Raw genomic sequence first — 115343 nt, 5'->3', positions numbered from 1 at the left:
TGAGGTAGAGCGCTTGCGGGATGCGCGCCGGGGTGCCCCAGTAGCCGTCGAAGCGGGTCACGCGGATGCGGTGCGGCGGATCGAAGGCTTCCAGGCGGTAGGGGCCGGTGCCCTGCATCCAGCCGACCTCGCTGCCGTCCCGGTAGGAGGCGGGGGAGAGGATGACCGTCGAATAGTGCGCCAGCAGCGCACCCAGCGGGTTGTAGGGCCTGGCGAGGCGGATGGCCACGCCCAGCCGGTCCTCGGCGCGGATCTCGACGATCGGCGCCGAGCGCAGCACGCCGGGCTTGCGCCGAGCGATTTCCAGCGCCCGGACCACGGCATCGGCGTCCAGCGGCAGGCCGTCGTGGAAGCGCACCTTCTCGCGCAGGCGCAAATGCCAGGTCAGTCCGTCGTCGTCGACTGCCCAGCCCTGCGCGAGGCCGGGCAGCAGCCGGCCGGCGTCGTCCACCTCCAGCAGGCTCTCGGCCACCTGCAGGCGGGTATAGACGAAGCCGTCGCGCGCCGGGTCCTGGCTGGTGAATTCGAAGGGACCGCCGAGGGTCAGCACCTCCGGGTCCTGGTTCGGGCCGCAGGCGCCCAGGCAGGCCAGCAGCGACAGCAGGCAGAGGTGGCGGAACGGACGCATCACAGGCTCCACGCCAGGCTGAGGTTCAGGTTGCGCGGCTCGCCGGGCATCACCCAGAGGCTGCTGTAGGAGCGCTCGTAGTAGGTGCGGTCGAAGACGTTGTTCAGATTGAGGCCGAGGCTGAGCCGGTCGCTGACGCGATAGCGCGCCAGCAGGTCGACGGTGGTATAGGACGGCAGCTCGAAGCCGCTGTCCTCGGCATCGCCGGAACGCTCGCCGACGTAGTTGAGCGCGCCGCCCAGCTCCAGGCCGTGCAGCGGGCCGCCGTGGAATTCGCGGACGCCCATCAGGCTGGCGCTGTGGCGCGGCACATTGCGCAGGCGGCTGCCGGTTTCCAGGGTATTGTCCTCGGTCACCTCGGCATCCACGTAGGCATAGGCGCCGATGATGCGCAGCGACTCGCCGAGCCGGCCACTGAGCTGCAGGTCGACGCCTCGGCTCCTGACCTCGCCGGTGGCGATCTGGTAGGACGTGTCGTTCGGGTCGCTGGTGAGCACGTTTTCCTTGGTCAGGTGGAAGGCGGCGACGGTCATGCCCAGGCGCCCGTCCAGCAGGTCGAGCTTGACGCCCGCCTCGTAACCGACGCCTTTTTCCGGCTCGAAGGGGCTGCCGCCGGCGTCCGCGCCGCCGTTGGGCTTGAACGAGCGCGAGGCGTTGGCGAACAGGCCGACCTCGGGCGTCAACCGGTAGAGCAGGCCGAGGCGCGGGGTGAGTTCTTCCTGGGTCTGCCGGGCGCGGCTGCCGTTCACCTCGTTGTCCAGGCGCTGCCGGTAATGGTCGTAGCGGGCGCCGAGCAGGACGAACAGCCGTTCGCCGAGGCGCATCCGGTCCTGCAGGTTGAGCGAGCGGGAATGCACCAGTTCGTTGGTGTGTGTGCTGCGCCCGCCGACGCCGGTGCTGAACGGCGGGCGTGGCTGCCCGTAGAGCGGCGCGTAGAGGTCGAGGGTGGCGGTCGGCCGCGAGCGCAGCAGGCGTTCGTCCTTGGCGTAGCGTTCGTATTCGCTGCCGATCAGCAGGTCGTGCTCGATGCCGCCGGTCCGCAGCCGACCGCGCAGTTCCAGTTGGGCGATGCCGTCCAGCCAGTCGTAGTCCCGGTAGCGCAGGTCGCGGTTGAGCGTGCGGCCGTCCGCGGCGAGGCTGCTCGGTTCGGTGGCGTAGCCGTTCATCCGGCCCTGCTTGTAGTGACCGGCCAGGCGCAGGGTCCAGTCCGGGGCGAGGTCGTGCTCCAGTTCGGCCTGCAGGGTTTCGTTGTTGTTGCGGATTCTGCCGTCGTCCGGTTCGCCGAAGAAGGCGGAACGGGAGATCCGGCTGAGCCGGCCGCCGGGGGCGACCACGCCGCGGTCGAAGACCTGGCGGTTGCGGATCACCTCGGCCTGGACCAGCAGGCGGGTGTCCGGGTCGATGCTCCAGGCGAACGCCGGCGCGAAGAACTGGCGCTCGCCGGCCCGGTAGTCGCGGAAACTCTGGTTGTCCTCGATGGCCAGGTTCATGCGCAGCAGCATGTCCTCCCGCTCGTCCAGCGGCGTGTTCAGGTCGAGGCTGCCGCGGTAGCGGTCCCAGCGGCCGGCGCCGAGGTCGAGGCGGGCGAAGCGCTCGCGCTGCGGGCGCTTGCTGACCAGGTTGACGGTGCCGCCCGGATCGCCCCGCCCGTACAGGCTGGAGGCCGGCCCCTTGAGCACTTCGACGCGCTCGATGTTGGCCGCGTCGGGCGAGTTCATGTAGCCGCGATTGACGCTGAAGCCGTCCTTGTAGAACTCGGCGGTGGTCAGGCCGCGCACGCTGTATTCGTAGAGGGTCAGCCCGCCGAAGTCGTTCTGCCGCGCCACGCCGCCGGCGAAATCCAGCGCCCGCTCGATGCGTGGGCTGTGCAGATCCTCCAGCACTCGGGCGGGAATCACGCTGATCGACTGCGGGATTTCCTCGATCGCGGCATCGGTCTTGGTGGCGCTGGCCGAACGCCGGGCACGGTAGCCGCGGACCGGGCCGCTGGCGCTCTCCTGGTCCGCGTCGATGGCGATGGCTTCGAGAACCGCCGGCTCCTCCACGCCCTGGCCGGAGGCGGTCCCGGACAGCAGACCGAGAATCATCCCGGTCATCAACAGAACGGGCGTGTCGTTTCGCTGAATCATGCAGCTTTCTTCTTGGCTACGAATCGGGGGGCACACTAATGGCGTGGCCCGCACCTGTCTGTCGGCCGGGCGACACCCGGAGCGGGCTCCGCGCAGCCACGGCAGGGCAGCGGCGAAGGCCGGCATGGGCCGGTGAACGCGAAGGCGCTTACCGTTACATCATAACGTTTCGGCTACGCCCGGATAAACGCTCCGCCGCGGGCCCGTGCGGGAAAACCCGTGCCGCGGGTGCTGCCGGACATTGAAAAGCCGGGCCCCAGGGGGCAAAGTCTGGCCCGGTCGCCCTTGCCCGCGCGCCGGGCTTGGCCGAGGCTTCAACCATCGCCATGTCCAGGATCCTTCCCATGTCCCTCGATATCGTCATTCTCGCCGCCGGCCAGGGCACGCGCATGCGTTCCGCCCTGCCGAAAGTCCTGCACCCGGTCGCCGGCAATTCGATGCTCGGCCATGTCGTCGCCACGGCCCGCCAACTGCAGCCGCAGGGCATCCACGTGGTGATCGGGCACGGCGCCGAACGGGTGCGCGAGCGGCTGGCGGCGGACGACCTGAACTTCGTCCTGCAGGCCGAGCAACTGGGCACCGGGCACGCCGTGGCCCAGGCGCTGCCGGCACTGTCCGCCGAGCGGGTGCTGATCCTCTACGGCGACGTGCCGCTGATCGAGGCGGACACCCTGCGCCGCCTGCTGGCGCAGGTCGGCCCCGAGCGCCTGGCCCTGCTCACCGTGGACCTGGTCGATCCCAGCGGCTACGGGCGGATCGTCCGCGATGCCGCCGGGCGGGTGGTCGCCATCGTCGAGCACAAGGACGCCAGCCCCGAGCAGCGCGCCATCTGCGAGGGCAACACCGGCATCCTCGCGGTGCCCGGCGCGCGCCTGGCCGACTGGCTGGGGCGGCTGTCCAACGACAATGTCCAGGGCGAGTACTACCTCACCGACGTGATCGCCATGGCGGTGGCCGACGGCCTGACGATCGCCACCGAGCAGCCGCAGGACGCCATGGAGGTGCAGGGCGCCAACGACCGCCTGCAGCTCGCCCAACTGGAGCGCCACTACCAGTCGCGCGTCGCCCGAAGGCTGATGGCCCAGGGCGTGACCCTGCGCGATCCGGCGCGATTCGACCTGCGCGGCGAAGTCGAGGTCGGCCGCGACGTGCTGATCGACGTCAATGTGATCCTCGAAGGCAAGGTGATCATCGAGGACGGCGTGGAAATCGGCCCGAACTGCACGATCAAGGACAGCACCCTGCGCCGGGGCGCCCAGGTCAAGGCCAACAGCCACCTGGAAGGCGCCGAGCTGGGCGAGGGCGCCGACTGCGGTCCCTTCGCCCGCCTGCGTCCGGGCGCGGTGCTGGGTGCCAAGGCCCACGTCGGCAACTTCGTCGAGCTGAAGAACGCCGTGCTGGGCGAGGGCGCCAAGGCCGGGCACCTGTCCTACCTGGGCGATGCCGAGATCGGCGCGCGGACCAACATCGGCGCCGGCACCATCACCTGCAACTACGACGGCGCCAACAAGTTCAGGACGGTGATGGGCGAGGATGTGTTCATCGGCTCGAACAGCGCCCTGGTCGCCCCGGTCGAACTCGGCGCCGGCGCCACCACCGGCGCCGGCTCGGTGATCACCGAGGATGTGCCGGCCGGCAACCTGGCCCTCGGCCGTGGACGCCAGCGCAATATCGAAGGCTGGCAGCGGCCCACCAAGCAAAAGAAATAGGATATCCGCGCATGCGTGTGCTGACCTACGCCGGGCTCGAACCCGGCCGGCTGAAGACCGCCCTGAACAAGGCCATGGCCGCCATCGGGCGCGACGACTGGCGCAGCGTCGACCTGAAGAAGCTGGCGCCGACGCCCTATTTCCGCATCAAGCTCGACCAGGCCAGCCGGCTGCTGCTGAGCTTCGTCCGCTACCGGGACGAGACCGTCTGCCTGGCCCTGGAGGTCATCCCCAACCACGCCTACGAGAAATCCCGCTTCCTGCGCGGCGCCAGGGTCGACGAGGCGCTGATCGAGGAAGCCGACGCGGCGCAGGCCGAGGCCGCCGCCACGCCGGTGCGCTACCTGCATCCGGGGCGCGGGGAATTCCACCTGCTGGACAAGGTGATCTCCTTCGACGATGCCCAGGAAGTCATCTACCGCCTGCCGCCGCCGGCGATCCTGGTGGGCTCGGCCGGTTCCGGCAAGACCGCCCTGACCCTGGAGAAGATGCGCCAGGCCGAGGGCGAACTGCTCTACGTCACCCAGTCGCCCTGGCTGGCGCGCAATGCCCGCGAACTCTACTTCGCCAACGGCTACCGCAACGACGCCCAGGAGCCGCAGTTCCTCGCCTACCGCGAATTCCTCGAAACCCTGAAGGTGCCGGAAGGCCGCGAGGTGAACTTCCAGGCCTTCAAGGCCTGGTTCGAGCGGCACCGCCAGCAGTACCGCTTCACCGACGCCCACCAGTGCTTCGAGGAGTTCCGCGGGGTGATCGGCAGTCAGCCGGAAGGTGCGCTCGACGAGGCCGCCTACCTGGCCCTGGGCACCCGCCAGTCGATCTTCCCGGCCGAGCGGCGCGCCGCCGTCCACCAGTTGTTCCGGCGCTATCAGGCCTGGCTCGCCGACAGCGGCCTGTACGACAGTAATCTGGTCGCCCAGCGATGGCAGGCGCTGGCCGAGCCCACTTACGACTTCGTCGTCGTCGACGAGGTGCAGGACTTGACCAACGCCCAGTTGGCGTTGGTACTGAAAACCCTCAGGAAACCCGGCCAGTTCCTGCTCTGCGGCGACTCCAACCAGATCGTGCACCCCAACTTCTTTTCCTGGAGCGCAGTCAAGGGCCTGTTCTGGCGCGATCCCGAGCTGGCCGAGCGGCAGACCCTCTCGGTACTGCGGGTCAACTACCGCAACGCCCGCGAAGTCACCCGGGTGGCCAACGACCTGCTGAAGATCAAGCATGCCCGCTTCGGCTCCATCGACCGCGAGAGCAACCACCTGGTCGAGTCCGCCTCCGACGAGACGGGCGAGGTGCGCCTTTTGGCCGACAAGGACGCGATCAAGCGCGACCTGGACGCCAGAACCCGCGCCTCCACCCTGTTCGCCGTTCTGGTGCTGCGCGACGAGGACAAGGCCGAGGCGAGGAAGCACTTCCGCACGCCCCTGGTGTTCTCGGTACACGAGGCCAAGGGGCTGGAATACCCCAACATCATTCTCTACCGCTTCGTCTCCGACCAGCGCCAAGCCTATGCGGAAATCTGCGAGGGGGTCACCGCCGCCGACCTGGACAAGGACGAGCTGGACTACCGCCGCGCCCGCGACAAGCAGGACAAGTCGCTGGAGATCTGGAAGTTCTACGTCAACGCCCTGTACGTCGCGCTGACCCGCGCGGTGGAGCGGCTCTACCTGATCGAGAGCGATCACGGACATCCGCTGCTGCAACTGCTGGGCGTGCGGGGCGGCGAGGCCCGGCTGGAAATCGAATCCAGCAAATCCAGCCGCGAGGACTGGGAGCGCGAGGCGCACCGCCTGGAGCAGCAGGGCAAGCAGGAACAGGCCGAGGCGATCCGCCGCGACATCCTCCGGACCCGCCAGGTGCCCTGGCCGGTGTGGAACTGGGAAACCGCCACGCCGATGATCGAGCGTGCCCGCGATCCTCGGGAAGTCTCCAACAAGGTGCGTCAGCAACTGCTCGACTTCGCCCTCTGGCACCAGCAGGAGCGGCACATCGAGTACCTGTCCGATACGCTGCACTGGAATCCCGCCGTGCAACTGATCGCCAACGCCCGCCAGGGCTCGATCTGGCGCACCCGCGACAGCCTCGTCGAGCGCCAGCTCGGCGCCTACCACAAGAAGAACTTCAAGGACATCCTCGTCCAGTGCGACCAGTACGGCGTCGACCACCGCACGCCGATGGACGCCACCCCGCTGATGCTAGCCGCCCTGGCCGGCAACCTGCCGCTGGCGGAGGCGCTGCTCGAACGCGGCGCCGATCCCGAACAGCGCGACCTGTTCGGCCACAACGCGCTGTCCTATGCCCTCGGCCGCGCCGTCGAGGACGAGGAGTACGCCGCCGATCCCCTCGGCGCGCTCTATGAGCGCCTGGCGACTCCGCTGGACCTGGAAGTGGAGGGACGGCTGATCCGCCTGCAGCCGCAGCAGGGCGAATACCTGCCGCTGCAACTCATGCTGGCCGGTCTCAAGGTGCTCGGCTCGCAACTGACCCACAGTCAGGAGTACCCGATCGGCCGGCGCTACGGCTTCTACGCCGACTACCTGATGCGCAACATCACGCATTTCCCGGCTGGCGTGCTGCGTCCCGAGCGCAGGAAGCGCACCTACTTCAACCAGGTTCTGGCCCGCGCCGAAATCGACAGCGGCTACCGTCCGGCGCGCAAGCTCTGGCAGCGCGTGCGCAACGGTCACTACCTGCCCAGCCCGGAACTGAAGCTGCGCGTGCCCGACGGCGACGGCCAGGGCCGCTGGCTGCCGCTGTACGAGCTGCTGGCCGGCCGGCAGATCCTCGCCGGCAATGCCTACCTGATGGTGGGCGAGTCGCTGCGCTGGATAATGAAGGACGACAGCGAGCACGACCCGCTGGATTTCGGCCTGCTATGAGGACGGGGCGGCAGGTGTTGCCTTCGTCGCGATCCTCTCCAGAAGGCCGACAGGCCCAGGACAGCCCGTTCCGCCGATGAAGGCGGAGCGGCGCATTCGTCGGCCGTGGAAGCGGGCTCCTTGACCGCCTGCGCGCTTTGGGTTTTGATTCGTCACATTATCTTTCGAATCGAAACTTAAAGATGTCGAAGCGAAACACACCGCAACGCCGCCATGCCATCCTCGCCCTGCTCGCCGAACGGGGCGAAGTCAGCGTCGACGAACTGGCCAGACGCTTCGAGACCTCGGAGGTCACCATTCGCAAGGACCTCGCCGCCCTGGAGAAGAACGGCCTGCTGCTGCGCCGCTACGGTGGCGCGGTGCCGCTGCCGCAGGATCTGGCCGAGGACCGCCCGCTGTCCGCCGGCAAGCAGGCGATCGCCAGGGCCGCCGCCGCGCGCATCCGCGAGCACGCGCGGATCATCGTCGACAGCGGCAGCACCACCGCGGCGATGATTCCCGAACTGGCGCACAAGCGCGGGCTGGTGGTGATGACCAACTCCCTCGACGTGGCCAACGCCCTGCGCGAGCTGGAGAACGAGCCGGTGCTGCTGATGACCGGCGGCACCTGGGACCCGCATTCGGAATCCTTCCAGGGCCAGGTCGCCGAGCAGGTGCTGCGCTCCTACGACTTCGACCAGTTGTTCATCGGCGCCGACGGCATCGACCTGGCGCGTGGCACCACCACCTTCAACGAGCTGCTCGGCCTGTCCAGGGTCATGGCCGAGGTCGCCCGGGAAGTCGTCGTCATGGTCGAGTCCGACAAGGTCGGCCGGCGGATTCCCAACCTGGAGCTGCCCTGGAGCAGCATCCATACCCTGATCACCGACGAGCGCCTCCCGCCCGAGGCGCGCGGACAGATCGCGGCGCATGGCGTGGAACTGGTCTGCGTCGCCGTACCCGCCTGAAGGAGAACCACACCATGTGCGGAATCGTTGGCGCCATCGCCGAACGCAACATCACCCCGATCCTGCTGGAAGGGCTCAAGCGCCTGGAATACCGGGGCTACGACAGCGCCGGCGTGGCGGTGATCGATGCCGCCGGCCAGCTCGCCCGCTGCCGGCGCTCCGGCAAGATCGCCGAACTGGAGCAGGCGCTGCGGGCCGCGCCGCTGGCCGGTCGCCTGGGCATCGCCCACACCCGCTGGGCCACTCACGGCGCGCCGCTGGAGCGCAACGCCCACCCGCACTGTTCCGCCGGCGAGGTGGCGGTGGTGCACAACGGCATCATCGAGAACTACCTGCAACTGCGCGAGCGCCTGCAGGGCCTCGGCTACCGCTTCGAATCGGATACCGATACCGAGGTCATCGTCCACCTGCTGCACCACAAGCTGCAGGAAACCGGCGATCTCACCACGGCGCTCAAGGCGATCATTCCCGAGCTGCACGGCGCCTACGGCCTGGCGGTGATCGGTGCCGGCCAGCCGGACCGCCTGCTCGCCGCGCGCAGCGGCAGTCCGCTGGTGATCGGCCTCGGCCACGGCGAGAACTTCCTCGCTTCCGACCAGATCGCCCTGCGCCAGGTGACCGACCGTTTCGTCTACCTGGAAGAAGGCGACATCGCCGAGATCCGCCGCGACGGCGTGCAGATCTGGGATGCCCAGGGCCGCCCGGTGCAGCGCGAGACCCTGCAGTACCGCGACGGCGCCGAGGCCGCCGACAAGGGCGAGTTCCGCCACTTCATGCTCAAGGAGATCCACGAGCAGCCGACCGTGGTGCGGCGTACCCTGGAAAACCGCCTGGCGGCCAGCCACGTGCTGGTCGAGGCCTTCGGTCCGCAGGCGGCCGAACTGTTCGGCCGGGTGAAAAACGTGCAGATCGTCGCCTGCGGCACCAGCTTCCATGCCGGCATGGTCGCCCGCTACTGGCTGGAGGGGCTGGCCGGGATTCCCTGCCAGGTCGAGGTGGCCAGCGAGTTCCGCTACCGCAAGGTGGTGGTGCAGCCGGACAGCCTGTTCGTCACCATCTCGCAGTCCGGCGAGACCGCCGACACCCTGGCCGCCCTGCGCAGCGCCAGGGAACTCGGCTACCTGGCCAGCCTGGCGATCTGCAACGTCGGCACCAGCTCGCTGGTGCGCGAGTCCGACCTCTGCCTGCTGACCCAGGCCGGCCCGGAGATCGGCGTCGCCTCGACCAAGGCCTTCACCACCCAACTGGTCGCCCTGCTGCTCCTGACCCTGGCCCTCGGCCAGGCGCGCAGCAGCCTGGGCGCCGGGGTCGAGGCCGAACTGGTCGAAGAGCTGCGCCGACTGCCGGCGCGCCTCGACGAAGCGCTGGCGATGGACGACACCATTCAGCGGATCGCCGAATTCTTCGCCGACAAGAACAACTGCCTGTTCCTCGGCCGCGGCGCCCAGTACCCGGTGGCGATGGAGGGCGCGCTCAAGCTCAAGGAAATCTCCTACATCCACGCCGAGGCCTACCCGGCCGGCGAACTCAAGCACGGCCCCCTGGCGCTGGTCGACGCGAGCATGCCGGTAGTCACCGTGGCGCCGAACAACGAGCTTCTGGAAAAACTCAAATCCAACCTGCAGGAAGTCCGCGCCCGCGGCGGCGAACTGATCGTCTTCGCCGACGGCGAGGCCGGCATCCACAACGGCGAAGGAACCCGCCTGGTACGGATGCCGCACATCCACCACCAGTTGGCGCCGATCCTCTACACCGTGCCGCTGCAATTGCTGTCCTACCACGTCGCGGTGCTCAAGGGCACCGACGTCGACCAACCGCGCAACCTGGCCAAGAGCGTGACGGTGGAGTGAAGGGCGTGGCCCGTGCCGCGACTGATACGGGATGGAAATAAAGTTTCATCCCGAGTCGAGCGAGAGGACGTGCGCACTGGCGAGGTGCCGCGTTCTTGGCTGGCTTGCTGTGGTAGGTGGAGATTGGCCGGGAGCTGCCGTTCGCGAAGGCCTCTTACGACCCAAAGCGGACGTTTAATCAGCGGCAAACGACTAGTTGAGCGCGACGCAATGCGGAGCCTGTGAGATCTCCAGAAACTCTGCTCGCTTGATCGAGGATGGCGGACCTGGACTAGGAGTTCGATTTGACACTTGATTGGTAGCGATCACGGTAGCGGAGAACATCCCTTCTCACTCTCCACATCCTTAGAATCCGGAAGCCTGATAGCCCCCATTTCCAGTTATACGAAAGAATCAGAGCGCCGCTACCGCAGAATGGATGGCATTAGGCTATCAATTTTATGGCCAGTTGCCCCCCCCAGACTGATATAATTCTAATTATAAATTGCGTGGCACTCAAACAGAATCAGTAGTAATCACAGCTCTTAAGGAGAAAGAGATGGCGTCAAGGAGTCGCTATTTAGACAAATTTGAGAACTTAAATGTAATCAAGGAATTTGACTCGAAAGATCAATCGCCTGCTCTGATAGAGGCGGAGCTAGAAGGGTTGCCTGTATTGATTAAACATTGGGTCCAAGAAAGTCCCGATGTTGAAAGAACGCTACAAGATATTTGGATTTATGAGGTTCGGCAGCTTCACCGGCTTAAGGGATGTCCGGGCGTGGGCGATTTTATCGTCCCCATTGTCGCCTCCAACAGTGATGAAGACGGCTTCTATTTAGTTTTGGGGACTGAGGAGCGCCGCCCGCTTTCACTTTATACATCCAAGAGTGTCGGAGGAACCCTTAGACTTAGGCAGTGGGTTAATAATCTAAAGAATAAGTCCAACAGGGCTAAGCTTTGGCGGAATATAAATAGAATATCGCAGGCCCTGCAAATATTGCACTCCCAAGGAATTCTACACAGAAATCTGGATTGTGATTCAATTCTTACTAACATAAGCAGCGAAGAAGATGACTTCCAGTTGACCGGATTCGAATGGTCAATCCGACTGCAGCATATTTCAGACGACAGCATTGTAACCACCTCCCCAAATTACGCCGGCGAGAATATATTCTCATTTCTCACAGATTGGCATGACTTAGGTAGACTTGCGGCTGAGATTTTAGGTATAAATATATCTTTAATCTGTGACCTAAACAATTCAGTTCGATCCATAATCGAAGATACAGAGTTAATCCTTGATGAGATTAATCTGATTCGCGGATTGGCTGGAATTATAAGAATTGACTCTAATACGCCATTTGAAGGATTGAGTTATGAGGTTGTACAGCCAAAGCTAGAGTCGATAATTAAAAAATTAGACGAGTTTAGCTCCCCGCAAGAAGAGAGTTATAGCATTGCATTTCTTCTGACCCCCCCTGCACATAATCCGGGGGTAGGAGCAAAACGGATTCCCGTATATTCAGCAATACAGAAAGTATTCTTCGATGCTCATGGTATAGCTATTCCAGCTAACGATATATCAGAGTTTATTAGATATATAGAAGATGATTTGCGAGATACTTCCATTCTGTCTGTATTCAAGACGGATAGAAAGGTTGAGGAAGTCATACTTTTAGGCTCGACCCTTACCTATGTATTGACGAAGAACAAAAGAATTGGTGGAGATGCAGATGGTTCGTGGGATTGTGCATTTTGTACTCAGGCGTACCTCTCTCCACCACGAAAGGTCGATGGCACCAACCCAACAAAAATAATGACCTCAAAAATAACATGCTTTGCGCATAATGACCGTGCAGGCCAAGCCTCTTGTAACTCAAGGTCTTGGCAAGGACTCATAGGTGAGTTGCGAAGCGCTAGTGCTGCCGACGAAAAGGTAACGACGCTACTTCTTGGATTTGCCGCATATCACTTGGCAGAGATTGCTTATGCTAAATCAGAAATATATCCAGTAGAAATTATTACGTACACCCCAGATGTAGAAGATCCTGGGCAAAGCATCGTTCGACTTAAGAGCATATCTGACTCAGTCGCCGATGATATTTCGGAGACGCTGCGAATACATAGTCCAGCAAGAAGACTTAAAGAGATTTTACTTGGGGATAAAGTATCAGAGCCAAATTGGAACCTAGTTAGCAATATTAACTTCTCCGAAGATGATCAAGAAGTTATCCTCACGTTCTTGCAGATCCACGAAGTGTCTGGAGAGGATATATTTGAATTCCAGGCAAGCAATCCAGATCCGGAGTATCAATACTGCTATCTAGTACCTGGGTCCGCGCAAGGCACCACTAAGCAGTTGAGCAGGAGAGCGTTTGCAATTGATGCTCTTAGTGAACACGCCGAGCTAATAAAAATGCTTGAGCGCCCACATCTAGAATGCATGGACTCGCATGAGAGCTATGTGACCGACTCTGCCTTTGAGCAATTGGACTCGTCAAAGAAGGATGTGTTTAAAAGAATTCAAAACACCTTGCCGCTCTATTTGGTTCAAGGTCCTCCTGGAGTAGGAAAAACACACCTAGTTACAGCCTTGGTTAGACAGGCGTTTGAGTCAGAACCTAGTTCAAGGCTTCTGCTCACAGCTCAAAGCCACTCTACTGTTCAGCACCTCTACAAAGAGGTTAAAAATGCCGTAGATGCCCAAGGCAAGGCGTCACCATTAATAGTTAGCTGTATCAAAGAGGCGTCAGGAGATGATGAAAAGGACGCAATAACTCACCTAGATGATCTTGCGCGAGAGTATCTCTTAAGCCTGACAAATAGTGACGCTTTCAGAGATACCCCAGTGAATATCACAAAAGATAAGATTCAGGAGTTGTGCAGGGATGGAAATAGATCCATGCGATTCTCTTTCATGGGGCAGTTATTAAGGTCGGCAAATTTAGTTTTCACAACTACGAACTCCAGGCAGATAGAGGACCTAATTAGGACGAGATCCCAGTTTGACTGGAGCATTATGGAGGAGACAGGGAAGGTCACTGGGATTGAGCTTCTGAGCCCTCTACTTCTATCATATCGTCGATTGATGATCGGTGACCATAAGCAACTTCCTCCCTATGCAACTGAGCAAATGCGCCAGACTCTAAGAGACTTAAATAGGCTCAGAGGCGCACTAGAGGTGTCTACCGAAATCTACAACAGCCAGATAAAGGGGGAGTTTATTAAGGAGATGTTCACATCTGAAAAGATAAGGGACATTACAGCTGAGCATCTAAGCGAAATAAGCACTGAAGCACTCCGTCTGCACCTGCTGTTTGAGTCCTTTGTTAATGAAGAGATATCCGTAGCCAAGAAATCATTTGAATACTATGGGTCTAGTGACTTCCATAGACCTATTGCAAGTATGCTATCTATTCAGCATAGGATGCACCCAGATATTGCGGATTTGATTTCATTCACTTTTTATGAAGAAAAGCTTAAAACTTACCGCGAAAAGGAGATTGAGTATTTGTCAAGTCCTCGGCCTTTCTATTTCGAAGGAAACTGCAAGGTAACAAAGAAGTTAAACAGTGCTGCAATAGTTTGGATCGAGATCCCAGATATTCAAGCTAGTCGAGGGGTGAAATCAAAAGAAGAGAAACCTACATGGAATAATTCACTTGAGCGCAAAGTTCTGATTAAAGCACTAACAAGGCTTCGTGCAGCGCCTGGTGAAAAACTACCAAAGCTCGCGTTGTTATCTCCGTATGCGGTTCAGGTTAAGTATTTAGAGAGAGATATTGAGCGAGGGGCAGGAGATCTTAAGAACTTGCAGTGCTTTTCTAAGCCAGACGACTTATCCACATTCTGTAAGACGGTAGATAGTTTCCAAGGCGCGGAGGCCGATCTAGTCGCTGTCTCTCTAGTTAGAAATAATAGTGAGTCATATTCTCTGGGAGCGTTGGGCTTCTTACTTGATAGTCGCCGGATGAATGTTCTTCTCAGTAGGGCAAAGCATCAATTGGTGATTATAGGGTCTTACGAGTTCATTTCTTGCTGGTCACAGAAGATAAAAGAAGAAGAGATCCAGAAGGGAAATACTAATAATGAGTTCCTTGTTAGGTTAGTAGAGAAGCTTGAGAGTCAGAAGAAGACAGGCAAGATGGTAACCATTCAGTACGAGCAAGTAATGAATCTGACCAAGATTTCGTAGGAGCAATTCATGGAAGACAAACAGCTTAACCAGACTATATTCGTTATGGTTCCGTTTGGTTATGGGGTGCATAAGTTCAAAATTATGAAGCGCATAAACTGGGGGGCTGTCGATCATCTTGTCCTACAAACTATTGCCTCAGGCCCGACAACGCCTGACGAACTCTCTAGAGCGACTAGCCTTCCTAGGCAACTTGTAATAGAAATCTTGATCCCACTAATGCAGGCTGGATGGATAGAGATATCCCATATAGATGGGAGATATCTATTTAAGATTACTCATCGCGGCTTGGTGGTCTCAACAGAGGCAGATCTTCCTGTAAATAAAGAGCCTATAGTTAGAATTAGAAGCTTTTTGGTCGATCCGTTGACCCAGCAGTGTTATCGTGTTGATAAGAAAAAGAAGCAAGCGTTCTTGATATACCCTAAAGCGAAAGTTCATAGAGTAATCCAACAGTATGGGGTCTATGCGACTGAGATGAGGGTCAATGATCCTGCCTATGATCCTGATATCTCTGAGATATATTCTTGCGTTGCACACGATGATGAAGAAATAAGCGGATTCGAAAGTGATGCCGTCAAGCCACGTTATGGAGAATCATTACGGTACATCATTGTACGAGTAGATTCCGAGAATAAGCTGCAGGGAGTGCCGGATATTTCTGATGAGCTACGCGCGGAAATAATAAGTGCTGCCGTAAAAAGGCGTGAGCAGCTTCGCTTGCTAGGTTCTGCTCCAGCAACAGGAATGCAGATTTCATCTCATGAAGTCTCTCCACTCGAAAAGATATTTCCTTCCGTTCTAGTTAGGTCTGCTTGCGTAGATCTTCTGGCTACGCCAGAAGATCACAGAGTACATTTTATCTCGGAGATCAGAAACGCCTATTCTAGGCTGGTAATTCACTCAACTTTCCTCAATCCAAGCTGCATTGACCTGATTCTTGAGGATCTAATAGGCGCGGCGCGGCGCTCCGTCCAGATAGATATTCTATGGGGACAGTGCCCGCCAGAAGTTGAAGATAAACTGTTTGATTACAAAAGAGTTCTTGACTCAATAGAGTCTCTCCAAACTTATATTGACTCTCAAGGGCTTTCCACACAGTTGAAGTTCCATCGCGAGCCAACTAATTCTCACTCGAAATTTTTGATTAGCGATCGTAAGAATGGTGAGTGGCATACTACATTTGGATCTTGTAATTGGTTATCTTCTAACTTCAATAGAATCGAAGCATCCGTTCGAGTTGTAGATATGAAAGTAGGCTCTATTGCCTTGAACATCGCTTCAGCCCTTGCGATGGGGCGACGTGGTTTGGCAAATAACTTAAGCAGGGACCTAGCCGTTCAGTCAGCGAGGCTGGCTGCATGGGCGAAAGATCAAAAAAGCGCAACAACAGGTGACTCTGTTTCGGTTCGGATCATTACAGCACCAGAGCATCACAAATTAGCAAAGCATGCTTGCGATAAGGCTGAAAGGGAAATATTTGTTTGTAGTCATCGAGTTAGTTATGCTGGTGATAGACCAATATTTACTCCACTAAAGGCATCTATTAAAGCTGTTCCTTCAATCAAAATAAAGATTGCTTTTGGTAGGTCAAGTGGAGAGATGAGGAATCAGGAGGCAAAGGTACTAAAGGAGAAGCTAGAGAGTCACGGCTTTGAGGTGATCAAGGCGGATGATCCACAAATACATGCAAAATTCCTAACTTGGGACGATAACAACTTAATTGTGACTAGCCTGAACTGGCTTTCTGCATCATCTAAAGGTGATTATCTTGGGGAGTTAGGGGTGCATGTCTTCGGTGGGGAGTTTTCAAAGAAAATTAAAGACTCATTCGATAAGCTCTATGGATGAGATATCTAGTTCTCCGATGCCCAGTCCGCGCGAGACCGGCTCGGGATCGGTAGTGATCAGCTCGCTAACTCAGAAATCGTGGACAAAACGCCGAAGATTGGGGGGCTGGTGCACGTCTCAAGGAACAGTACGATGCAATTGCAGAACCCTCTTTATAACTCATGCTGAAGCTGCATGGGCATTTCTGATTCGTTCGAGAGGGGCGGTGGCTGCCGTCTGATGGACGGTAGTCACCGGCTCAACTTATGCCCCAATGTCCACTTTTGGCCGATTTCTGCCCGATAAAACAGGCAGCTCCGGGCCACTTCCGGCCACAAGCAACGAATCCGTTCCAGTAGCCAATTTTCAAGACAATTCTTTATTTTCGTTACCAAGACTGCTTTCGGCCGGATTAAGCCCGCTCAGTAGTCATGCCGAGCCGCGATCCCTGTCAGGCGGTCCCAGCACCGTCCGACCCGACGGGCGCAGGCGCATGTGTTGCAGGTAGTCGCGCAGGTTCTGCCGCTGTTCCAGCCAGGCCGCCGCGTCGGGCAATTGCTGCAGATAGTCCAGCATGGGGGTGAGCAGGGCGTCGGCCATGCTGTAGCGGGTGCCGCAGAAGAATGCGCGGTCGCCGAGTTGCCGGGCGAGCAGGTCCAGGGTCTGGATGGCCGCCGGCGCGGCGGTGGCCAGCGCTTCGGGATCGACGGGACGGGCCGGGGGGATCGGCGAGGCGATCAGCAGCAGGTAGCGGCGGATCAGCCGGTCGTCGACGTACAAGGCGAGCGCGGCGGACCACTGGTCCACTTCGGTGCGTTGCGCCAGGTCGTGCGGCTGCAGCGAGGATTGCGGAAAGGCCGCGTCGAGGTAGCGGCAGATGCTGGTGGTTTCGAAGACCTGCCGTTCGCCGTGCAACAGCACGGGCACTTTGCCGAAGGGATGCAGGGCCAGGTGTTCGGCGCTGTGCCGGGCGATGGAGCTGCCGTCCACCTGCAGGCCATGGGTGTATTCCAGCGTCTTTTCCTCGCAGTACAGCCGGACGCTGCGGGCGAAGGTGCTGAAGTCTGGGCCGAGTATGTGCGGTTTCATGGGGCGTTCCCGGATGGTGGGGAACTCGCATGGTGACGGCCACGACCTTATGTTCAAGAACATAAGGCGCGCTTTTGGCAGACTGCCCGCCAGTGTTCCGTCGCAAGGAGAAAAGCCCATGTCCTGGCCCGCCACGCAGCGCGCAGCGACTCGCCAGCGGATTTTGGAGAGCGCGGCGCGCCTGTTTGCCCTGGAGGGTTTCGAGCGGGTCAGCATCGAGGCGATCACGCGGGAAGCCGGCCTGACGCGCGGCGCCTTCTATCATCACTTCTCCTCCAAGACCGAACTGTATGGCGAGGCGATTCAGGTCGCGGCCCGCCAGGGCGGCCAACTGCTCGAGCAGGCGGGCGCCGGTGGCCTGCGGCGGCTGGTGGAGAGCTATCTGTGCATGGAGCACCGCGACGGCGGCCGGATGTGCTGTCCGCTGGCCTTCCTGGCGACCGATGCCGCCCGGCAGGATGCGGCGATCCGTGGCAGCTATACCCGGACGTTCGAAGCGTTCGTGGCCCGCCTGGAGGCCGGGATGCCGGCGACGGCGACCGGCGCGCGGCTGCGCGCCCTGCAGGTCGCGGTGGGGATGATCGGCGGACTGGCCCTGGCCCGCGCGGTCGACGACGCCGAACTGGCCGAGGAAATCCTGGCGGCTTGCCAGACCGGCTGTCTGTCCCTGCTGGAGTAGTCGGGTCGCCTGGATTGACGCAGCTTCGGCGCGAAAACCGGGCTTTCGCCATGCCCGGTGCGTGCTCCGGAAAGAACGGGATTGCCGGGACATCGGCCCGGATCACCGGGGGCTTGCGCTGGCGAACAGGCTCCGCCACGTTCGACGGATGGATCATGCACGGCATGAACCGAACGCCCTGCGCCGGGTGAGGCGCCGATATTCGAGAATTATATGGAACGATTGACGCGTGGCAGGATGAGCATGCTGGGCGTACGCGCGAAGGGCTCTTCTTTTTCCCGGATTTTATTCTGGGCAGTCTTGTTCCACTTCCACGGAGGCGAACGCTCGGACTCCGGCAAGGCCCATAATCCTTGCTTGGCCTTGCGTGCCCGATTCTCGAGATTCAAGAGCCCCTCGTCGAGGTTGTACAGGCGACTGGTCCAGGCCGCGCCGGAGCTGACCATCCTGGCATTCACATCGATGTTCTCGACATAGACGCGTCCTACCAGGCGGTCATATTGGTCGGTTGCCTGCACCTGAACCACGACCCGCTTTCCCAGCACCAGATCGCTCAAGGCTTTTCGGGAAGCGGAGCCATAGGGCTGTCGGGACGTAGGGGTTTCGATCTTGGCCAGCTTCACTCCGACCAGTTTCCTGGTATCGGCCAAGCAGGAGAAGCTACTACCATCGGTGACATCGACCACTTTCTTGCAGGAGGTGTTGTCGGCGGAAGCGAAGGTGGTTACTACCGGCAGCAAAGAAGCAGCGAACAACTTGAATCGCATCGAACTTCCTAATTCTGATGTCAGAATGGTATTACCTTATTGAAGAATGAAAATAAATCAAGTTATTTGCTCGTCTAAAAGCAGCAGGCAGCCAATCTCTGACGAAGCGAAATTCCCACACCAATTACCGCACTTCTTGACCATCGGGCATCCTCCGGCGCCGCGATGTCCGGACAACGAGGGGACTTGCCCCTGTCGAACGGATACCGGTATTTCCTCGGGCCGATGTGGCTGCCAGTCGCCGATATTGCTGCGGGATGAGTGATATTTCAGGACACCGCAAAAATGCAATTGGTTGTGGTGCCCGAAAGAACCGGCCGGGTATTTCGAGGGCCGGGCTCGGATCGGAAGGTCAGGCTTTCGGCCGCGGGCCTTCTAATATCCGGGATATCTTGCGCTCCTGCCGTTCGCTCGGCGTCAAATGCCGATGTATGGCCCATTCGCTTTTCGATCTCGAGCGGGCGGCTTTCCCGACTCTCGGGCGCCATCACCAGGACTGGCGACTCACCACGGGACAGGGCACCCAGTGGGTGAAAGGCTCGTCCCGCTCTTCGATCAGGTGCTGCGCGGCGCGACGACCCATCTCGTAGTAGGGAAGCTGCACGGTGCTCAACGGCGGATAGAACAGTTCGGCGATGCCCACCATGTTGTCGTAGCCGAGCACCGCCACGTCGGCCGGGATGCGCAGGCCGCGGCTGAGCAGGTACTGGTAGGCGACCAGGGCGATGCGGTCGTTGCCGCAGACCAGCAGGTCGAAGGCCGGCCTGCCGTTCGTCTCGTCCAACCGGCGTTCCAGCTCGGCGACGGTTTCCCCGTAGGCGTCGTCGGTGGATATGTCGTACTGGCGGACGCTGTCCGCGGGAATGCCGGCCTCGGCGAGGGCGCGCGACAGGCCTTGCTGGCGCAGCTTCCAGGCCAGGCTGTGGCGCGGCAGGTTGATGCACAGCGGGCGACGATAGCCGCGCCCGAGCGCCTGGCGCATGGCCCGGTACTGACCGTCGGCGTCGTCGGGGACGTAGCAGGCGACGCCGGGGCCGGTGCTCATGCAGTTGCTCAGGACCAGCGGCTTGCCGAGCAGCGCCGGGGGAATCTCCAGTTCGCGCAACTGCATGGTGCTGAACACGATGCCGTCCGGCCGGTGCGACAGCATCAGGTCGATGGCCTGCTGGCTCGGCGGGATCTCGAACAGGTTGAGGATGAAGACGTTCCAGCCGTGCTCCCGGGCGGTGCGCTCCACCGAGAGCAGCATCTCGACGGCGAAGGGGGTGGTCGCCGTGTCGAGCGCGAAGACGCCGATGGTCTTGCCGCTGGAATGGCCGCCGCGGATCTTGCGGGCGGAAAGACTGGGCACGTAGTTCAGGGCTTCGATGGCCTGGCGGACCTTGGCCAGGGTTTCCGGGTTCAGCTTCTCCGGGGTGTTGATCGCCCTGGATACGGTCATCGGGGAAACTCCCGCCAACCGTGCGACATCTTTGACCGAAACCATGCGCGGGTGCCATTGCCTGTTTCGCCGGCATGATGTCATGCCCGGCGAAAGCATGACAACACGGCGCCGGGGCTGGCGGGATACAACCGCTCGAAAGCGGTTCGGGCTCTTTTTCCGGTGCATCGGTCGGCTGGGCGCGGGGATTCCGCCGGGCCATTCCCTCCGCTCATGAGGGAACGTCGCGGGAAAGGGGGAGCGCGGGCTCCCGAGCGGTTCTCAGAGTTTCAGATCGGCCAGGCTCCAGACCGCGCCCTCGGCAAACACCCCGCGCCCGTTCACGGCGAAGGCACCCACGCCCAGGCTGTCGGGACGCGGATAGATGCGGCTGCTCAGGGTATGGACGCCGTCGTCGACGAATACCTCGATGGACGAGCGGTCCAGGAAGATGCGCAGGGCGATCCGCGTCTGCCCCGGCGCCACCGGCACGCTGCGCACGCCGCTCACGCCGGCTCCCGAATGCTGCCGGTCGAGCACCAGGCGCCGGGCCATGGCGTCGAAATACAGCAAGGTGCGCTCCCGTCCGTCGTCGCTGCAGCGCAGGGCCAGACCGAAGCGCTCGGCGCTGCTGCCGGTCAGTTCCAGTTCGAGTTCGAACTCCAGCAGGGCGCCGCGAACCTCCAGCGTGCGGCTGCCGGATTCGAGCGCGCCGATCGCCAGCGCCTGCCGGGACTGGCGCAGCGCCGCCAGTTCGCGGGCCGGGCGCATGCGCAGCCGGTCGCCGTCGCGGCTCAGTTCGCGCGGCAGGGTCAGCGCGCCGCACCAGTGGTGGGCCTGGCTCGGCATCGGGCTTTGCCACATGTCCATCCAGGCCCAGAGCAGACGGCGCCCGTCCGGTGCCAGCAGGGTCTGCGCCGCGTAGAAATCGTGGCCGTGGTCGATCTCGCGCAGTTCGCTCTCCGCGACGAAGCGCGCGCGCTCGTCCAGCCGGCCCAGCCGGTAGCCGTTCTGGAACAGGTTCCAGCGTTCGTGGCCGTCGGGCTCCAGGCCCTGCGGCGAGAACAGGAAGACGTCGCGTCCCTCCAGCTCGAACAGGTCCGGGCATTCCCACATGTAGCCGTCGGCTTCCCGCCGGCCCTCCAGGGCGCGGCCGAGGCAGTCCCACTGGCGCAGGTCGCGGGAGCGGTAGAGCAGCAGCAGCGGATCGTCGCCCTGGCGCGCGCCGAGCGCCATCCACCAGTGGTCGCCGCGTCGCCAGACCCTGGGGTCGCGGAAATGCATGATGTCCGGGTGCGGCGGCGTATCGATCACCGCGCCGTGCTTGGTGAAGGCGATGCCGTCCGTACTGCTGGCCAGGCACTGGACCTGGCGCATGCCCTGCTCGTCGTTGCCCGCTTCGCCCAGCCAGCGGTGCCCGGTGTAGATCAGGTACAGGGTATCGCCGTCGACGACCGCCGAACCGGAAAAGCAGCCGTCCCGGTCGAAGGGATCGCCGGGCGCCAGGGCGATGGGCAGATGTTCCCAGTGGACCAGGTCCGCGCTTCTGGCATGTCCCCAATACATCGGCCCCCACTGGGGCGAATACGGATGGTGCTGGTAGAAGACATGGTACTCGCCGCGGAAATACACCAGGCCGTTCGGGTCGTTCATCCAGCCGGCCGGCGGCGACAGGTGATAGCCGAGACGGTAGTCGTCGCGGCGTGCGGGCAGGGTTCTCGCGATGGCGCGCTGCGCCTCGTCCAGTAGGTCGGCCTGCATATCGTGATCCTCGAAGGTTCGTGGGAAGGTCTCGAGCGGCGTCATCCCCGCCGGGGCGGAGGAGATGACGCGGATTGCTTCGTTCAGGGTTCGTAATGGTTGGCCGCCTGGGCGATGGCCGGCAGTTCCGGGGCGCCGTCCGCCGCCCGGGTGGTCTTGCTGGACGGGTCGGCGCGCAGCAGCGACCAGGACAGCAGCAGGCAGGCGCCGACCAGACTGGCCAGCAGCAGGTAGACGCTGGCGAAGCCGAGCCTGTCGTAGCCATAGCCCACGGCCGGCGACAACAGCATGGCGGTCAGTTGCTGGGCGAACTGGAAACTGACCAGGTAGAGCGTGGCCGACAGCCGCGCATCGAAGTTGACGCAGATGTACTTGAACACCGCGACCAACAGGATCGGCACCTCGATGGCATGCAGCATCTTGCAGGCGGCGATGGTCCAGGCATCGCTGGCCAGCCCCGAGCCGAGGATGCGCACGAACATGATGGTGCCGGCCAGCAGCAGGCCGTATTTGGCGCCGGTGCGGGCGACCACCCAGGGCGCGACCAGCATGAGCAGGGCCTCGACCAGTACCTGCGAGGAGTTCAGGTAGCCGTAGGCGCGGGTGCCTTCTTCCGGGGTAGGGAAGAAGGAGGCGAAGTACACCGGGAACTGCTGCTCGTAGATCATGTAGACCCCGGCGACCCCGGTCAGGAACAGGCTGAACGCCCAGAAGCGCGGCAGGCGCAGCAGTTGCAGGATGTCGGCGGTGCGTACCGGGGCGGACTCGCCGGCCCGCGTCTCGTGGTTCCTGAAGGCGTCCATGTCCAGCCGGGAGAGGATCAGCAGGAACGCCAGGCCGGCGGCGCTGCTCATGTAGAAGGCGATGTCCGGGTCGATGTCGAACACCACGCCGGCCACGCCCGTCGCGGCCGCCCAGCCCAGCGAGCCCCACATCCGCGTGGTGCCGAACTCGAAGCCGGCGTGGCGCGACAGCCGCTCGGTATAGGACTCGATGACGCCCACGCCGGCGAGCATGGCGAAGGCCAGGAAGGCGGCGCCGACCAGGGCGCCGAGCACCACGTCGTGGGCCAGCAGGCCGGCGTAGACGTGGATCGCGAAGGGCGCGGCGCAGGCGAGCAGCACGCCGATCCAGACCAGCAGCCTGCGGGACAGGCCCAGGCGGTCCTGCAGGGCGCCGTAGAAGGGCTGGATGAACAGCGCGGCGATGGCGTTGGCGGCGAAGATGAAGCCGGTTTCCGTACCGCTCAGACCGATGACCCGGTGCAGCCAGATCGAGAACAGCGAATAGCTCGACGACCAGGCGAAGAAGAAGAAAAACAGCAGGCCACTGATCAGCCAGTATTCGCGTTTTAACGGGAGATGCATGGAATAACCCTCTTGTTTTTATTTGAGGTAACGTTAACATCGAGGCGTATTACGCTATTCCCGCCAGCTTGCTGTCAAGCGTAATCGTTCGGTCGGGGGAGCGTGAGCAGGCGTTGAGGACGTCGCGAAGGGCCGCTTTCCGTTGCCCGGTGCGCAGCAGGGACTTGCCGATCCGGGCCTTCCGGGTCGCCTGCGGCGCGCGAGGGGATGGCCGGTTCGCAGGCGTCCTGGCAGTACCTACTACAAGAACAAGAGGTTTACCCATGCATTCCGCGGCCTGTCGCCACTGGGCTGGCTTTTCCCTGCTTTTTCTCTCCACCCATCTCCTGGCTGCACCGGCGCCGAGCGTCGAGGAGCGCCTCGCCCGGCTCGAGGCCAGGACCATCGCCGCCGAGAGGCGGGCGGCGGCAGCCGAGGCCGATGCCGCTCGATTGCGCAGGGAGGTCGAGCGGCTCGACAGACAGTTCGCCGTTAATTCCTCGTTGCCCACACAATTACAGCTGTCGCTCGGCGAGCGAGTCGCCCAGATCGAGGCACGCCAGCAGTCCCTGGAGACCCGCACCTCGACACTGGCGTCTTCGGTGGATTCGATCGAGGACCTGACGGAGGGCTTCTCCTTTGGCGCCTATGCCCGTTCCGGCATGATGACCAATGGAAGCGGCGGCGGTCGTGGTGGCCCCAACGTGACCCCCGCCGGCTCGATAGGTGGGTCCGTCGGCCGGCTCGGCAATGAGGTCGACACCTACGTGGAGGCGAAATTCTCGAAGGAAACCCAGGCCAGCAACGGCACGCGCTCGAAGTACATGTTTGCGATCGCCGATGGGGTGGAAACCCCCAACGACTGGACCTCGGGCGATAGCTCGCTCAACGTTCGCCAGGTATATGCCGAACTCGGCAATCTGGCGTCGTTCCAGGACATTCCCATGTTGCGCGACGCCACCATCTGGGCCGGCACGCGCTTCGACCGGGACAATTACGACATCCACTGGCTCGACCGGGGCATTGTTTTCCTGGCCGGAACCGGTGGCGGCATCTACGACGTGCGGCCGACCGACGGCTGGCGCCTCAATGCCTCGCTGATGAGTCGCTCCTACGGCGATTTCGGCACGGAGACGAACAAGGACATCAGGACTTATGTCGCCACCCTCAACCAGTATTTCGATGACGATCGCTGGCAACTCATGCTGAGCGCGATTTCTTCGGGCCAGAACAATGACAAGCTGAACGGTGACAAGAGGAAGCTATCCGACGAGGACAGCCGAGTGAACAAGGCGGGGTTCAGTCCCGGTGAAAAGGGCTGGCATGGCATGTTCGCCTATCACCGGCCGGATTTTTTCGGTGCTGAAGGCTTCTTCAAGACCGCGCTGCTGTACGGCAAGGGGCTGGGAGGGGAGGTCAATACCATCGGCGGCGATGGCGAACTGCTCGATGAAGCCGAAACGCTGCGCCTGGCGATTTATGGCCATACCCGTCTGAACGACGATTGGCGCATCGCGCCGGCCCTGATTGCCGAAAAGAGCAAGAACCGATATGTGCCCGACGACGATTACAACTATCTGACCTTCAACGTGCGACTGGCCAACGAGCTGAGCAGCAACTTCGAAATGCTCTACGAATTTACCTGGCAGACCATGGACCTCGATGCGCGTGGTTACGATGGACGGCAAACGGCCAACGGCGATTTCTGGAAGATTACCTTCGCGCCGACCTTCAAGGCGGAAACCGGGGACTTCTTCACGCGCCCCGAACTGCGCCTGTTCGCCACCTATATGAATTGGGGCAAGGATCTCGATGACTTCAGCACAACAGACGATTTCGGGCAGAAGGGTTTCAAGTCCGGTGGTGTCTGGCAGCTCGGGATGCAAATGGAAACCTGGTTCTAGCCATGCACATTGCAAGTTCAATTTGTGGTGCCACGACTCTGCAGTATGGCATGGCTGGCATTTTTCGTACTCAGGAAGCAAGTCTGGCACGGTTGCCCTATGAAAACGGGTTGGCAAACAAAATTGCGAGTGCTAAGTTAACGTTAACTTATCCAGCCAGAATTATGTTGGCCACAGCTTACGGCCGGCAAAGTTCAAAAACAACAAGAAACGGCGATGGATCGGGCTTGTGATGAATATAGACCCCAGAACTGAAAGCGCCGTCTCCGCGTCGAGGCTTCCATGGCTTTACCTACCAAGGCTTGCAGGGTTACGGGAGATTTCACTTCTAGCTTCCAGTCTGGAGTTATTCACATGCTTTCGCTCTGCTCCAGAAGGAAGAGCGATGGAGCATCCGTTAGTAAAACTATCCCTGATTTACACGCTAGATTTCCGATGCTCGGGTTACAAATTTTATTTGGGGGACTGTTTCGGCTCCAAGCTTGAGTTCCTGCCTGGGAGAGCAATGCGCAAGGAAGCAGGCATGTTACCACCAATAATGTCAACAATAGGAAGTCCACATGTTTTCACGCCATAAGCTGTTAGCATTTTTCTTGTTATCCACTACCTTTGATGCCTTTGCCGAACCGGTCGATCAGCAACAATTGTTGTCGCCGGATGGTCGCATTCGGGTGATCGTGAATAACCAGCCTGCCGGCCTGGAGTACTCAATCAACTTTAACGATAAGGCTATTATCAAACCCTCCAGGCTTGGCTTCGCGATAAAGGGCCAGCCCGACCTGGCGGGTGATTTGGAGCTTGTAAAAGCAGACAAGGAGACAGTGCGAAAGCAGTGGCAACCAGTCTGGGGCGAGCGTGCCACCGTGAGCGATGAGCACAATGAGCTACACCTCTACTTGGCTGAAAAAACAGGGCTGAAGCGCAAGTTTGAAGTGGTTTTTCGCGCGTTTGATGACGGTGTCGGTTTCCGGTATGTCATACCCGAGCAAGAGCAGTTGGATACATTTTCCATTGAGGATGAGTTGACCGAATTTGCCTTTGCACGGAATTACCATGCCTGGTGGATCCCTGCATACCGTGACCAAGACTATGAGTATCAATATCTAAATTCTGCGCTCAGCAGTATCGATGTGGCGCATACACCGTTAACTCTCACCGGAGTCGAGGATAATGTCGCTATCGCTGTGCACGAAGCAGCGCTCATCGACTACGCCGGCATGACACTGCGCAATACCGCCGAAAATCACATTACCCTCAAGGCGGATTTGGTTCCCTGGGCTGATGGAACCCGTGTCTATGCGCAAACACCGCTGGAGACACCATGGCGCACGATTCAAATCGCGGATAGCGCCGCTGATTTGCTCAATTCCGATTTGGTATTGAATCTGAACGAGCCGAACAAGCTCGGTGACGTTTCATCCTATGTGAAGCCGGGCAAATACATGGGTGTTTGGTGGGAGATGCACATCGGTAACAAGTCGTGGAGTCCTGGCGAGGATCAAGGTGCGACTACGGAGCGCGTCAGGCAGTATATAGATTTTGCCGCCAAACATGATATCGACGGCGTGCTGGTCGAAGGCTGGAATAAGGGCTGGGAAGGTGAGTGGTGGAGTCGCAAACCAACCTTTGTGTTTGATGAGCCTGTGGTCGGCTTCGATATCGACGCTGCGACTGAGTATGCCCAGTCAAAGGGTTTGCGCTTGATCGGCCATCATGAAACCGCAGCGGGTGTGGCGCATTACGAGGAGCAGATGGAACGAGCCTTTGCCTATTATAAAAAGCAGGGAATTCAATCCGTGAAAATGGGCTATGTAGGTCCTCGCTTGGATGGCAAGGAATCGCATCAAGGGCAATTCATGGTGCGCCACTTCCAGAAAGTTGTCGAGACGGCAGCCAAGTACGACATCATGGTGAATGCGCACGAAACCGTTAAAGATACTGGGCTGCGTCGTACCTACCCCAACCTGATGACACGCGAGGGCGTGCGCGGCATGGAGTACAACGGCGGTAGCCCCGATACGGGCAACCTGCCAAATCACACGGTGATTATTCCCTTTACCCGCGGTCTGTCTGGCCCTACCGACTTTACTCCGGGTATTTTCAATTTCGACTACAAAAAGCATCGACCCAACAATCGCGTGCCCAGCACTTTGGCCAATCAGTTGGCATTATATGTGACCATTTACAGTCCATTGCAAATGGCGGCGGACCTGCCAGAAAATTATGAGAGCAAACCTGCTTTCAAATTTATCGATGACGTACCAACGGACTGGTCGGACAGTAAAACGCTCGCCGGTGAGATCGGGCAGTACTTGATTATGGCACGTCAGGATAAACACAGCAGCGATTGGTACTTGGGCGCGATTACGAATGAAGAGGCGAGAATGTTGCCGGTGGATCTATCGTTCCTGGAGCCTGCTGCACAATACCGTGCCGAGATCTACCGCGACGCTGCCAACGCGGATTGGCGCGATAATCCCGAGGCGATCGAAATCGTTTCCCAGACCGTTAGTCGAGATACTGTGCTCAGCCTGGATCTGAAGCCTGGCGGTGGTACCGCTATCCGTTTTATCAAACTTTAACTCCATATACAGGCAAGCCCGGGGTGGCTCGGGCTTGCAATTCCCTCCTGAATCACTCACCCACGGAATTGTTCAAGCTGCCTCTCTCCGAACGGGATCGTCGGCGTGAGTGCGAGTGACCTCCCCGAGCCCCTGCTTGCCGCGATTGCGGCATTGTCGCCCAAGCCGCGCCGGGACAGGCTCTGGCCAGTGATTCTCTGGCTCTGTGCCATCCGTCCGTACAGCGCGGAGCAACTGGCGACCTTGTTGGGTCGGCAGGTGACGGCGCTCAAGACCAGCCATCTGAGAACGCAAGGGCTTGCTCCGCTATACCCATCCCGAGCAGGCCTACCTGGCCACGGAGGCCGGACGAGCCTGGCTGGCGGAGAGCGGCATTCGGCCATAGGCACGGTCCGCGATCCGCGAGAGGTGGCCATGTCCGTCCTGGCGGGTGCCCGGCTGGATCGTTATGCCGGATACGCCGCTCTTTCACACCACATAAAAGAAGATCGTCACGAAATGCAGCAGGCTGCCGGCCATGACGAACAGGTGCCAGATGCCGTGCCAGTGGCGGAAACGTTCGTCGAAGGCGAAGAAGACGATGCCCACGGTGTAGACGATCCCGCCCGCCAGCAGCCAGGCGAAGCCCGCGCTGCCCAGGCTGGCGAGCAGCGGCTTGACCGCCACCAGAATCAGCCAGCCCATCACCGCGTAGATCACCAGCGAGAGAATCCGCGCCTCGGACTGCTGCTTGAACTCCTGCAGCATGCCGAACAGCGCCAGGCCCCAGATGATCGCCAGCAGCGACCAGCCCCAGGCATCGGGCAGGGTCACCAGGCAGAAGGGCGTGTAGCTGCCGGCGATCAGCAGGTAGATGGAAAGGTGATCGAGCTTGCGCAGGATCGTCTTCGCCCGTCCGCGCAGGCTGTGGTAGATGGTCGAGATGATGTAGAGCGAGAGCAGGGTGACGCCGTAGATCGCACTGGCGACGATCTTCTGTGGCGTGCCGTCGAGGCTCGCCACCACCAGCAGCCAGATCATGCCGACCAGGGCCAGGATCGCACCGACCAGATGAGTCCAGGCGTTGAACCTTTCACCGTGATACATACCGTGCACCTCCATAGGCGATGCATTCAGCAATCGGTATTCGCTTGAGTTGGACATCGGTAACGGCCTTTATGCACAGGATAGTGCGACCACAAACCCTCGGCCTTGCCTGAGCGCCAGCCAGGCCGCATTGCACGTGCCCTGCCCCGGGACCCGGACCGTAGATCAGCCCGGCCGCATTTCCCGGCACAGGTTGCCATACTGAACGGAAAAGTCAGGAATGACGAGTCGCTGTGCAAGCAGCGGCCAATCCCCAAGTAGTCCGTATCTCCATCGAGGCCCCGCATGAGCCGAACAGACTCGCATTTCAATCTTCGTCTTCCGAAAGAGCTGAAAGTCAAACTCACGGCGGCTGCCAGAGAGAACGATCGATCAACCACGACCGAGGCCATCGCTCGGCTGGGGGAAACCTTCGCCCGCCAGGATATTGTCGAGGCCAAGGCCGCCCGGGACGCGTTGGTGGTCGAGTTGAGCAACGCGCTGCAGGCCGGACTTAGCGCCGCCGAAGATCTTGGCGAGGTGCGGAACGCCCTTCAGGAAGCGCAAAGGGTATCGGATGCGAAGTTGGCCTCGCTTCGTCCGACGAAAGAGAACGAGCCCAAGCAATGACCCCCACAGAGGCGGCGTCCTGGCAATGTCCTGGCAATTACAAGCCGTATCGGCAGCAATCCGCATCGCGTTGAGGTTCCGTCGGTTCAAGCCCAAAAGCGCTGCCTGAGCGCCTGTACCTTTCCTGCCAGGCGAAAGACTCCGGTAGACTCCCGACTGCCTGAGCCAACGCCCGAGGATTCGCCCCATGCCCGAAGCCCCGCAGGAAGGCTCCGATTTTGCCCGTCTGCCCCATGAGTCCGTGCACCGGCTGACCAAACCGCTGGCCTGGTTCCTACGCATCGAGGCCGTCGCTGCCGCCGTTCTGCTGTTCTTCACGATCGCTGCCGTGGGGCTTGCCAATTCGCCCTGGGCCGAGGCCTTTCTGGGCGTATGGGAAACCCCGCTGGGACTCCGGGTTGGCTCGCAGGAGTTTGTTCGCTCCATAAAAGACTGGATCAGTGACGGGCTGATGACGCTATTCTTCTTCCTCGTCGCCGTGGAGCTCAAGCGGGAACTGGTCCTGGGCGAGTTGCGTCATCCGCGCATGGCCGCCTTGTCGGTCTCGGCGGCTCTGGGGGGCATGGCGGTACCGGCGGCGCTGTACCTGCTCCTGCAGTCGGGGCAGGCCGGCGAGGCGGGCTGGGGCGCGGTCATGGCCACCGATACCGCCTTCGTGATCGGCTGCCTGGCGCTGTTGAGATCCCGCATCCCGCAAAGCCTGCGGATATTCATGCTATCGCTGGCGATCGTCGACGATATTGGCGCCATCCTGGTGGTCGCCATCGGCTATGGCCACCACCTGGCGTGGAGTGCGCTGGTTGCCGCGGCCGTGGGACTCGTGGTGGTCCGCCTGATGGCTCACGTCGGCATCCGCAGCATGCCGCTCTACATCCTGGCCGGCATTTCCATCTGGTTCGCCGTCGACCGCTCCGGAATCCATGCGACCATCACCGGTGTTGTTCTTGGGCTGATGACGCCCACGGGCCGATGGGTCAGCGACGAGCGGCTGTACCGCATTCTCGATCGGGTCGTCGCCCATCCGGCCGGCAATAATAATGAAGGGAGCGGGGCGACCCAAGACCGGCAGTCCTTGCGCCTGGCGGAAACCGCGGCGCGCGAAACCCTGGCGCCGGCCGAACGGATCCAGATCGCCCTGCATCCGTGGATCGCCTATTGTGTCATGCCGCTCTTCGCCTTCGCCAACGCCGGGGTGCCGCTCTCCATGGGCGATCTCGGCGATGCCGTCACCGTTGCGGTGTTCGTCAGCTTCGCCCTCGGCAAGCCCGTCGGCATCCTGGCCTTCACCTGGTTGGCGCTGCGTCTGGGCGCGGTGAAGCCCCCGGAACTCGACTGGAAGCTGCTGGTCGGTGGCGGCATCCTCGCCGGGATCGGCTTTACCATGGCGCTGTTCATCAGCAATCTGGCGTTCGACAAGAGCCTGATCAACCAGGCCAAACTGGGCATCTTCCTCGCCTCGCTCTTTTCCGCCGCCGCAGGCCTCACGCTCCTGTTCTGGGTGACTCGCCAGAAAAGTCGCGCCCTGTAAAGCGCCCGTGGACCCCGCTTCTCCTCGTCGGCAGTAGCCGGACGCGACACCCAGCGTCGCTTTCGGGTGGCACAATGGCGCCCTTCTTTGCGGGAGGGAGCAGGGCATGCAGGGTGACGAGGGACTGGGCGCCGGGCTGATGGTGGTGCACGGCAACCGCCTGGAAGCGTTGCGCGAACTGGCGGTGGAATGGATGCGGCGTCATCCCCTGGCGCCGCTGGAGGACGAGGTGGTGCTGGTGCAGAGCAACGGCATCGTCCAGTGGCTGAAGCTGGCGCTGGCCGGGCGGGACGGTTGCGGCATCGCCGCGGCGATCCGCGTCGAACTGCCGGCGCGCTTTCTCTGGCAGAGCTACCGCGCGGTGCTGGGGAGCGCCGGTATCCCCCGCGAATCGCCGCTGGACAAGGCGCCGCTGACCTGGCGGCTGATGCGCCTGCTGCCGAACCTGCTGGAAGGCGAGGCGTTCGCTCCGCTGCGCCGCTTCCTCGAAGACGACTCCGACCTGCGCAAGCGCCACCAACTGGCCGAGCGCCTGGCCGATCTGTTCGACCAGTACCAGGTCTACCGTGCCGACTGGCTGGCCGACTGGGCCGAGGGCCACGACCGGTTGCGCACCTCGCGCGACGGGGCGAGGCCGCTCGACGAGGCGGCGCGCTGGCAGCCGGCACTGTGGCGCGCCCTGCTGGCGGATGTCGGCCGGGACACGGTGGCCACCAGCCGCGCCGGCGTGCACCTGCGTTTCGTCGAACGCCTGCGCGGCCTCGATGCGCCGCCGCCCGGCCTGCCGCGGCGGGTCATGGTGTTCGGCATCTCCTCGCTGCCGGCGCAGGCTCTCGAGGCACTGGCCGCCCTGGCGCGCTTCAGCCAGGTGCTGCTCTGCGTGCACAACCCCTGCCGGTACCACTGGGGCGACATAGTTCCCGACCAGGACCTGCTGCGCCACCAGTACCGCCGCCAGCGGCGCAAGGACGGTATGGCGCCGGGGCTGTCCGCCGAGGACCTGCACCAGCACGCCCATCCGCTCCTGGCCGCCTGGGGCAAGCAGGGCCGCGACTACATCAACCTGCTGGACAGGTACGACGATCCCGAGCATTACCGCGAGCGCTTCGCCAGCCTCGGCGGGCGCATCGACCTGTTCGACGAGGAGGACGGTCCCAGGCCCGGACACCTGCTCGGCCAGTTGCAGGACGACATCCTCCACCTGCGCACCCTGGAGGAAACCCGCAAGGAGTGGCCGCTGGTCGATCCGAAGGCCGACCGCTCGCTGCGTTTCCACATCGCTCATAGCGCCCAGCGCGAGGTCGAGATCCTCCACGACCAACTGCTGGCGCGCTTCGCCGCCGACCCCGGCCTGCGCCCGCGCGAGGTGATCGTCATGGTCCCGGACGTCAACGCCTACGCGCCGCACATCCAGGCGGTGTTCGGCCAGTACGCCCGGGACGACGACCGCTACATCCCCTTCAGCCTCGCCGACCAGGGGCAGCGCGGCTGCGATCCGCTGCCGATCGCCGTCGAACAGCTACTGAAACTGCCGGAAGGCCGGCTGACCGTCAGCGAGGTGCTCGACCTGCTCGACGTGCCGGCGCTGCGCGCGCGCTTCGCCATCGAGGAGAGCGACCTGCCGACCCTGCGCCGCTGGATCGAGGGCGCCGGTATCCGCTGGGGCCTGGATGCCGAGCGCCGCGCCGGCCTCGGCCTGCCGGCGGGCCTGGAACAGAACACCTGGCGCTTCGGCCTGCGGCGCATGCTGCTCGGCTACGCGGTGGGCAGCGGCGCGCCCTGCGCCGGCATCGAACCCTTCGACGAGATTGGCGGTCTGGAGGCCGTGCTGATCGGTCCGCTGGTGCGCCTGCTCGAGGCTCTCGACGACCTGCACCGGCGCCTGGCCCGGCCCGTCGCGCCGGCCGAGTGGGGACGCATCCTGCAGGCCATGCTGGGCGATTTCTTCCTGGCCCGGAGCGAACGCGACGAAACCCTGCTCGGCCAGCTCGGCGAGGCGCTGGAGGAATGGCTGGAGCTGTGCGCCGGGGTCGACCTGGACGAGCCCCTGCCGCTCGGCGTGGTGCGCGAGGCCTGGCTCGGCCTGCTGGACCGGGGCCGCCTGAGCCAGCGCTTTCTCGCCGGCGCGGTGAACTTCTGCACCCTGATGCCGATGCGCGCCATCCCGTTCCGCGTGGTCTGCCTGCTCGGCATGAACGACGGCGACTACCCGCGCAGCCAGACGCCCCTGGACTTCGACCTGATGGCCGGCGACTACCGTCCGGGCGACCGCTCGCGCCGCGAGGACGACCGCTACCTGCTGCTCGAAGCCCTGCTCGCCGCCCGCGAGCAGCTCTACGTCAGTTGGGTGGGGCGCAGCGTCCGCGACAATTGCGAGCGGCCGGCGTCGGTGCTGGTCGGCCAGTTGCGCGACCATCTCGCCAGCGGCTGGCGCTTGCCGGAGGAATACCATGAGGCGAGCGATTCGGAGGCCGACAAAGCGAAAAGGCTGCTCGCGGCGCTGACCACCGAGCACCCGCTGCAGCCGTTCAGCCGCCGCTACTTCGAGGGCGACGACGCCCTGTTCAGCTACGCCCGCGAATGGGCCGCGCTGCACCGCCGGGACGCGCCGGCCGGCGCGGCGCGGGCGCTGCCGCCGTTCGAGCCGGACGGCGCGCTGGCCCTGGAGACCCTGCAGAACTTCCTGCGCGATCCGGTCAAGCATTTCTTCACCCAGCGCCTCAAGGTGCATCTGGACGAGAGCATGCAGGCGCAGCTCGACGAGGAACCCTTCGGTCTCGACGGTCTGCAACTGCACCAGTTGCGCCAGAGCCTGCTGGACGCCGCCAGCCTGGCCCTGGAAGACGATCCGGCGCGGGTCGAGGCGGCGCTGGAGGCCGCCGCCCTGCGCCTGCAGCGCAGCGGCCGGTTGCCGCTGGCCGGCTTCGGCGAGCGCCTGCGCGAGCAACTGCTGAAGCCGCTGCCGGAGCAGATGCGGCGTTACCAGAGCCTCTGCTCCCTGTGGTCGACGCGGCTGGAATCGCCCAAGCCGCTGTGGTTCGAACACGAGGGCGTCGAACTGGCCGGCTGGCTCGGCGGCCTGCGCGAGAACGCCGGCGGGGCGCTGGCGCGCATCGAGCTGCAGCCCGGCGAGCTCAAGCGCGGCAAGGACGACTGGAAATGGCACCGCCTGCTCAGGCCCTGGGTGGCGCATGTCGCCGCCGCGGCCTGCGGTGCGCCGCTGACCAGCCTGCTGGTCGGCCAGGATGCGAGCCTCGAGTTCGCGCCCATCGAGCAAGCACGGGCGCAGGCGATCCTCCGCCTGTGGCTGGAGGCCTGGCGCGCCGGGTTGGAGGCGCCGTTGCCGGTGGCGCTGAACACCGCCATCGCTTGGTTGAATTCCGGAGAAGAGGGCGACGAGGAGGGGGGCACGGCGGAAAAGGCCGCCCGCGAAGCCTACGAAGGCGGTTACAACCGTTCCGGCGAACTGGCCGGCAGCGCCAGCCTGGCGCGCCAGTATCCGACCTTCGACGATCTGATCGCCGATCGCGATTTCTACGAATGGAGCCGCGACCTGTACCAGTCGCTGCTGGACCATAAGCCCACGGAACTCATGGAGGAGGACCGCGCATGAGCCAGCCGCCGACCGCCGAGCGCCCGCTGGCGCTACGCTTCCCGCTGCACGGCAGCCGCCTGATCGAGGCCAGCGCCGGTACCGGCAAGACCTTCACCATCTCCGCCCTTTACCTGCGCCTGGTGCTCGGCCATGGCGGCGAGGCGGGCTTTTCCCGCGAGTTGCTGCCGCCGGAGATCCTCGTGGTGACCTTCACCGACGCCGCCACCCGCGAGCTGCGCGACCGCATCCGCGCGCGGCTGGTCGAGGCGGCCAAGGTGTTTCGCGAGGAGGCGCCGGGCGACGGTCTGCTGCGGCAGTTGCGCGCCGACTTTTCCGCCGAGCGCTGGCCGGCCTGCGCGCGCCGCCTGGACATCGCCGCGCAGTGGATGGACGAAGCGGCGGTGTCGACCATTCACGGCTGGTGCCAGCGCATGCTGCGCGAGCACGCCTTCGACAGCGGCAGCCTGTTCACCCAGACCCTGGAGACCGACCACGGCGAACTGCTCGCCGAGGTGGTGCGCGACTACTGGCGCCAGCACTGCTACCCGCTCTCCGCTGCGGCGCTGGGCTGGGTGATGGAGCACTGGGGGCATCCGGATGCGCTGCTCAAGGACAAGCTGGGCCCGCTGCTCGGCGAGGCGCAGCCGCTGCCGGCCGAGCCGCTCGGTGCGCTGCTGGAGCGGGCGCTGGCCGAGCAGGCCGGCGAACTGGCCCGGCTGAAGGAAGGCTGGAACGCCTGGGCCGACGAGCTGGAAGCGTTGCTCGATGCGGCGGTGCAGGCCAAACGGGTGGACGGACGCAAGATCCAGGCGCGCTACTACCGGCCCTGGTGCGAGAAGTTGCGCGCCTGGGCCGTTGGCGACGGGACGGACCTCGACCTCGGCAGCGGCTTCGCCCGCCTGACCCCCGAGGGCCTGGCCGAGGCCTGGAAGGGCGAGTCGCCGCGCCATCCGGCGTTGGAGGCCATGCGCGCGCTGCCGGCGCGCCTGAGGACGCTGTCCGGCCCCGACGAGCCGGCCCGGCGCCATGCCGCCGCCTGGGTAAGCCTGCGCTTCGAGCAGGAAAAGCGCCGGCGCGCCGAAATGGGTTTCGACGACATGCTGAGCCGCCTCGACGCCGCCCTGCGGGGCGACAACGGCGGGCGCCTGGCCGAGCTGATCCGTGGCCAGTTCCCGGTGGCGCTGATCGACGAGTTCCAGGACACCGACCCGCTGCAGTACCGCATCTTCGACCGCATCTACGCCATCGCGAGCAACCGCGCCGACTGCGGCCTGTTCCTGATCGGCGACCCCAAGCAGGCGATCTACGCCTTCCGCGGCGCCGATATCCATACCTACCTGCGCGCCCGCCAGGCCACCGAGGGCCGCCACTACAACCTGGAAACCAACTTCCGCTCCAGCCAGGCGCTGGTTTCCGCGGTCAATCGGGTATTCCGCCTGGCCGAGCGGCGCGAAGCCGGGCACGGCGCCTTCCTGTTCCGCGACGGCACGACCAACCCGCTGCCCTTTCTCGAAGTGGGCGCGCAGGGCCGCGAAGAGGTCTGGCAGATCGGGGGCAATGCGCAGCCGGCACTGAATCTCTGGCATCTGGAGGACGAGGCGCCGCTGCCCGGCGGCGCCTACCGCGCGCAGATGGCCGAACGCGCCGCCAGCGAGATCGTCCGCCTGCTGAACCTCGGCCAGCGGGGCGGGGCGGGCTTCGTCCGGGACGGGCGGCTGCAGCCGCTGCGCCCCAGCGATATCGCCATTCTGGTGCGCGACTTCAAGGAGGCCGAGGCGATCCGTGGCCAACTGGCCGCTCGCGGGGTACGCAGCGTCTACCTGTCGGACAAGGATTCGGTGTTCGCCAGCCCCGAGGCGCGCGACCTCCTGCTGTGGCTGCGCGCCTGCGCCGAACCGGACGTCGACCGCCCGCTGCGCGCCGCCCTGGCCAGCCGCAGCCTGGGCCTCGCGCTGGCCGAGCTGGAGGAACTGAACCGCGACGAGCGCATCTGGGAGAGGCGCGTCATGCAGTTCCGCGGCTACCGCCAGCGCTGGCAGCGCCAGGGCGTGCTGCCGATGCTGCACCAACTGCTGCACGACTTCGATCTGCCGCAGCGGCTGATGGCGCGCCCCGACGGCGAGCGCGCGCTGACCAACCTGCTGCATCTGGCCGAGCTGCTGCAGCGTGCCGCCGCCGGGCTGGACGGCGAGCAGGCGCTGATCCGCCATCTGTCCGAGCTGCTGGCCGGCGAGATCCAGGTCGCCGAGGAGCAGGTGCTGCGCCTGGAGAGCGACGCGGCGCTGGTGCGGGTGGTGACCATCCACAAATCCAAGGGTCTGGAGTATCCGCTGGTGTTCCTGCCGTTCGTCTGCGCCTTCCGCGCGGTGGAGGGCGGCAGGCCGCTGTGGGTGTACGACGGCGAGCGCCGCCGGCTGGTGCTGACGCCGGGCGAGGACGAGGTGGCGCGTGCCGACCGCGAGCGCCTGGGCGAGGAACTGCGCCTGCTCTACGTGGCTCTGACCCGCGCCCGCCACGCCTGCTGGCTGGGCGTCGCCGACCTCTGCGTCGGCAATGCCAGAAAATCGCGCCTGCACGACTCGGCGCTCGGCTATCTGCTCGGCGGCGCTGTGCCGCTGGAGCGCAGCGCCGCCCTGGCCGACTGGCTCGCGCCGCTGGACGTGGCGGGTGAGAGCGCGGTGCTGGAGGCGCCCGAAGCCAGCGGCGAGCGCTTCGTCGAGCAGGCCGTCGCCCGGAGCAAGCCGCAATGGCGCACCCCGGCGCGCAGCGCCGCCGAGCACTGGTGGATCGCCTCCTACAGCGCCCTGCGCATCGGCGCCGGCGAGGAAAGGCTGGCCGACAGCCAGATACCGGCCAGCCGCTTCGACGACGCCGCGCCGGACAGCCCGGCGGCACAGAAGGTCGCCGACGACGAGCGCGAGAGCGTCTTCGTGCCGCTGCGCGCGGGCGAAACGCCGACCCTGCATCGTTTTCCGCGCGGCCCCAATCCCGGCACCTTCCTCCACGGCCTGCTGGAAATGGCCGGCCGCGAGGGCTTCGCCGCGCTGGCCGCCGAGCCCGCGCGGCTGCGCGAGCTGATCGCCCGGCGCTGCCAGTTGCGTGGCATGACCGAGTGGATCGATCCGCTGGCCGACTGGCTGCTCGACCTGCTGACCAGGCCCCTGGCGCTCGGCGGGGACCGGTGCGTGGCGCTGGTCGGGCTCGGCCAGTACCAGCCCGAACTGGAGTTCTGGTTCGAGGCGCGCGCCGTCGACGTGCGCCGCATCGACGAACTGGTCCAGGAGCGGGTGCTGCCCGGCCTGTCGCGTCCGGCACTGGCGAAGGACCGGCTCAACGGCATGTTCAAGGGCTTCATCGACCTGGCGTTCGAGCACGGCGGGCGCTACTACCTGCTCGACTACAAGTCCAACTGGCTGGGCGAGGGCGATGCCGCCTACAGCGCCGAGGCGATGGCGGCGACCGCCGCCAGCCACCGCTACGACCTACAGTCGGTGCTCTACCTGCTGGCCCTGCACCGCCAGTTGCGGGCGCGCCTGCCCGGCTACGACTACGACGCGCACCTGGGCGGCGCGCTCTGCCTGTTCCTGCGCGGCAGCCGCGCGGCGGGGCAGGGCATCCATTGGGTGCGCCCGCCACGCGAGCTGATCGAGACGCTGGATGCGCTGTTCGAGGGCAAGAAGGAGGCCGAGGCATGAGCGAACAACTGCCCCTGGAATTGGAAAGCGCGGCGCCGTCGGCCGCCCTGCGCGATGCCGAGAGCCTGCTGGCGCTGCTCGACGCCTGGGTCGAGCGCGGCTGGCTGCGCGCCCTGGACCGCGCCCTGGCCGGCTTCTTCCGCGAGCTGGACGAGTCCTGCCCGCCGCTGGCGCTGCTCGCTTGCGCCCTGGCCAGCCACCAGCTCGGCCATGGCCACGTCTGCCTGGACCTGGCGGCGACCCTGGTCAGCCCGGACTTCGCCCTGTCGCTGCCGCCGGAAGGCGAGGATGCCGCGCGCGCCAGCCTCTTGCCCTCGGAGATTCTCGCCGGCGTCGTGCCGAGCCAGTGGCGAACGGCGCTGGCCGCCAGCCGCCTGGTGGCCGTCGACGGACTTGGCGAGGCAGCGCCCCTGGTGCTCGCCGGCGAACGCCTCTACCTGCGCCGCTACTGGAGCCACGAGCGCGCGGTGGCGGCGGCGATCGGCGCGCGCCTGCGGGATGCGCCGGCCTTGCCGGCCGATCTCGCCGTCCGCCTGGCCCGGCTCTTTCCCGAGCCGCCGGTGGTCGATGGCGAGCGCCGGACCGACTGGCAGAAACTCGCCTGCGCCCTGGCCGCGCGCGGCAGCTTCAGCCTGATCACCGGCGGTCCCGGCACCGGCAAGACCACCACCGTGGTACGCCTGCTGGCGCTGTTGCAGGGGCCGGCGCTGGAGGCCGGCCAGGCGCTGCGCATCCGCCTCGCCGCGCCGACCGGCAAGGCCGCCGCGCGGTTGACCGAGTCCATCGGCGCCCAGGTCGCCTCGCTGGCGGTGGACGACGCGCTGCGAAAGGCCATCCCCAGCGAGGTCACCACCCTGCACCGGCTGCTCGGCAGCCTGCCGGACAGCCGCCACTTCCGCCACCACGCCGGCAACCTTCTGCCGCTGGACGTGCTGGTGATCGACGAAGCCTCGATGATCGATCTGGAGATGATGGCCTGCCTGCTCGACGCCCTGCCGCGCCACGCCCGGCTGATCCTGCTCGGCGACAAGGACCAACTCGCCTCGGTGGAGGCCGGCGCCCTGCTCGGCGATCTGTGCCGCGACGCCGAAGGCGGTTTCTACGGCGCCGAGACCCGTGCCTGGCTGGAGGCGGTCGGCGGCGAACCGCTCGCCGATCCCGCCTTGCGCGAAGGCGACGGCGAACGCCGGCCACTGGCCCAGCGCACGGTGATGCTGCGCCACTCGCGGCGCTTCGGCGGCGGCTCGGGCATCGGCCGCCTGGCCCGCGCGGTCAACTGCCGCGATGCGGCGCAGGCGCGCTCCATCCTCGCCGAGAGCGGCCGCGATCTGCATGTGCTGCGCCTGCGCGGCGAAGCGGACCGGGCGTTCGAGCGCCTGGCACTCGACGGCCTGCCGGCGCGGGGCGAGTCCAGGCCGCAGGGTTACGCCCATTACCTCAAGCTGCTGCGCGAGTCGCGCCCGGCCGCCGATTGCCCGCCCGACCATGAAGACTGGAAAAACTGGGCGGCAGCGGTGCTCGAGGCCTTCGACGAATTCCAGTTGCTCTGCGCCGTGCGCAAGGGGCCCTGGGGCGTGGAAGGGCTCAACCCGCGGATCGCCGCGGCCCTGCATCGGCGCAGCCTGCTCGACGGCGACCAGGGCTGGTACGAAGGCCGTCCGGTGCTGATGACCCGCAACGACTACAGCCTGGGCCTGATGAACGGCGACATCGGCATCGCCCTGCGCCTGCCCGAACCGCCCGAGCAGCCCGGCGCGAAGCCGCAGACGGTGCTGCGCGTGGTCTTTCCGCGCAACGACGGCTCGGGCGGGCTGCGCTGGGTCCTGCCCAGCCGCCTGAGCGCGGTGGAGACGGTGTTCGCCATGACCGTGCACAAGTCCCAAGGCTCGGAATTCGCCCACACCGCGCTGATCCTGCCCGACACCCTCAACCCGGTGTTGACCAAGGAGCTGATCTACACCGGCATCACCCGCGCGCGGCACTGGTTCAGCCTGGTCGAGAGCCGCCCAGGGGTGTTCGACGAGGCGGTGAGGCGTCAGGTGGAGCGCAGGAGCGGGCTGGTGGAGGCGTTGGAAGGGCGGCCCTCTCCCCCGGCCCCTCTCCCGTGAACGGGAGAGGGGCGTCGTGTGGGACGATTCGGTGCGAGTGGGCACAGACCGGGTTTGGCACGGATAGCGCCTTTCCTGTGAACAGGAGGGAGGAGTCGTGCGGGACCGAGCCGGTGCGAATGGGCATAGACCGGGTTTGGCACGGATAGCGCCTTTCCCGTGAACGGGGGCGGAGAGTTGTGCGGGGCGATCCGGTACGAATGGGCGCAGGCCGGATTTGACACGAATAGCTCCTCTCCCGTGAACGAGAGGGATGATCCGGTATGAATGGGCACAGGCCGGATTCGGCACGAATAGCCCCTCTCCCGCGTGCGGGAGAGGGGTTGGGGAGAGGGCGGTTCATGGACGAGCGAATGCGTGACCGGGCACGGGCGTTGCGGCGCGGGATGACCGAGGCCGAGCAGCGCCTCTGGTATCACCTGCGTGCCCATCGCTTTCTGGGGCTGAAATTCAGGCGGCAGGCGCCGCTGGGCCGTTACATCGTCGACTTCGTCTGCATGGAACTGCGCCTGATCGTCGAACTGGATGGCGGCCAGCATGCCGGGCAGGTGGCCTATGACCGGCGCCGGGACGATTGGCTGCGGGAGCGGGACTTCACGGTGCTGCGTTTCTGGAATCACCAGGCGTTGCAGCAGACGGAGGCCGTGCTGGAGCGGATTCGCCTGGGGGTGGAGCAAGCCCGCGCCCGGTCCTCTCCCCCAACCCCTCTTCCGTGAACGGAAGAGGGGTTGGGGAAGGGGCGGGTCATGGACGAGTCTTACAAGCCTTTGCGCTCGGACGCCGAGGCCGTGGTGCGGGCGTTTCCGATGCCCTCGACCGATCGGTCGACGGCCTGGGCGAAGCACTTGGTCAGCAGGTCGAGGTCTTCGATGCCGCTGCAGGTCTTGAGCCAGGAGTCGAACGCCAGGGACTTGCGCAGTTCCGCCGGATCGAGCATGCGTTCTTCGCATGCCAGGTAGCGGCGGATGCCTTCGTCGCCGGAGCGTCCGTCGAACTCCAGGTCGCAGACTCTGCCCATCTGGGCGTTCCAGATCATGCCGTCATGTCGGGCCACCATGCTGGCCGCGAACTGTTCGTACAGTTCCTGGCTTTCCTGGCGGGCCTGTTCGTGCAGATAGATGCCGCCGACGATGGCGGCCACTCCGGTGGCGCTGGCTATGAGAACTTTCATGGCGCGGTCTCCTTGTTTTCTCCGGTACGGCTGGATTTGCACGCAGGTCTTCCCGGACAGCAGTAAACACGGCGAGCAATTGGATGATTTGTCTCCGAATTCGGTTTTTGGTTCGCACCGATTTCCATAAGTTCGTCCTGGCTATTGCCTGGCGTGGCGCGGAGACGGTTATTTCAGAACGCTTCCCACTGCCCTCCGGCGACGCTCAGGGCCGGGCTGGCGGCTGCTCTCGGCAGCGCCGGCCGCTGCTCCGGCGCGGCGTCGTTCCGTTCCGGGATTTCCTGCCGCGCCGCGTGCGGCGCTTCCATGGCCAACTGGAACACCGCCACCGCCTCCTCCAGGTGCAGCGCCTGCTCGGCCAGCGAGGCCGAGGCTGCCGACGCCTCCTGCACCAGCGCGGCGTTCTGCTGGGTCACCTCGTCCATCTGCGCGACCGCCGTGTTCACCTGGGCGATCCCCTCGCTCTGTTCGTGCGAGGCCGCCGAGATCTCGTCGATGATGTCGGTCACCCGCTGCACCGCTCTCACCACCTCCTCCATGGTCCGCCCGGCCTGCTCGACCAGTTGCGAGCCGTCGCCGACCCGCTTGCCGGAGGACTCGATCAGCGCCTTGATCTCCCGCGCCGCCTCCGCCGAACGGCCGGCCAGGTTGCGCACCTCGCCGGCCACCACGGCGAAGCCGCGGCCCTGCTCGCCGGCGCGCGCCGCCTCCACCGAGGCGTTCAAGGCCAGGATGTTGGTCTGGAAGGCGATCGAGTCGATGACCCCGACGATCTTGGCGATCTGCGCCGAGCTGTCGCTGATCTCGCGCATCGTCTCCACCACCCGGCCGACCACCTCGCGGCCCTGACCGGCGGTGCCCGAGGCGTCGTTGGCCAGCGCGCTGGCCTGGCGGGCGTTGTCGGCGTTCTGCTTCACCGTCGCGGTCAGTTCCTCCATGCTCGCCGCGGTTTCCTCCAGCGAGGCGGCCTGCTGCTCGGTGCGCGAGGACAGGTCGGCGTTGCCGCTGGCGATCTGTTGCGCGCCGACCAGGATCGAGCCGCTGCCGGCGCGCACGCTGGTGACGATCCGCGCCAGGCTCAGGCGCATTTCGCACAGGGTGCGCAGCAACTGGCCGATTTCATTGTTGGAGGTGATCGGGATCGGCTGCGACAGGTCGGCGCGGGCCAGGCGCTGCACATGTTCCACCGCCTCGTGCACGGGACGGACCACGAAGCCCATCAGCATCGCCCGCAGGGCCAGGATCAGGAACAGGGCGATGGCCAGCGCGACGCCGCCGACGATGGCGAAGCCCTCGAGGCTGGCGTGATAGTCGTCCAGTTGCCGCGCGCCGTGGCTTTCGAGGAAGGCCATGGCTTCCGCCAGGCCCTGGGCGACTTGGGGGCCGCGCTTGAAGATCATGTCGTCCTCGAGCTGGTCGAAGGTGCCGCTGTCGTCCTCCTTCCAGGCCAGCAGTTGCCTGTCGAGCGCCGCCAGGGATTCTTCGAGGTCGGCGGCCGCCTTTTCCAGGCGCTGGCGCCCGTCCTCCTCGGCGAACGGCGGCAGGGCCTTGAAGGCCGTCAGGGACGTGCCGGCCGTGCCGAGCAGCTCCTTGAGTTCGACCTCCTGCCGCTGCCGCTCGACCATGCCGACCAGGCCGACGGAGCTCATCTTGCCGTAGGCCTCCAGGTGGGCGAAGACCTTCAGGCGCAGCGTGTCGACCTGGCGCAGCAGGTCGATGCGGGTGGCGGTGCGCGTACGGTCTTCGAGAGCCCGGTTGGCCATGTCGGTGCCGGTGTAGCCCAGCGCGGCGACGAGGCCGATCAGGAGCGTGAAACAGATCAGGGTGGTGGTGACCACGGCCCTGATGCTCAGATTGCGCAAGAAGTCCTGCATGAAGTTCTCCGTAACGACTGGTGTGCGGCGCCGGATCGGGCCGGCGCCTTCTGTTTTTCGCCGGCCCGGCGGCGAACGCGCCGGAGCCGGGCTCGCCCGCACGTAGCCGGGCGCGGCGTGGATCAGGTGAAGCCTTCCGGCTCCCGCGCCAGCCGGCGGGTGTCGATCACCGCCAGGCTGTTGCCGGGCAGGGCCTTGGCCCGCCGCTTGGCACCGGAGGCCAGCTCGGCGAGTTGCGCGGCGTTCAGTTGCGTACAGGCTTCGGGAAACAGGTGGACGGCGCCCAGCGACAGGCTGAGCAGCGGGAACTCGTGCCGGTGGCCCTGGCGGTCGTGGCTGCCGAAGCGGCCGGCCTCCAGGTGCTCCCTGCGGTAGAGGCGCCGGCAACGCATCGGGAATTCCTCCTGCAGGCGGGCCAGGCGCCGTCGCCAGTCGGGGGAGGTCAGCACCAGCAGGAAGTCGTCGCCGCCGATGTGGCCGAGGAAATCGCACTGCGGGTCGATCTGTTCGGCCAGGCAGCGGGCCAGGTCGAGCAGTACCTCGTCGCCCTTGGCGTAGCCGTAGCAGTCGTTGAACGGCTTGAAGTGGTCGATGTCGACGTAGCAGACCAGCGCTTCGCGCGGGTTCTGCAGCAGGCGGGTCAGGCACTGCTGGATCGGCACGTTGCCCGGCAGCAGGGTCAGCGGGTTGGCGTGGCGCGCCTGTTGCAGCCGCTGCTCGGTGATCAGCCTGAGCACGTCGATGGCCCGGCCGATGCCCAGGTAGCGGCCGTCCCGGGTGATCACGAAGTCTTCCTCGATGCTCTGGCGGGCGCGGCCGGTCAGCAGGCGGCTGATCTGTTGCAGGGAATGCGTCTGCTCGACGGCGAGGAAATCCTCGTCCATCAGCCGCCGGACCGGCTTGCGGGCGAACAGCTCGGGGCCGAAGGGCTTGAGCATGACGTTGGACAGCGCGTGGCGCTGGACCACGCCGATCGGCCGTCGCTCGGCGTCGAGGACCGCCAGGGTGTTCAGCGAGGCCTGGCGGCGGAACAGTTCGAGGACTTCGGCGACCGGCGTGCCGTCGGCCACTCCCGGCTGTTCGATGAGCAGCGCGGCGAGGCTCGCGTCGTCCTCGGCGGGCAGCGCGCCGGCCGGCCTGGGGTGTGGCAGGCATTGGCAGGGTTCGCTGGCCGGGCGCTCCGTGGGGCGGGCGAACAGGTAGCCCTGCAGCAGGTCGACGCCCATCTCGACCAGGGTGGCCAGTTCCTCCGGGCGCTCGATGCCCTCGGCGATGATCCGCGCCCGGGAGGCCCTGGCCATGCGCAGGATGGAGTCGACGAATTCGCGCTTGAGCGGGTCGCGGTCGATGCCGTCGATGAAGTGGCGGTCGATCTTCACGTAGTCGGGACGCAGCTCGGACCACAGGCGCAGGCTGGCGTAGCCGGCGCCGAGGTCGTCGAGGGCGATGGAGAAACCCATGGCGCGGTAGTAGTAGAGCGCCGCGTCGAGCAGGGCGAAGTCCTTGATGGGGGTCTGTTCGGTCAGCTCGATCACCACCTTGTGGGGCGGGATGCCCAACTCGTTCAGCAGTTCCAGGGTGTGCCCGGTGCGCCGTTCCGGTTCGAGCAGCACCTCCGGCGAGACGTTGAGGAACAGCCGGCCGCCGAGGTCGAGTTCCCGGAAGCGCCGGCAGGCGTTCTTCCGGCACAGGGCTTCCAGTTCGCCGAGGCGGCCGGCGTGGCGGGCGGCGCCGAACAGCGGCATGGGCGCGTGCAGGGGACTGTTGGAGGGGCCGCGACTGAGGGCCTCGTAGCCGTGGATGCGCTGCTCGGAGAGGCTGAGGATGGGCTGGAACAGGGTATTCAGGGTGCCCTGGGCGAGGATCAGGTCCAGGGCGCTCAACTGCTCGGTGACGGTCATGGAAGAGCCCCTTTCGCAGGGTAAGGCAAAGTGCCATATCTCGATGGCCGGTATTGCACGACAAATCCATGACGCTTGTATGACGCTCGCGACCGCTGCGCCGGCGGGCGTCGATGCCCGTTCAGGGCGCCGGTTCGGGCTCGCGCCAGTCGGCCGGGGCGAAGGCCACCGGGCGGCCGGACAGGGACATCGCCAGGCGGTCCAGCCAGACTTCGACCGGCAGCCGCGGGGCCTGGGTGGCGGCGCCGATGGCGAGCAGGCCGAGGACCAGCAGGCCGGTCGGGACGCGGCGCGGCGCGAGCCTGTCGAGATAGCGCAAGAAGAGCAGGGCGCCGAACGTGCCGAGCAGGCAGCCGGCGATGGCTTCGGAACGTGGATGCGAGGCGGCGGCGATCTGGAACAGGCCGTACCACCAGGCCACGGCCAGCGCCGCCAGGGTCGCGGGCCAGCGCCAGGCGGGACGGAAACGGCGGACCAGCAGGCTGCCCAGGACGGCCAGCATCAGGGTCGCGTTCGTCGCCTGGCCGCTGATGACCGTGAGATCGAGCCAGCGTATGCCCAGGCCCCAGCCCTTGAACGCGAGCTTGCTCGCGGCGACCGGCAGGTAGCAGGCGAGCAGGGTGACCAGCCAGGCCGCCAGCGCCCGCGGCGATCTTCCCGCCAGCAGCCAGAGCGCGATCGCCGCGGCCGCGGGCAGCATCACCGACAGGTCGGAATAGCGGGTCAGGCTCTCGGGCAGCATGCCGCTTCCCCGTCCGGGCGCGGACGGCCGCACGGCACGGGCGCCCGTCCCCCTGGCCGATGGCATCTCGGTGCTGTCCGGCGTAGCATGGGTCTCCTTCTTTTTCCAGACATAATCCTAAGCGCCGTGAAGTACCTCATCCTTGCAGTTCTGGTCTTTTCCGTCGGCTATGTGCATCTGCGCGGCCGGGTCCGCCACAAGCTCACCCGCCAGATCACCGATCACTCGAGCTTCCTGGCACCGCTGAACACTCTCCTGTACCTGACCTCCAGCGTTCCCAACAGGCCCTACCTGTCGCCCGACGAATTCCCCGAGATGAAGCGTTTCCAGGACAACTGGGAAAGTATCCGCGAAGAGGCGCTGGCGCTGTTCCAGGCCGGGGAGATCAAGCGCTCCGACACCTACAACGATGCCGGCTTCAACTCCTTCTTCAAGAGCGGCTGGAAGCGCTTCTACCTGAAGTGGTACGGCGACAGCCATCCCTCGGCCAGCAAGCTGTGTCCGAAGACCACCGCGCTGCTGCAGGAGGTCGGCTCGGTGAAGGCGGCGATGTTCACCCTGATGCCGGCGCACTCGAAGCTGGTGCGCCACCGCGACCCCTACGCCGGTTCGCTGCGCTACCACCTGGGCCTGTCCACCCCCAACGATCCGGGCTGCTTCATCAGCGTCGACGGGCAGACCTACGCCTGGAGGGACGGCGAGGCGGTGGTGTTCGACGAGACCTACATCCACCATGTGGAGAACACCACCGACAAGGATCGCCTGATCTTCTTCTGCGACATGGAGCGCCCCCTGAAGTATGGCTGGGCGACCGCGCTGAACCGCTGGTTCAGCCGCACGGTGATGGCCGCCGCCAGCTCGCCCAACGATGCCGGCGACAAGACCGGCGGGGTGAACCAGGCCTTCAAGTACCTGTACTGGCTGCGCCTGCAGGGCAAGGCACTGAAAAAGCGTAGCCGCAACCTCTACTACACGCTGAAGTGGGGCGTGCTGGGCGGCCTGTTCGGGCTGTTCCTGCTCAGTTGAGCGCTGTTTCGAACGCATGGAACGGGCCACCTCGGGTGGCCCGTTCCGTTTCCGGCGGGGCCGGACACTGCCCCCGCTGCCCGCGAAGACCGCTGGACTCTCAAGGCGCCGCACGGATTTCCGGCGACGAGCGGGGCAGATAGACCTTGAAGTGGTCGACCAGCACCTGCTCGGGAACGCTCTCGCCCCGCGTCAGGCGCTTGAGCATCCAGTAGCTCTGGCGACCGATCTCGCGGCTGTTCATGTCCACATAGGCCTGTACCAGCCCTTCGTCGAGCAGGGCGTGCTGCGCCGCGTCGGGCTCGGACGTGGCAATGATGATGACGGGGCGCCTGCCTGCCTTCTCGAGTTCGGCGAGCGCCGGGCCGATATGCCGGCGGTAGGCATCGACCTTGTAAACGGGCCACATGCCCAGGCTTATGATGACGTCGAATTGGTCGGCGCTCAGCAGGTCGGCCAGTTGCAGCACGGCGTTCTCGGGCGTCTCCGCGCGATTCAGCGGACAGCGGTGGGGTTCGCTCCAGCCGTTCTCGCCGTGCAACTGGTCGGTGACCCCGGTGCCCGCGGCACCGCCGAGGCGCTGGCGGATTCCCTGGAGACGCTCGTGCTGATTGGTGCTCCAGAGGTTGTCCTGCAGGATGCACAGCCTTCCGCCCTGCGGTCTCAAGCGTTGGGCCAGTTCGCCCAGCCGGCGGCCGAAGGCCAGGTTGTCGAGCCCGACGTAGCCCTTGCGCAAGTGCCGTTCCGCCGGTTCCAGATCCGTTTCGAAGGTGACCAGGGGCACTCGTCCTATCCCCTGCAAGGCGTGTTCGGCCAGCCATTTCGAGTGCGTCACCGCCAGGGCGATGCCGTCCAGGTCGCGGGCGAGGGTCTGCTCCAGGGCCTTGTTCTGGCGCCGGAAATGCGGCGATCCGGGGGCGCCCAGGAACAGGCAGGTATCGCCCTGGGCCTGGGCGGCCTCGGCACAACCTTTCCCGCTCAGCATGCAGTGGTGCTGGTCGTTGCGCTTGGCGACCAGGGCGAACCGCAGGGACTCGGCCTCGGCGGGGACGGCGAGCAGCAGTCCATGGAGCAGAACCGCCATGGCGAGGCGGAGTCCTGTTTCCAGCGCGGCTCGCGCCGGACTTCGATGGTTCGATGCGGAAGGCACCGGTTCGGGGTGCGTCATGGGTGCGTCCTGTCTGCGAGTTCTGTTCCTGTACAGGCGACTTTATAACAGGGGCGCTCGCCGGGCATCCGCACCGCTCGCGAAGGCCGGGCCGGACGGCTTCCCCGTCCTCGGCTCCGCTTTCCGCATCCATGGGGGAAAGAGGTCCACGCATGCCCCGGATGGCCGCGACGCTCAGGACGGGTCGCTCAACCGATGGGCATCGATGCTTTCCAGCAACACCTCGCGCAGGGCCTGCGCGGCGGTCGACAACTCGTGATCGGCCAGGGTCAGCAGGCCGAGGCGCCGTTCGATGACCGGTTCGTGCAGGGCCACGCAACGGGCGCCCAGCTCTCGCATCTGGCGGATGCACAGCGAGGGCACCACGCTCACCCCCAGGCCGCTGGCGACCATGCGTCCGATCGTGGCCAACTGATGGCTCTCGAAGGCGATCGGCAGCCTTTCCCCATGCGCCGCCAGGTGCCGTTCCAGCAGCAGGCGCACGGTGGATGGGCGCTGCAGGGCGATGAAGTCTTCTTCGAGCAGCTCGGCCCAGCTCAGCCGCGGCCGTCCGGCCAGCGCCGAGTCGGGCGGCAGCACGGCGACGAAGCGATCCGTGTACAGCGCGTCGAACGCCAGGCCGTCCGGGGCGTCCGGTTCGAAAGCGATGCCCAGCTCGACCCGGCGGTTGCGCACCATCTCGATGACCTGCTCGTGGATGACGTCGTGCACCGTCACGTTCACCTGCGGGTAGCGGCCGCGGAAGACTTTCAGCGTCGCCGGCAGCGGGTTGCCGGCGAAGGACGGCATGGCGGCCACGGATACCTTGCCGAGCTGCAGGGTGAAGCGCAGGCGGAGCATTTCCTCGGCGTTGTCCCAGTCGGCCAGCAGTTGCCGGGCGAGCGGCTCCAGGCTCTCGCCTTCCGGGGTCAGGGTCACGCTACGGGTGGTGCGGCTGAGCAGGCGCCCGCCCAGGGAATCTTCCAGGGCCTTGATCGTCAGGCTCAGCGCCGGTTGGGACAGGTGCAGGCGCTCGCTGGCCTGGGCGAAGCTGCGGGTTTGCGCCACGGCGAGGAAGGCGCGCAACTGCTTGAGAGTCATTCATTGGTTTTCCAAATCAATACATTGGTAAATCAAAATTAACAAATAAGTCGTGACGCACGACACTGGCCTCACCAAAGACGTCCCCTGGCAGGCGCCACGGGACAGGACAACAACAAAGAGGCAGAACGGCATGGCTGGACTCGACAAGCGCGTGAATACCTACGAAGAGGCCCTGGCAGGGCTCACCGACGGCATGACCGTCCTGGCCGGCGGCTTCGGTCTGTGCGGTATCCCGGAAAACCTGATCGCCGAGATCCGCCGCCGGCGGGTCAAGGGGCTGACGGTGGTTTCCAACAACTGCGGCATCGACGGCTTCGGCCTGGGCGTGCTGCTCGAGGAGCGGCAGATCCGCAAGATGATCGCCTCCTACGTCGGCGAGAACGCCCTGTTCGAGCGCCAGTTGCTCGACGGCGAGCTGGAGGTCGAACTGACCCCGCAGGGCACCCTGGCCGAGAAGCTGCGCGCCGGCGGCGCGGGCATTCCCGCCTTCTACACCGCGACCGGCTACGGCACCCCGGTCGCCGAGGGCAAGGAGGTCCGCGAGTTCCGCGGTCGGCGCTACATCCTCGAAGAGGCGATCAGCGGCGACTTCGCCATCGTCAAGGGCTGGAAGGCCGATCACTTCGGCAACGTCGTCTACCGCCACACCGCGCAGAACTTCAATCCGGTGGTGGCCACCGCCGGGCGGATCACCGTGGTCGAGGTGGAGGAGATCGTCGAACCCGGCGAACTGGAACCCAGCCAGATCCACACCCCCGGTATCTATGTCGACCGCGTGATCCTCGGCCATTTCGAGAAACGCATCGAACAGCGCACCGTCCGCGCCTGACCCCATCCGACAGAACAAGAGAGACTCCCATGGCACTTTCCCGCGAACAGATGGCCCGGCGCGTGGCGCGCGAATTGAAGGACGGCTATTACGTCAACCTGGGGATCGGCATCCCCACCCTGGTGGCCAACTACGTGCCCGAGGGCATGGACGTGATGCTGCAGTCGGAGAACGGCCTGCTCGGCATGGGCGCCTTCCCCAGCGAGGCGGAAATCGACGCCGACATGATCAATGCCGGCAAGCAGACCGTCACGGCCCGGCCCGGCGCCTCGATTTTCTCCTCCGCCGAATCCTTCGCCATGATCCGCGGCGGCCACGTCGACCTGACGGTGCTCGGCGCCTTCGAGGTGGACGTCGAGGGCAACATCGCCTCCTGGATGATCCCCGGCAAGCTGGTCAAGGGCATGGGCGGCGCCATGGACCTGGTGGCCGGCGCCGACAACATCATCGTCACCATGACCCACGCCTCCAAGGACGGCGAGTCCAAGCTGCTGCAACGCTGCTCGTTGCCGCTGACCGGCGCCGGCTGCATCCGCCGGGTGCTCACCGACCTGGCCTACCTGGAGATCGACAACGGCGCCTTCGTGCTCAGGGAGCGCGCGCCGGGAGTGAGCGTCGAGGAGATCGTCGCCAGGACCGCCGGTCGGCTGATCGTGCCGGACGATGTGGTCGAAATGACCTTCTGATTTTGGCTTTGCAGCGACCCTCTCCCCAACCCTCTCCCTGAAGGGAGAGGAGGCCGGTTCGGCACGTGCGGGAGAGGGCAGGACATCGGAGAGATCGAGACATGCAAGAACAGGAAGTAGTGATAGTCGCCGCCGCCCGCACCGCCATCGGCAGCTTCCAGGGCAGCCTGGCGCAGGTGTCGGCGGTCGAGCTGGGCGCCGTTGTCGTCCGCGCGCTGCTCGAGCGCAGCGGACTGGCGCCGGCCGAGGTGGACGAGGTCATCCTCGGCCAGGTGCTGACCGCCGGGGCGGGACAGAATCCCGCCCGGCAGACCGCGCTGAAGGCGGGGCTGCCGCAGAGCGTGCCGGCCATGACCGTCAACAAGGTCTGCGGCTCCGGCCTCAAGGCCCTGCACCTGGCGGCCCAGGCGATCCGCTGCGGCGATGCCGAGGCGGTCGTCGCCGGCGGCCAGGAGAACATGAGCCTGGCGCCCCATGTCCTGCCGGGCGCGCGCAGCGGCCTGCGCCTGGGCCACGCCAGTCTGGTCGACAGCATGATCGTCGACGGCCTGTGGGATGCCTTCAACGACTACCATATGGGCATCACCGCGGAGAACCTGGCGGACAGGTACGGCATCGATCGCGAGGCGCAGGACGCCTTCGCCGCCGCCTCGCAGCGAAAAGCCCTGGCCGCCATCGAGGCCGGACGCTTCCGGGACGAGATCGTTCCGGTGACGATCCCGCAGCGCAAGGGCGAGCCGCTGCGCTTCGACACCGACGAGCAGCCGCGCCCCGGCACCACCGCCGAGGCCCTGGCCAAGCTGAAGCCGGCTTTCCGCAAGGATGGCAGCGTCACCGCCGGCAATTCCTCGACCCTCAACGACGGGGCCGCCGCCGTGCTGCTGATGAGCGGCGCCAAGGCGCGCGCCCTGGGCGTGCCGGTGCTGGCGCGGATCAAGGCCTGTGCCAGCGCCGGCGTCGATCCGGCGATCATGGGCATCGGCCCGGTGGCGGCCAGCCGCCGCTGCCTGGAGAAGGCCGGCTGGACGCTCGAGCAGCTCGACCTGATCGAGGCCAACGAGGCGTTCGCCGCCCAGGCGCTGGCAGTTGGCCAGGAGCTGTGCTGGAATACCGGGCTCGTCAACGTGAACGGTGGCGCCATCGCCCTGGGGCACCCTATCGGGGCCTCGGGCTGTCGCATACTGGTCACGTTGCTGCATGAAATGATCCGGCGAGAGTCGCACAAGGGGTTGGCCACCCTGTGCATAGGGGGAGGACAGGGCGTGGCCCTGGCGATCGAACGCGACTGAAGTCCTGCCGGGCAACGCATAACAACAAAAACGGAACGCCTACATGACTTCACCTTGCATCGCGATCCTCGGCTCCGGTTCGATGGGCGTCGGCATCGCCACCCATCTGGCGCGCCATGGCCATGAGGTTCTGCTGATCTACCCGTCGATGGAACAACTCGCCGAAGTCCTCGCCATGGCTCGGAGCATCCTGGCGGGGCTGGTCGAGGCCGGCCGCTTCGCCCCCGAGCAGGTGGCGGCGACCCTGGCGCGGCTGCGTACCAGTACGCGGCTCAAGGACGTCGCCGGAGTGCGGTTGCTCATCGAAACGCTTCCCGAGCGGATCGAACTCAAGCGGGCGCTCTATGCCGAACTGGAGCGGATCGTCGATGCCGAGGCGGTCATCGCCAGCGACACCGGCGGCCTGTCCCCCGAGCGGCTGGCCGAGGGCATGCGCCATCCCGGCCGGTTGCTGATCGCCCATTTCCGCAGCCCGCCGCACCGTGTTCCGCTGGTGGCGGTGGTTGCGGGCCGCCAGACTCGCAGCGAGCATCTGGCGTATGTCCGGACGCTGCTGGCGGGAACGAATCTGGAAGTCGTCGTGGTGCCGGACGGGGCCGCCGATTGTCTGTCGCCCGGGCCCGCCCGGAGCCGAGAGTGGCGGGCGGAGCCGGAGCGGCCGGCGAAGTAGGAAATCCGGCGGGAGCGGCCCGTGCCCGTTGCGGGTACGGGCCGGCCGTTACGGCGTGGCGGCCGCCGTGGTGGTCGCGCCCGCGACGCTGTTGCGCTCCCAGCCGCCGCCGAGCGCCCTGTACAGGCCGACTTCGCCATTCAGTTGCAGGAGACGGTCGTTGAGCAGTTGCTGCTGGGCGGAGAAGAGTTCGCGCTGGGCGTCGAGCACCGACAGGTAGCTGTCGACGCCTTCCTCGTAGCGCTGGCGGGCCAGTTCGTAGTACGCCTGGTTGTTGTCGACCAGGTCGCCCTGGGCCTTGAGCTGGGTATCGTAGGTGCCGCGCGCGGCCAGGCCGTCGGCGACCTCGCGGAAGGCGGTCTGGATGCTGTACTCGTAGGCGGCGACGTTGATTTCCTTCTGCAGCTTGGCGTATTCCAGACTTCCCCTGAGATCGCCGAAGGTGAAGATCGGGATGTTGATCGTCGGCAAGGCGCTCCAACTGCCGGAGCCGGCGTCGAACAGACCCGACAGCTCGCGGCTGGCGGTACCCGCCCGGGCGGTCAGGGTGACGCTCGGGAAGAACGCCGCGCGCGCCGCGCCGATGCTGGCGTTGGCGGCCAGCAGGCGGTGTTCGGCGGCGCGGATGTCCGGCCGGCGCAGCAGCAGGTCGGAGGGCAGCCCGGCGGGGAAGCCGGCGAGCATCTCGTCGTTGACGTCGAGGCCGGCCGGCAGGTCGCTCGGGAAGGCACCGCCGATCAGCAGCCGCAGGGCGTTGACGTCCTCGGCGATCTGCCGGGTGTAGAGCGACTTCTGCGCGCGGGCCTGGTCCACCAGGGTGTGCGCCTGGCGCACGTCGAGCTGCGAGGAAACGCCGACTTCCTCGCTGGCCTCGATCAGCGCGAGGCTTTCCTCGTAGCTGGCCAGGGTCGCTTCGGTCAGCTTGAGCAGGGCCTGGTCGGTGCGCCAGGCGAAGTAGGCGGTGGCCACGTCGCCGACCAGGACGAGGTGCACGTTCTGTCGGTTTTCCTCGATGGCCAGGTAGTCTTCCTTGGCCTGCTCGGTGAGGCTGCGGATGCGTCCGAAGAAGTCCAGTTCCCAGGAACTGGTGCCGAGGGTCACCTGGTGGCTGGTCTGGATGAACGCCGGGGGCTCGCTGGTCGAGGTGCCGCCCGCGCCGCCGCCATCGCTGATGCCGCCGCTGGACCCGCCGCCGCCGCCGCTGGCATAGTCGCCCGGCCAGCGCTGGCGGCTCTGGGTGCCTTCCACGCCGAGCTTGGGGAACAGGTCGGAACGCTGCACGCGGTACAGCGCCCGGTAGGCATCCACGTTGAGGATCGCCTGGCGCAGGTTGCGGTTGTTGTCCAGGGCCAGTTCGACCAGTTGCTTGAGCGCCGGATCGCGGAAGAACTCCTCCCAGCCGACATCCGCGGCCGGCACGTTGGCCGGTCGCTCCGGCGCGTAGGCGGCCCCCTCCGGCCAGGCGGCCTCGACCGGCGCGGCCGGGCGCAGGTAGTCCGGGATCAGGGTGCAGCCCGGCAGTGCCAGGGCGCAGGCGGCCGCCAGGGTCAGGTATCCGTGTTTCATGCCATCACTCCTTCGGTTTCGGCCGCCTTGTCTTTTTGCCGCTCGAACAATCCGACCACCACGACGTAGAACAGCGGCACGAAGAAGATCGCCAGGAAGGTTGCCGCCAGGGTCCCGCCGAGCACGCCGGTGCCGATCGAGTGCTGGCTGCCGCTGCCGGGGCCGGTGGCGGTGGCCAGCGGCAGCACGCCGAGAGCGAAGGCGATCGAGGTCATGATGATCGGCCGCAGGCGCAGGCGCGCGGCCTCGCTGGCGGCCTGCATCAGGCTGCGGCCCTGGTGCTCGTACAGATCCTTGGCGAACTCGACGATGAGGATCGCGTTCTTCGCCGCCAGGCCCATGGTGGTGAGCATGCCGACCTGGAAGAACACGTCGTTGGACAGCCCGCGCAAGAGCGTGGCGCCGACCGCGCCGAGCACCCCGAGCGGCACCACCAGCATCACCGAGAAAGGAATCGACCAGCTTTCGTACAGCGCCGCCAGGCAGAGGAACACGATCAGCAGCGACAGCGCGTAGAGTGCCGGCGCCTGCGAGCCGGCGGCCAGTTCCTCGTAGGACAGGCCGGTGTAGGCGATGCCGATGCCCGACGGCAACTGGGCGGCGAGGCGGTTCATCACGGCCATGGCGTCGCCGGTGCTGTAGCCGGGCGCCGGCTGGCCGAGAACCTCCACCGAGGAGATGCCGTTGTAGCGTTCCAGCTTGGGCGAGCCGTAGATCCACTGGCCGCTGGCGAAGGCCGAGAAGGGCACCATGCCGCCCTCGGCGTTGCGCACGTACCACTTGTCGAAGTCTTCCGGACCCACCCGCGAATCCTGCTTGCCCTGCACGTAGACTTTCTTGACCCGGCCGCGGTCGATGAAGTCGTTGACATAGGAGGAACCCCAGGCCACCGACATGGTTTCGTTGATGTCTTCGATGGAGACCTGCAGCGCGCGGGCCTTCTCGTCGTCGATGATCACCTGGTACTGCGCCTCGTCGTTCATGCCGTTGGGACGCACCATGGTCAGCGTCGGCTCCTTGGCGGCCATCCCGAGGAGCTGGTTGCGCGCCGCCATCAGCGCCTCGTGGCCGAGGCCGCCGTAGTCCTGCAGGAAGAGGTCGAAGCCGGTGGCGTTGCCCATCTCGCGCACTGCCGGCGGCACCACCGGAATCACGTTGGCGTCCTTGATCCGCGCGTAGCGCACGGCCGCGCGCTGGGCCAGGGCGAAGATGTCCTGCTCGGGCCTGGGTCGTTCGCTGAAGGGCTTGAGGTTGATGAACAGCAGGCCCGAGCTCTGCCCGCGGCCGGCGAAGTTGAAGCCGTTGACACTGAACACCGAGGCCACGGTATCGCCCTCGTCCTTGAGCAGGTAGTCGCGCGTCTCGGCGAGCACCGCCTCGGTGCGCTCGGCGCTGGAGTTCGGCGGCAACTGTATCTGCACGAACATGGTGCCCTGGTCCTCGTTGGGCAGGAAGGAGCCGGGCAATCTGAGGAACAGGTAGGCGACGCCGCCGACCAGCAGCAGGTAGATCAGCATGAAGCTCCAGCGGCGCCTGGTGATGCCGCCCACGCCGCGCTGGTAGCCGTCGGCGCTGCGCTCGAAGGTGCGGTTGAACCAGCCGAAGAAGCCGCGCTTCTCGTGGTGCGCGCCCTTGGCCACCGGCTTGAGCAGGGTGGCGCAGAGCGCCGGGGTGAAGATCAGCGCGATCAGCACCGAGAAGGACATCGCCGAGATGATGGTGATGGAGAACTGCCGGTAGATGACCCCGGCGGAGCCGCCGAAGAAGGCCATCGGCAGGAACACCGCGGAAATCACCAGGGCGATGCCGACCAGCGCGCCGGAAATCTGGCCCATCGACTTGCGCGTCGCCTCCTTCGGCGACAGTCCTTCCTCGACCATGATCCGCTCGACGTTCTCCACCACCACGATGGCGTCGTCCACCAGCAGGCCGATGGCCAGCACCATGGCGAACATGGTCATGACGTTGATGGTGAAGCCGCAGGCGAACAGCACGCCGAAAGTGGCCAGCAGTACCACCGGCACCGCCAGGGTGGGGATCAGGGTGGCGCGGAAGTTCTGCAGGAACAGGTACATCACCAGGAAGACCAGCACGATGGCCTCGAACAGGGTGTGCACCACCGCCTCGATGGAGGCGGAGACCATCGGCGCGGTCTCGTAGGGGTAGACCACCTCGACGCCCTCGGGCAGGTAGGGCTTGAGTTCGTCCAGCTTGGCGCGCACCGCCGCCACGCTCTCCAGCAGGTTGGCGCCGGGCGCCAGACGCAGGGCCATACCGGCGGCCGGCATGCCGTTGTACTTGGAGGCGATGGAGAAGTTCTCGGCGCTCAGGCCGACCTCGGCGACGTGTTTGAGGCGGACCTGCGAGCCGTCGCGGTTGACCTTGAGGAGGATTTCCTTGAATTCGTCGGCGGTGCGCATGCGCGTCTTGCCGATCACCGTGGCGTTCAGTTGCACGCCCCTGGCGGCCGGCAGGCCGCCGAGCTGGCCGGAGGACACCTGCACGTTCTGCGCGCTGATCGCGCTGGTCACGTCCTGCGGGGTGAGTTGGTAGTTATTGAGCTTCTCCGGGTCGAGCCAGATGCGCATCGCGTACTGCGAGCCGAACACCTGGAAGTCGCCGACCCCGTAGACCCGCGAGATCGGGTCTTGGAGGTTGGAGGCGATGTAGTTGCCCATGTCGAAACCGTTCATGCGCCCGTCGGTGGACACCAGGCCGAGGATCATCATGAAGTTGACCTGGTATTTCACCACGCGGATGCCTTGGCGCTGGACTTCCTCGGGCAGCATCGGCGTGGCCAGTTGCAGCTTGTTCTGCACCTGCACCTGGGCGATGTCGGGGTTGGTGCCCTGTTCGAAGGTCACGATGATCTGCAGGCTGCCGTCGGCGTTGCTGACCGAGGAAATATAGCGCAGGCCGTCGAGGCCGTTGAGCTGCTGCTCGATCACCTGCACCACGGTGTCCTGCACCGTCTGCGCCGAGGCGCCGGGATAGGTGACGCTGATCTGCACGGCCGGCGGGGAAATGTTCGGGTACTGGGTGACGGAGAGCTTGAGGATGGCCAGGCCGCCGCCGAGCATGAGCACCAGGGCGATCACCCAGGCGAAGATCGGCCGGTCGATGAAAAAGCGCGACATGGATCAGCGTCCCCCTTGGCTGGCGCCGGCTGCGAAGTCGGCGACCAGATTGATGTTGCCGGCCTCGACCGGCCTGACCGTGACGCCGCCGCGCACCCGCTGGGTGCCTTCGACGACCACCCGCTCGCCGCTGACCAGACCCTTGCCGACCAGCCAGGCGTTGCCCACGGTGCGCGGGGTTTCCACTTCGCGCAGCTCGACGCTGTTGTCCTCCTTGACCACCCAGACGGTGGCGACCCCGCGGGTGTCGCGGATGATCGCCTGCTGCGGGACCAGGATGGCGTCCTGCTTCACGCCCTCCTTGAGCTGGGCATGGACGAACATGCCGGGCAGCAGCTTGCGCTCGGGGTTGGGGAAGATCGCGCGCACGGTCACCGAGCCGGTGCCCTGGTCGACGTTGACCTCGGAGAACTTCAGGGTACCGGTCAGCGGGTAGGCGCTGCCGTCTTCCAGGGTCAGGCCGACTTCGGCCTGGTCGGGGCCGGCGCTCTGCAGGCGGCCGGACTCCATCGCGCTGCGCAGGCGGAGGATCAGGGTGATCGGCTGGGTGACGTCGACGTAGATCGGATCGAGCTGATGCACCGTGGCCATGGCCTGGGTCTGGCCGCTGGTGACCAAGGCGCCTTCGGTGACGATCGAGCGGCCGATACGGCCGGTGATCGGCGCCAGCACCTTGGTGTACTGCACGTCGATGCGCCTGACCCGCACGTCGGCCTGGGCCTGCTTCAGGGCGGAGATGGCGTCGTCGTACTGCTGGCGGCTGACCGCGCTGGTCTTCAGCAGACGCTCGTAGCGCCTGGCCAGGTTCTCGGCGTTGGCCAGGGCTGCCTCGCTGCGGGCCAGTTCCGCTTCATAGGTGCGCGGGTCGATCTGGTAGAGCTGCTGGCCCTTCTTGACCTCGGTGCCCTCGGTGAACAGGCGCTCCTGGAGGATACCGTTGACCTGCGGGCGCACTTCGGCGACGCGGAAGGCCGTGGTACGGCCCGGCAGATCGGTGGTCAGCATCAGCGGTCGGGCCTGTACGGTGTAGACCCCGACTTCCGTGGGCGGCGGCGCGGGGGCGGCCGCCTGCTCGGCCTCCTTGCAGGCAGCCAGCGACAGGATCAGGGCCAGCGGCAGGCTGTGGATGAAGGGGAGCGGAGCTCTGCGTTTCACGGACGGGCCTCCTGGCGATGGAAGGAGATGAAGACGGACGAGGAGCGGTAGTGTATCGAATCGTGGTTCAGTGTACCATCAGGTGGTTTTTGCAGGGCAGGCCGGATTCGTAAAAACCTGTAACGGGGAGAAAGAAACCGGCCGAACCCGGAAGAGGGCGGCATGGGCATTCCGTGCCGGTGGGATGACCGTAAGGTCCGCAATCATTATGACAAGTAACCAAGTGATGACCAGAGAGGCGCCGGAAAGCGGCGAAGAAGGCAAGGTGGGCGGCATTCAGGTGATCGCCCGTGCCGCGGCGATCATGCGTACCCTGGGCGAGCATCCGCAGGGGCTCAGCCTGGCGGCCATCGCCCAGGCGGTGAAATTGCCGCGCTCCACCGTGCAGCGCATCGTCTGCGCGCTGGAGGCCGAATACCTGGTCGAGGCCATGGGGCCCAGCGGCGGCTTCCGCCTGGGCGTGGCGGTGGGCCAACTGGTCTACCAGACCCAGACCGACATCATTTCCCTGGTGCGGCCCTATCTGGAGTGCCTGTCGAACTGGTTGCAGGAGTCGGTGTCCCTGTCCAAGCAGGCCGGCGAGAAGATCCAGGTGATCGACCGCATCGTCGCCGAGCGCGATCTGCGCGTGGTCTTTCCCATCGGCGTCTTCGCCCCCATGCACTCGACCTCGGCCGGCAAGGTGCTGCTGGCCGGCCTCGACGACGCCGCTGTGCGCGACCTTTTGCCCGATCCGCTGCCGCAGATGACCCGCAACACCCGCGACCTGCCGGCCCTGCTGGCCGAGCTGGCGGAGATCCGCGAGACCGGCTTCACCTTCGACCACGGGGAGTGCAGCGAAGGCATCAGCGGCGGCTCGGTGTCCCTGGACACCTACCTGGGCCGCTACGCCATCTCCGTGGTATTGCCCACCGCGCGCGCCGCCCGACGCGTCGAGGCCATCCGCGAGGCGCTACTGGCCTGCAAGCGCGACATCGAGCGGGCGATCGGCGGTACCGCCTGCCGGCGTTGAACCACCCGGCCGCCATGCCGGCGGCCGGGATACCTCACGCTGGCCAGTCGGTGTAGGGCCTGTCCCAGAGATTGACGCCGCTTGCGGCGGCGTGACGGTCGATCTCCGCCAGTTCTTCGGGGCTGAATGCCAGGTTGTCCAGCGCCGCGACATTCTCGACGAGCTGTTCCGGGCGGCTGGCGCCGATCAGCGCCGAAGTCACCCGCGCATCGCGCAGCAGCCAGGCGAGGGCCAACTGGGCCAGGCTCTGCCCGCGCCGGCGGGCAATCTCGGCGAGCGCCCGGGCACGCCGAATGTTCGCCTCGGACAGGTGCTCGGGGCGCAGCGAGGCGCCGCCGGGACGGTTGATCCGCGCATTGGCGGGGATGCCATCCAGGTACTTGTCGGTGAGCAGCCCCTGGGCCAGGGGGGTGAAGGCGATCACGCCGGCGCCGAGGTCCTCGGTGGTGGCCAGCAGGTCCTTCTCGATCCAGCGGTTGAACAGGTTGTAGGCCGGCTGGTGGATCAGCAGCGGCACCCTGTGCTCGTGCAACAGGGCGGCCATTTCCCGTGTCTTGGCTTCCGAATAGGCGGAGATGCCCACGTATAGCGCCTTGCCCTGGCGCACGGTGTCGGCCAGGGCGCCGGCGGTTTCCTCCAGTGGCGTGTGCGGATCGAAGCGGTGCGAATAGAAGATGTCCACGTAGTCGACGCCCATGCGCCGCAGGCTCTGGTCGAGGCTGGCGAGTACGTACTTGCGCGAACCGCCGCCCTGGCCGTAGGGGCCGGGCCACATGTCCCAGCCGGCCTTGGTGGAGAGGATCAGCTCGTCGCGATAGGCGCGGAAATCCTCGCGCAGCAGGCGGCCGAAGTTGGTCTCGGCGCTGCCGTAGGGCGGCCCGTAGTTGTTCGCCAGGTCGAAGTGGTTGATGCCGAGGTCGAAGGCGGTGCGCAGCAGGGCGCGCTGGGTATCGAGCGGGGTGCTGTCACCGAAGTTGTGCCACAGGCCCAGGGACAGGGCCGGCAGCACCAGGCCGCTGCGGCCGACGCGGCGGTAGGGGATGCGCTCGTAGCGGTTCGGCGCGGCGCTATAGCTCATGGGGATTCCTTTTCGCGGAGGCACAAGTGAGAAATCGGCTATGGCGTCAATCCAGTGCAAGAACTCGATGAGACCAATCGAACCCCAGCATAGAAAGCGGTGCATCACCCGGATAGAAGAAACTTATGCTGCGAGAGGTAATTTTGTGCTCTGCCATGAAGACGCTTGCAGCCGATGAGATGAAAGGGGCCGGTACAGTACCGGCCATCCCGATTGAGGCGAACCGTAGCGTTAACGGCTGCTTTCTCCTTGCTTCGGTGCTTATCCGCAGCAGCGGGAGCGACCGGCGGCCCCTAGAACCAGGTTTCCATCTGCGTTCCGAACTGCCAGACACCGCCGGACTTGAAGCCTTTCTGGCCAAAATCGTCTTCCGTGCTGAAGTTGTCGAGCTCCCTGGACCAGTCCATATAGGTGGCGAACAGGCGCAATTCGGGGCGCTCGAAGAAGTCTCCGGACTCTGCCTTGAAGGTTGGTGCCAGGGTGAATTTCCAAAAGTCGCCGCTGGCCGCTTGCCGACCGTGGTAGCTGAGCGGATCGAGGTCCATGGTCTGCCAACTGAACTCGTAGACCATTTCGAAGTTGTCGGTCAGCTCGTTGGCCAGGCGCAGGTTGAAGGTCAACCAGCGGTAGTCGTCGCCGGGCACATAGCGATCCTTGCTGCGCTCGGCAACCAGGGCCGGGGCAATGCGCCAATAGTCGCTCAGACGGGTGTGGCCATACATGGCCAGGCGCAACGCCCGGGCATCGTCGATCAACTCACCGTCGGAGCCGATGCTCTTGAGTTCCGCGCCAAGCCCCAGGCCATACAGCAGTGCGGCCTTGAACATGCCTTCCTGGCCGAAAAAGTCCGGCCGATGGTAGGCCAGCAGACCATGCCAGCCGCTTCCGGCAGGGGTGAGGCCCGCCTCGTTCAGCCGGTTGCCGCTGTCGTCAACGTCGGACTCTTCCTTCTTGTTTAGTTTGGCGTCGTTCTGATCCGAGTAGATCCCGCTGAGCATGAATTGCCAGCGCCCATCGTCGAAGAACTGATTGAGAGTGCCGATGTAGCTTCTGATGTCCTTGTTGGTCTCGATGTCGAAGTCGCCATAGGAACGGCTCATGAAAGAAGCATTGAGGCGCCAGTCGTCAGTCAGTTGCACATCGTAGATACCCGCACCGGTTCCTTCGAGGGAAACCACATCCATGTCGAGCCAGTGGATATCGAAATTATCCCGATCGCTGCGTTTGCCCGCCCACAGGCGTGCGTCGCGCAGCATGGGAATATCCCGGAACGACGCCAGCTCGTAGAGTTCACTGTATGCCTGCTGCACATGGATCTGGCTTTCATCCGCCGCCCAGGGGTTGGGCGTCTCCATGCCATCGGCGATTTTCACCGTGAACTTGGCGTGCGTGCCGTTGCTGGCCTGGCTTTCCTTCATGAAGGTCACGCTCGCATAGGTGTCGATTTCATTGCCCAGCCGGCCAACGGAGCCGCCTACCGAGCCGGCTGGGGTCATGTAGGGACTCCCGCGCCCCGCACCGGACTCTTGCGAGTTCACGTCCATACCGGAGCGCGCATACCCGGCGAAAGAGAACCCCTCCGTTAGGTTCTCGATCGAACTCACGGAGGATGCGAGCGTCGAGGTGTTGCTCTCCAGGGATTGCTGGCGTGCTTCGATCTGCGCGACGCGCTCGCTGAGCGACAATTGCAGTTGTGCAGGCACTGAGGAGTTAATGGCGAACTGCCTGTTGAGGTGCTCGACCTCCCTGCGCAGTCGTGCGGCGTCGGCTTCGGCCGCCAGGGCACGCGCCTCGAGCCGGGCAAGGCGTTCCTCGACGCTTGGCGCCGGTGTGGCAAGCAGGTTGGTGGACAGGACAAGCAGGGAAAGGCCAGCCCAGGGTCGATAGGCTGCGGAATTCATAGGTAGATCTCTTCTTGTTTTTGTATTGGTTTGCCAGCGGCTGGACACACGGCCGGTGCCCGGTGTTATCAGCCGTACCGGGCAGCCAAGGGCTGCCAGGCGTCGCGGCACCGGGATCGATCGGGATGGGCCTGTGTCGACGTAGGCAGGTCGTTCCCTATGACGGGCATGAAGGCCGACGGACCGATGAGATCCGCTTTGTCGGCGCAGCCGCTATCTGTTCAGGACATGGACGGGCAGGGGGAAAACCTTTCGTCAGGCCGTCGGGATGGCGAAGGGTTCGTGGAGTTGCCGCATCACGCACAGACCAACTGGCAGCCTGGGCTCGATTGGCTGCCCGGAGAAGTTGTCGATGGCTGCAAGGCGTTGATTGTCGCAGGTGTGGTCGACCACTGGATCTACAAGGATATTGCGCCGCCTGGCCCAGGCGATCAGTGTTTTCATCTCCGCGAGCGTATTGAGCTGCGGGATGATGCCATCGCCATTGGCGTCGGTGTGAAGAGCGTGGGTAAGTCTGATAGATCTCTGCAGCACAGCACCAATCCTGTCCGGTTAGGACTCTGCTGGTATATATGGCGCCCTGCAACGACGGCAAGGCAGCGGTTCTCAAGAAGTTACGATACGAATACATATGGCTTCTCTATTATTGGGCTTATTTGATAAGTAAAGATGCATCGTCTATCATCATAAGTTTATTGAGTAGGTAGAGCCGTCCATGAAGCGCTTTGATTCAAGTTTTCTCCATTCTGTGCGGAAGTGTTGGCAGCGCCCATGCTTTCGGGGGCTGTGGACTGCAATATGTAGTGATGAAGTTTACTTTGCCGCAGTTCAATTGAAATCATTCTGCAAAGTGTATTTCCAAGCGAGTGGTTGTTGATTCGTCTTAATTGCCAGACAAGTATCGGGGTGATCGGCTTGGGTTATGGCTGGCAGGTTCATGGGTTGATGGATGCCATTTGTTTTTCATTATAAAAATTGACTTGTTTCATGGGTAGGGGAAGGTTATGCCTTGATGGGTAATTCGGTGCCCTGCGATAAGTTCGTATGAATTACAGCGTATGCCATTACGCTGATAGGCATGAATATGGATCAAAGGCCTTATCTAAGAGTATTGATTGAGGCAGTGCGCTTCCTATATTTATTGGCCGGGCTATGGTGGCGAATCGGCCACTCAACGAGGCGGCACGTATGAAGTATAGGTTGGAGTATTCATTAGTGTAGTAAGTCATAATTGCAAGGCATAAGTTCGGCTTATCATATGCTGGCTAAGACATCACCGTCGCTCCAGGTACCTGTGTGCCAAAGTTGCCTATCGGGACGTGAGTGCTTTTAGGCTCGAAGCAATCTACCCGCTAGACACCAGCTTCACCGTCGTGCAGCGAAGCGCGATGTATAACCGAGCCAGGCGGCAAGATCGCACCGGGTGCCAGGACAGCGTTGGCGCCGATACGGCAATGATCACCGACGACAGCGCCAAACTTGTGGCAACCAGTCCGATGCAGGGCCTCGCCAACGCGAACGCGAACCTCCTTGTCGGTGCGCTCGTTGCGATAGTTGCAGATGATGCTACCGGCTTCGAGGTTCACGTCGCTGCCGAGGATGGAGTCACCAACGAAGTTGAAGTGAGCGAGCCTGGTTCCCGCGAAGACGAATGAGGACTTCAGTTCGGCGCCCGGCCCGAGGGCGCAACGCTCGGCGACCCAGTTGCCGCCACGAAGGTAAGCGCCGGAGGCGACAAAGCATCGGGGGCCGAGGATTAGCGGCCCCTTGAGCACTGTGCCGGGTTCCACAGTCGCCGTGACGTGAATGGCAACTTCGTTCGAGATGATGAATTCGGAAGCGTCAAGGGTACCGAGCAGGTGCCGAACTACTGCTTCGGACCGGCTCGTTAGTGCCCAGGGCACAGATGATGCCCAAGGCTCCAGGGGCGATGCCGAAAGCGCGGCAACGAAGCTGCTGAGAGGAATAACGGGGGTGGGCATGTGTAAGTGTCTCCGTTGTCTGGTGCAGAGGTAACCGGCACGAAGCGGTCGATTGATGCGTTATGTGCCCTCGGCTTGCTCCGAGATCCGCTCCGCATGTTCGATGATTTCTTCGGTGAGTCCACGTCGATCCCAAGCCGGTAATAATGCCGTGACGCTGATGCCTCGATGCGCAAGATGGCCTTAATTCACCTCGGCCAACGGCCCCAGGACTTGTTCGGCTTTCTCGGGGGCCCTTTCTCGGGGACCGAACCGGACTCGGGCACGCTGATGCTTCAACTTGAGGACGGGCACGATCCCGTCAACCAGGCTGCTGTATTGCCAGGTAGTTTGCTGGGCTCCTTCAACGGCTCGCTGGACAGCAGTATCTGTCCACCTGCCGGCAGTGCCCTGGTTTGTGTCCCGAAGTTGATCAGGACGCGGACGTCGCCGTTGTCGAAGACCAGCAGGTCACGGTCGGTGTCGACCCAGCGCAACTGGCCTTTGCCAAGTGCATGTTCACGGCGTAGCCGCAGCATCTGCCGGTACAGCTCCAAGGTGGAGCCGGCCACGCCCTCCTGGCGATCCACGGTGTAATGCGCGTACGTGGCCGGTTGCGGCAGCCAACTCCTGTCGCCCGGGCCGAAGCCGAGGGACGGAGCATCCGCCCTCCAGGGCAGCGGCACCCGGCAGCCGTCGCGACCGATGTCCGCGCCATGGGTGCGGATGAACATGGGGTCCTGGCGGTAACGGGCCTCCAGGGTCGTGTGTTCGGGCAGGCCCAGTTCCTCGCCCTGATAGATATAGGCCGAGCCGGGCAGGGCCAGGGTGAGCAAGGCAAGGGCGCGGGCGCGGCGCAGGCCCAGGGCCTCGTTCGGCTGTTCGCCGGCCGCGTCGATACCCTTGGGATGGGCGCCGGGCCGGCTCAGGCCATAGCGCGAAGGCGCGCGCACGACGTCGTGGTTGGAGGTCACCCAAGTGGTCGTCGCGCTCACCTCGGCCGCCAGGCTCAGCGAGGCGTCGATGACGCTTTTGAAGGTGCCCGCATCCCAGTTTTCGAGCAGCAGGTAGTCGAAGTTGAACGCCTGTTGCATCTCGTCGGAGCGGATGTAGTGGGTCAGGCGTTCTTGCGGGGTAACCCAGGCCTCAGCCACCATCATGCGCTCGCCCGGGTACTGGTCCAGGATGCGGTGCCAGGCGCGGTAGATCTCGTGCACGCCGTCCTGGTCCCACATGGGGCCGACCAGTACGCGGTTTTCCTTGCGCTGCTCCGCATCGGGTAGTTCCGAGTCCTTGACCAGGCCGTGCGCCACGTCGACCCGAAAGCCGTCCACGCCTCGGTCCAGCCAGAAGCGCAGCACGTCCTCGAACTCGGCCCGCACCTGCGGGTTGTCCCAGTTGAGGTCGGGCTGCTTGCCGTCGAACAGGTGCAGATACCAATGCCGGTCGCCCGGCGCCCGCGACCAGGCCGCGCCGCCGAACACGCTCTGCCAGTTGTTGGGTGGCAACTCGCCGTTTTCACCGCGGCCGTCGCGGAACAGGTAGCGGGCGCGCTCGGCGCTGCCCGGCGGCGACTGCAATGCCGCCCGGAACCAGGCATGCTCGTCGGAAGTGTGGTTGGGCACCAGGTCGACGATCACCTTGATGCCCAGGCCATGGGCCTCGTGCAGCAGCCGATCGAAATCCTCCAGCGTGCCGAACAGCGGATCGACCACCCGGTAGTCGGCCACGTCGTAGCCGGCGTCGGCCTGGGGCGATTTATAGAAGGGTGATAGCCACAGTGCATCCACACCCAGGCGCTTCAGGTAGGGCAGCCGCGAGGTGATGCCCGGCAGATCGCCGATGCCGTCACCGTTGGCGTCGGCGAAGGAGCGCGGGTAGATCTGATAGATGATCGCGTCAGCCCACCAGGCCAGCCCGGCCTCGGCTGCCCGGGGGGCGTCGGCGGATGCACCGTCTCGGACGGTTTCCAGGGATGGATTCACTGCACTCATGAGGGGAGTGCTTGAACATGGGCGACGAAACATACGCGCTTCCTGTTGTCGGGCCTGTCGGCGGGCGACAGGCGCGTTTCCTTGTGCATTGCGCTTTTCAGGGCCAAGCCACGATCAGGGATGTCGCTACAACGCCCAGTACTTCATGACCATGCGCATGTCGAGTTTCTGATTGCGTTGCAGCAGTCGCAGTCCCGGCCGGCCTTCCAGGTGATGGGCATCGATGGGATGGGAGACCGGCTCGAAGCAGAAGAAGTCCTTGCCGGGCGGGGTATAAAGCACGAAGAACCTGGCGTTCGTAGCCGAGCACTCCAACTGGTAACCGGCATCCGGCTGGCTGATCAGGAAGCTGCCGTCCCAGCCGGAAAAGGCATGGTCTATCAGGGTCTTCGGCAGGGCGTTGCCATCGGCGAAACGCCAGGCGCCCTCGATCGCTCGTTCGACGCGCGGCAGGCGCTGGTTCTCCTCGAACCAGACGGCTTCGGCGCAGGCCCGCAGCCGGGTGTTCTCCCTGCGGGGGAAAAAGGGATGAAGCCCGAGCCCGTACCAGGCCGGGTGCTGGTCCAGGTGCTCCACGGACAGCTCCACCACGAGACTGTCACCGGCCAGGAGGATTCGCTGTTCGGCCCGATAGGCGTAGGGGGTCTGGGAGACGAGCCGGAGCAGGGCCTCCTGCGCGGAGCGAGCGGCGATTTCCCAGGGCTGATGCCAGGCTGTGCCGTGGATGGGATAGGGCTCGTCCTCCTGGAAGGGGGCCAGGGAAAGCCAGCCCCGGTCGGTTTCGTAGCCGCCTTGCCCTATCCGGTTCGACCAGGGCACCAAGGGAAAGCAGGCGAGCTTCCCCCAGCCATAGGGCACCTGCCGGCCGTCGACCGGGCTGCGGAGAAGCGGCTGGCCCGAATCCAGGGCGACCCAACTCGCAATGCCGCCGCCGAGTTCGGGGAGCAATTCAAGACGTGTCGATTCGTTCTGCAGGCTAAGCATGGGGATTCACCAACCTAGAGGATGACTTGGTATTCAGGCAGACCCCGGATTCCGGGCTCGAAGCCGAAGGTCGAGCCGGCATGGGCGGATGTCGCGTCGGGCGCGTCCTGCCGGGCGGAGGTCGCGAACAGGGTGGCGAGCGCCTCGCCGCCGAATGCCACGCAGGTCATGTTTTTCGCCGGGCAGGGCAGGGTGCGTTCCAGAACCCCCTCCGGCGTATAGCGGGCGATGAGTCCCGCGCCCCAGACGGCGTTCCAGAGATGGCCGAGGCTGTCGACGGTGGCGCCGTCCGGCTCGTAGCCGAGGGCGCGGCAATCGACGAAGGGTTCGGGATCGCCCACGGGCCAGCCGTCGGATTCCGCCAGGCGCTGGCGCCAGAGCATTCTCTCGGCGGAGTCCGCGAAATACCCATAGCGGCGGTCCGGCGAAAAGCAGATGGCGTTGGGAATGGTCATGCCGGGAAACAGTGGCCGGAGTTCGCCGCGGAAATACCGGTAGATGGCTCCGGCCTTGTACTGCGCCTGTTTGCCCATGGTGCCGATCCAGAACCCGCCCCAGGGGTCGGCGCGGCCGTCGTTCGAGCGGGTGAGCGGGTTGTCGGCCTCCAGGGGAACGACCGGACAGCATTGCCCGGTCTCGATATCGAAGCCGAAGAGTTCCCGCTCGCCGGCGATCAGCAGCCTGTTCGCGTCCAGCCATCCGGCGGCGGACACGAAGCCGTCGAAGTTCCACTCCTGCCGGGTGCCCGCATGGCTGGAGAGCAGCTTGCGGCCGAGAATGTCGAACCAGAACAGTTGCTTCCGTCCGGGATGCCAGAACGCGCCCTCGCCCAGAAGGCAACTGCGTGCGTCGAATACCTTGCAGGTCATGGAGCGCTCCCTCATACCCAGCCGCCATCGACGACGAAGTTCTGCGCGGTACACATGGCCGATGCGCCGGAGGCCAGGAACAGCGCCATGCTGGCGATGTGCGCGGGCTCCAGGCTGCCCGGCAGGCACTGGCTGCGCCTGATCAGTTCCCTGGCCGCGTCGTCGACCCAGAGCGCGAGCTGCTTGTCGGTCATCACCCAGCCCGGAACCAGGGTATTGACCCGGATGCGGTGGGGTCCCAGCTCGCGCGCCAGGGTCTTGGTCAGGCCGTGGGTGGCCGCCTTGCTGGCCGCGTAGACCGGATAGCCGCTGGAGCCCGTCATCCAGCCGATGGAGCCGAAGTTGACGATCGAGCCGCCGCCGGCTTCCTTCATCATCGGCGCCACCGCCTGGATGGCGAAGAAGGCGTGCTTGAGGTTCACGGCGATCAGTTGATCGAACCTGTCGGAACCAACCTCTTCCAGGGTGTGGCGGGTGTCGCTGGCGGCATTGTTGATCAGGACGGTGATCGGCCCCTGGGTCTTGGCGAGGTCCTCGATAGCCTCCCGATAGGCGCTTTCCCGGGTGATGTCGCAGCAGCGGAAGGCGACCTCGTGCCCCTCGGCGCGCAGTTCGGCTTCCAGTTTCTCGCCGGCTTCCCGGGCGATGTCGACGAAGGCGACCCGGGCGCCCTGTCGGGCGAAGGCGCGGACCATGGCCTCGCCGATGCCCGATCCGCCGCCCGAGATCAGCACGGTCTTGCCCCTGAGGTCCGGGTAGACCGCTTCCGGGCCCATTTCCTTGCTCGATGCCATATCAGCCTCTCGATGTGTATCCGGTGATTCGTGAAGGCGCATGAGCTGGCCGGCCGCTCCGGTGGATATTCCCTTCGAGCCGGCCGGTTGTCTCATGCGGTTGGGTGGTCGTTACTTCGATGCCAGCGATGGAGACAGCGCCTGGTCGTCGATCAGGGCTGGGCCGCTCGCGGGAGTGCCCGGCGCCTGGGTACGTTTATGCTTGCCCCGATCGAGGGTGAAGATCGAAACGAGGGTGAACAGCAGGGCCAGGCCGCCCAGGAGCAGATACCCTTCCCGGAAGCCGAAGGCCCCGTATACATGCCCGGCCAGGGGAGAAATGAGGCTGACGCCGATGCCCTTGGCGAAGATGAAGCCCATCATGTAGATGGTTGCGGACAGTCGGGTGTCGAAGACGTCCTCGATGTACTTGAACATGCCGACGAAGATCAGCGGCACTTCCAGGGCATGCAGCATCTTCAGGGCAACCACTTCGGCGGGACTCGACGCGAAGGCGGAACCGATGATGCGCACCGCCATCACGACTCCGGCGACGATCAAGGCATTCTTTCCACCGATGCGGGTCAACACCCAGGGGATGCAGAACATCATGAGTGCGACCCCGGCTTCGGTCAGCGTGGTCACGAAGCCGAACACCTGGGTGCCCTGCTGCGGCGAGGCGAAGAAGCCACGGAAGAAGTTCGCGAATTGCTGGTCGAACACGTCGTAGAGACAGGCGACGCCCACGACATACAGCACCAGGGACCAGAAGCGTCGATCGGACACCAGATCCTTGACCGCCGCATAGGAAACGGGCGCCGGCTTTTCCTGCAGGTCATCGGTCTGGGCGATGGTCGAGCCCGGCTGGACTCTCCAGAACAGCAGGGCCAGCACCAGGGCGCAGCCCGAGCCGATCCAGAAAATCGTTTCGGGATTCTCGCTGACCAGCATTCCCGAGAGGGCCGCGGAGCTGCCGTAGCCGATGGCGCCGAACATGCGTACCCGGCCATAGGTGATATCACCGGCTCGGCAGGCCTTCTCGAGATAGGTCTCCAGTGTCCCGGCGCCGGCGGCGAAGATGATGCCCAGATAGAGACCGCCGGCCAGAACGCCCACCAGCAGGTTTTCTGTCAGCAATGGCATGAACACCCACTGCATGTAGGGGGCCAGCAGGGCCAGCAGAGCGACGATGCACCAGATCAGATGCTTGCGATTGTCCAGACGGTCGGTCAGCACGCCGAACAGCGGCTGAAGCAGCATGGCGATGATCGCCTTGCAGCCGAACAGCAGACCGATGGCGCCGGCATCCAGCTTGGCCGCGTCGCCCAGCCAGATCACCAGGAAGGGGACCGTTCCACCGGCGATGAAGTAATAGAGGAAAAAGATCATGCCGTATTTGAAATAGGGAAGGGCACGACCCACTGTAGTATCGAGCGTCAAGTTCATTGGTATACCCCGGACTCGTTGTTTTTATCGGGAAATTTCTTGTTCTGACCTGACCGACCGTCGGCATCCGTCCGACTGGCAGCGCTGCTGTTTTCAGGGCGCCACGCGAGCATGAGGTCCGAGGGCGGTCAGGTCCGCTTTTGTCTCGTTGAAAAACCAATCCTCGAGATAAGGTTTCGTTCTGTCAGGAATGCGGATCGGAGGGGGGTAGGTGAATCTCTCGGCCGTTCGGTTTTCCGGTCGGACATCATTCACCGCCCCGTCGTGAATCTCCTCTCCGGGCAGTCGGTTAGCTCAAGTGCGGCAGCCAGCCTTCGTGGGCCCGGATCAGTTCGTCGACCAGGCGGTCTATCTCGTCGAGGCTGAGTTCGGCGGCGGTGTGCGGGTCGAGCATCGCCGCCTGCTTGACGTGCTCGCGGCGGCCGCTGGCCAGGGCCTCCACGGTCAGGGTCTGCACGTTGATGTTGGTCTGCATCAGGGCGGCGAGGCCGACTGGCAGGTCGCCGATGCGGGTCGGCTGGATGCCGTTGTGGTCGACCACGCAGGGCACCTCGACGCAGGCGCTTTCCGGCAGGTTGGCGATCAGCCCGGTATTCATGACGTTGCCGTTGATCAGGGTGGGCCTTCCGGTCAGTTCGGCTTCGATGATCTGCGAGGCGTATTCGTGGCTGCGGCAGACCTTGAGGCCTTCGCCGGCCAGCAGGGCTTTTTCCTGCTGGGCCCAGTCGCCGATCTGCACCTCGCAGCGGCGGATGTATTCGTCGAGCGGGATATTGAACTGCTCGATCAGGTCGGGGCGATGGCGCTTGATGAACCAGGGCACGTATTCGGCGAAGTGCTCGGAGGATTCGGTGACGAAATGGCCGAAGTGCCTGAACACTTCGTAGCGGACCCGGTTCCAGTCGGGCACCTTGCCGGTCTCGAGCACCGAGCGGATGCGCGGGTAGAGGTCCTCGGTGCGACCGTCCGGCAGCAGGCGCTCGAAGGACAGGTAGAAGGCCATGTGGTTGATGCCCGCGCAGCGGTAGCGGATTTCCTCGATGGGTACGCCGATGTCCTCGGCCAGTTCCTTGGCGGTGCCCTGCACGGAATGGCAGAGTCCGACGGTGCGAACTTCCGGAGTGAAACGATTCAGCGCCAGGCAATTGATAGCCATCGGATTGACGTATTGCAGCATCAGCGCATTCGGGCAGAGTTCGCGCATGTCCCTGGCGATGTCCACCAGCACCGGCGCGGTACGCAGGCCGCGCATGATGCCGCCGATGCCCAGGGTATCGCCGATGGTCTGGCGCAGGCCGTGGCGCTTCGGCACCTCGAAGTCGGTGACGGTGCCGGGCTTGTAGCCGGCCACCTGGATCATGGTGATCACGTAGTCGGCGCCGTCCAGGGCGCGCCGCCGGTCGGTGGTGGCCTCGAAGGTGGGCGAGGCGCCGAGCGCCTCGGCGATCTTGCCGGCCACCAGTTGCGAGGTTTCCAGGCGGTGCGGGTCTATGTCCATCAGTGCGATGTGGGCGTTGCGCAGCAGCTCGACCTGCAGCAGGTCGCCCAGCAGGTTCTTCATGAATACCGTCGAGCCGGCGCCGATCAGGGCGATCTTGGTGGCTTTGAGCGTCATCTGCTTCTCCTCTTGTTTTACTTGTAATGAGCACTATCGGTTCGGGGCAAGAACGTCTTGGCAAGAACCGCTGGAATTCCATGGTAGGAGTCGGTTCACCCCCCGAATAGAAGAGATTCATGCCATGACGGGTAATTCTGTGCTCTGCATTGTTCGGACAGGAAACCCTGAATATCCCGATATATGGGATTTTGTTTCATATATTGAAACGGTTGGGAATCCGGTTTAGTGTCTTTCCACGGCGGGTACGACGCCGGCGGCGCCATCGTCGCGGTGCTCTGGTCCCGGCGGGGCCTCCGCCGCTGTGCCGAGCGGCGACAGGACAGCGTGCCGGTGCCCCCACGAACTGATCATGACTTCTCGCCAGGCCCTGTTCATGGAGCTTTGGGATGTTTGGAGAAGCCAGAATCCACGCCACTCGGGAAGGCCCGGACAGTATCCACCGGATCGCTTCCAGCCCTTCTCGCGGGTGGGCAATTCTTCGGCCGAACAATCGACAAAAATGACAGGACAGCCTATGACCCAAGCACCTATCACTTCTCCATGCATTCCGGAAATCGAAACGGCCGGCCAAGGGGGCGGCCATCCTGAAACATTGATCCGGCTGGATGGTACGAACGCTACCTTATTGCTGATCCGTCGCCGGGCGGGGTTGCCGGAAATCGCGTATTGGGGGCGGCGCCTGCCGCAGGAAATCTCGGAAGCCGAGATCTTCGCCGTGCGTGCCCCGGACAGCCCCAATAACGGGCCGGACCAGTGGCGCCCGCTGATCACGCTGCTCGATACGATCGGCTGCTGGAATTTCGATATGCCCGGCCTGATCGCGGCGCGTCCCGATGGAAGCGGCTGGACTGCGAATTTCGAGACCGAGCAGGTCGCACAGGAGGGCCGGCGGCTCGTGGTACGGGGGAAGGACACCGTATCCGGGCTTGCGATAGTGCTGAGTCTGGAACTCGGACCCGATGACGTGCTGACCAGCCAGGCGCGGCTGACCAATACCGGCACGCAGAGCCTGCGGGTCGAGCGGCTTGTCTCGGGGACCTATCTGTTGCCCGAGTCGGTCGATACCGCGCATGTGCTGTCCGGCGAATGGGGGAATGAATTCGGCATCGAGCCGATGAACCTGACCCGTGGCGGGATCGTGGTGGAGAGCCGCCGCAACCGTGCGCACGATCACTTCCCCGGCATGCTGCTCTCGCCGGCCAGCACCTCGGAGAACGAGGGCGAAGCCTGGGCCGCACAGCTTGGCTGGAGCGGCGGTCATCGTCTTTGCGTGGAGCGGATGGAGGACGGACGCATCCGTTTGTCATGCGGCGAATATCTCTATTCGGGTGAGGGCGATCTCGCGCCTGGCGCCGAGCTGGTTACACCGGTTGCCTATGCCACCTATTCGTCCGCCGGGTTTTCCGGGTGTGCCCGAGCCTTCCAGGCCCATGCGCGTCGCCACCTTCTGCACTGGCCGGGCGGCAAGATGAAACCGCGCCCGGTCCTTTTGAACTCCTGGGAGGGGAGCGGGTTCGACCTGCATGAGGATCAACTGATGCGCCAGGTGGACGCGGCGGCCGCACTCGGCATCGAACGGTTCGTACTGGATGACGGCTGGTTCGGGGCACGACGCGATTGCGATGCCGGGCTTGGCGACTGGTTCTCCGCCGCTTCGGTTTTTCCGAATGGTCTGCGTCCCCTGTCCGACAGGATTCACGGGCACGGCATGGAGTTCGGGCTCTGGTACGAGCCGGAGATGGTCAATCCGGACAGCGACCTGTATCGCGCGCATCCGGACTGGGTGCTGCAGACGCGCGGCTACCCTTTGTGGACGTCCCGCAACCAGTTGGTGCTGGATATTTCGCGGCCCGAGGTCTCGAATTACCTGTTCGAAGTGATCTCCGAGCAGGTCGCCAGCGTGCGGATCGATTACATCAAGTGGGATTTCAATCGCGATCTGGTCGAGGCATCCGATGCGCAAGGTCGCGCGGCCTACCGCCGCCAGGTCCTGGCGCTCTATGCGCTGTGGGAGCGGCTGCACAAGGCGCATCCCGGCCTGGAGATCGAAAGCTGCGCATCCGGCGGCGGCCGGGCTGACTGGGGCGCGCTGGCACATACGCAACGCGTCTGGACTTCGGACGACACCGATGCGCTGGAGCGTCTCGCGATCCAGGGCGCGGCATGGCATTTCCTGCCGCCGGAGGTGACGGGCTGCCATATCTCGGAGGTTCCGAATGGGATAACCGGTCGGACGACGACGCTGGATTTCCGGGCGTGCGTGGCGATTTTCGGGCATCTGGGGGTGGAACTGGATCCGACGCACCTGTCCGCCGAGGAGTCCACGCGGCTCAAGGCGTGGATCGCGCTCCACAAGCGGCTGCGCGGCCTGCTCCATCACGGGCTGGCACAGTTCTGCACGGCGGACCCGGCACGGGTCGTGCGCGGGGTCGTCTCCGACGATGCACGGTCGGGGGTCTTCCTGGTAGCCCAGCGCGACTGGGTTTCCGCCCGCAGGCCTTCGCCCATCAGGCTGAGCGGTCTCGACCCCGCGAAAACCTATCGCATCACACTCCCTGAGCCGCAAAACCTGCCAGGGTACCGGCCGTCCGAGGCGCAAAAAGCGGTATTTTCCGGAAAAGTCCCGGTCAGCGGAGCGACATTGATGGATGTCGGAGTTTTCCCGCCTTTCATGCCGCCATTGTCCGCCCTGGTCGTGGAGTTGCAGGCCGTATAAGGCTTCGGTCTCGGGTCGGAACATGACGATGCGCAGCCGACAGCCGCTCTGATCGGTTGCGCACCCTGCGTTCCGGGATTCGCTCCGGTTGCCGGAGGCAGCAGATACCCTTTGCTGGAATTGGTTCATCCTGGGCGTTCCCTGGTACCGGCAAGCTTTCCGTGGCCACGCCAGTGTTGCTTCTCGCGAACGTTATCAACGGAAACGAAGGGTTCTGGAGTTACGTCAACAGATCCTATAGAGGCGCATCTCGACAAGTCGAATAAAAAGAGATTCATGCCATGACGGGTAATTCTGTGCTCTGCGATATGCGGGCGAGGGGGCCGGCCATGAAGGTCATATCCCTGCCACGCGGCAGGCATCAGTTGCACACCATGCCGACCAATGCCGGCTATGACCGGGTACAGGACTGCACCTACCGCTGGGATGGTCGTCGACGTGGCAACACGCCTTTCGCCATCGTGCAGCACACCCTCGCGGGGGAGGGCGACCTGCGCTTCGAGGGGCGTCACCATCGACTGCGCGCCGGCGACACCATGCTGGTGCTGGTCCCGCACGACCATTGTTACTGGCTGGAGACAGGGGGTTCCTGGGAATTCTTCTGGATCGCCATGTACGGCAAGGAAGCCCTCCGCCTGCAGCGGGCCTTGCTGGACGAGCGCGGTCCGGTGTTGCGCCTGAGCGACAAGACCATCGAATGCCTGGCCGAAAACGTCGCTGCCCTGATCCGTTCGCCGGAACTGACCGCCGGCCGGGCGTCGGCCCTGGCCTACGAGTCGCTCATGGCGTTGCACGACGACCTGCTTGTGCAGGATGTCGCCTTGGATGCGGCGCGAACGGGGGTGATCGCCTCCATCCAGAATCACATCCATGCCTGCCTGCGTTGCGAGCCCGACACTCTATCCCCGCAGGCGGAGGACGACGAACTGGATGTGGCGAGCCTGGCCCAGTTAGCTGGCCTGAGCCGCTCCCATTTTTCCCGGCTGTTCGCCCGCACGGTGGGCATGTCCCCGGCGCAATATGTCCTGAATGAACGCATGAAGCGCGCGGCCCACCTACTCGAAGCGACCGACCTGTCGGTCAAGGCGATTGCACTGTCGGTGGGCATCCACGATCCGAACTACTTTTCGAAGCTGTTCCGCCACGCCTTCTCCCTGTCCCCCAGCGAGTTCCGCCTCAGCGGCATGTATGTGAACAGCCGGGGCCGTCTCTGAGCCGGGCGCCCCGTCGGCAGCGATCTTGCCCTGCATGCGCGGACACAGGTTTGATCGTACTGGGCCACATAAAATCGAGAAGAATACTGCCTTTCTCACGGGCGTCTGGATTCATGGGAGAAGCGATGGAGAATGGTTGTTCGTCGAGTGACCCGAAGGGCAGCCGGAAGCGGAAAATACGTCCTGTCGACCTGCCTACGGACACGTCTTTCGGGTGGCTTGTTGGTGTGACCAGGATGCGCTGGCGCATCAAGCGCGATCAGCGGGAACTGAAGCAGGAATTCGGCACGGCCCATGATGAACGGACGAGGCTGGCGTGGCTTTCACCATCACGCTTTCCTGTGCATTGCCGCCTATGGTCTTCTCGTGGCCGAGCGCCTGCGTCATCCGCCACCCAAAAAGTCGCATTCCGTCCGCAATCCGCCTTATCCGAAGAGTACGTTCCGCAGGGCCGTCCGGCGGCCCCTGCGACATCGATCACGACCTTGCGCTGGCTGATCGCCCAGACGGCCGGCGAGCTGTCTGGATTGCTGTCCGTGCCGCGGACGGAAAGATAGCGAACGAATGAATGTTCGATTTTATGCCACAGTAAGAAAGCTCGCTGCCAATGACCCTATTTCCACCAGTACTCCACCTGCACGCCGAAGTTGCCGCCGTGGCGGTCGGTACCGAAGGCACCGGTCTCGGACAGCGCGGAGTCGGGGTTCATTTCGGTGGCCGCGCGCTGCGCCGCCTCGTTCCAGGTGGCGTAGGTGTAGTAGACGCGCAGTTCCGGCCGCGCCCAGAAGCCTGGGCCGCCCGGCGACCAGGTCGGCGCGATGCTGAACTTGGTCAGCTTGCGGGTACCGTCAGTCGCCTTGATCTGGTCGTGGCCGATCTCGGCGCTGACCTTGAACGTCTCGGTGAAGGCGTACACCGGCCGCACGCCGAACGACAGCCAGCGCGAGTTGTCGCCGTCGGGTCGGACGTCCTTCTGGTAGACCAGTTGGAACTGGCCGCCGAAGCGCTCCGTGGTCTGCCAGTCGAAGTACTCGACCAGACGCCAGCTCTTGTTCTCCTTGTCCAGGTTGGAATCTCCGGTGTAGCCCAGGCCCGTGCCCGGTCCCTCGCCATATTGCAGGGCGAAGGTGTTGTACTTGCCGCCGAGAAAGCCCGCCTGCTTGTGCTGCACGGCCACCGACCAGCCGCTGTGTTTGTCGCTACCGCCTGGCTCCTGCAGATAACTGACTCCCAGCTGCACCTCACCGCCCGGATTAGTCTTGAAGCCGTTAACGTTAAAATCGTGACGGGTAACGTAAGGGTCTTGGTTCTTGTTGTCCTTGCGCGAGAAGACGTAGCTGTAGCGCAGGTCGCCGATCGGCACCTCGTCGAAACCGAAACCGGTGGCGCTCTGGTTCCAATAGTAGAGGTCGGTCATGTGGATATCGTTCCGCTTGTAATAGCGGCGCCCGACCCAGAAGTTGCCGCCATTGAGCACAGTGGCATTCTTCCATTCGACGAACATCTGCTGGATCCGCGAGCGGCCGCCGCCATGTTCGTTCGAGTCGTGGAACTTCGGCATATGCCCGATGGGGTTGTAGAAGCCGCCCATGACCATGCCGGAGAGCGTCGACCCATCGGCCAAGGCGATATCCTGGTCCCAGGCCAGTTCGCTCCACTGCTCGCACTCGTTGCCGAGCCGGTATTTGGTGGGCGCGCCGGGCAACTGGAAGCAGGATTGCGTACCGCCCTTGGTATTGCCGCCGATCCCGAGGCGGTAATAGCCGCTGAAATTGACCGCCTGGGCCGTCAAGGGCAATACAAAAAAGGCGCACAATGGGAAAAGTACCTTTTTCACAGTAATTCTTTTCATAACTGCTCCGATTCTTATTGTTTCTGGCTGGTAAAGATCTGTACCCAGGGCTATCGCCGATTACCGCCAGGAATTCGTACGCGTTTAGATAGCGCTGTCTTTGCGGCCGTCATGGCACGCACAGGTTCCGGCGCGCAGGGCTTCCGGTCGTGGGAGATGAAGGGCTTTTACCCTCGCCCTCGCGTTTTCACAGGCGTTCAGAAGCCAGACGTAGGCAAGGGGCAGCGTGTCGGCATGGAGGAACGCGTCCGCACGGCGTCGCTCGGGCGGGCGCAGATAGCCAGGGCATGGACAAGAGAGGAGAAGCGAGAGAATTCAGACGACAAGGATGGGCAATACAGCATGTCAGTGAACCTTCTTATATTTATTCGAAGCCCTGAGGGGGTATTCCTCAGACTTATTTCAAGGTAGAGCCTGACCCGCTATCCGAACGTTGTTTCTCCGTCTGTCTCCAGGCTGGGGAAACATGAGTCAGGACGGGGCCCGGATGGCTGCCGGACGCACTCGGTCGACCTACGGGGCTCAGCGGCTGTAGCAGTGGCGCTTCAGGAGCGACTCCGTGCTATAGGGCGCTTTGCCCTGCAGCGCTTCCTCGATGCGCAGCAGCTGGTTGTAATTGCCGACCAGCGAGCCGGTCTTGATCTGCCCGGCCAGGGTGGCCACCAGCCTCCTGGCTGGGCGTGTTGCGTTGCATCGAATGTCCCTCCCTCACTGGATGACGTCGCCCACGCGCACGATGCGCAGGGTGTCGGTGCCGCCCTGGGCATGGCCGGCGCCCTTGGTGATCAGCACCCGGTCGCCCTCGGCCACCAGGCGGCGCTGCAGCAGCTCCTTGACCGCCCGGGCGTTCAGCTCGGCCTCGGCGATCCGATCGGCCTCGAAGGGGATCGGGTGCACCCCGCGGAACAGCGCCACCCGGCTCTGCGTGCGCGGATGCCGGGAGAAGGCGTAGATCGGCAGGTGCGAGCGGATTCGCGACATCAGCCGCGGGGTGTCGCCGCTCTCGGTCAGGCAGACGATCGCCTTGACCCCTTCCAGATGGTTGGCCGCGTACATCGCCGACAGCGCGATGGTCTCGTCGATGCGGTGGAACACCTGGTCCATGCGGTGCTTCGAGCGGTGCGCCAGCGGGTGCTGCTCGGCGCCGAGGATGATCCGCCCCATGGCCTCCACGGTCTCAACCGGGTAGGCGCCGGCGGCGGTCTCGGCCGAGAGCATCACCGCGTCGGTGCCGTCGAGCACCGCGTTGGCCACGTCGAACACCTCGGCGCGGGTCGGCAGCGACTGGGTGATCATGGTCTCCATCATCTGCGTGGCGGTGATCACCGCGCGGTTGAGCACCCGCGCCCGCTCGATGATGCGCTTCTGCACGCCGACCAGTTCGGCGTCGCCGATCTCCACGCCCAGGTCGCCGCGCGCCACCATCACCGCCTCGGAGGCGAGGATGATGCCATCGAGCACCTGGTCGTCGGCCACCGCCTCGGCGCGCTCGATCTTCGCCACCAGCCCGGCGTTGCCGCCGGCCTCCTGCATCAAGCGGCGGGCGTGCTGCATGTCGGCGGCATCGCGCGGGAAGGACACCGCCAGGTAGTCGACCTGCATGGCGGCGGCGGTCTGGATGTCCGCGCAGTCCTTGTCGGTCAGCGCCGAGGCGGACAGGCCGCCGCCCTGGCGGTTGATGCCCTTGTTGTTGGACAGCGGGCCGCCGACCCGCACCGCGCAGACCAGTTCGCTGGCCTTGACCTCGCGGGTCTCGAGCACCACGCGGCCGTCGTCGAGCAGCAGGATGTCGCCGGGGCGGCTGTCGGTGATCAGCGCCTCGTAGTCGATGCCGACGCGGGTCGCGTCGCCGGCGTTCTTGTCGAGGGCGGCGTCGAGGACGAAGGTCTGGCCCTTCTCCAGCAGCACCTTGCCGTCGGCGAAGCGCGAGATGCGGATCTTGGGCCCCTGCAGGTCGGCGAGGATGGCGACGAAGCGCCCGTGTTTGGCGGCCATCTCGCGGACCAGGGTGGCGCGGGCCTGGTGTTCCTCGGCCTTGCCGTGGGAGAAGTTCAGGCGCACCACATCGACCCCGGCCTTGACCAGGCCTTCGATGGCTTCGGGGGTTTCGGTGGCTGGGCCGAGGGTGGCGACGATCTTGGTTCTGCGCTGCATGGCTCTCATTCCTCTGGGGAAATAGTTGTTTTGTAAAAATTCAAGTTGATGCCACCACTTTCCCTGCTTGATTGCGACCAATCTGTGGAACAGCGATTGGATGCCTGAGCGAGCGTTGTTATGTCCGAGCGGGAAAGCCTCGGTTGGATGAAACCTTAAGCCAGGCGTCATTTCGTTTCAATATATGGAATTAAATCCCATATATTAGGATATCTTGTTTGGTTTGACCCAATGCCCTGGCTTATTGGCTAGCATTTCTTTTATTTTTCCCAATATATGGGATAATATTTCATATATTGAAACATCCGAAAATCCGGTTTAGTGTTTTCTCACAGGAGGCTTTCCATGCCCGAACACGACAACAACATTCCCCCCGGCGCGCAGGCGCTGTTCCGCGGCCTGGCGGTAATCGACGCGGTGGCCCAGGGCGACGCCAGTCTGCCGGCGATCGGCGCGCGGATCGGCTGTACGCGCAGCACCACGCACCGCCTGGCCGCGGCGCTGGTGCAGGCCGGCTATCTGCGCAGCACCCCGAACGGCTACCTGCTCGGCGCGCGGCTGATCGAACTGGGCTTCAAGGCCCGCGAGCAACTGCCCCTGGTCAAGCTCGCCCAGCCCCATCTGGAGCGTCTGTCGCAGCTGACTCAGGACACCATCCACCTCGGCGTGCGCGAGGGCGGCGACGTGCTCTACATCGAGAAGTTGCCCGGCACCCGAGGCCTGGAAATGCGCTCGCGGGTCGGCTTGCGCATGCCGCTGGCCCTCACCGGGGTCGGCAAGGCGCTGATGCTCGACCTGGACGAGGCCGCGTGGCATGCGCTGTACGAGGAAGGCCTGGCGCGCCGCGCCGGCCAGCCGGGGCTGCGCGAGCAGTTCACGCCCTGGGACGCGTATCGCGTGCAGATGCGCGAGTACGCCGCCGCCGGTAGCAGCTTCGACCTCGAGGAAAACGAATTGGGCGTGCGCTGCGTGGCTGCGCCGATCCGCGATGCCGGCGGCGCCATCGTCGCCGCGCTTAGCGTGACCGGCGCCATTCCCTTCATGCCGGAGGCACGCCTGCGCGATCTGCGTCCCGAAGCGATCGCCTGCGCCCGGGCCATCTCCCACGAACTGGGTTGGAACCAACCATGAGCGACTCCGAGATTCCGCGTCTGATCGGCCTCGACTGGGGCACTTCCTCGCTGCGCGCCTACCTGCTGGGCGAGGGCGGCCGCGTGCTGGACAGCCGCGCCCGGCCCTGGGGCATCCAGCATGTGCCCGACGGCGACTTCGCCCGCGCCTTCGCCGTCGTCAGCGGCGACTGGCGCATTCGCTGGCCCGGCCTGCCGGCGCTGGCCGCCGGCATGATCGGCAGCGCCCAAGGTTGGCAGGAGGTGCCCTATGTGGCGTGCCCGGCCGACGCCGCGCGGCTGGTCGGCGGCCTGCGGCGGATCGACAGCGGCGATGGCGGCTGCCTCCACCTGGTACCCGGCGTGCTGGACGCCGGCGCGCTGCCGAACGTGTTGCGCGGCGAGGAAACCCAGGTGTTCGGCGCCCTGCGACTGTTCCCGGAGCTGGCCGCCGACGCCCTGCTGGTGCTGCCGGGCAGCCACTCGAAATGGACGGCCGTCGAAGACAACGCTATCCGGCATTTCTCCACCTATATGACCGGCGAGTTGTTCGCCGTGCTGCGCGACCACTCGATCCTCGGCCGGCCGGCCCGCGCGCAGGGCCATCGACCGTCGCCGCAGGCCTTCGTCCGCGGGCTCGAACTGGCCCGCGAGGGCGCCGTCGCCGGTCGCCTGTTCAGCACCCGCAGCCTGGTGCTGACCGGGCGCCTGGATGCCGGCGAGAGCCTCGACTACCTGTCCGGCCTGCTGATCGGCGAGGAACTGCGCTGTGCCCTCGATGGCCTCGGCGGCGCCTGCCCGCCGCTGGTGCTGATCGGCGACGGGGCGCTGTGCGAGCGCTATCGAGAAGCTCTCGGGCATTTCGGCGTAGACCGCGTGCGCATCGTCGAAGAGGCCGCCAGCGCCGGGCTCTGGCGCATCGCCGAGGCCGCCGGCCTGCTCGCCGCCACCCCTGACATCCCCACCCGGAGTGCCAACCATGTTTGACGACTGCATGCGCCAGCTGCCGCTGGTAGCCATTCTGCGCGGCATCACCGCCGAGGAGATCCTGCCGGTCGGCCGGGTCCTGTACGACGCGGGCTTTCGCCTGATCGAGGTCCCCCTGAACTCGCCGCGGCCGCTGGAAAGCATCCGCCTTCTGGCCGCCGAGCTGGGTCAGCGCTGTCTGGTCGGCGCCGGCACCGTGCTCGAAGCCGGGCAGATCGAGGCGGTCGCCGCCGCCGGCGGCCGGCTGATCGTGATGCCGCACAGCGACGCGCGGCTGATCCGCGCGGCCAAGGCCGCCGGGCTGTTCTGCGCCCCCGGCGTGGCCACCCCGACCGAGGGCTTCGCCGCGCTGGAGGCCGGCGCCGACGCGCTCAAGCTGTTCCCCGCCGAGCAATTCGGTCCGGCGGTGGTCAAGGCCTGGCGTGCGGTGTTCGCCCGCGATATCGCCCTGCTGCCGGTCGGCGGCATCGCCCCGGACAGCCTGCAGCCCTACCTCGACGCCGGCGCCAGCGGTTTCGGCCTGGGCTCGGCGCTGTACCAGCCGGGCCTGAGCGCCGCCGAGGTCGGGCAGCGGGCCGCGGCCTTCGTCGCCGCCTGGCAACGGACGCAGGGCTGAAGCCGCCCGCCATACGTGATACCGGAATTGCAAATTCCCCCGGCAGGCCGCGCCTGCCCGCACAACAAGAGGCAAACCATGAAGATCACCCGACTGACCACCTACATAGTCCCGCCGCGCTGGCTGTTTTTGAAAGTCGAGACCGACGAGGGCATCGTCGGCTGGGGCGAGCCGATCGTCGAAGGGCGTGCGCACAGCGTGGCGGCGGCCGTCGAGGAACTGGCCGACTACCTGATCGGCAAGGACCCGCGGCTGATCGAGGATCACTGGAACGTGCTCTACCGCGCCGGCTTCTACCGTGGCGGGCCGATCCACATGAGCGCCCTGGCCGGCATCGACCAGGCCCTCTGGGACATCAAGGGCAAGGCCCTCGGCGTGCCGGTGCACGCGCTGCTCGGCGGCCAGTGCCGCGAGCGCATCAAGGTCTATTCGTGGATCGGCGGCGACCGCCCGGCCGACGTCGCCCGCGCCGCCCGCGAAGTGGTCGGCCGCGGCTTCAGCGCGGTGAAGATGAACGGCACCGAGGAGCTGCAGTTCGTCGACTCCCACGCCAAGATCGACGCGGCGGTGGCCAACGTGGCGGCGGTGCGCGAGGCCGTGGGACCGGACATCGGCATCGGCGTGGATTTCCACGGCCGGGTGCACAAGCCGATGGCCAAGATCCTCGCCAGGGAGCTGGAGCCGTACCGGCTGATGTTCATCGAGGAGCCGGTGCTCAGCGAGAACTACGAGGCGCTGCGCGACATCCGCGAGCACACCTCGACGCCCATCGCCCTCGGCGAGCGGCTGTTCTCGCGCTGGGACTTCAAGCGCGTGCTGGCCGACGGCTTCGTCGACATCATCCAGCCCGACCCCTCGCACTCCGGCGGCATCACCGAGACGCGCAAGATCGCCGCCATGGCCGAGGCCTACGACGTCGCCCTGGCGCTGCACTGCCCGCTGGGGCCGATCGCCCTGGCCGCCAACCTGCAACTGGACGCGGTCTGCTACAACGCCTTCATCCAGGAGCAGAGCCTGGGCATCCACTACAACGAGAGCAACGACATCCTCGACTATCTGGCCCGGCCGGAAGTCTTCGCCTACCGCGACGGCTTCGTCGACATCCCCCAGGGGCCGGGGCTCGGCATCGAGGTCAACGAGGACTACGTGCTCGAGCGCGCCGATGTCGGCCACCGCTGGCGCAACCCGGTATGGCGCCACGCCGACGGCAGCGTCGCCGAGTGGTAGATCCGGCCGCGGCGCGCCGGTCCGCCTGAAGGGCACATCTAAAAACTACCTGCGTGGTCATCGCTGCGTTAAAAACAGGCTCAAAATGCTCATTTACAGCGCGTAAATTCCGCTTTTTCGCCTGTTTTTGCCTTGCGCTGACTGCCTCGCCCACGTTTTTAGAGGTGCCCTGAAGCCGTCGCCGGCCGCCGTTTTCCCTCACTGCAAGGACGCTCCCGGCGCCCGCTGTCCGGGAGTGCAGGTCAAACGCCATGCATAACAACAATACCGCCGTGGCCTGTGGCCAGGCCCCGTCGCGCTCGCGTTTCTTCGTCATGCTGCTGCTGTTCGTCACCGTGGTGATCAACTACCTGGACCGCAGCAACCTCGCCATCGCCGCACCGCTGCTGTCCCGCGACCTGGGCATCGACCCGGTGCGGATGGGCCTGGTGCTCTCCGCCTTCGGCTGGACCTACGCCGCCATGCAGATTCCCGGCGGCTGGCTGATCGACCGGGTACAGCCCCGGCTGCTCTACGCCCTGGCCATCGGGCTGTGGTCGCTGGCCACCCTGTTGCTCGGTTTCGTCGGCGGCTTCATCGGTCTGTTCTTCCTGCGCCTGGCGGTCGGCGCGCTGGAGGCGCCGTCCTACCCGATCAACAACCGCGTGGTCACCACCTGGTTTCCGGAAAGCGAGCGGGCCTCGGCGATCGGCTTCTACACCTCCGGGCAGTTCGTCGGCCTGGCCTTCCTCACCCCGCTGCTGATCTACCTGCAGCAGACCTTCGGCTGGCAGACGGTGTTCTTTCTCACCGGCGGCATCGGCATCCTCTGGGCGCTGGTCTGGTATGCGCTGTACCGCGAGCCCGGCGACTCCCGCGCCACCAACGACGCCGAGCTGGCGCTGATCCGCGAGGGCGGCGGGCTGGTCGACCTGGGGCAACGCCAGAGCCGGGACAAGCGCTTCGACTGGAAAGACCTCCGCTGCGTATTGAACAAGCGCAAGCTGTGGGGCCTGTACCTCGGCCAGTTCGCGCTGACCTCGACCCTGTGGTTCTTCCTCACCTGGTTCCCCACCTATCTGGTGCAGTACCGCGGCCTGGACTTCATCAAGGCTGGCTTCCTCGGCTCCCTGCCGTTCCTCGCCGCCTTCTGCGGGGTGATCTGCTCGGGCCTGCTCTCCGACTGGCTGGTGCGCCGCGGCCGTTCCCTGGGGCTGGCGCGCAAGACGCCGATCATCGGCGGCCTGCTGATCTCCAGCAGCATCATCGGCGCCAACTACGTGGAGTCGCCGGGCGCGATCATCTTCTTCCTCGCCCTGGCCTTCTTCGGCAACGGCCTGGCCTCGATCACCTGGTCGCTGGTCTCGGCGCTGGCCCCGGAGCGGCTGCTCGGGCTGACCGGCGGGGTGTTCAACTTCATCGGCAACCTGTCCGCGGTCAGCGTACCGATCGTCATCGGACTTCTGGTGCGGGGCGACGACTTCACCCCGGCGATCACCTACATCGCCGCCATGGCCCTGCTCGGCGCGCTCTGCTTCGGCGTGGTGGTCGGCAAGGTCGAACGGATACGCGAGTGAGTCGCCTCTCTTTCCGAACGAATAACCACAACAAGAGGAATTTCCGATGACGCACGCGACACCGGACGACAGTCTCCATGCCGGTACCATGGCCCGGCTCAACCTGAAGCTCATTCCCTTCCTGATGCTGCTGTATCTGATCGCCTATATCGACAAGGCGAACATCTCGGTGGCGGCCCTGCAGATGAATGCCGATCTCGGACTGACCGCCCGGATGTACGGCATAGGGGTCGGGCTGTTCTTCGTGACTTATATCCTGCTGGAGGTGCCCAGCAACCTGATCCTCTCCCGCGTCGGTGCGCGCCGCTGGATCGCCCGCATCATGATCACCTGGGGCTTGGTGGCCGCCGGCATGAGCCTGGTACGGAGCGCCGACCAACTGTACGTCATGCGCCTGCTGCTGGGCGCGGCGGAGGCCGGCTTCACGCCAGGCATCATCTATTACCTGGCGCAGTGGTATCCGCGCAGCGACCGGGCCCGCGCGATGTCGTTCTTCTATATCGGCGCGGCGCTGGCCTCGGTGATCGGCCTGCCGCTGTCGGGAGCCTTCCTGCATCTGGACGGGCTGCTGGGCATCGCCGGCTGGCGCTGGCTGTTCCTGCTCGAAGGTCTGCCGGCCGCCGTGCTCGGCGTGGTGGTATTGCGCTATCTGCCGGAGTCGCCCGAGCGCACCCACTGGCTCGACGCTGCCCAGAAGCGCTGGCTGACCCGCACCCTGGCGGCCGAGCGGGAGACCACGGCGATTTCCCATCACGACGCCTGGCATGTGGCTTTCCGCAGCCGGCAGGTCTGGCTGCTCAGCCTGTTCTGGCTGCTGCAGGCCTTCGGCACCATCGGCATCACCCTGTTCCTGCCGCTGATCGTGCAGTCGGTATCGGGGCAGGGCGCCTTCACGGTCAGTCTGCTGTCGGCCTTGCCCTTCCTCTTCGCCTGCCTGTTCATGTACTTGAACGGTCGTCGTTCCGATCTTTCCGGCGAGCGTGGCCTGCACCTGGGCGGCCCGCTGCTGGGCGCCGGTATCCTGCTCGGGACCGCGGTGATTACCGACAGCCAGCCGCTGGCCTACGCGATGCTGGTGTTCACCGTCGCCCTGAACTGGGCGGCGACCCCGGTGTTCTGGGCGACCACCACCGAGTACCTGTCCGGGCCGGCGGCGGCGGTGTCGATCGCGCTCATCAACGCCATCGCCAATATCGCCGGCCTGGGGCTGCCGCCGGTCATGGGCTGGATCAAGGACACCACCCACAGCTACGACTACGCCCTGCTGCTGGTGGCCTGCGCCCTGCTGGCCGGCGGTCTGCTGGGACTCCACCTGGGCGGCGGGCAGGCCCGTCGCCCGGTCCGTGATCATGTTTCGAGGAGCCATTGAACTGATGAAACCGAACGTGCTGAAGATCGCCCGTCTGCCCGATCTCCTGAGCGAGCGCCTGTACGCGGATTACCGGGTGCTGGAAGGGTCCGAGAGCGGCGCGGAGCTGGGTGCCGCCGCCGCGGATGTCCGTGCCCTGGTCGCCAACGGCGAATCGCGGGTGAGCCGCGAACTGCTCGATCGCCTGCCGGCGCTGGAAATCATCGTGGTGTTCGGCGTCGGTTACGATGGCGTCGATGTGCGGGCCGCCGAGGCGCGTGGGATTCCCGTCACCCATACGCCGGATGTGCTGACCGACGATGTCGCCGACTTCGCCATGACGCTGCTGCTGGGCATCGCCCGGCGCGTCGCCGTCGCCGATCGCTTCGTCCGCGAGGGGGCCTGGGCGGGCGGGCCGTTTCCCTTCACGCGCAAGGTCAGCGGGGCACGCCTGGGCATCGTCGGCCTGGGACGGATCGGCTCGGCCATCGCCCGCCGCGCCACGGCGTTCGACATGTTGATCGCCTATTGCGGGCGCCGGCCGCGTCCGGTGGATTACCGCTATTTCGCCTCCGTGCACGAGTTGGCCGCGCAGGTGGACTTCCTGGTGGTCAGCGCCAACGGCGGGGCGGACACCCGCCATCTGATCGACGCCTCCGTGCTCGATGCCCTAGGTCCCGAAGGCATCCTGGTCAACGTGGGACGCGGCAGCGTGGTCGATGAGGCCGCGCTGGCCGGGGCCCTGGCCGAGCGCCGTCTGCTGGGAGCGGCGCTGGACGTGTTCGAAGACGAGCCGCGGGTGCATCCGCGGCTGCTCGAACTGGACAATGTGCTGCTGACGCCGCACATGGCCAGCGCCACGTGGGCCACCCGCCGGGCCATGGCCGATTTGCTCATGGCCAATCTGCGGGCCCATTTCGCCGGACAGCCATTGCCGTCTCCGGTGCCAGGCGACCACCGGGAGCCGACCTCCAGCGCTTGAAAGGCGGTTTTCAGGGGATTCGGTCGGGCACCGGTCGGCTGTTCGCCGGCAGGGCCGGAGCGGGCCCGTTTGCGCCGGGCTGGGGACAAGAGCTGCGTATCGATTCCGCACCCTAGGTCCGCCGCCAATGGGAAAGTGCGGGACCTTGAAAGGGCGCCTCCTGAGAGAAGGCGGCGGCTCCGCTGCATGGGCTGCTTGCCGAGTAGCCGATGCGGCGGAGCCGGAGACCACGCAGGAACGACCAGGCACACAATCTTTCCAGTCCGGTATCGGACGGGCATTTCATGCGATTGCCCTGCCGGCGTTCCCTGCACCCGCGCATGGTTCTGCCCGGCGCGCTCTACTTCGGCGGGGTGGCCGGCAATGGCGACCGTCGTCATGGCCGGATGGCGGAGAAAATTTGAGAACGCTTTGGCATTAGAAAAACTTCATGATTCCCTGGAGAACTAATAAAGGCTTCCATAGTCGGAAAACTCACGGCAACGCGTCGGCCAGTATTTCCGGAACTCTTTTCTTGCCCACTCGGGAAGGGGCCGGTGGTAGGAAGCCGAGTAGTCGCGACGATGCCGGAGGCAGGGATCGCTGTTCGGGCAGCCGGCTTTCTCCGCCTCGATTTCCTTCAAGAGCGTTCGGCTGCGCAGTTTGCATACGGAAGCGAAGCAGATGGAATACAACGTTAAGGATTTTGGTGCCAAGGGTGATGGCAAGACGGACGACACGGATGCCATACAGGCGGCGATAGATGCCGCCCACAAGGCGGGGGGCGGGACGGTATACCTGCCGTCCGGCGAATATCGGGTCAGCGGTGGCGACGAGGCCTCCGACGGCGCTCTGATCATCAAGAGCAACGTCTATATCGTCGGTGCCGGCATGGGCGAGACGGTGATCAAGCTGGTCGATGGGTGGGACGAAAAGCTCACCGGCATCATCCGCTCGGCCAACGGCGAGAAAACCCATGATTACGGTATCAGCGACCTGACCATCGACGGTAACCAGGACAACACCGAAGGCGAGGTCGACGGCTTCTATACCGGCTATATTCCCGGCAAGAATGGCGCGGACTACAACGTCACGGTCGAACGGGTGGAGATCCGCGAGGTATCCCGCTACGCCTTCGATCCCCACGAGCAGACCATCAACCTGACGATCCGCGACAGCGTCGCCCACGACAACGGCAAGGACGGGTTCGTCGCCGACTTCCAGATCGGCGCCGTGTTCGAGAACAACGTCTCGTACAACAACGGCCGCCACGGCTTCAACATCGTCACCAGCAGTCACGACATCGTCTTCACCAACAACGTCGCCTACGGCAACGGCGCCAACGGCCTGGTGGTCCAGCGCGGCTCGGAAGACCGGGACTTCGTCTACAACGTGGAGATCGAGGGCGGCTCCTTCCATGACAACGGTCAGGAAGGCGTGCTGATCAAGATGAGCACCGATGTCACCCTGCAGGGCGCCGAGATCTACGGCAACGGCTACGCGGGCGTGCGCGTGCAGGGCGTCGAGGACGTGCGGATCCTCGACAACTACATCCACGACAACGCACAGAGCAAGGCCAACGCGGAAGTCATCGTGGAATCCTACGACGACCGCGACGGCCCGTCCGACGACTACTACGAAACGCAGAACGTCACGGTCAAGGGCAATACCATCGTCGGTTCGGCCAATTCCACCTACGGCATCCAGGAGCGCGCCGACGGCACCGACTACACCAGCATCGGCAACAACAGCGTCAGCGGCACCCAGCGCGGGATCGTGCAGCTCTCGGGGACGAACTCGACGTTCTCCGGCAGGTCGGGCGATGCCTACCAGTTCATCGACGGCAGCACCGGCAATGACCTGCTGACCGGTACCCCGATCGCCGATCTGATCGTGGGCGGCAGCGGCAACGACACCCTGAGCGGCGACGCCGGCAACGACGTTCTCGAAGGCGGTGCCGGCAGCGATCGCCTGACCGGCGGCGAGGGCGCCGACATCTTCCGCTTCACGGCGGTCAGCGACAGCTATTACACCGCCAGCAGCAGCGTCGCCGACCAGATCCTCGACTTCGACGCCAGCAATGATCGCATCGACCTCACCGGGCTCGGCTTCACCGGCCTGGGCGACGGCTACGGCGGCACCCTGGCCGTGCTGGCCAACAGCGACGGCAGCCGCACCTATCTGCGCAGCTACGAGAAGGACGCCGACGGCCGCTATTTCTCGCTCACCCTGGACGGCAACTTCGTCGGTCGGCTCGACGACAGCAACCTGGTCTTCAGGCACAAGACCATCGCCGGCACCGAGGGCGACGACAGCCTGACCGGCAACGCGATGGCGGAAATCCTCGACGGCGGCAGCGGCAACGACAGCCTCGCGGGCGGTCTGGGCAACGACGTGCTGAGAGGCGGTGCCGGCGACGACATCCTGAACGGCGGCCTGGGGCGCGACCAGCTCAGCGGCGGCGAAGGCGCGGACATATTCCGCTTCACCAGCGTGGCCGACAGCTACCAGAACTCGGGCGACAACTTCTCCGACCTGATTCTCGATTTCGACCCGGGCGAAGACCGCATCGATCTCAGCGGCCTGGGCTTCAGCGGCCTGGGCGACGGCCACAACGGTACCCTGCTGCTCTGGACCAGCAGCGAAACCAACCGCACCTATCTCAAGAACTTCGACACGGATGCCGACGGCCGGCGCTTCGAGATCGCCCTGGAGGGCGTCTTCTCCGACCTGAGCGAGAAGCAACTGGTCTTCGAACGCCTGGTACTGGAGGGCACTCGCCTCGGCGACCAGCTTTCCGGCACCGAGCTGAACGAGGAACTGCTCGGCGGCGCGGGGCGCGACATCCTGAACGGCGGCGCCGGCGACGATATTCTCGATGGCGGTTCCGAACGCGACACCCTGACCGGCGGCAGCGGCGCGGACGTGTTCCGCTTCAACGCCACGCTGGACAGCTTCCGCAACTACGACAATGGGACGAGCCGGGTCGACGACATCACCGACTTCACCGTCGGCGAGGATCTGATCGACCTCTCCGCCCTCGGCTATAGCGGCTTGGGCAACGGCTACGACGGCACGCTCGCCGTGCTGCTGAATGCCGACGGCACCAAGACCTACCTCAAGGACCGCGAAAGCGATGCGGACGGCAACCACTTCGAGATCGCCCTGGACGGCAACTATGCCGATCAGCTCTCCAACGGCGACTTCATCTTCACCAACCTCGAAGTGATCGGCAGCAGCTCGCAGGCTGCCTGATGCGGCTCGGCCTGGCGCGGTCCGGCCCGGCCTGATATGCCCTGGCCTGGTGTGTCCGGGCTCGACACGCCCCCAGTCGTCGGCAAGCCTGCCCGATTGCCGACGATCGGGCGAACCGATCTGTTTCTTCCCCAGTCTCACCCCTTGAAACGTATGGATCGTTTCATTCGGGCGCTCTTCGGAGCCCCTCGCGCGACCGTCGGAGATGCGCCAGGCGCAGGGCCGGCCGGTCGTGTCGAGGCCAGAGACGGAAAGTCTGTTCGGGTAGTCGTCTCTTCCTACTCCATTCCGGTTAGACAGCGTTTCGCTGCATATCACTGGGTCGGGAAGTGGATATGGATTACAAGGTCAGGGATTTCGAAGTTCTGGGGGATCGCACCACCGATGATCGGGTGGGCATGCGGGAGGCGCCCGGCGCCACCCGTGCGACGGAGAGCATCCACATGCCGGCCGGCGAATGCCGGCTCGTCGATACGACGGCAGCGCCGGCTCCCACGCTTCCGCTCCGCGCAACGAGGCCGCCCGCCGCAGGCGTGACGGCCCGGCTCCGCGCGAAGCGGAAAATCTCACTCATTCGAGCAAAGCCCCGATCGAGGGCGACACCCATCGCGGCGACGCCGGCGATGGCGTGCGCATTCGCGTCGCCGGGGGCGTGCCGATTCTGAACGACCCGCTTCACGGCGAAGCGCGGGATGGGGCTGTCCGCAGGACGGCCCGTCGTCCCGTGGCGCCGTCCGATGATCGCCACACGGAGTCGAACCGTCGGGCCGCTGCCCGACCAATGCCAACAGCGATGTAGGGGAGCGCGATAACGACAGCAGCGAGCAGCAATCTCTACGAACGACATCAGTGGTACGCAGGCACACCCGCGCTGCTCCATGAAGCCGGTCCAGGCAATGGCCAGCAGCGGAGAGTCGAGGGTGCTGAAGGCAACACGGCAGTCTCCGAAGTACCCAGTAGCGGGCGGCCACGACCGGCCGAGGCTACTGCGACAGCAACGACAATACGAGGGATTCCGATATGTCTGGCCAAGAACAACTGGTGGTTGAGGGTACTACCGACGAGAACGGCAATCCGGTCGTCTCCGAGGGACCTTCCATCGAAACGACGGCCGTTGCGGGTACCGAAGGCAACGACCTGCTATACGGCACCGAAGTCGGCGAGGAACTCGTCGGCGGGGCCGGCGACGATCGCCTGTACGGCTTCGGCGGCAACGACGTGCTCGACGGCGGCGCCGGGCGCGACCGCCTGACCGGCGGCCTGGATGCCGACATCTTCCGCTTCAGCCTGCGCGAGGACAGCTACCGCTCGGCGGCGGGGACCTTCAGCGACCAGATCCTCGATTTCGATCCGAACCAGGACAAGATCGACGTGTCGGCGCTCGGTTTCACCGGCCTGGGCAACGGCTACGCCGGCACCCTGGCGGTGACCACCAGCGCCGACGGCTCGCACACCTACCTGAAAAGCTACGAGGTGGACGCCCAGGGTCGCTCCTTCGAGATCAGCCTGCAGGGTAACCATGCCGCCGCGCTGTCGGCCGCCAACATCGTCTTCGGCGCGGCCGTGCCGGTCGATCCCAACGTCGAGGGGACGCCGGTGGTCGGCAGCGACCTCGACGATGAGCTGCACGGCACCCTGGGCAGCGAGCAGATCCTCGGCGGCGGCGGCGCCGACCGCTTGTACGGCTACGCCGGCAACGATCTGCTCGACGGCGGCGCCGGGCGCGACAAGCTGACCGGCGGCGAGGGCGCCGACACCTTCCGCTTCAGCCTGCGCGAGGACAGCCACCGCTCGGCGGCGGGGACCTTCAGCGACCAGATCCTCGACTTCGACCCGAACCAGGACAAGATCGACGTGTCGGCGCTCGGCTTCACCGGCCTGGGCAACGGCTACGCCGGCACCCTGGCGGTGACCACCAGCGCCGACGGCCTGCGCACCTATCTGAAGAGCTACGAGGCGGATGCCGAGGGGCGGAGCTTCGAGCTGGCGCTGGACGGCAACCATGCAGCGACCCTGTCGGCCGCCAACATCGTCTTCGGTGCGGCCGTGCCGGTCGATCCCAACGTCGAGGGGACGCCGATCGTCGGCAGCGACCTCGACGACGTGTTGCACGGTACCCTGGGCAGCGAGCAGGTCCTCGGCGGCGGCGGTGCCGACCAGTTGTACGGCTACGCCGGCAACGACCTGCTCGACGGCGGCGCCGGGCGCGACAAGCTGAGCGGCGGCGAGGGTGCCGACACCTTCCGCTTCAGCCTGCGCGAGGACAGCCACCGCTCGCCCACGGGAACCTTCAGCGACCAGATCCTCGACTTCGACCCGAACCAGGACAAGATCGACGTATCGGCGCTCGGTTTCACCGGCCTGGGCAACGGCTACGCCGGCACCCTGGCGGTCTCGACCAACGCCGAGGGCACGCGCACCTACCTGAAGAGCTACGAGGCGGACGCCCAGGGCCGTTCCTTCGAGCTGGCGCTGGACGGCAACCACAGCGCGACCCTGTCGGCCGCCAACATCGTCTTCGCCGCGGCCACCCCGGTCGATCCCAGCGTCGAGGGAACGCCGATCGTCGGCAGCGATCTCGACGACCAGTTGCACGGCACCGTGCTCGGCGAGGAGATCAGCGGCGGCGGTGGGGCCGACCGGCTGTACGGCTATGGCGGTGCCGATGTGCTCGACGGCGGCGCCGGGCGCGACAAGCTGACCGGCGGCGAGGGCGCCGACACCTTCCGTTTCAGCCTGCGCGAGGACAGCCACCGCTCGGCGGCGGGGACCTTCAGCGACCAGATCCTCGACTTCGATCCGACCCAGGACAAGATCGACGTGTCGGCGCTCGGCTTCACCGGCCTGGGCAACGGCTACGCCGGTACCCTGGCGGTGACTACCAGCGTCGACGGCACGCACACCTACCTGAAGAGCTACGAGACGGATGCCGAGGGCCGCTCCTTCGAGATCAGCCTGCAGGGCAACCATGCCGCCGCGCTGTCGGCCGACAACATCCTGTTCGGCGCGGCCGTGCCGGTCGATCCCAACGTCGAGGGAACGCCGGTGATCGGCAGCGACCTCGACGACGAGTTGCACGGCACCCTGGGCAGCGAGCAGATCCTCGGCGGCGGCGGTGCCGACCAGTTGTACGGCTACGCCGGCAACGACCTGCTCGACGGTGGCGCCGGGCGCGACAAGCTGAGCGGCGGCGAGGGCGCCGACACCTTCCGCTTCAGCCTGCGCGAGGACAGCCACCGCTCGCCCGCGGGAACCTTCAGCGACCAGATCCTCGACTTCGACCCGAACCAGGACAAGATCGACGTGTCGGCGCTCGGCTTCACCGGCCTGGGCAACGGCTACGCCGGCACCCTGGCGGTGACCACCAACCTCGAGGGCACGCGCACCTACCTGAAAAGCTACGAGGCGGATGCCGAGGGTCGGAGCTTCGAGCTGGCGCTGGACGGCAACCACGCCGCGACCCTGTCGGCCGCCAACATCGTTTTCGGCGCGGCCGTGCCGGTCGATCCCAACGTCGAGGGGACGCCGATCGTCGGCAGCGACCTCGACGACGAGTTGCACGGCACCCTGGGCAGCGAGCAGATTCTCGGCGGCGGCGGCGCCGACCAGTTGTACGGCTATGCCGGCAACGACCTGCTCGACGGCGGCGCCGGGCGCGACAAATTGAGCGGCGGCGAGGGCGCCGACACCTTCCGCTTCAGCCTGCGCGAGGACAGCCACCACTCGGCGGCGGGGACCTTCAGCGACCAGATCCTCGACTTCGACCCGAACCAGGACAAGATCGACGTGTCGGCGCTCGGCTTCACCGGCCTGGGCAACGGCTACGCCGGCACCCTGGCGGTGACCACCAGCGTCGACGGCCTGCGCACCTACCTGAAGAGCTACGAAGCGGATGCCGAGGGTCGGAGCTTCGAGCTGGCGCTGGACGGCAACCACGCCGCGACCCTGTCGGCGAGCAACATCGTCTTCGGCGCGGCCGTGCCGGTCGATCCCAACGTCGAGGGAACGCCGGTGGTCGGCAGCGACCTCGACGACGAGCTGCACGGTACCCTGGGCAGCGAGCAGATCCTCGGCGGCGGCGGCGCCGACCAGTTGTACGGCTACGCCGGCAACGACCTGCTCGACGGCGGCGCCGGGCGCGACAAGCTGAGCGGCGGCGAGGGTGCCGATACCTTCCGCTTCAGCCTGCGCGAGGACAGCCACCGCTCGCCCACGGGAACCTTCAGCGACCAGATCCTCGACTTCGACCCGAACCAGGACAAGATCGACGTGTCGGCGCTCGGCTTCACCGGCCTGGGCAATGGCTACGCCGGCACCCTGGCGGTCTCGACCAACGTCGAGGGCGCGCGCACCTACCTGAAGAGCTACGACGCGGACGCCCAGGGCCATTCCTTCGAACTGGCGCTGGACGGCAACCACAGCGCGACCTTGTCGGCGAGCAACATCGTCTTCGCCGCGGCCGCTCCGGTGGCCACCGAACTCGAAGTGATAGGCGCCAGCAGCCTGCCGGAGGACCAGATCGTCTGATACGGCGTTTCCCGCGAGCGGCGGACCGCCGTTCGCGGGACGAATCCTTTCCACCCCTCATCCACGGCAACGCAAGGAATGCTTTGCCCGGGCGTCGTACGCGGGGCTTCGCCAAGGGCCGCCGCGGGCGTCAGGCGCAAGGACCGGGCAATCGCGTCAGAGGCTGGAGCGGACGTTCTCGCCCGCTCCTCTTTCCAAGCGGCTTCGGCTGCCTCACATGGGATCGGGAAGCGGAGATATGGATTACAACGTCAAGGATTTCGGAGCACTGGGCGACGGCGTCAGCGACGACCGGGTCGCCATCCAGGCGGCGATCGACGCCGCTCACGCCGCGGGCGGCGGTACCGTCTACCTGCCGCCCGGCGAATACCGGGTCAGCGCCGCCGGGGAACCTTCCGACGGCTGCCTGACGCTCAGGGACAACGTCTACCTGGCCGGCGCCGGCATGGGCCAGACGGTGATCAAACTGGTCGACGGCTCGGCCCAGAAGATCACCGGCATAGTCCGCTCGCCCTTCGGCGAGGAAACCAGCAACTTCGGCATGCGCGACCTGACCCTGGACGGCAACCGCGCCAACACCGTCGACAAGGTCGACGGCTGGTTCAACGGCTATGCCCCCGGCCAGCCGGGCGCCGATCGCAACGTGACCATCGAGCGGGTGGAGGTCCGCGAGATGTCCGGCTACGGCTTCGACCCCCACGAGCAGACCATCAACCTGGTGCTGCGCGACAGCGTGGCCCATCACAACGGCCTCGACGGCTTCGTCGCCGACTACCAGATCGGCGGAACCTTCGAGAACAACGTCGCCTACGCCAACGACCGCCACGGCTTCAACATCGTCACCAGCACCAACGACTTCGTCATGCGCAACAACGTCGCCTACGGCAACGGCGGCAACGGCCTGGTGGTGCAGCGGGGTTCGGAAAACCTCGCCCATCCCGAGAATATCCTGATCGACGGCGGCTCCTACTACGACAACGGCCTGGAAGGCGTGCTGGTCAAGATGAGCAACAACGTCACCGTGCAGAACGCCGATATCCACGGCAACGGCTCCTCCGGGGTGCGCGTCTACGGCGCCCAGGGCGTGCAGATCCTCGGCAACCAGATCCACGACAACGCGAAGACGGCCGTCGCCCCGGAAGTGCTGCTGCAGTCCTACGACGATACCCTCGGCGTGTCCGGCAACTACTACACGACCCTGAACACCCGGGTCGAGGGCAACACCATCACCGGCTCGGCCAACTCCACCTACGGCGTGCAGGAGCGCAACGACGGCACCGACTTCAGCAGCCTGGTCGGCAACACCATCAACGGCGTGCAGGAGGCTGCCCACCTGTACGGTCCGAATTCGACGGTCTCCGGCACTGTCAGCGCGCCGCCGCAAGGGACCGACGGCAACGACGTGCTGATCGGCAGCGACGTCGGCGAGCAGATCAGCGGCGGAGCCGGCGACGATCGCCTGGACGGCGGGGCCGGCGACGACCTGCTCGACGGCGGCGCCGGGCGCGACCGGCTGACCGGCGGCCTGGGCGCCGACACCTTCCGCTTCGCCCTGCGCGAGGACAGCCATCGCTCGCCGCTGGGCACCTTCAGCGACCTGATCCTCGACTTCGATCCGAGCCAGGACAAGATCGACGTGTCGGCGCTCGGTTTCATCGGCCTGGGCAACGGCTACGCCGGCACCCTGGCGGTGAGCCTCAGCGCCGACGGCCTGCGCACCTACCTGAAGAGCTACGACGCGGACGCCCAAGGCCGCTCCTTCGAACTGGCGCTGGACGGCAACCATGCCGCGACCCTGTCGGCGGGCAACATCGTCTTCGCCGCGGCCACCCCGGTCGACCCCAGCGCCGAGGCGCAACCGATCGTCGGCAGCGACCTCGACGACCAGTTGCACGGCACCCTGCTCGGCGAGGAGATCAGCGGCGGCGGCGGCGCCGACCAATTGTACGGCTATGGCGGCGGCGACCTGCTCGACGGCGGCGCCGGGCGCGACCGGCTGACCGGCGGCGAGGGCGCCGACACCTTCCGCTTCGCCCTGCGCGAGGACAGCCAGCGCTCGGCGGCGGGCACCTTCAGCGACCTGATCCTCGACTTCGATCCGACCCAGGACAAGCTCGACGTATCGGCGCTCGGCTTCACCGGCCTGGGCAACGGCTACGCCGGCACCCTGGCGGTGAGCGTCAGCGACGACGGCACGCGCACCTACCTGAAGAGCTACGAGACGGATGCCGAGGGCCGCTCCTTCGAGGTCAGCCTGCAGGGCAACCATGCCGCCGCGTTGTCGGCCGACAACATCCTGTTCGCCACGCCCGTGCCGGTCGATCCCAATGTCGAGGGAACGCCGGTGGTCGGCAGCGACCTCGACGACGAGTTGCACGGCACCCTGGGCAGCGAGCAGATCCTCGGCGGCGGCGGCGCCGACCAGTTGTACGGCTACGCCGGCAACGACCTGCTCGACGGCGGCGCCGGTCGCGACAAGCTGAGCGGCGGCGAGGGCGCCGACACCTTCCGCTTCGCCCTGCGCGAGGACAGCCACCGCTCGCCGCTGGGGACCTTCGGCGACCGCATCCTCGACTTCGATCCGAGCCAGGACAGGATCGACGTCTCGGCGCTGGGCTTTTCCGGCCTGGGCAACGGCTATGCCGGTAGCCTGGCGGTGAGCGTCAGCGACGACGGCACGCGCACCTACCTGAAGAGCTACGAGGCGGACGCCCAGGGTCTGAGCTTCGAGGTGGCCCTGGAGGGCGACCATGCCGCCGCGCTGTCGGCCGACAACATCGTCTTCGCCGCGACCGACGCTGCGGCGGCCGGCGAACTCGGGGTGATAGGCGCCAGCGGCCAGCCGGACGATCCGACCGTCTGAGACGGCGCCTCCGGCCGTCGGCGAGTGCGCCGTTCGCCGACGGCCGGGCGAACGGATGGGGACTGCTTCACTCTCACTCAGATAAGCGCGTGGGCCGTTTCATCCGAGCGCCTTTCCGGGCCGCTTCGAAAGACCGCCACGAGGCACTCTGTGCAAGGGCCAGGCAGTCGCGTTGCAACCGGAGACGGGACCGGCCCGTTCGGGCGTCGTCTCTTCCCGCTCCACTTTTTCCAGGCAGCTTCGGCTGCTCCACTCGGAACCGGGAAGCGGAGATATGGATTACAACGTCAAGGATTTCGGTGCATTGGGCGACGGCGTCAGCGACGACCGGGCCGCCATCCAGGCGGCGATCGATGCCGCCTACGCCGCCGGTGGCGGTACCGTCTACCTGCCGGCCGGCGAGTACCGGGTCAGCGCCGCCGGGGAGCCGGGCGACGGCTGCCTGATGCTCAAGGACGGCGTCTACCTGGCCGGTGCCGGCATGGGCGAGACGGTGATCAAGCTGATCGACGGCTCCGACCAGAAGATCACCGGCATGGTCCGCTCGGCCTACGGCGAGGAAACCAGCAACTTCGGCATGCGCGACCTGACCCTCGACGGCAACCGCGACAACACCAGCGGCAAGGTCGACGGCTGGTTCAACGGCTATATCCCCGGCGGGGACGGCGCCGACCGCGACGTGACCATCGAGCGGGTGGAGGTCCGCGAGATGTCCGGCTACGGCTTCGACCCCCACGAGCAGACCATCAACCTGACGATCCGCGACAGCGTGGCCCACGACAACGGCCTCGACGGCTTCGTCGCCGACTACCTGGTCGACAGCGTGTTCGAGAACAACGTCGCCTACGCCAACGACCGCCACGGCTTCAACGTGGTCACCAGCACCCACGATTTCGTCATGACCAACAACGTCGCCTACGGCAACGGCAGCAGCGGCCTGGTGGTGCAGCGGGGTCTGGAGGACCTCGCGCTGCCCAGCAACATCCTGATCGACGGCGGCGCCTACTACGACAACGCCCGCGAAGGCGTGCTGCTCAAGATGACCAGCGACATCACCCTGCAGAACGCCGATATCCACGGCAACGGCTCCTCCGGGGTGCGCGTCTACGGCGCCGAGGACGTGCAGATCCTCGATAACCAGATCCACGACAACGCGCAGGCGGCCGCCGTGCCCGAGGTCCTGCTGCAGTCCTTCGACGATACCGCCGGGGCGTCCGGCACCTACTACACGACCCTGAACACCCGGATCGAGGGCAACACCATCAGCGGCTCGGCCAACTCCACCTACGGCATCCAGGAGCGCAACGACGGCACCGACTACAGCAGCCTGATCGACAACGACATCGCCGGGGTGCAACAGCCCATCCAACTGTACGGACCTCACTCGACGGTATCCGGCGAACCCGGCGCGACACCGCAACAGCCGTCCGCGGGAAGCGACGGCGAGCCACTGGTCGGCGGCGACGCGGACGACCAGCTCCAGGGCGGCTCCGGCGCCGATCGCCTGGACGGCGGGGCCGGCGACGACATCCTCGACGGCGGCGCCGGGCGCGACCGGCTGAGCGGCGGCGCGGGCGCCGACACCTTCGTGTTTTCCGCCCGCGAGGACAGCTACCGTACCGACACGGCGGTGTTCAACGACCTGATCCTCGACTTCGAGGCCAGTGAGGATCGCATCGACCTGTCCGCGCTGGGCTTTTCCGGTCTGGGCGACGGCTATGGCGGCACCCTGCTCCTGAAGACCAACGCCGAGGGCACGCGCACCTACCTGAAAAGCTTCGAGGCGGATGCCGAGGGACGGCGCTTCGAGGTCGCCCTGGACGGCGACCACACGGGCGATCTTTCCGCCGCCAATGTGGTCTTCGCCGCGACCGGGACGACCACCGAACTCGAAGTGCTCGGCGACAGCGGCACGCAGGCCGGGACGATCGTCTAGCGCGTCCCGCTCCGCCACACAGCCGGTCGTCGGCAAGGCGGCCGGCCGCCGGCTGCCCCGAAGTTTCCAATCTAATCTCACCTACAGACAGGCGCGTTCCGGTGCGCCCGAGCGCCGCCTCCGGGAACGACCGGCAGGGCGTGTTTGTGCGCAAGGTGCAGGCGGTCGCGCTCGAAGCCAGAGGCAGGGAAAACCTTTTCCGGCAGTCGTCTCTTCCTTCTCCACTTCCCAGGCAGCCCTGGGCCTAGCAACACGACGGGATTAGGAAGCGGATCATGGATTACAACGTCAAGGATTTCGGAGCACTGGGCGATGGCGTCAGCGACGACACGGCGGCCATCCAGGCGGCGATCGACGCCGCCCACGCGGCGGGCGGCGGCACCGTCTACCTGCCGGCCGGCGAATATCGGGTCAGCGGCGGCGAGGAGCCTTCCGATGGTTGTCTGACCATCAAGAGCAACGTCCATATCGTCGGCGCCGGGATGGGCGAGACGGTCATCAAGCTGGTCGATGGCTGGGAGCAGGACGTCACCGGCATGGTGCGCTCGGCTTATGGCGAGGAGACCAGCAACTTCGGCATGAGCGACCTGACCCTCGACGGCAACCGCGACAACGTGTCTGCCAAGGTCGACGGCTGGTTCAACGGCTACATCCCCGGCCAGGACGGCGCCGACCGCGACGTGACCCTGGAGCGGGTGGAAATCCGCGAAATGTCCGGTTACGGTTTCGACCCGCACGAGCAGACCATCAACCTGACGATCCGCGACAGCGTGGCTCACGACAACGGCCTCGACGGCTTCGTCGCCGACTACCAGGTCGGCGGGGTGTTCGAGAACAACGTCTCGTACAACAACGACCGCCACGGCTTCAACATCGTCACCAGCACCAACGACTTCGTCCTGAGCAACAACGTCGCCTACGGCAACGGCGGCGCCGGCCTGGTGGTACAGCGCGGGTCATCCGACCTGCCCCATCCCTACGACATCCTGATCGACGGCGGCGCCTACTACGACAACGGCCTGGAAGGCGTGCAGCTCAAGATGGCCCACGACGTCACCCTGCAGAACGCCGAGATCTACGGCAACGGCCTGTACGGGGTGCGCGTCTACGGCGCCCAGGACGTGCAAATCCTCGACAACCAGATCCACGACAATTCGCAGAACGGCGCCTATGCCGAAGTCCTGCTGCAGTCCTACGACGACACCGCCGGGGTGTCCGGCAACTTCTACGCCACCACCGGCACCTGGATCGAGGGCAACACCATCGTCGGCTCGGCCAATTCCACCTACGGCATCCAGGAGCGCGCCGACGGCACCGACTACAGCAGCCTCTACGCCAACAGCATCGACGGTGTGCAGACCGGGGCGGTACGGCTGTATGGCGCCAACTCGACGGTTTCCAGCCAGTCCGGCACCGGCCAGCAGGCGACCCTCGAAGGCAGCGCGGGCAACGATGCGCTGAGCGGGACCGAGGCCCACGAGACGCTGCTCGGCCAGGCCGGCGACGACCGCCTGAACGGCGATGCCGGCAACGACATCCTCGACGGCGGGGCAGGGCGCGACAACCTGACCGGCGGCGCGGGCGCCGACACCTTCCGCTTCTCCGCGCGCACCGACAGCTACCGCACCGACAGCGCCAGCTTCAACGACCTGATCACCGACTTCGACGCCGACGAGGACAGCATCGACCTGTCCGCGCTGGGCTTCACCGGCCTGGGCGACGGCTACAATGGCACCCTGCTGCTGAAGACCAACGCCGAGGGTACGCGCACCTACCTGAAGAGCTACGAAGCGGACGCCCAGGGCCGGCGCTTCGAGATCGCCCTGGACGGCAACTTCACCGGTCTGTTCAACGACAACAACCTGTTGTTCGACGCCGCTCCGGCCACCGGTACCGAGGGCAGCGACAACCTGCTCGGCACCGATGCCAACGAGACCCTCCTGGGCTACGGCGGCAACGACACCCTCAACGGCGGGGCCGGCGACGACATCCTGGTCGGCGGCGCCGGGCGCGACACCCTCACCGGTGGCGCCGGGGCGGACGTGTTCCGCTTCGACGCGCTGTCCGACAGCCAGCGCAACTACACCACCGGCGACAACCAGGCCGACCGCATTCTCGACTTCGACCCGACCCTGGACAGGATCGACGTATCGGCGCTGGGCTTCACCGGGCTGGGCAACGGCCGCAACGGCACCCTCGCCGTGGTGCTCAACAGCGCCGGCGACCGCACCGATCTGAAGAGTTACGACACCGACGCCAACGGCTACAGCTTCGAGCTTTCCCTCGCGGGCAACTACCAGGGGCAGCTCAGCGCCGAGCAGTTCGTTTTCGCGACGTCTCAGGGGGGACAGATGACGATTATCGAAGGCACCGACGGCAACGATACCTTGCAGGGCACCGAGGCCAACGAGCGGCTCCTCGGCCTGGACGGCCGGGACAACCTGAACGGCGGCGCCGGCAACGACATCCTCGACGGCGGAGCGGGGCGCGACACCCTGACCGGCGGCACGGGCGCCGACACCTTTCTGTTCTCCACGCGTACCGACAGCTACCGCACCGACAGCGCCAGCTTCAACGACCTGATCACCGACTTCGATCCCACCCAGGACCGCATCGACCTGTCCGGCCTGGGCTTCAGCGGTTTCGGCAACGGCTACGACGGCACCCTGCTGCTGCAGGTCAACGCCGCGGGCACCCGCACCTACCTGAAGAGTTTCGAGGCCGATGCCAACGGCCAGCGCTTCGAGATCGCCCTGGACGGCGACTTCAGCGGCCAACTGGACAGCGGCAACGTGATCTTCGAGCCCGCCGTGTTCAATGCCAAGGACTTCGGCGCGCTGGGCGACGGCGCCAGCGACGACCGGCCGGCCATCCAGGCGGCGATCGACGCCGCCTACGCGGCCGGTGGCGGCACCGTCTACCTGCCGGCCGGCGAGTACCGGGTCAGCCCCACCGGGGAGCCGGGCGACGGCTGCCTGATGCTCAAGGACGGCGTCTACCTGGCCGGCGACGGCATAGGCGAAACGGTCATCAAGCTGATCGACGGCTCCGACCAGAAGATCACCGGCATGGTCCGCTCGGCCTATGGCGAAGAGACCAGCAACTTCGGCATGCGCGACCTGACCCTCGACGGCAACCGCGACAACACCAGCGGCAAGGTCGACGGCTGGTTCAACGGCTACATCCCCGGCCAGGACGGCGCCGACCGCAACGTGACCATCGAGCGGGTGGAAATCCGCGAGATGTCCGGCTACGGCTTCGATCCGCACGAGCAGACCATCAACCTGACGATCCGCGACAGCGTGGCCCACGACAACGGCCTCGACGGCTTCGTCGCCGACTATCTGGTCGACAGCGTGTTCGAGAACAACGTCGCCTACAACAACGACCGCCACGGCTTCAACGTGGTCACCAGCACCTACGATTTCGTCATGACCAACAACGTCGCCTACGGCAACGGCGGCGCCGGCCTGACGATCCAGCGGGGCTCGGAGGACCTGGCCCAGCCGACCGATATCCTGATCGACGGCGGCGCCTACTACGACAACGCCCTGGAAGGCGTGCTGTTCAAGATGACCAACAACGTCACCCTGCAGAACGCCGAGATCTACGGCAACGGCTCCTCCGGCGTGCGCCTGTACGGCACGGAGGACGTGCAGATCCTCGACAACCAGATTCACGACAATTCGCAGAACGGCACCTATCCGGAAGTCCTGCTGCAGGCCTTCGACGACAGCCAGGTCACCGGTGAGCTGTACGAGACCCTGAACACCCGGATCGAAGGCAATCTCATCGACGCTTCGGACAACGCCAACTATGCGGTGCGCGAGCGCGACGACGGCAGCGACTACACCACGCTCGTGGACAACGACATCAGCGGCGGCCAGGTCGCCTCGGTGCAGCTTTCCGGCGCCCATTCGAGTCTTTCCGGCGGCACCGTCGAAGTGCCGCAGGGAACCGACGGCAACGACGTGCTGGTCGGCAGCGATGCCAACGACCAGCTCTACGGCGGAGCCGGCGACGACCGCCTGGACGGCGGCGCCGGTGACGACCAGCTCGACGGCGGAGCGGGGCGCGACGACCTGACCGGCGGCACGGGTGCCGACACCTTCGTGTTCGCCGCGCGTACCGATAGCTACCGCACCGACGCGGGGGTGTTCAACGACCTGATCCTCGACTTCGACGCCAGCGAGGACCGCATCGACCTGTCCGCCCTGGGCTTCAGCGGCTTCGGCGACGGCTACAACGGCACCCTGCTGGTGCAGCTCAGCAGCGCCGGAACCCGTACCTACCTCAAGAGCTACGAGGAGGACCTCGAGGGCCGGCGCTTCGAGGTCGCCCTGGACGGCGACCACACGGGCGATCTTTCCGCCGCCAATGTGGTTTTCGCCGACGACGGCTCGGCCGCCGTGGCGAGCAGCGATCCCACCGCCACACAGTTGGAGGTGGTCGGCAGCAGCGGCACCCAGACCGATCAACTCGCCTGATCCGACCCCGCCCATACCCGCCCGACCATTCCGGCCGGGCGAACCAATGGCCTTCGGGCCAGTCTCAGGCACAGCAGCGCGCGAGCCGCTTCGCTTTGTCCGCCCCCCGCTTTTCTCGCTGAACGCGACGATCGCCGGGCGCCGGGGAAGGGTTCGCCGCATGCCGAGCCGGGGACGGGAAAAGCCTGTTCGACCAGTCGACTCTTCCTCCCTTCACTTTCCAGGCGGCCTGCGGGCTGCGCAGTAACGGAACAGGAAGCAGCATGGATTACAACGTCAAAGATTTCGGGGCGCTGGGCGACGGCGTCAGCGACGATACGGCCGCCATCCAGGCGGCGATCGATGCCGCCTACGCGGCCGGCGGCGGCACCGTCTACCTGCCGGCCGGCGAATACCGGGTCAGCGGCGGCGAGGAGCCTTCCGATGGTTGCCTGACCATCAAGAGTAATGTCCATATCGTCGGCGCGGGGATGGGCGAGACGGTGATCAAACTGGTCGACGGCTGGGACCAGGACGTCACCGGCATCGTCCGCTCGGCCTACGGCGAGGAGACCAGCAACTTCGGCATGAGCGACCTGACCCTCGACGGCAACCGCGACAACACCAGCGGCAAGGTCGACGGCTGGTTCAACGGCTACATTCCCGGCGAGGACGGCGCCGACCGCGACGTGACCCTGGAGCGGGTGGAAATCCGCGAAATGTCCGGTTACGGTTTCGACCCGCACGAGCAGACCGTCAACCTGACGATCCGCGACAGCGTGGCCCACGATAACGGCCTCGACGGCTTCGTCGCCGATTTCCAGATCGGCGGGGTGTTCGAGAACAACGTCTCGTACAACAACGACCGCCACGGCTTCAACGTGGTCACCAGCACCAACGACTTCGTCCTGAGCAACAACGTCGCCTACGGCAACGGCGGCGCCGGGCTGGTGGTGCAGCGCGGCTCGTCCGACGTGGCGCACCCCTACGACATCCTGATCGACGGCGGCGCCTACTACGACAACGGCCTGGAAGGCGTGCAGATCAAGATGGCCCACGACGTCACCCTGCAGAACGCCGAGATCTACGGCAACGGCCTATACGGGGTGCGCGTCTACGGCGCCGAGGATGTGCAGATCCTCGACAACTACATCCACGACAATTCGCAGAACGGTTCCTACGCGGAAATCCTCCTGCAGTCCTACGACGATACCGCCGGGGTGTCCGGCAATTTCTACACCACCACCGGCACCTGGATCGAAGGCAACACCATCGTCGGCTCGGCCAACTCCACCTATGGCATCCAGGAGCGCGACGACGGCACCGACTACAGCAGCCTCTACGCCAACAGCGTCAGCAATGTGCAGAACGGCTCGGTGCGCCTCTACGGCGCCAACTCCGTCGTCTCCGACCTGCCCGGCACCGGCCAGCAGGCGACCCTCGAAGGCACGGCCGGCAACGACACGCTTGGCGGCAGCGACGCCCACGAGACGCTGCTCGGGCTGGACGGCAACGACCGCCTGAACGGCGGCGCCGGCAACGACATCCTCGACGGCGGCGCCGGGCGCGACAACCTGACCGGCGGCGCGGGCGCCGACCTGTTCCGCGTCTCCGCGCGCACCGACAGCTACCGCACCGACAGCGCCAGCTTCAACGACCTGATCACCGACTTCGACGCCAGCCAGGACCGCATCGACCTGTCCGCGCTGGGCTTCACCGGGCTGGGCGACGGCTATGACGGCACCCTGCTGCTGCAGGTCAGTGCCGACGGCAGCCGCACCTATCTGAAGAGCCTGGAGGCGGACGCCGAGGGGCGGCGTTTCGAGATCGCCCTGGACGGTAACTTCGCCGGCCTGCTCGGCGCCGGCAACCTGCTCTTCGAACGCACCGCCATCGAGGGGGATGCCGGCGACAACGCCCTGCTCGGTACCTCGGCCGCCGAGACATTGCTCGGCCATGCCGGCAACGACACGCTCGACGGCGGGGCCGGCGACGACATCCTGGTCGGCGGCGCCGGGCGCGACAGCCTCACCGGCGGCGCCGGAGCCGACGTGTTCCGCTTCGACGCGCTGTCCGACAGCCAGCGCAACTACGACATCGGCGACAACCAGGGCGACCGCATCGCCGACTTCGCGGTGGGCGAAGACAAGCTCGACGTATCGGCGCTGGGCTTCACCGGGCTGGGCGACGGCTACAACGGCACCCTCGCCCTGGTACTCAACAGCGCCGGCGACCGCACCTACGTGAAAAGCTACGAGAACGGCGCCGACGGCTACCGCTTCGAGTTTTCCCTCGACGGCAACTATCTGGAGCTGCTCGGCAACGAGGATTTCATCTTCGCCACGCCCAGCGGCCAGCAACTCCTCGAAGGCAGCGCCGGCAACGACAGCCTGCAGGGCACGGCCGCCGACGAGGTGATCCACGGCGGCGGCGGGCGCGACACGCTGGCCGGCGGGGCCGGGGCCGACGTGTTCCGCTTCAGCGAACTGACCGACAGCTACCGAACCGACAGTGCCAGCTATGCCGATCTGATCACTGACTTCGATGCCAGCGAGGATCGTATCGACCTGTCCGGCCTCGGCTTCAGCGGTCTGGGCAACGGCTACGGCGGTACCCTGGCGCTGCAGGTGAACAGCGCCGGCACCCGCACCTACCTGAAGAGCTTCGAGACGAACGCCGCCGGCGAGCGTTTCGAGATCGCCCTGGACGGCGACCTGTCCGCGCTCGGCGGGGCCAACCTGATCCTCGACGAGCGCGTCGTGCTGGCGGGCGGCGACGGCGACGACACGCTTTCCGGCAGCAGCGCGGCCGAGGAACTGCTCGGCGGGGCCGGCAACGACAGCCTGGACGGCGGCGCCGGCAACGACATCCTCGACGGCGGGGCGGGGCGCGACACCCTGAGCGGCGGCAGCGGCAGCGACATCTTCCGCTTCGGCGGCGCGCTCGACAGCTTCCGCAACTACGCCAGCGGGACGAACGGCACCGACAGCATCGTCGACTTCACCCACGGCACCGACCTGATCGACCTCTCCGCGCTCGGCTATACCGGGCTGGGCGACGGCTACAACGGTACCCTGGCGATAGTGCTGAACGACGCCGGCACCAAGACCTACCTGAAAAACCGTGAGAGCGACGCCGAGGGCAACCAGTTCGAGATCGCCCTGGAGGGCAACCACGCCGACCAGCTCGATGCGAGCGACTTCATCTTCGCCACGGCGGCCGCGACCACCGCGATCGAGGTGGTCGGCGGCAGCGGCACCCAGACCGATCAGCTCGCCTGATCCGACCCCGCCCGCACCCGCCCGGCCATTCCGGCCGGGCGAACCAATGGCCTTTTGATCAGTCTCAGGCACAGCAACGTGTGCGCCGCTTCGCTTGTTCGCCCTCCCGGCCTTGTTTCTCGCTGAAAGCGACGATCGCCGGGGGCGTGCCGGGCGCGAGGAAAAGGTTCGCCGTGTGCAAAGCCGGGGACGGGAAAAGCCTGTTCAAGTAGTCGACTCTTCCTTCTCCTTTTTCCTAGACAGCCTTTTGGCTGAGCATTAACGGAACAGGAAGCAGCATGGACTTCAACGTCAAAGATTTCGGGGCACTGGGCGATGGCGCCAGCGATGACACGGCGGCCATCCAGGCGGCGATCGACGCCGCCCACGCGGCGGGCGGCGGCACCGTCTACCTGCCGGCCGGCGAGTATCGGGTCAGCGGCGGCGAGGAGCCTTCCGACGGCGCGCTGACCATCAAGAGCAACGTCTATATCGTCGGCGCCGGGATGGGCGAGACGGTGATCAAGATGGTCGACGGCTGGACGCAGAACGTCACCGGCATGGTGCGCTCGGCCTATGGCGAGGAGACCAGCAACTTCGGCATGAGCGACCTGACCCTCGACGGCAACCGCGACAACCTGTCCGCCAAGGTCGACGGCTGGTTCAACGGCTACATTCCCGGCCAGGACGGTGCCGATCGCGACGTGACCCTGGAGCGGGTGGAAATCCGCGAAATGTCCGGTTACGGTTTCGATCCGCACGAGCAGACCATCAACCTGACGATCCGCGACAGCGTGGCCCACGACAACGGCCTCGACGGCTTCGTCGCCGACTACCAGATCGGCGGGGTGTTCGAGAACAACGTCTCGTACAACAACGACCGCCACGGCTTCAACATCGTCACCAGCACCAACGACTTCGTCCTGAGCAACAACGTCGCCTACGGCAACGGCGGCGCCGGCCTGGTGGTGCAGCGCGGCTCGTACGACCTGCCCCATCCCTACGACATCCTGATCGACGGCGGCGCCTACTACGACAACGCCTTGGAAGGCGTGCAGCTCAAGATGACCCACGACGTCACCCTGCAGAACGCCGAGATCTATGGCAACGGCCTGTACGGAGTGCGCGTCTACGGCGCCCAGGACGTGCAGCTCCTCAATAACCAGATCCACGACAATTCGCAGAACGGCGCCTATGCCGAAGTCCTGCTGCAGTCCTACGACGACACCGCCGGGGTGTCCGGCAACTTTTACGTCACCACCGGCACCTGGCTCGAAGGCAACGTCATCAGCGGCTCGGCCAATTCCACCTTCGGCATCCAGGAGCGCGCCGACGGCACCGACTACAGCAGCCTTTACGCCAATACCATCGACGGCGTGCAGAACGGGACGGTACGGCTGTATGGCGCCAACTCCACGGTTTCCGAGCAGCCCAGCAGCAGCCAGCAGGAAACCCTCGAAGGCACCGCGGGCAACGACGTGCTCAGCGGAACGGGCGCCCACGAACTGATTCTCGGCCTGGCCGGCAACGATCGCCTGGACGGTGGCGCCGGCGACGACACCCTCGACGGCGGCGCGGGGCGCGATACCCTGACCGGCGGCGCGGGCGCCGATACCTTCCGCTTCTCTGCCCGCGAGGACAGTCACCGCACCGACAGCGCCAGCTTCACCGACCTGATCACCGACTTCGACGCCAGCCAGGACCGCATCGACCTCTCCGCACTGGGCTTCACCGGTCTGGGCAACGGTTATGACGGCACCCTGGCGGTGACCACCGGTTCCGGCGGCACCCGCACCTACCTGAAGAGCTACGAGGTGGACGCCCAGGGCCGGCGTTTCGAAATCGCCCTGGACGGCAACTTCGTCGGCCAGTTCAACGATGGCAACCTATTGTTCGACGCCGCTCCGGTCACCGGTACCGAGGGCAACGACAACCTGTCCGGCACCGATGCCGGGGAAACCCTCCTGGGCTACGGCGGCAACGACACCCTCAACGGCGGGGCCGGCAACGACATCCTGGTCGGCGGCGCCGGGCGCGACACCCTGACCGGCGGCGCCGGGGCGGACGTGTTCCGCTTCGAGGCGCTGTCCGACAGCCAGCGCAACTACACCGCCGGCGACAACCAGGGCGATTACATCATCGACTTCGCCGTGGGCGAAGACAGGATCGACGTATCGGCGCTGGGTTACACCGGGCTGGGCAACGGCCGCAACGGCACCCTCGCCGTGGTGCTCAACAGCGCCGGCGACCGCACCTACGTGAAGAGCTACGACACTGACGCCAACGGCTATAACTTCGAGCTTTCCCTCGCGGGCAACTACCAGGGGCTGCTCGGCGCCGAACAGTTCGTCTTCGCCACGCCCCCGGAACAGGCGACCATCGAGGGAACCGACGGCAACGACACCTTGCAAGGGACTGGGGCCGACGAACTGCTCCTCGGTCTGGGCGGCCGGGACAGCCTGAACGGCGGCGCCGGCGACGATGTCCTGGATGGCGGGGCGGAGCGCGACACCCTGACCGGCGGCACGGGGGCCGACACCTTCCTGTTCTCCGCGCGTACCGACAGCTACCGCACCGACAGCGCCAGCTTCACCGACCTGATCACCGACTTCGATCCCGCCCAGGATCGCATCGACCTGTCCGGCCTGGGCTTCAGCGGTTTCGGCAACGGCTACGACGGCACCCTGCTGCTGCAGGTCAACGCCGCGGGCACCCGCACCTACCTGAAGAGCCTCGAGGCCGATGCCGACGGCCAGCGCTTCGAGATCGCCCTGGACGGCGACTTCAGCGGCCAGTTGGACAGCGGCAACGTGATCTTCGAGGCCGGCGTGTTCAATGCCAAGGACTTCGGCGCGCTGGGCGACGGCGCCAGCGACGACCGGCCGGCCATCCAGGCGGCGATCGACGCCGCCTACGCGGCCGGCGGCGGCACCGTCTACCTGCCGGCCGGCGAGTACCGGGTCAGTCCCACCGGGGACCCGGGCGACGGCTGCCTGATGCTCAAGGACGGCGTCTACCTGGTCGGCGCCGGCATGGGCGAAACGGTGATCAAGCTGATCGACGGCTCCGACCAGAAGATCACCGGCATGGTGCGCTCGGCCTATGGCGAAGAGACCAGCAACTTCGGCATGAGCGACCTGACCCTCGACGGCAACCGCGACAACACCAGCGGCAAGGTCGACGGCTGGTTCAACGGCTACATCCCCGGCCAGGACGGCGCCGACCGCAACGTGACCATCGAGCGGGTAGAAATCCGCGAAATGTCCGGCTACGGCTTCGATCCGCACGAACAGACCATCAATCTGACGATCCGCGACAGCGTGGCCCACGACAACGGCCTCGACGGCTTCGTCGCCGACTACCTGGTCGACAGCGTGTTCGAGAACAACGTCGCCTACAACAACGACCGCCACGGCTTCAACGTGGTCACCAGCACCTACGACTTCACCCTGAGCAACAACGTCGCCTACGGCAACGGCGGCGCCGGCCTGGTGATCCAGCGGGGAGCGGAGGACCTGGCCCAGCCGACCGATATCCTGATCGACGGCGGCGCCTACTACGACAACGCCCTGGAAGGCGTGCTGCTGAAGATGACCAACAACATCACCCTGCAGAACGCCGAGATCTACGGCAACGGTTACTCCGGCGTGCGCCTGTACGGCACGGAGGACGTGCAGATCCTCAACAACCAGATCCACGACAACGCGCAGAACGTCGCCTATGCCGAAGTCCTGCTGCAGTCCTTCAACGACGTCGGGGTGTCCGGCAACTTCTACGCCACCACCGGCACCTGGATCGAAGGCAACGTCATCAGCGGCTCGGCCAACTCCACCTATGGCATCGAGGAGCGCAACGACGGCACCGATTACAGCAGCCTCTACGCCAACACCATCGACGGTGTGCAGACCGGGGCGGTACGGCTGAATGGCGCCCATTCGATCGTCTCCGACCAGCCCGGCACCGGCCAGCAGGCGACCCTCGAAGGCACGACCGGCAATGATACGCTCGGCGGCAGCGACGCCCACGAGACGCTGCTCGGTCTGGACGGCGACGATCGCCTGGACGGCGGCGCCGGCAACGACATCCTCGACGGCGGCGTCGGGCGCGACACGCTGACCGGCGGCGCGGGCGCCGACACCTTCCGCTTCTCCGCCCGCGAGGACAGCTACCGCACCGCCAGCACCAGCTTCACCGACCTGATCACCGACTTCGATCCCGCCCAGGACCGCATCGACCTGTCCGCGCTGGGCTTCACCGGCCTGGGCGACGGCTATGACGGCACCCTGCTGGTGACCACCGGTTCCGGCGGTAGCCGCACCTACCTGAAGAGCCTGGAGGCGGACGCCGAGGGGCGGCGCTTCGAGATCGCCCTGGACGGCGACTTCGTCGGCCTGCTCGATGCCAGCAACCTGATTTTCGAGCGTCCCGCCATCGAGGGGGATGCCGGCAACAACGCCCTGCTCGGCACCTCGGTCGCCGAGACATTGCTCGGCCATGCCGGCAACGACACGCTCGACGGCGCCGGCGGCGACGACATCCTGGTCGGCGGCGCGGGGAGCGACAGCCTCACCGGCGGCGCCGGAGCCGACGTGTTCCGCTTCGACGCGCTGTCCGACAGCCAGCGCAACTACGACACCGGCGACAACCAGGGCGATCGCATCACCGACTTCGCGGTGGGCGAAGACAAGCTCGACGTGTCGGCGCTGGGCTTCACCGGGCTGGGCGACGGCTACAACGGCACTCTCGTCCTGGTGCTCAACAGCGCCGGCGACCGCACCTACGTGAAGAGCTACGAGAACGGCGCCGACGGCTATCGCTTCGAGTTTTCCCTCGACGGCAACTACCAGGGACTGCTCGGCAACGAGGATTTCATCTTCGCCACGCCCAGCGGCCAGCAGCTCCTCGAAGGCACCGCCGGCAACGACAGCCTGCAGGGCACGGCCGCCGACGAGGTGATCCACGGCGGCAGCGGGCGCGACACGCTGGCCGGCGGGGCCGGGGCCGACGTGTTCCGCTTCAGCGAACTGACCGACAGCTACCGGACCGACAGTGCCAGCTATGCCGATCTGATCACCGACTTCGATGCCAGCGAGGATCGCATCGACCTGTCCGGGCTCGGCTTCAGCGGTCTGGGCAACGGCTACGGCGGCACCCTGGCGCTGCAGGTGAACAGCGCCGGCACCCGCACCTACCTGAAGAGCTACGAGGCGAACGCCGCCGGCGAGCGCTTCGAGCTTTCCCTGGACGGCGACCTGTCCGGGCTCGACGAGTCCTACCTCGTTTTCGACGAGCGCGTCGTGCTGGCGGGCGGCGATGGCAACGACACGCTTTCCGGCGGCAGCGCGGCCGAGGAACTGCTCGGCGGTGCCGGCAACGACAGCCTGAGCGGCGGTGCCGGCAACGATATCCTCGACGGCGGCGCCGGGCGCGACACCCTGAGCGGCGGCAGCGGCAGCGACATCTTCCGCTTCGGCGACGCGCTCGACAGCTTCCGCAACTACAACAGCGGGGCGAACGTCACCGACAGCATCGCCGACTTCACCCACGGCGCCGATCTGATCGACCTCTCCGCGCTCGGCTACACCGGGCTGGGCGACGGCTACAACGGCACCCTGGCGATAGTGCTGAACGACGCCGGCACCAAGACCTACCTCAAGGACCGTGGCGGCGACGCCGAAGGCAACCGTTTCGAGATCTCCCTGGAGGGCAACCACGCCGACCAGCTCGATGCGAGCGACTTCATCTTCGCCACGGCGGCCGCGGCCACCGGAATCGAGGTGGTCGGCAGCACGCCGGCCGAGGAGCAGCCGGTCGTCTGACGCGGGACGCCGCGGCGAGGCATGCCGCGGCACCCCGCAGGTGGGCGATGCCAGTCGCCCACCGCGCGCCTTTCTTTTCTTCCGGGTTCGCCCGTCACGGCTCGCGTCGGAAATGGGGCCATGCGGCGTTGCAGCCTTTGGCAAGGGAATGACCATTGCCTGTAGGCTGCGCCTTGCCGAACGCGGCCCGGCCTGGCCCCATTTCCGGCGGCAACGCAACCGGGGAAACAATTGATGACATGCCCTAATATTTCCCGGCCCGCCGCCCGGGCGGCCGCCCGTTTCTTCCTGTAGACCGTCGAGCCAAGGTAGCGATGGATATCGATCTTGCCCGCACCTTCCTGGAAATCGTGCGCGGCGGCAGCCTCGCCGCTGCCGCCGAGCGCCTGCACGTCACCCAGACGGCGGTCAGCGCGCGCCTGCACAGCCTGGAAAGCCAGCTCGGCTGCCGGCTGCTCGTGCGCAATCGCGCCGGCACGCGGCTGACCGCCGACGGCGAGCGGTTCGTCGGCTACGCCAATCGACTGGTACAGACCTGGGAAGCGGCGCGCCGCGACCTGCCGCTGCCGGATGGCTATGACAAGCTGCTGACCCTGGGGGCGGACGTCAGCCTGTCCAGCCCGCTGCTGCTGGCCTGGGTGCAGCGCCTGCGCCAGGCGATTCCCTCCCATGCGGTGCGCAGCGAGGTGGCTGCGGGCGACCTGTTGCACAAGCGCCTCGACCTCGGCGTGCTCGACGCCGCCCTGGTCTACCAGCCGGAATACTGGCCGGGGCTGCAGGTGGAGCAACTGCTCGAAGAGAAACTGATCCAGGTCGCCCTGCAGGCCAATCCCGAGCCCTATATCTACGTCGACTGGGGCGAGGCGTTCCGCCGCCAGCACGATGCGGCGCTGCCGGAGCTGGCCAGGGCCGCGCTGTATTTCAGTCTCGGTCCGCTGGCCCTGCAGTACCTGCTGCAGGAGGGCGGTCGCGGTTATTTCCGTACCCGGGTGGTGCAGCGCTATCTCGACGAAGGCGTGCTGCGGCGCGTGGAGAAAGCGCCGGAGTTCACCTACCCGGTCTATCTCGTCTACTCGCGGGCCAAGGATTCGCCCGTCTTGCAGCGGGCCCTGGAGTTGCTGCGCGGGCTGGCCGTCGAGCGGACCGACTGGTCGCGTTATCGCTGAGAGGCAGGACAATCCCTTCTCTGGAAAATGTACCATCCAGTTAGTTTCGTTCGGTTATCGACC

The 115343-nt window shown here is 65.3% G+C and carries 68 protein-coding genes and 3 pseudogenes (1 of these 71 cut by a window edge); 42 read left to right on the top strand and 29 right to left on the bottom strand.

All coding sequences use genetic code 11. The annotated features are described in order from the left end of the window. Positions 1–628 carry the beginning of an ABC transporter substrate-binding protein gene (locus AVCA_RS23705; RefSeq protein ID WP_012703622.1) on the bottom strand. 905 nt of this gene lie to the left of the window's left edge, so 628 of the gene's 1533 nt are visible here — the first part of the coding sequence; its start codon is at positions 626–628; its stop codon lies off the left edge, out of view. Continuing rightward, positions 628–2757, bottom strand: coding sequence for a TonB-dependent siderophore receptor (locus AVCA_RS23700; protein ID WP_012703621.1), 2130 nt, complete (start codon positions 2755–2757; stop codon positions 628–630). The genes AVCA_RS23705 and AVCA_RS23700 overlap by 1 nt, the downstream gene beginning before the upstream one ends. Before the next feature lie 344 nt (positions 2758–3101). Here AVCA_RS23700 and glmU point away from each other — a divergent pair, with 344 nt between their 5' ends. The 6 genes from glmU to AVCA_RS25685 all read left to right on the top strand — a co-directional run bounded on the left by glmU (position 3102) and on the right by AVCA_RS25685 (position 16167). Next, entirely contained in the window at positions 3102–4466 is a 1365-nt protein-coding gene (glmU, locus tag AVCA_RS23695) for a bifunctional UDP-N-acetylglucosamine diphosphorylase/glucosamine-1-phosphate N-acetyltransferase GlmU (RefSeq protein ID WP_012703620.1), read from the top strand. A gap of 11 nt (positions 4467–4477) precedes the next feature. Then, entirely contained in the window at positions 4478–7342 is a 2865-nt protein-coding gene (locus AVCA_RS23690) for a 3'-5' exonuclease (protein WP_012703619.1), read from the top strand. A gap of 182 nt (positions 7343–7524) precedes the next feature. Beyond that, a complete protein-coding gene (locus tag AVCA_RS23685; protein WP_012703618.1) occupies positions 7525–8289 on the top strand; it encodes a DeoR/GlpR family DNA-binding transcription regulator in 765 nt (254 codons plus the stop codon). A 14-nt stretch (positions 8290–8303) separates the two neighbouring features. Further along, the gene (gene glmS / locus AVCA_RS23680; RefSeq protein WP_012703617.1) at positions 8304–10139 is read left to right on the top strand and encodes a glutamine--fructose-6-phosphate transaminase (isomerizing); all 1836 of its coding nucleotides are present in this window, start codon (positions 8304–8306) and stop codon (positions 10137–10139) included. A gap of 538 nt (positions 10140–10677) precedes the next feature. Then, entirely contained in the window at positions 10678–14316 is a 3639-nt protein-coding gene (locus tag AVCA_RS23675) for an AAA domain-containing protein (RefSeq protein WP_012703616.1), read from the top strand. A gap of 9 nt (positions 14317–14325) precedes the next feature. Next, entirely contained in the window at positions 14326–16167 is a 1842-nt protein-coding gene (locus AVCA_RS25685; protein ID WP_012703615.1) for a phospholipase D-like domain-containing protein, read from the top strand. A 408-nt stretch (positions 16168–16575) separates the two neighbouring features. On the opposite strand, the gene AVCA_RS23670 is transcribed toward AVCA_RS25685, so the two are convergent. Beyond that, on the bottom strand, positions 16576–17235 hold the full coding sequence (locus AVCA_RS23670; protein ID WP_236616316.1) for a glutathione S-transferase family protein: 660 nt from the start codon (positions 17233–17235) through the stop codon (positions 16576–16578). A gap of 118 nt (positions 17236–17353) precedes the next feature. Here AVCA_RS23670 and AVCA_RS23665 point away from each other — a divergent pair, with 118 nt between their 5' ends. After that, positions 17354–17914: a TetR/AcrR family transcriptional regulator gene (locus AVCA_RS23665; protein ID WP_012703613.1), complete on the top strand. Its 561-nt coding sequence runs from the start codon at positions 17354–17356 to the stop codon at positions 17912–17914. A gap of 209 nt (positions 17915–18123) precedes the next feature. On the opposite strand, the gene AVCA_RS23660 is transcribed toward AVCA_RS23665, so the two are convergent. The 4 genes from AVCA_RS23660 to AVCA_RS23645 all read right to left on the bottom strand — a co-directional run bounded on the left by AVCA_RS23660 (position 18124) and on the right by AVCA_RS23645 (position 23229). Beyond that, a complete protein-coding gene (locus AVCA_RS23660; RefSeq protein ID WP_012703612.1) occupies positions 18124–18681 on the bottom strand; it encodes a thermonuclease family protein in 558 nt (185 codons plus the stop codon). 487 nt (positions 18682–19168) lie between these two features. Then, entirely contained in the window at positions 19169–20167 is a 999-nt protein-coding gene (locus AVCA_RS23655; protein ID WP_012703610.1) for a LacI family DNA-binding transcriptional regulator, read from the bottom strand. A 216-nt stretch (positions 20168–20383) separates the two neighbouring features. After that, positions 20384–21862 carry a glycoside hydrolase family 32 protein gene (locus tag AVCA_RS23650; RefSeq protein ID WP_012703609.1) on the bottom strand — a complete coding sequence of 493 codons (1479 nt, stop codon included), beginning with the start codon at positions 21860–21862 and terminating at the stop codon, positions 20384–20386. Positions 21863–21945: 83 nt separating this feature from the next. Further along, entirely contained in the window at positions 21946–23229 is a 1284-nt protein-coding gene (locus AVCA_RS23645) for an MFS transporter (RefSeq protein ID WP_012703608.1), read from the bottom strand. Positions 23230–23492: 263 nt separating this feature from the next. Here AVCA_RS23645 and AVCA_RS23640 point away from each other — a divergent pair, with 263 nt between their 5' ends. Next, on the top strand, positions 23493–25112 hold the full coding sequence (locus tag AVCA_RS23640; protein ID WP_012703607.1) for a carbohydrate porin: 1620 nt from the start codon (positions 23493–23495) through the stop codon (positions 25110–25112). A 560-nt stretch (positions 25113–25672) separates the two neighbouring features. Next, positions 25673–27694, top strand: a complete 2022-nt coding sequence (locus AVCA_RS23635) for a glycoside hydrolase family 97 protein (protein ID WP_012703606.1) — start codon at positions 25673–25675, stop codon at positions 27692–27694. Positions 27695–28162: 468 nt separating this feature from the next. On the opposite strand, the gene trhA is transcribed toward AVCA_RS23635, so the two are convergent. After that, complete coding sequence (trhA, locus tag AVCA_RS23630) at positions 28163–28780, bottom strand: PAQR family membrane homeostasis protein TrhA (RefSeq protein ID WP_012703605.1); 618 nt, start codon at positions 28778–28780, stop codon at positions 28163–28165. Positions 28781–29065: 285 nt separating this feature from the next. Between trhA and AVCA_RS23625 the strand changes: the two genes are divergently transcribed. The 6 genes from AVCA_RS23625 (at position 29066) to AVCA_RS23600 (ending at position 41031) form a co-directional block, all read left to right on the top strand. Beyond that, complete coding sequence (locus AVCA_RS23625; RefSeq protein WP_012703604.1) at positions 29066–29389, top strand: Arc family DNA-binding protein; 324 nt, start codon at positions 29066–29068, stop codon at positions 29387–29389. Positions 29390–29576: 187 nt separating this feature from the next. Then, the gene (nhaA, locus tag AVCA_RS23620) at positions 29577–30917 is read left to right on the top strand and encodes a Na+/H+ antiporter NhaA (RefSeq protein ID WP_012703603.1); all 1341 of its coding nucleotides are present in this window, start codon (positions 29577–29579) and stop codon (positions 30915–30917) included. A gap of 106 nt (positions 30918–31023) precedes the next feature. Beyond that, positions 31024–34530 carry an exodeoxyribonuclease V subunit gamma gene (gene recC / locus AVCA_RS23615; RefSeq protein ID WP_012703602.1) on the top strand — a complete coding sequence of 1169 codons (3507 nt, stop codon included), beginning with the start codon at positions 31024–31026 and terminating at the stop codon, positions 34528–34530. Then, positions 34527–38207, top strand: coding sequence for an exodeoxyribonuclease V subunit beta (gene recB / locus AVCA_RS23610; protein WP_012703601.1), 3681 nt, complete (start codon positions 34527–34529; stop codon positions 38205–38207). The genes recC and recB overlap by 4 nt, the downstream gene beginning before the upstream one ends. Continuing rightward, a complete protein-coding gene (gene recD, locus AVCA_RS23605; RefSeq protein ID WP_012703600.1) occupies positions 38204–40315 on the top strand; it encodes an exodeoxyribonuclease V subunit alpha in 2112 nt (703 codons plus the stop codon). The genes recB and recD overlap by 4 nt, the downstream gene beginning before the upstream one ends. 353 nt (positions 40316–40668) lie before the next feature. Further along, positions 40669–41031 carry an endonuclease domain-containing protein gene (locus AVCA_RS23600; protein WP_012703599.1) on the top strand — a complete coding sequence of 121 codons (363 nt, stop codon included), beginning with the start codon at positions 40669–40671 and terminating at the stop codon, positions 41029–41031. Positions 41032–41072: 41 nt separating this feature from the next. Here the strand turns inward: AVCA_RS23600 and AVCA_RS23595 are convergent, their stop codons facing one another. The 4 genes from AVCA_RS23595 to AVCA_RS23580 all read right to left on the bottom strand — a co-directional run bounded on the left by AVCA_RS23595 (position 41073) and on the right by AVCA_RS23580 (position 46003). After that, positions 41073–41486, bottom strand: coding sequence for a hypothetical protein (locus tag AVCA_RS23595; protein ID WP_231876334.1), 414 nt, complete (start codon positions 41484–41486; stop codon positions 41073–41075). 173 nt (positions 41487–41659) lie between these two features. After that, a complete protein-coding gene (locus AVCA_RS23590; protein ID WP_012703597.1) occupies positions 41660–43360 on the bottom strand; it encodes a methyl-accepting chemotaxis protein in 1701 nt (566 codons plus the stop codon). A gap of 122 nt (positions 43361–43482) precedes the next feature. Next, a complete protein-coding gene (locus tag AVCA_RS23585; protein WP_012703596.1) occupies positions 43483–45261 on the bottom strand; it encodes a bifunctional diguanylate cyclase/phosphodiesterase in 1779 nt (592 codons plus the stop codon). A gap of 121 nt (positions 45262–45382) precedes the next feature. Next, positions 45383–46003 carry a hypothetical protein gene (locus tag AVCA_RS23580; protein WP_012703595.1) on the bottom strand — a complete coding sequence of 207 codons (621 nt, stop codon included), beginning with the start codon at positions 46001–46003 and terminating at the stop codon, positions 45383–45385. A 126-nt stretch (positions 46004–46129) separates the two neighbouring features. On the opposite strand from AVCA_RS23580, the gene lpxO reads away from it, so the two are divergent. After that, on the top strand, positions 46130–47029 hold the full coding sequence (lpxO, locus tag AVCA_RS23575) for a lipid A hydroxylase LpxO (protein WP_012703594.1): 900 nt from the start codon (positions 46130–46132) through the stop codon (positions 47027–47029). Between the two features lie 100 nt (positions 47030–47129). Here lpxO and AVCA_RS23570 read toward each other — a convergent pair whose 3' ends face one another. Beyond that, entirely contained in the window at positions 47130–48113 is a 984-nt protein-coding gene (locus tag AVCA_RS23570; protein WP_236616315.1) for a substrate-binding domain-containing protein, read from the bottom strand. A gap of 258 nt (positions 48114–48371) precedes the next feature. Beyond that, on the bottom strand, positions 48372–49277 hold the full coding sequence (locus tag AVCA_RS23565; RefSeq protein WP_012703592.1) for a LysR family transcriptional regulator: 906 nt from the start codon (positions 49275–49277) through the stop codon (positions 48372–48374). A 133-nt stretch (positions 49278–49410) separates the two neighbouring features. Between AVCA_RS23565 and AVCA_RS23560 the strand changes: the two genes are divergently transcribed. The 4 genes from AVCA_RS23560 (at position 49411) to AVCA_RS23545 (ending at position 52754) form a co-directional block, all read left to right on the top strand. Further along, positions 49411–50109, top strand: coding sequence for a CoA transferase subunit A (locus AVCA_RS23560; RefSeq protein WP_012703591.1), 699 nt, complete (start codon positions 49411–49413; stop codon positions 50107–50109). Positions 50110–50138: 29 nt separating this feature from the next. After that, positions 50139–50795 carry a CoA transferase subunit B gene (locus AVCA_RS23555; RefSeq protein ID WP_012703590.1) on the top strand — a complete coding sequence of 219 codons (657 nt, stop codon included), beginning with the start codon at positions 50139–50141 and terminating at the stop codon, positions 50793–50795. Positions 50796–50896: 101 nt separating this feature from the next. Then, positions 50897–52084, top strand: a complete 1188-nt coding sequence (locus AVCA_RS23550; protein WP_012703589.1) for an acetyl-CoA C-acetyltransferase — start codon at positions 50897–50899, stop codon at positions 52082–52084. 43 nt (positions 52085–52127) lie between these two features. Further along, entirely contained in the window at positions 52128–52754 is a 627-nt protein-coding gene (locus tag AVCA_RS23545) for a 3-hydroxyacyl-CoA dehydrogenase family protein (RefSeq protein WP_012703588.1), read from the top strand. Positions 52755–52802: 48 nt separating this feature from the next. Here the strand turns inward: AVCA_RS23545 and AVCA_RS23540 are convergent, their stop codons facing one another. Genes AVCA_RS23540 through AVCA_RS23530 form a run of 3 tightly spaced genes read right to left on the bottom strand, consistent with a single transcriptional unit; the run spans position 52803 to position 58612 of the window. Then, complete coding sequence (locus AVCA_RS23540) at positions 52803–54320, bottom strand: efflux transporter outer membrane subunit (protein ID WP_012703587.1); 1518 nt, start codon at positions 54318–54320, stop codon at positions 52803–52805. Beyond that, a complete protein-coding gene (locus tag AVCA_RS23535) occupies positions 54317–57457 on the bottom strand; it encodes an efflux RND transporter permease subunit (RefSeq protein WP_012703586.1) in 3141 nt (1046 codons plus the stop codon). Before AVCA_RS23535 ends, AVCA_RS23540 begins: the two co-directional genes overlap by 4 nt. A gap of 3 nt (positions 57458–57460) precedes the next feature. Continuing rightward, positions 57461–58612, bottom strand: a complete 1152-nt coding sequence (locus AVCA_RS23530; protein ID WP_012703585.1) for an efflux RND transporter periplasmic adaptor subunit — start codon at positions 58610–58612, stop codon at positions 57461–57463. A 226-nt stretch (positions 58613–58838) separates the two neighbouring features. Here AVCA_RS23530 and AVCA_RS23525 point away from each other — a divergent pair, with 226 nt between their 5' ends. Further along, on the top strand, positions 58839–59624 hold the full coding sequence (locus AVCA_RS23525) for an IclR family transcriptional regulator (protein ID WP_012703583.1): 786 nt from the start codon (positions 58839–58841) through the stop codon (positions 59622–59624). A gap of 34 nt (positions 59625–59658) precedes the next feature. On the opposite strand, the gene mgrA is transcribed toward AVCA_RS23525, so the two are convergent. Next, complete coding sequence (gene mgrA / locus AVCA_RS23520; RefSeq protein WP_012703582.1) at positions 59659–60702, bottom strand: L-glyceraldehyde 3-phosphate reductase; 1044 nt, start codon at positions 60700–60702, stop codon at positions 59659–59661. Between the two features lie 293 nt (positions 60703–60995). Then, positions 60996–62603, bottom strand: a complete 1608-nt coding sequence (locus tag AVCA_RS23515; protein ID WP_012703581.1) for a carbohydrate porin — start codon at positions 62601–62603, stop codon at positions 60996–60998. 159 nt (positions 62604–62762) lie between these two features. Here AVCA_RS23515 and AVCA_RS26560 point away from each other — a divergent pair, with 159 nt between their 5' ends. After that, a complete protein-coding gene (locus tag AVCA_RS26560) occupies positions 62763–63263 on the top strand; it encodes a hypothetical protein (protein WP_175555998.1) in 501 nt (166 codons plus the stop codon). Positions 63264–63955: 692 nt separating this feature from the next. On the opposite strand, the gene AVCA_RS23505 is transcribed toward AVCA_RS26560, so the two are convergent. The 7 genes from AVCA_RS23505 to melA form a co-directional block, all read right to left on the bottom strand. After that, positions 63956–64585 (bottom strand): LbetaH domain-containing protein, encoded by a 630-nt coding sequence (locus AVCA_RS23505; RefSeq protein WP_012703579.1) that lies wholly within the window; start codon positions 64583–64585, stop codon positions 63956–63958. A gap of 275 nt (positions 64586–64860) precedes the next feature. Continuing rightward, positions 64861–66558 carry a glycoside hydrolase family 13 protein gene (locus AVCA_RS23500; protein WP_012703578.1) on the bottom strand — a complete coding sequence of 566 codons (1698 nt, stop codon included), beginning with the start codon at positions 66556–66558 and terminating at the stop codon, positions 64861–64863. Between the two features lie 126 nt (positions 66559–66684). After that, the gene (locus AVCA_RS23495; protein ID WP_012703577.1) at positions 66685–67542 is read right to left on the bottom strand and encodes an aldose 1-epimerase; all 858 of its coding nucleotides are present in this window, start codon (positions 67540–67542) and stop codon (positions 66685–66687) included. A gap of 14 nt (positions 67543–67556) precedes the next feature. Next, positions 67557–68411, bottom strand: coding sequence for an SMP-30/gluconolactonase/LRE family protein (locus AVCA_RS23490; protein WP_012703576.1), 855 nt, complete (start codon positions 68409–68411; stop codon positions 67557–67559). Positions 68412–68422: 11 nt separating this feature from the next. Next, entirely contained in the window at positions 68423–69205 is a 783-nt protein-coding gene (locus AVCA_RS23485; RefSeq protein ID WP_012703575.1) for an SDR family NAD(P)-dependent oxidoreductase, read from the bottom strand. Positions 69206–69316: 111 nt separating this feature from the next. Then, entirely contained in the window at positions 69317–70630 is a 1314-nt protein-coding gene (locus AVCA_RS23480; protein WP_012703574.1) for an oligosaccharide MFS transporter, read from the bottom strand. Positions 70631–70919: 289 nt separating this feature from the next. Next, the gene (melA, locus tag AVCA_RS23475; RefSeq protein WP_012703573.1) at positions 70920–72245 is read right to left on the bottom strand and encodes an alpha-glucosidase/alpha-galactosidase; all 1326 of its coding nucleotides are present in this window, start codon (positions 72243–72245) and stop codon (positions 70920–70922) included. A 517-nt stretch (positions 72246–72762) separates the two neighbouring features. On the opposite strand from melA, the gene AVCA_RS23470 reads away from it, so the two are divergent. From AVCA_RS23470 to AVCA_RS27320, 3 genes and pseudogenes are all read left to right on the top strand, one after another. Beyond that, positions 72763–74964: an alpha-galactosidase gene (locus tag AVCA_RS23470; RefSeq protein WP_012703572.1), complete on the top strand. Its 2202-nt coding sequence runs from the start codon at positions 72763–72765 to the stop codon at positions 74962–74964. Positions 74965–75293: 329 nt separating this feature from the next. Beyond that, complete coding sequence (locus tag AVCA_RS23465) at positions 75294–76178, top strand: helix-turn-helix transcriptional regulator (RefSeq protein ID WP_236616314.1); 885 nt, start codon at positions 75294–75296, stop codon at positions 76176–76178. 191 nt (positions 76179–76369) lie between these two features. After that, a pseudogene (locus AVCA_RS27320) lies at positions 76370–76571 on the top strand (IS701 family transposase); the annotation flags it as partial. Positions 76572–76791: 220 nt separating this feature from the next. Here AVCA_RS27320 and AVCA_RS23460 read toward each other — a convergent pair. From AVCA_RS23460 to pyk, 3 genes and pseudogenes are all read right to left on the bottom strand, one after another. After that, the gene (locus AVCA_RS23460) at positions 76792–78030 is read right to left on the bottom strand and encodes a maltoporin (protein ID WP_012703570.1); all 1239 of its coding nucleotides are present in this window, start codon (positions 78028–78030) and stop codon (positions 76792–76794) included. Between the two features lie 522 nt (positions 78031–78552). After that, positions 78553–78693 (bottom strand): annotated as a pseudogene (eno, locus tag AVCA_RS26270) (phosphopyruvate hydratase); the annotation flags it as partial. Positions 78694–78738: 45 nt separating this feature from the next. Next, positions 78739–80184 carry a pyruvate kinase gene (gene pyk, locus AVCA_RS23455; protein ID WP_012703568.1) on the bottom strand — a complete coding sequence of 482 codons (1446 nt, stop codon included), beginning with the start codon at positions 80182–80184 and terminating at the stop codon, positions 78739–78741. A gap of 345 nt (positions 80185–80529) precedes the next feature. Here pyk and AVCA_RS23450 point away from each other — a divergent pair, with 345 nt between their 5' ends. The 17 genes and pseudogenes from AVCA_RS23450 to AVCA_RS23375 all read left to right on the top strand — a co-directional run bounded on the left by AVCA_RS23450 (position 80530) and on the right by AVCA_RS23375 (position 115280). Next, positions 80530–81315: an IclR family transcriptional regulator gene (locus AVCA_RS23450; protein WP_012703567.1), complete on the top strand. Its 786-nt coding sequence runs from the start codon at positions 80530–80532 to the stop codon at positions 81313–81315. Then, on the top strand, positions 81312–82280 hold the full coding sequence (locus tag AVCA_RS23445; RefSeq protein WP_012703566.1) for a 2-dehydro-3-deoxygalactonokinase: 969 nt from the start codon (positions 81312–81314) through the stop codon (positions 82278–82280). Before AVCA_RS23450 ends, AVCA_RS23445 begins: the two co-directional genes overlap by 4 nt. Beyond that, complete coding sequence (locus AVCA_RS23440; protein WP_012703565.1) at positions 82273–82896, top strand: 2-dehydro-3-deoxy-6-phosphogalactonate aldolase; 624 nt, start codon at positions 82273–82275, stop codon at positions 82894–82896. The genes AVCA_RS23445 and AVCA_RS23440 overlap by 8 nt, the downstream gene beginning before the upstream one ends. Before the next feature lie 78 nt (positions 82897–82974). After that, the gene (gene dgoD, locus AVCA_RS23435; RefSeq protein ID WP_012703564.1) at positions 82975–84123 is read left to right on the top strand and encodes a galactonate dehydratase; all 1149 of its coding nucleotides are present in this window, start codon (positions 82975–82977) and stop codon (positions 84121–84123) included. A gap of 251 nt (positions 84124–84374) precedes the next feature. After that, on the top strand, positions 84375–85679 hold the full coding sequence (locus AVCA_RS23430; RefSeq protein ID WP_012703563.1) for an MFS transporter: 1305 nt from the start codon (positions 84375–84377) through the stop codon (positions 85677–85679). Between the two features lie 46 nt (positions 85680–85725). Continuing rightward, entirely contained in the window at positions 85726–87048 is a 1323-nt protein-coding gene (locus AVCA_RS23425) for an MFS transporter (RefSeq protein WP_012703562.1), read from the top strand. A gap of 4 nt (positions 87049–87052) precedes the next feature. Next, positions 87053–88009 carry a 2-hydroxyacid dehydrogenase gene (locus AVCA_RS23420; RefSeq protein WP_012703561.1) on the top strand — a complete coding sequence of 319 codons (957 nt, stop codon included), beginning with the start codon at positions 87053–87055 and terminating at the stop codon, positions 88007–88009. A 663-nt stretch (positions 88010–88672) separates the two neighbouring features. Next, positions 88673–91243, top strand: coding sequence for a glycosyl hydrolase family 28-related protein (locus AVCA_RS23415; RefSeq protein WP_012703560.1), 2571 nt, complete (start codon positions 88673–88675; stop codon positions 91241–91243). A 335-nt stretch (positions 91244–91578) separates the two neighbouring features. Continuing rightward, entirely contained in the window at positions 91579–91908 is a 330-nt protein-coding gene (locus AVCA_RS23410) for a hypothetical protein (protein ID WP_041807467.1), read from the top strand. A gap of 355 nt (positions 91909–92263) precedes the next feature. Continuing rightward, positions 92264–95770: a M10 family metallopeptidase C-terminal domain-containing protein gene (locus AVCA_RS23405; protein ID WP_012703559.1), complete on the top strand. Its 3507-nt coding sequence runs from the start codon at positions 92264–92266 to the stop codon at positions 95768–95770. A gap of 238 nt (positions 95771–96008) precedes the next feature. Continuing rightward, positions 96009–98633, top strand: coding sequence for a glycosyl hydrolase family 28-related protein (locus AVCA_RS27170; RefSeq protein WP_012703558.1), 2625 nt, complete (start codon positions 96009–96011; stop codon positions 98631–98633). Between the two features lie 274 nt (positions 98634–98907). Then, on the top strand, positions 98908–100569 hold the full coding sequence (locus AVCA_RS23395; protein ID WP_012703557.1) for a glycosyl hydrolase family 28-related protein: 1662 nt from the start codon (positions 98908–98910) through the stop codon (positions 100567–100569). A 275-nt stretch (positions 100570–100844) separates the two neighbouring features. Beyond that, positions 100845–105056 carry a glycosyl hydrolase family 28-related protein gene (locus tag AVCA_RS23390; RefSeq protein ID WP_012703556.1) on the top strand — a complete coding sequence of 1404 codons (4212 nt, stop codon included), beginning with the start codon at positions 100845–100847 and terminating at the stop codon, positions 105054–105056. Between the two features lie 263 nt (positions 105057–105319). Next, the gene (locus tag AVCA_RS23385; RefSeq protein ID WP_012703555.1) at positions 105320–108316 is read left to right on the top strand and encodes a M10 family metallopeptidase C-terminal domain-containing protein; all 2997 of its coding nucleotides are present in this window, start codon (positions 105320–105322) and stop codon (positions 108314–108316) included. Positions 108317–108594: 278 nt separating this feature from the next. Beyond that, a pseudogene (locus AVCA_RS23380) lies at positions 108595–113178 on the top strand (glycosyl hydrolase family 28-related protein); the annotation flags it as partial. Beyond that, on the top strand, positions 113167–114114 hold the full coding sequence (locus AVCA_RS27340) for a M10 family metallopeptidase C-terminal domain-containing protein (RefSeq protein ID WP_461781719.1): 948 nt from the start codon (positions 113167–113169) through the stop codon (positions 114112–114114). The pseudogene AVCA_RS23380 and the gene AVCA_RS27340, both read left to right, overlap by 12 nt. Before the next feature lie 314 nt (positions 114115–114428). Further along, positions 114429–115280 (top strand): LysR family transcriptional regulator, encoded by an 852-nt coding sequence (locus AVCA_RS23375; RefSeq protein ID WP_012703553.1) that lies wholly within the window; start codon positions 114429–114431, stop codon positions 115278–115280. The last annotated feature ends 63 nt before the right edge of the window (positions 115281–115343 follow it).

This window comes from Azotobacter vinelandii CA, from assembly GCF_000380335.1.
In the GTDB taxonomy this organism is placed as follows: domain Bacteria; phylum Pseudomonadota; class Gammaproteobacteria; order Pseudomonadales; family Pseudomonadaceae; genus Azotobacter; species Azotobacter vinelandii.
This window is presented reverse-complemented; position numbering and strand designations above follow the sequence as displayed.

Excerpts from the sequence above, each read along its gene's own strand:
- AVCA_RS23700 (WP_012703621.1), bottom strand. The coding sequence starts at position 2,757 with ATGATTCAGCGAAACGACACGCCCGTTCTGTTGATGACCGGGATGATT.
- glmU (WP_012703620.1), top strand. The coding sequence starts at position 3,102 with ATGTCCCTCGATATCGTCATTCTCGCCGCCGGCCAGGGCACGCGCATG.
- AVCA_RS23690 (WP_012703619.1), top strand. The coding sequence starts at position 4,478 with ATGCGTGTGCTGACCTACGCCGGGCTCGAACCCGGCCGGCTGAAGACC.
- AVCA_RS23685 (WP_012703618.1), top strand. The coding sequence starts at position 7,525 with ATGTCGAAGCGAAACACACCGCAACGCCGCCATGCCATCCTCGCCCTG.
- glmS (WP_012703617.1), top strand. The coding sequence starts at position 8,304 with ATGTGCGGAATCGTTGGCGCCATCGCCGAACGCAACATCACCCCGATC.
- AVCA_RS23675 (WP_012703616.1), top strand. The coding sequence starts at position 10,678 with ATGGCGTCAAGGAGTCGCTATTTAGACAAATTTGAGAACTTAAATGTA.
- AVCA_RS25685 (WP_012703615.1), top strand. The coding sequence starts at position 14,326 with ATGGAAGACAAACAGCTTAACCAGACTATATTCGTTATGGTTCCGTTT.
- AVCA_RS23670 (WP_236616316.1), bottom strand. The coding sequence starts at position 17,235 with ATGAAACCGCACATACTCGGCCCAGACTTCAGCACCTTCGCCCGCAGC.
- AVCA_RS23665 (WP_012703613.1), top strand. The coding sequence starts at position 17,354 with ATGTCCTGGCCCGCCACGCAGCGCGCAGCGACTCGCCAGCGGATTTTG.
- AVCA_RS23660 (WP_012703612.1), bottom strand. The coding sequence starts at position 18,681 with ATGCGATTCAAGTTGTTCGCTGCTTCTTTGCTGCCGGTAGTAACCACC.
- AVCA_RS23655 (WP_012703610.1), bottom strand. The coding sequence starts at position 20,167 with ATGGTTTCGGTCAAAGATGTCGCACGGTTGGCGGGAGTTTCCCCGATG.
- AVCA_RS23650 (WP_012703609.1), bottom strand. The coding sequence starts at position 21,862 with ATGCAGGCCGACCTACTGGACGAGGCGCAGCGCGCCATCGCGAGAACC.
- AVCA_RS23645 (WP_012703608.1), bottom strand. The coding sequence starts at position 23,229 with ATGCATCTCCCGTTAAAACGCGAATACTGGCTGATCAGTGGCCTGCTG.
- AVCA_RS23640 (WP_012703607.1), top strand. The coding sequence starts at position 23,493 with ATGCATTCCGCGGCCTGTCGCCACTGGGCTGGCTTTTCCCTGCTTTTT.
- AVCA_RS23635 (WP_012703606.1), top strand. The coding sequence starts at position 25,673 with ATGTTTTCACGCCATAAGCTGTTAGCATTTTTCTTGTTATCCACTACC.
- trhA (WP_012703605.1), bottom strand. The coding sequence starts at position 28,780 with ATGTATCACGGTGAAAGGTTCAACGCCTGGACTCATCTGGTCGGTGCG.
- AVCA_RS23625 (WP_012703604.1), top strand. The coding sequence starts at position 29,066 with ATGAGCCGAACAGACTCGCATTTCAATCTTCGTCTTCCGAAAGAGCTG.
- nhaA (WP_012703603.1), top strand. The coding sequence starts at position 29,577 with ATGCCCGAAGCCCCGCAGGAAGGCTCCGATTTTGCCCGTCTGCCCCAT.
- recC (WP_012703602.1), top strand. The coding sequence starts at position 31,024 with ATGCAGGGTGACGAGGGACTGGGCGCCGGGCTGATGGTGGTGCACGGC.
- recB (WP_012703601.1), top strand. The coding sequence starts at position 34,527 with ATGAGCCAGCCGCCGACCGCCGAGCGCCCGCTGGCGCTACGCTTCCCG.
- recD (WP_012703600.1), top strand. The coding sequence starts at position 38,204 with ATGAGCGAACAACTGCCCCTGGAATTGGAAAGCGCGGCGCCGTCGGCC.
- AVCA_RS23600 (WP_012703599.1), top strand. The coding sequence starts at position 40,669 with ATGCGTGACCGGGCACGGGCGTTGCGGCGCGGGATGACCGAGGCCGAG.
- AVCA_RS23595 (WP_231876334.1), bottom strand. The coding sequence starts at position 41,486 with ATGAAAGTTCTCATAGCCAGCGCCACCGGAGTGGCCGCCATCGTCGGC.
- AVCA_RS23590 (WP_012703597.1), bottom strand. The coding sequence starts at position 43,360 with ATGCAGGACTTCTTGCGCAATCTGAGCATCAGGGCCGTGGTCACCACC.
- AVCA_RS23585 (WP_012703596.1), bottom strand. The coding sequence starts at position 45,261 with ATGACCGTCACCGAGCAGTTGAGCGCCCTGGACCTGATCCTCGCCCAG.
- AVCA_RS23580 (WP_012703595.1), bottom strand. The coding sequence starts at position 46,003 with ATGCTGCCCGAGAGCCTGACCCGCTATTCCGACCTGTCGGTGATGCTG.
- AVCA_RS23570 (WP_236616315.1), bottom strand. The coding sequence starts at position 48,113 with ATGGCGGTTCTGCTCCATGGACTGCTGCTCGCCGTCCCCGCCGAGGCC.
- AVCA_RS23565 (WP_012703592.1), bottom strand. The coding sequence starts at position 49,277 with ATGACTCTCAAGCAGTTGCGCGCCTTCCTCGCCGTGGCGCAAACCCGC.
- AVCA_RS23560 (WP_012703591.1), top strand. The coding sequence starts at position 49,411 with ATGGCTGGACTCGACAAGCGCGTGAATACCTACGAAGAGGCCCTGGCA.
- AVCA_RS23555 (WP_012703590.1), top strand. The coding sequence starts at position 50,139 with ATGGCACTTTCCCGCGAACAGATGGCCCGGCGCGTGGCGCGCGAATTG.
- AVCA_RS23550 (WP_012703589.1), top strand. The coding sequence starts at position 50,897 with ATGCAAGAACAGGAAGTAGTGATAGTCGCCGCCGCCCGCACCGCCATC.
- AVCA_RS23545 (WP_012703588.1), top strand. The coding sequence starts at position 52,128 with ATGACTTCACCTTGCATCGCGATCCTCGGCTCCGGTTCGATGGGCGTC.
- AVCA_RS23540 (WP_012703587.1), bottom strand. The coding sequence starts at position 54,320 with ATGAAACACGGATACCTGACCCTGGCGGCCGCCTGCGCCCTGGCACTG.
- AVCA_RS23535 (WP_012703586.1), bottom strand. The coding sequence starts at position 57,457 with ATGTCGCGCTTTTTCATCGACCGGCCGATCTTCGCCTGGGTGATCGCC.
- AVCA_RS23525 (WP_012703583.1), top strand. The coding sequence starts at position 58,839 with ATGACCAGAGAGGCGCCGGAAAGCGGCGAAGAAGGCAAGGTGGGCGGC.
- mgrA (WP_012703582.1), bottom strand. The coding sequence starts at position 60,702 with ATGAGCTATAGCGCCGCGCCGAACCGCTACGAGCGCATCCCCTACCGC.
- AVCA_RS23515 (WP_012703581.1), bottom strand. The coding sequence starts at position 62,603 with ATGAATTCCGCAGCCTATCGACCCTGGGCTGGCCTTTCCCTGCTTGTC.
- AVCA_RS26560 (WP_175555998.1), top strand. The coding sequence starts at position 62,763 with ATGACGGGCATGAAGGCCGACGGACCGATGAGATCCGCTTTGTCGGCG.
- AVCA_RS23505 (WP_012703579.1), bottom strand. The coding sequence starts at position 64,585 with ATGCCCACCCCCGTTATTCCTCTCAGCAGCTTCGTTGCCGCGCTTTCG.
- AVCA_RS23500 (WP_012703578.1), bottom strand. The coding sequence starts at position 66,558 with ATGAGTGCAGTGAATCCATCCCTGGAAACCGTCCGAGACGGTGCATCC.
- AVCA_RS23495 (WP_012703577.1), bottom strand. The coding sequence starts at position 67,542 with ATGCTTAGCCTGCAGAACGAATCGACACGTCTTGAATTGCTCCCCGAA.
- AVCA_RS23490 (WP_012703576.1), bottom strand. The coding sequence starts at position 68,411 with ATGACCTGCAAGGTATTCGACGCACGCAGTTGCCTTCTGGGCGAGGGC.
- AVCA_RS23485 (WP_012703575.1), bottom strand. The coding sequence starts at position 69,205 with ATGGCATCGAGCAAGGAAATGGGCCCGGAAGCGGTCTACCCGGACCTC.
- AVCA_RS23480 (WP_012703574.1), bottom strand. The coding sequence starts at position 70,630 with ATGAACTTGACGCTCGATACTACAGTGGGTCGTGCCCTTCCCTATTTC.
- melA (WP_012703573.1), bottom strand. The coding sequence starts at position 72,245 with ATGACGCTCAAAGCCACCAAGATCGCCCTGATCGGCGCCGGCTCGACG.
- AVCA_RS23470 (WP_012703572.1), top strand. The coding sequence starts at position 72,763 with ATGACCCAAGCACCTATCACTTCTCCATGCATTCCGGAAATCGAAACG.
- AVCA_RS23465 (WP_236616314.1), top strand. The coding sequence starts at position 75,294 with ATGAAGGTCATATCCCTGCCACGCGGCAGGCATCAGTTGCACACCATG.
- AVCA_RS23460 (WP_012703570.1), bottom strand. The coding sequence starts at position 78,030 with ATGAAAAGAATTACTGTGAAAAAGGTACTTTTCCCATTGTGCGCCTTT.
- pyk (WP_012703568.1), bottom strand. The coding sequence starts at position 80,184 with ATGCAGCGCAGAACCAAGATCGTCGCCACCCTCGGCCCAGCCACCGAA.
- AVCA_RS23450 (WP_012703567.1), top strand. The coding sequence starts at position 80,530 with ATGCCCGAACACGACAACAACATTCCCCCCGGCGCGCAGGCGCTGTTC.
- AVCA_RS23445 (WP_012703566.1), top strand. The coding sequence starts at position 81,312 with ATGAGCGACTCCGAGATTCCGCGTCTGATCGGCCTCGACTGGGGCACT.
- AVCA_RS23440 (WP_012703565.1), top strand. The coding sequence starts at position 82,273 with ATGTTTGACGACTGCATGCGCCAGCTGCCGCTGGTAGCCATTCTGCGC.
- dgoD (WP_012703564.1), top strand. The coding sequence starts at position 82,975 with ATGAAGATCACCCGACTGACCACCTACATAGTCCCGCCGCGCTGGCTG.
- AVCA_RS23430 (WP_012703563.1), top strand. The coding sequence starts at position 84,375 with ATGCATAACAACAATACCGCCGTGGCCTGTGGCCAGGCCCCGTCGCGC.
- AVCA_RS23425 (WP_012703562.1), top strand. The coding sequence starts at position 85,726 with ATGACGCACGCGACACCGGACGACAGTCTCCATGCCGGTACCATGGCC.
- AVCA_RS23420 (WP_012703561.1), top strand. The coding sequence starts at position 87,053 with ATGAAACCGAACGTGCTGAAGATCGCCCGTCTGCCCGATCTCCTGAGC.
- AVCA_RS23415 (WP_012703560.1), top strand. The coding sequence starts at position 88,673 with ATGGAATACAACGTTAAGGATTTTGGTGCCAAGGGTGATGGCAAGACG.
- AVCA_RS23410 (WP_041807467.1), top strand. The coding sequence starts at position 91,579 with ATGGATTACAAGGTCAGGGATTTCGAAGTTCTGGGGGATCGCACCACC.
- AVCA_RS23405 (WP_012703559.1), top strand. The coding sequence starts at position 92,264 with ATGTCTGGCCAAGAACAACTGGTGGTTGAGGGTACTACCGACGAGAAC.
- AVCA_RS27170 (WP_012703558.1), top strand. The coding sequence starts at position 96,009 with ATGGATTACAACGTCAAGGATTTCGGAGCACTGGGCGACGGCGTCAGC.
- AVCA_RS23395 (WP_012703557.1), top strand. The coding sequence starts at position 98,908 with ATGGATTACAACGTCAAGGATTTCGGTGCATTGGGCGACGGCGTCAGC.
- AVCA_RS23390 (WP_012703556.1), top strand. The coding sequence starts at position 100,845 with ATGGATTACAACGTCAAGGATTTCGGAGCACTGGGCGATGGCGTCAGC.
- AVCA_RS23385 (WP_012703555.1), top strand. The coding sequence starts at position 105,320 with ATGGATTACAACGTCAAAGATTTCGGGGCGCTGGGCGACGGCGTCAGC.
- AVCA_RS23375 (WP_012703553.1), top strand. The coding sequence starts at position 114,429 with ATGGATATCGATCTTGCCCGCACCTTCCTGGAAATCGTGCGCGGCGGC.